107 protein-coding genes and 2 pseudogenes (1 of these 109 cut by a window edge) are annotated in these 114,637 nt (G+C 71.3%); 81 read left to right on the top strand and 28 right to left on the bottom strand.

Features of this window, described 5'->3' with window-relative positions; translation table 11 throughout:
• The 4 genes from metH to CP976_RS09330 all read left to right on the top strand — a co-directional run.
• Positions 1-1,751, top strand: the end of a protein-coding gene (gene metH, locus CP976_RS09345; RefSeq protein ID WP_150479910.1) for a methionine synthase. The gene continues 1,771 nt to the left of window position 1, outside the view; 1,751 of the gene's 3,522 nt are visible here — the last part of the coding sequence; its start codon lies off the left edge, out of view; its stop codon occupies positions 1,749-1,751.
• Positions 1,752-1,921: 170 nt separating this feature from the next.
• The gene (locus CP976_RS09340; protein ID WP_150479909.1) at positions 1,922-2,623 is read left to right on the top strand and encodes an HAD family hydrolase; all 702 of its coding nucleotides are present in this window, start codon (positions 1,922-1,924) and stop codon (positions 2,621-2,623) included.
• A 408-nt stretch (positions 2,624-3,031) separates the two neighbouring features.
• Positions 3,032-4,636, top strand: coding sequence for an ABC transporter substrate-binding protein (locus CP976_RS09335; RefSeq protein WP_150479908.1), 1,605 nt, complete (start codon positions 3,032-3,034; stop codon positions 4,634-4,636).
• A 108-nt stretch (positions 4,637-4,744) separates the two neighbouring features.
• Positions 4,745-6,328: an ABC transporter substrate-binding protein gene (locus tag CP976_RS09330; RefSeq protein WP_150479907.1), complete on the top strand. Its 1,584-nt coding sequence runs from the start codon at positions 4,745-4,747 to the stop codon at positions 6,326-6,328.
• A 72-nt stretch (positions 6,329-6,400) separates the two neighbouring features.
• Here CP976_RS09330 and CP976_RS09325 read toward each other — a convergent pair whose 3' ends face one another.
• Both CP976_RS09325 and CP976_RS09320 read right to left on the bottom strand, forming a co-directional pair.
• A complete protein-coding gene (locus CP976_RS09325) occupies positions 6,401-7,072 on the bottom strand; it encodes a response regulator (protein ID WP_010045368.1) in 672 nt (223 codons plus the stop codon).
• 14 nt (positions 7,073-7,086) lie between these two features.
• A pseudogene (locus CP976_RS09320) lies at positions 7,087-8,086 on the bottom strand (RecB family exonuclease).
• A 187-nt stretch (positions 8,087-8,273) separates the two neighbouring features.
• Here CP976_RS09320 and CP976_RS09315 point away from each other — a divergent pair.
• From CP976_RS09315 to CP976_RS09305, 3 genes are all read left to right on the top strand, one after another.
• On the top strand, positions 8,274-10,193 hold the full coding sequence (locus tag CP976_RS09315) for a site-2 protease family protein (RefSeq protein WP_150479906.1): 1,920 nt from the start codon (positions 8,274-8,276) through the stop codon (positions 10,191-10,193).
• Positions 10,194-10,429: 236 nt separating this feature from the next.
• Positions 10,430-11,332, top strand: coding sequence for a tRNA (adenine-N1)-methyltransferase (locus CP976_RS09310; protein WP_020274881.1), 903 nt, complete (start codon positions 10,430-10,432; stop codon positions 11,330-11,332).
• Positions 11,333-11,676: 344 nt separating this feature from the next.
• Positions 11,677-12,255, top strand: a complete 579-nt coding sequence (locus CP976_RS09305; RefSeq protein WP_150479905.1) for a hypothetical protein — start codon at positions 11,677-11,679, stop codon at positions 12,253-12,255.
• A 58-nt stretch (positions 12,256-12,313) separates the two neighbouring features.
• Here CP976_RS09305 and CP976_RS09300 read toward each other — a convergent pair whose 3' ends face one another.
• Positions 12,314-12,619, bottom strand: a complete 306-nt coding sequence (locus tag CP976_RS09300; protein WP_059419413.1) for a ferredoxin — start codon at positions 12,617-12,619, stop codon at positions 12,314-12,316.
• A 246-nt stretch (positions 12,620-12,865) separates the two neighbouring features.
• Here CP976_RS09300 and arc point away from each other — a divergent pair, with 246 nt between their 5' ends.
• From arc to prcA, 5 genes are all read left to right on the top strand, one after another.
• A complete protein-coding gene (gene arc / locus CP976_RS09290) occupies positions 12,866-14,632 on the top strand; it encodes a proteasome ATPase (protein ID WP_086843989.1) in 1,767 nt (588 codons plus the stop codon).
• Positions 14,633-14,866: 234 nt separating this feature from the next.
• Positions 14,867-16,378, top strand: a complete 1,512-nt coding sequence (gene dop, locus CP976_RS09285) for a depupylase/deamidase Dop (protein WP_341874594.1) — start codon at positions 14,867-14,869, stop codon at positions 16,376-16,378.
• Positions 16,379-16,556: 178 nt separating this feature from the next.
• On the top strand, positions 16,557-16,775 hold the full coding sequence (locus CP976_RS09280) for a ubiquitin-like protein Pup (protein ID WP_030244016.1): 219 nt from the start codon (positions 16,557-16,559) through the stop codon (positions 16,773-16,775).
• Positions 16,776-17,110: 335 nt separating this feature from the next.
• Complete coding sequence (gene prcB / locus CP976_RS09275) at positions 17,111-17,956, top strand: proteasome subunit beta (protein ID WP_150479904.1); 846 nt, start codon at positions 17,111-17,113, stop codon at positions 17,954-17,956.
• Positions 17,957-18,025: 69 nt separating this feature from the next.
• Complete coding sequence (gene prcA, locus CP976_RS09270) at positions 18,026-18,802, top strand: proteasome subunit alpha (RefSeq protein WP_150479903.1); 777 nt, start codon at positions 18,026-18,028, stop codon at positions 18,800-18,802.
• Positions 18,803-19,084: 282 nt separating this feature from the next.
• Here prcA and CP976_RS09265 read toward each other — a convergent pair whose 3' ends face one another.
• The gene (locus CP976_RS09265) at positions 19,085-20,143 is read right to left on the bottom strand and encodes a LacI family DNA-binding transcriptional regulator (RefSeq protein ID WP_150479902.1); all 1,059 of its coding nucleotides are present in this window, start codon (positions 20,141-20,143) and stop codon (positions 19,085-19,087) included.
• Positions 20,144-20,189: 46 nt separating this feature from the next.
• Between CP976_RS09265 and CP976_RS09260 the strand changes: the two genes are divergently transcribed.
• From CP976_RS09260 to CP976_RS09180, 17 genes are all read left to right on the top strand, one after another.
• Positions 20,190-21,449: an MFS transporter gene (locus CP976_RS09260; RefSeq protein ID WP_150479901.1), complete on the top strand. Its 1,260-nt coding sequence runs from the start codon at positions 20,190-20,192 to the stop codon at positions 21,447-21,449.
• 9 nt (positions 21,450-21,458) lie between these two features.
• Positions 21,459-22,820, top strand: coding sequence for a Pup--protein ligase (gene pafA, locus CP976_RS09255; RefSeq protein ID WP_059419425.1), 1,362 nt, complete (start codon positions 21,459-21,461; stop codon positions 22,818-22,820).
• Positions 22,821-22,950: 130 nt separating this feature from the next.
• Positions 22,951-23,952 (top strand): FKBP-type peptidyl-prolyl cis-trans isomerase, encoded by a 1,002-nt coding sequence (locus tag CP976_RS09250; protein ID WP_150479900.1) that lies wholly within the window; start codon positions 22,951-22,953, stop codon positions 23,950-23,952.
• A 61-nt stretch (positions 23,953-24,013) separates the two neighbouring features.
• Positions 24,014-24,385, top strand: coding sequence for an FKBP-type peptidyl-prolyl cis-trans isomerase (locus CP976_RS09245; protein WP_030243994.1), 372 nt, complete (start codon positions 24,014-24,016; stop codon positions 24,383-24,385).
• A gap of 129 nt (positions 24,386-24,514) precedes the next feature.
• Positions 24,515-25,492 carry a helix-turn-helix transcriptional regulator gene (locus CP976_RS09240; protein ID WP_086850470.1) on the top strand — a complete coding sequence of 326 codons (978 nt, stop codon included), beginning with the start codon at positions 24,515-24,517 and terminating at the stop codon, positions 25,490-25,492.
• A gap of 18 nt (positions 25,493-25,510) precedes the next feature.
• A complete protein-coding gene (locus CP976_RS09235) occupies positions 25,511-26,581 on the top strand; it encodes a helix-turn-helix transcriptional regulator (protein WP_190146977.1) in 1,071 nt (356 codons plus the stop codon).
• Positions 26,582-26,976: 395 nt separating this feature from the next.
• Positions 26,977-27,270, top strand: a complete 294-nt coding sequence (locus tag CP976_RS09230; RefSeq protein WP_150479899.1) for a CpXC domain-containing protein — start codon at positions 26,977-26,979, stop codon at positions 27,268-27,270.
• Between the two features lie 45 nt (positions 27,271-27,315).
• Positions 27,316-27,510 (top strand): hypothetical protein, encoded by a 195-nt coding sequence (locus tag CP976_RS09225; protein ID WP_059419435.1) that lies wholly within the window; start codon positions 27,316-27,318, stop codon positions 27,508-27,510.
• Positions 27,511-27,769: 259 nt separating this feature from the next.
• Complete coding sequence (gene tatA / locus CP976_RS09220) at positions 27,770-28,054, top strand: Sec-independent protein translocase subunit TatA (protein WP_059419437.1); 285 nt, start codon at positions 27,770-27,772, stop codon at positions 28,052-28,054.
• Between the two features lie 47 nt (positions 28,055-28,101).
• Positions 28,102-29,064: a twin-arginine translocase subunit TatC gene (gene tatC, locus CP976_RS09215; protein WP_150479898.1), complete on the top strand. Its 963-nt coding sequence runs from the start codon at positions 28,102-28,104 to the stop codon at positions 29,062-29,064.
• Positions 29,065-29,095: 31 nt separating this feature from the next.
• Positions 29,096-29,986 (top strand): diacylglycerol kinase, encoded by an 891-nt coding sequence (locus tag CP976_RS09210; protein ID WP_150479897.1) that lies wholly within the window; start codon positions 29,096-29,098, stop codon positions 29,984-29,986.
• Positions 29,987-30,042: 56 nt separating this feature from the next.
• On the top strand, positions 30,043-32,889 hold the full coding sequence (locus CP976_RS09205; RefSeq protein ID WP_150479896.1) for a DEAD/DEAH box helicase: 2,847 nt from the start codon (positions 30,043-30,045) through the stop codon (positions 32,887-32,889).
• A gap of 397 nt (positions 32,890-33,286) precedes the next feature.
• The gene (locus CP976_RS09200; protein ID WP_150479895.1) at positions 33,287-34,927 is read left to right on the top strand and encodes a sensor histidine kinase; all 1,641 of its coding nucleotides are present in this window, start codon (positions 33,287-33,289) and stop codon (positions 34,925-34,927) included.
• Complete coding sequence (locus tag CP976_RS09195; RefSeq protein ID WP_150479894.1) at positions 34,924-35,331, top strand: roadblock/LC7 domain-containing protein; 408 nt, start codon at positions 34,924-34,926, stop codon at positions 35,329-35,331. The genes CP976_RS09200 and CP976_RS09195 overlap by 4 nt, the downstream gene beginning before the upstream one ends.
• Positions 35,328-35,729, top strand: a complete 402-nt coding sequence (locus tag CP976_RS09190) for a DUF742 domain-containing protein (RefSeq protein WP_150479893.1) — start codon at positions 35,328-35,330, stop codon at positions 35,727-35,729. Before CP976_RS09195 ends, CP976_RS09190 begins: the two co-directional genes overlap by 4 nt.
• A complete protein-coding gene (locus CP976_RS09185) occupies positions 35,710-36,330 on the top strand; it encodes a GTP-binding protein (protein WP_150479892.1) in 621 nt (206 codons plus the stop codon). Before CP976_RS09190 ends, CP976_RS09185 begins: the two co-directional genes overlap by 20 nt.
• A gap of 69 nt (positions 36,331-36,399) precedes the next feature.
• Entirely contained in the window at positions 36,400-37,920 is a 1,521-nt protein-coding gene (locus CP976_RS09180) for a cytochrome P450 (protein ID WP_150479891.1), read from the top strand.
• Here CP976_RS09180 and CP976_RS09175 read toward each other — a convergent pair.
• Positions 37,914-38,900, bottom strand: coding sequence for an RluA family pseudouridine synthase (locus CP976_RS09175; RefSeq protein WP_150479890.1), 987 nt, complete (start codon positions 38,898-38,900; stop codon positions 37,914-37,916). The two genes, CP976_RS09180 and CP976_RS09175, sit on opposite strands and share 7 nt — an antisense overlap.
• 79 nt (positions 38,901-38,979) lie before the next feature.
• Between CP976_RS09175 and CP976_RS09170 the strand changes: the two genes are divergently transcribed.
• Positions 38,980-39,561, top strand: coding sequence for a GNAT family N-acetyltransferase (locus CP976_RS09170; RefSeq protein WP_150479889.1), 582 nt, complete (start codon positions 38,980-38,982; stop codon positions 39,559-39,561).
• Between the two features lie 39 nt (positions 39,562-39,600).
• On the opposite strand, the gene CP976_RS09165 is transcribed toward CP976_RS09170, so the two are convergent.
• Positions 39,601-40,443 carry a siderophore-interacting protein gene (locus tag CP976_RS09165; protein ID WP_150479888.1) on the bottom strand — a complete coding sequence of 281 codons (843 nt, stop codon included), beginning with the start codon at positions 40,441-40,443 and terminating at the stop codon, positions 39,601-39,603.
• 125 nt (positions 40,444-40,568) lie between these two features.
• On the bottom strand, positions 40,569-41,498 hold the full coding sequence (locus CP976_RS09160; RefSeq protein WP_229876131.1) for a 5'-3' exonuclease: 930 nt from the start codon (positions 41,496-41,498) through the stop codon (positions 40,569-40,571).
• 169 nt (positions 41,499-41,667) lie between these two features.
• On the opposite strand from CP976_RS09160, the gene CP976_RS09155 reads away from it, so the two are divergent.
• From CP976_RS09155 to CP976_RS09140, 4 genes are all read left to right on the top strand, one after another.
• Positions 41,668-42,759 carry a quaternary amine ABC transporter ATP-binding protein gene (locus CP976_RS09155; protein WP_150479887.1) on the top strand — a complete coding sequence of 364 codons (1,092 nt, stop codon included), beginning with the start codon at positions 41,668-41,670 and terminating at the stop codon, positions 42,757-42,759.
• Positions 42,752-45,367, top strand: coding sequence for an ABC transporter permease/substrate binding protein (locus tag CP976_RS09150; protein WP_150479886.1), 2,616 nt, complete (start codon positions 42,752-42,754; stop codon positions 45,365-45,367). The genes CP976_RS09155 and CP976_RS09150 overlap by 8 nt, the downstream gene beginning before the upstream one ends.
• 371 nt (positions 45,368-45,738) lie before the next feature.
• Positions 45,739-46,308 (top strand): helix-turn-helix domain-containing protein, encoded by a 570-nt coding sequence (locus tag CP976_RS09145; RefSeq protein ID WP_086841771.1) that lies wholly within the window; start codon positions 45,739-45,741, stop codon positions 46,306-46,308.
• A complete protein-coding gene (locus CP976_RS09140) occupies positions 46,305-47,024 on the top strand; it encodes a helical backbone metal receptor (protein ID WP_150479885.1) in 720 nt (239 codons plus the stop codon). The genes CP976_RS09145 and CP976_RS09140 overlap by 4 nt, the downstream gene beginning before the upstream one ends.
• Here the strand turns inward: CP976_RS09140 and CP976_RS09135 are convergent.
• Positions 46,936-48,087: a TDT family transporter gene (locus tag CP976_RS09135; RefSeq protein WP_150479884.1), complete on the bottom strand. Its 1,152-nt coding sequence runs from the start codon at positions 48,085-48,087 to the stop codon at positions 46,936-46,938. The genes CP976_RS09140 and CP976_RS09135 overlap by 89 nt on opposite strands.
• A gap of 70 nt (positions 48,088-48,157) precedes the next feature.
• Between CP976_RS09135 and CP976_RS09130 the strand changes: the two genes are divergently transcribed.
• Positions 48,158-49,087: a LysR family transcriptional regulator gene (locus CP976_RS09130; RefSeq protein ID WP_150479883.1), complete on the top strand. Its 930-nt coding sequence runs from the start codon at positions 48,158-48,160 to the stop codon at positions 49,085-49,087.
• 211 nt (positions 49,088-49,298) lie between these two features.
• On the opposite strand, the gene CP976_RS09125 is transcribed toward CP976_RS09130, so the two are convergent.
• From CP976_RS09125 to CP976_RS09115, 3 genes are all read right to left on the bottom strand, one after another.
• Positions 49,299-49,991 (bottom strand): gamma-glutamyl-gamma-aminobutyrate hydrolase family protein, encoded by a 693-nt coding sequence (locus CP976_RS09125; protein ID WP_150479882.1) that lies wholly within the window; start codon positions 49,989-49,991, stop codon positions 49,299-49,301.
• A 22-nt stretch (positions 49,992-50,013) separates the two neighbouring features.
• Positions 50,014-51,459, bottom strand: a complete 1,446-nt coding sequence (gene eat / locus CP976_RS09120) for an ethanolamine permease (protein ID WP_150479881.1) — start codon at positions 51,457-51,459, stop codon at positions 50,014-50,016.
• A gap of 123 nt (positions 51,460-51,582) precedes the next feature.
• Positions 51,583-52,317, bottom strand: coding sequence for a FadR/GntR family transcriptional regulator (locus tag CP976_RS09115; protein WP_150479880.1), 735 nt, complete (start codon positions 52,315-52,317; stop codon positions 51,583-51,585).
• Positions 52,318-52,399: 82 nt separating this feature from the next.
• Here CP976_RS09115 and CP976_RS09110 point away from each other — a divergent pair, with 82 nt between their 5' ends.
• From CP976_RS09110 to CP976_RS09095, 4 genes are read left to right on the top strand one after another with little or no spacing between them, the layout of a single operon-like run.
• A complete protein-coding gene (locus CP976_RS09110; RefSeq protein WP_150479879.1) occupies positions 52,400-53,764 on the top strand; it encodes a glutamine synthetase family protein in 1,365 nt (454 codons plus the stop codon).
• 8 nt (positions 53,765-53,772) lie between these two features.
• A complete protein-coding gene (locus CP976_RS09105; protein WP_150479878.1) occupies positions 53,773-55,146 on the top strand; it encodes an aldehyde dehydrogenase family protein in 1,374 nt (457 codons plus the stop codon).
• Positions 55,143-55,928 (top strand): 3-oxoacyl-ACP reductase, encoded by a 786-nt coding sequence (locus CP976_RS09100; RefSeq protein ID WP_150479877.1) that lies wholly within the window; start codon positions 55,143-55,145, stop codon positions 55,926-55,928. The genes CP976_RS09105 and CP976_RS09100 overlap by 4 nt, the downstream gene beginning before the upstream one ends.
• A gap of 49 nt (positions 55,929-55,977) precedes the next feature.
• Positions 55,978-56,883: a DUF2510 domain-containing protein gene (locus tag CP976_RS09095; RefSeq protein WP_150485286.1), complete on the top strand. Its 906-nt coding sequence runs from the start codon at positions 55,978-55,980 to the stop codon at positions 56,881-56,883.
• Between the two features lie 16 nt (positions 56,884-56,899).
• On the opposite strand, the gene CP976_RS09090 is transcribed toward CP976_RS09095, so the two are convergent.
• On the bottom strand, positions 56,900-58,102 hold the full coding sequence (locus CP976_RS09090; RefSeq protein ID WP_150479876.1) for an amino acid deaminase/aldolase: 1,203 nt from the start codon (positions 58,100-58,102) through the stop codon (positions 56,900-56,902).
• Between the two features lie 1,192 nt (positions 58,103-59,294).
• Between CP976_RS09090 and CP976_RS09085 the strand changes: the two genes are divergently transcribed.
• Genes CP976_RS09085 through CP976_RS09075 form a run of 3 tightly spaced genes read left to right on the top strand, consistent with a single transcriptional unit; the run spans position 59,295 to position 62,067 of the window.
• Positions 59,295-60,107, top strand: a complete 813-nt coding sequence (locus CP976_RS09085; RefSeq protein WP_150485285.1) for a hypothetical protein — start codon at positions 59,295-59,297, stop codon at positions 60,105-60,107.
• Between the two features lie 8 nt (positions 60,108-60,115).
• On the top strand, positions 60,116-61,279 hold the full coding sequence (gene mycP / locus CP976_RS09080) for a type VII secretion-associated serine protease mycosin (protein WP_150485284.1): 1,164 nt from the start codon (positions 60,116-60,118) through the stop codon (positions 61,277-61,279).
• A gap of 59 nt (positions 61,280-61,338) precedes the next feature.
• Entirely contained in the window at positions 61,339-62,067 is a 729-nt protein-coding gene (locus tag CP976_RS09075; protein WP_150485283.1) for an SseB family protein, read from the top strand.
• Positions 62,068-62,165: 98 nt separating this feature from the next.
• Here CP976_RS09075 and CP976_RS09070 read toward each other — a convergent pair whose 3' ends face one another.
• Positions 62,166-62,522: a DUF1844 domain-containing protein gene (locus CP976_RS09070; protein ID WP_086855445.1), complete on the bottom strand. Its 357-nt coding sequence runs from the start codon at positions 62,520-62,522 to the stop codon at positions 62,166-62,168.
• A gap of 396 nt (positions 62,523-62,918) precedes the next feature.
• On the opposite strand from CP976_RS09070, the gene infC reads away from it, so the two are divergent.
• From infC to CP976_RS09025, 9 genes are all read left to right on the top strand, one after another.
• Positions 62,919-63,578 (top strand): translation initiation factor IF-3, encoded by a 660-nt coding sequence (infC, locus tag CP976_RS09065; RefSeq protein WP_086855447.1) that lies wholly within the window; start codon positions 62,919-62,921, stop codon positions 63,576-63,578.
• 110 nt (positions 63,579-63,688) lie between these two features.
• Entirely contained in the window at positions 63,689-63,883 is a 195-nt protein-coding gene (rpmI, locus tag CP976_RS09060; RefSeq protein ID WP_059419477.1) for a 50S ribosomal protein L35, read from the top strand.
• 95 nt (positions 63,884-63,978) lie between these two features.
• On the top strand, positions 63,979-64,362 hold the full coding sequence (gene rplT, locus CP976_RS09055; RefSeq protein WP_010045263.1) for a 50S ribosomal protein L20: 384 nt from the start codon (positions 63,979-63,981) through the stop codon (positions 64,360-64,362).
• Positions 64,363-64,453: 91 nt separating this feature from the next.
• Entirely contained in the window at positions 64,454-65,314 is an 861-nt protein-coding gene (locus tag CP976_RS09050) for a TrmH family RNA methyltransferase (RefSeq protein ID WP_150479875.1), read from the top strand.
• A gap of 54 nt (positions 65,315-65,368) precedes the next feature.
• Positions 65,369-66,511: a sensor histidine kinase gene (locus CP976_RS09045; protein WP_150479874.1), complete on the top strand. Its 1,143-nt coding sequence runs from the start codon at positions 65,369-65,371 to the stop codon at positions 66,509-66,511.
• 127 nt (positions 66,512-66,638) lie between these two features.
• Entirely contained in the window at positions 66,639-67,766 is a 1,128-nt protein-coding gene (gene pheS, locus CP976_RS09040; protein WP_150479873.1) for a phenylalanine--tRNA ligase subunit alpha, read from the top strand.
• Positions 67,766-70,279, top strand: coding sequence for a phenylalanine--tRNA ligase subunit beta (gene pheT, locus CP976_RS09035; protein ID WP_150479872.1), 2,514 nt, complete (start codon positions 67,766-67,768; stop codon positions 70,277-70,279). Before pheS ends, pheT begins: the two co-directional genes overlap by 1 nt.
• Positions 70,280-70,607: 328 nt before the next feature.
• Positions 70,608-71,948: an NsdA family TPR-like regulatory protein gene (locus CP976_RS09030; protein WP_150479871.1), complete on the top strand. Its 1,341-nt coding sequence runs from the start codon at positions 70,608-70,610 to the stop codon at positions 71,946-71,948.
• Positions 71,949-72,055: 107 nt separating this feature from the next.
• Complete coding sequence (locus tag CP976_RS09025) at positions 72,056-72,601, top strand: NUDIX hydrolase (protein WP_086848493.1); 546 nt, start codon at positions 72,056-72,058, stop codon at positions 72,599-72,601.
• A 187-nt stretch (positions 72,602-72,788) separates the two neighbouring features.
• Here CP976_RS09025 and CP976_RS09015 read toward each other — a convergent pair whose 3' ends face one another.
• The gene (locus CP976_RS09015; protein WP_010045250.1) at positions 72,789-73,046 is read right to left on the bottom strand and encodes a hypothetical protein; all 258 of its coding nucleotides are present in this window, start codon (positions 73,044-73,046) and stop codon (positions 72,789-72,791) included.
• 218 nt (positions 73,047-73,264) lie between these two features.
• Here CP976_RS09015 and CP976_RS09010 point away from each other — a divergent pair, with 218 nt between their 5' ends.
• Positions 73,265-73,495: a hypothetical protein gene (locus CP976_RS09010; protein ID WP_150479870.1), complete on the top strand. Its 231-nt coding sequence runs from the start codon at positions 73,265-73,267 to the stop codon at positions 73,493-73,495.
• A 22-nt stretch (positions 73,496-73,517) separates the two neighbouring features.
• On the opposite strand, the gene CP976_RS09005 is transcribed toward CP976_RS09010, so the two are convergent.
• The gene (locus CP976_RS09005) at positions 73,518-74,393 is read right to left on the bottom strand and encodes a 3-hydroxybutyryl-CoA dehydrogenase (RefSeq protein WP_150479869.1); all 876 of its coding nucleotides are present in this window, start codon (positions 74,391-74,393) and stop codon (positions 73,518-73,520) included.
• Positions 74,394-74,573: 180 nt separating this feature from the next.
• Between CP976_RS09005 and CP976_RS09000 the strand changes: the two genes are divergently transcribed.
• Positions 74,574-75,824, top strand: a complete 1,251-nt coding sequence (locus tag CP976_RS09000; RefSeq protein WP_167537307.1) for a glycoside hydrolase family 10-like protein — start codon at positions 74,574-74,576, stop codon at positions 75,822-75,824.
• A 1-nt stretch (position 75,825) separates the two neighbouring features.
• On the opposite strand, the gene CP976_RS08995 is transcribed toward CP976_RS09000, so the two are convergent.
• Together CP976_RS08995 and CP976_RS08990 are read right to left on the bottom strand one after the other, a co-directional pair.
• Positions 75,826-76,026 carry a DUF1918 domain-containing protein gene (locus CP976_RS08995; RefSeq protein WP_150479867.1) on the bottom strand — a complete coding sequence of 67 codons (201 nt, stop codon included), beginning with the start codon at positions 76,024-76,026 and terminating at the stop codon, positions 75,826-75,828.
• Positions 76,027-76,118: 92 nt separating this feature from the next.
• Positions 76,119-77,036, bottom strand: coding sequence for a DMT family transporter (locus CP976_RS08990; RefSeq protein ID WP_150479866.1), 918 nt, complete (start codon positions 77,034-77,036; stop codon positions 76,119-76,121).
• On the opposite strand from CP976_RS08990, the gene CP976_RS08985 reads away from it, so the two are divergent.
• From CP976_RS08985 to CP976_RS08975, 3 genes are all read left to right on the top strand, one after another.
• Entirely contained in the window at positions 77,035-78,471 is a 1,437-nt protein-coding gene (locus tag CP976_RS08985; protein WP_150479865.1) for an aminotransferase-like domain-containing protein, read from the top strand. The genes CP976_RS08990 and CP976_RS08985 overlap by 2 nt on opposite strands.
• Before the next feature lie 40 nt (positions 78,472-78,511).
• A complete protein-coding gene (locus CP976_RS08980; protein WP_150479864.1) occupies positions 78,512-78,952 on the top strand; it encodes a GNAT family N-acetyltransferase in 441 nt (146 codons plus the stop codon).
• Positions 78,953-79,025: 73 nt separating this feature from the next.
• Positions 79,026-79,619 carry a histidine phosphatase family protein gene (locus tag CP976_RS08975; RefSeq protein WP_086848505.1) on the top strand — a complete coding sequence of 198 codons (594 nt, stop codon included), beginning with the start codon at positions 79,026-79,028 and terminating at the stop codon, positions 79,617-79,619.
• A gap of 179 nt (positions 79,620-79,798) precedes the next feature.
• Here the strand turns inward: CP976_RS08975 and CP976_RS08970 are convergent, their stop codons facing one another.
• Positions 79,799-80,239 carry a DUF6314 family protein gene (locus CP976_RS08970; protein WP_150485282.1) on the bottom strand — a complete coding sequence of 147 codons (441 nt, stop codon included), beginning with the start codon at positions 80,237-80,239 and terminating at the stop codon, positions 79,799-79,801.
• A gap of 137 nt (positions 80,240-80,376) precedes the next feature.
• Between CP976_RS08970 and CP976_RS08965 the strand changes: the two genes are divergently transcribed.
• On the top strand, positions 80,377-82,860 hold the full coding sequence (locus CP976_RS08965; RefSeq protein ID WP_150479863.1) for an alpha-L-arabinofuranosidase C-terminal domain-containing protein: 2,484 nt from the start codon (positions 80,377-80,379) through the stop codon (positions 82,858-82,860).
• Positions 82,861-82,912: 52 nt separating this feature from the next.
• On the opposite strand, the gene CP976_RS42830 is transcribed toward CP976_RS08965, so the two are convergent.
• Positions 82,913-83,050 carry a hypothetical protein gene (locus CP976_RS42830; RefSeq protein ID WP_167537306.1) on the bottom strand — a complete coding sequence of 46 codons (138 nt, stop codon included), beginning with the start codon at positions 83,048-83,050 and terminating at the stop codon, positions 82,913-82,915.
• 202 nt (positions 83,051-83,252) lie between these two features.
• On the opposite strand from CP976_RS42830, the gene CP976_RS08960 reads away from it, so the two are divergent.
• From CP976_RS08960 to CP976_RS08935, 6 genes are all read left to right on the top strand, one after another.
• The gene (locus tag CP976_RS08960; RefSeq protein ID WP_229876115.1) at positions 83,253-84,059 is read left to right on the top strand and encodes a tetratricopeptide repeat protein; all 807 of its coding nucleotides are present in this window, start codon (positions 83,253-83,255) and stop codon (positions 84,057-84,059) included.
• A 76-nt stretch (positions 84,060-84,135) separates the two neighbouring features.
• On the top strand, positions 84,136-85,164 hold the full coding sequence (gene argC, locus CP976_RS08955) for an N-acetyl-gamma-glutamyl-phosphate reductase (RefSeq protein ID WP_150479862.1): 1,029 nt from the start codon (positions 84,136-84,138) through the stop codon (positions 85,162-85,164).
• Positions 85,161-86,312, top strand: coding sequence for a bifunctional glutamate N-acetyltransferase/amino-acid acetyltransferase ArgJ (gene argJ, locus CP976_RS08950; protein ID WP_150479861.1), 1,152 nt, complete (start codon positions 85,161-85,163; stop codon positions 86,310-86,312). Before argC ends, argJ begins: the two co-directional genes overlap by 4 nt.
• Complete coding sequence (gene argB / locus CP976_RS08945) at positions 86,309-87,238, top strand: acetylglutamate kinase (protein ID WP_150479860.1); 930 nt, start codon at positions 86,309-86,311, stop codon at positions 87,236-87,238. The genes argJ and argB overlap by 4 nt, the downstream gene beginning before the upstream one ends.
• Positions 87,235-88,437 (top strand): acetylornithine transaminase, encoded by a 1,203-nt coding sequence (locus CP976_RS08940; RefSeq protein WP_150479859.1) that lies wholly within the window; start codon positions 87,235-87,237, stop codon positions 88,435-88,437. The genes argB and CP976_RS08940 overlap by 4 nt, the downstream gene beginning before the upstream one ends.
• 7 nt (positions 88,438-88,444) lie before the next feature.
• The gene (locus CP976_RS08935; protein ID WP_059422875.1) at positions 88,445-88,990 is read left to right on the top strand and encodes an arginine repressor; all 546 of its coding nucleotides are present in this window, start codon (positions 88,445-88,447) and stop codon (positions 88,988-88,990) included.
• Between the two features lie 122 nt (positions 88,991-89,112).
• Here the strand turns inward: CP976_RS08935 and CP976_RS08930 are convergent, their stop codons facing one another.
• The 6 genes from CP976_RS08930 to CP976_RS08905 all read right to left on the bottom strand — a co-directional run bounded on the left by CP976_RS08930 (position 89,113) and on the right by CP976_RS08905 (position 94,958).
• Positions 89,113-89,916, bottom strand: a complete 804-nt coding sequence (locus tag CP976_RS08930) for an FAD:protein FMN transferase (protein WP_229876113.1) — start codon at positions 89,914-89,916, stop codon at positions 89,113-89,115.
• A complete protein-coding gene (locus CP976_RS08925; protein WP_150479858.1) occupies positions 89,909-90,997 on the bottom strand; it encodes an FMN-binding protein in 1,089 nt (362 codons plus the stop codon). The genes CP976_RS08930 and CP976_RS08925 overlap by 8 nt, the downstream gene beginning before the upstream one ends.
• Positions 90,998-91,037: 40 nt before the next feature.
• Entirely contained in the window at positions 91,038-92,420 is a 1,383-nt protein-coding gene (locus tag CP976_RS08920) for a ferredoxin reductase family protein (RefSeq protein WP_167537305.1), read from the bottom strand.
• A gap of 161 nt (positions 92,421-92,581) precedes the next feature.
• Entirely contained in the window at positions 92,582-93,280 is a 699-nt protein-coding gene (locus CP976_RS08915) for a L,D-transpeptidase family protein (RefSeq protein ID WP_150479857.1), read from the bottom strand.
• Between the two features lie 3 nt (positions 93,281-93,283).
• Positions 93,284-93,871 carry a pyridoxamine 5'-phosphate oxidase family protein gene (locus tag CP976_RS08910; RefSeq protein WP_150479856.1) on the bottom strand — a complete coding sequence of 196 codons (588 nt, stop codon included), beginning with the start codon at positions 93,869-93,871 and terminating at the stop codon, positions 93,284-93,286.
• A 142-nt stretch (positions 93,872-94,013) separates the two neighbouring features.
• Positions 94,014-94,958: a hypothetical protein gene (locus tag CP976_RS08905; protein WP_150479855.1), complete on the bottom strand. Its 945-nt coding sequence runs from the start codon at positions 94,956-94,958 to the stop codon at positions 94,014-94,016.
• A gap of 218 nt (positions 94,959-95,176) precedes the next feature.
• Here CP976_RS08905 and CP976_RS08900 point away from each other — a divergent pair, with 218 nt between their 5' ends.
• From CP976_RS08900 to CP976_RS08845, 12 genes and pseudogenes are all read left to right on the top strand, one after another.
• The gene (locus tag CP976_RS08900; protein ID WP_150479854.1) at positions 95,177-96,373 is read left to right on the top strand and encodes an argininosuccinate synthase; all 1,197 of its coding nucleotides are present in this window, start codon (positions 95,177-95,179) and stop codon (positions 96,371-96,373) included.
• 69 nt (positions 96,374-96,442) lie between these two features.
• On the top strand, positions 96,443-97,876 hold the full coding sequence (gene argH, locus CP976_RS08895; protein ID WP_150479853.1) for an argininosuccinate lyase: 1,434 nt from the start codon (positions 96,443-96,445) through the stop codon (positions 97,874-97,876).
• A 176-nt stretch (positions 97,877-98,052) separates the two neighbouring features.
• Positions 98,053-99,024, top strand: coding sequence for an aldo/keto reductase (locus CP976_RS08890; RefSeq protein ID WP_150479852.1), 972 nt, complete (start codon positions 98,053-98,055; stop codon positions 99,022-99,024).
• 85 nt (positions 99,025-99,109) lie between these two features.
• Positions 99,110-99,661 carry a TetR/AcrR family transcriptional regulator gene (locus CP976_RS08885; protein ID WP_150479851.1) on the top strand — a complete coding sequence of 184 codons (552 nt, stop codon included), beginning with the start codon at positions 99,110-99,112 and terminating at the stop codon, positions 99,659-99,661.
• Complete coding sequence (locus tag CP976_RS08880; RefSeq protein ID WP_150479850.1) at positions 99,658-101,193, top strand: MFS transporter; 1,536 nt, start codon at positions 99,658-99,660, stop codon at positions 101,191-101,193. Before CP976_RS08885 ends, CP976_RS08880 begins: the two co-directional genes overlap by 4 nt.
• Before the next feature lie 126 nt (positions 101,194-101,319).
• Complete coding sequence (locus CP976_RS08875) at positions 101,320-101,553, top strand: hypothetical protein (RefSeq protein WP_150479849.1); 234 nt, start codon at positions 101,320-101,322, stop codon at positions 101,551-101,553.
• A 2-nt stretch (positions 101,554-101,555) separates the two neighbouring features.
• Entirely contained in the window at positions 101,556-102,554 is a 999-nt protein-coding gene (locus tag CP976_RS08870) for an AAA family ATPase (protein WP_229876102.1), read from the top strand.
• Positions 102,551-103,492, top strand: a complete 942-nt coding sequence (locus CP976_RS08865) for a DUF58 domain-containing protein (RefSeq protein WP_150479848.1) — start codon at positions 102,551-102,553, stop codon at positions 103,490-103,492. The genes CP976_RS08870 and CP976_RS08865 overlap by 4 nt, the downstream gene beginning before the upstream one ends.
• A 10-nt stretch (positions 103,493-103,502) precedes the next feature.
• Positions 103,503-104,453 carry a VWA domain-containing protein gene (locus CP976_RS08860; RefSeq protein WP_150479847.1) on the top strand — a complete coding sequence of 317 codons (951 nt, stop codon included), beginning with the start codon at positions 103,503-103,505 and terminating at the stop codon, positions 104,451-104,453.
• 16 nt (positions 104,454-104,469) lie between these two features.
• A complete protein-coding gene (locus tag CP976_RS08855; protein WP_150479846.1) occupies positions 104,470-105,351 on the top strand; it encodes a S1C family serine protease in 882 nt (293 codons plus the stop codon).
• Positions 105,352-105,365: 14 nt separating this feature from the next.
• Positions 105,366-106,034 (top strand): response regulator transcription factor, encoded by a 669-nt coding sequence (locus tag CP976_RS08850; protein ID WP_150479845.1) that lies wholly within the window; start codon positions 105,366-105,368, stop codon positions 106,032-106,034.
• 5 nt (positions 106,035-106,039) lie between these two features.
• Positions 106,040-107,254 (top strand): annotated as a pseudogene (locus CP976_RS08845) (sensor histidine kinase); the annotation flags it as partial.
• A 278-nt stretch (positions 107,255-107,532) separates the two neighbouring features.
• On the opposite strand, the gene CP976_RS08840 reads toward CP976_RS08845, so the two are convergent.
• On the bottom strand, positions 107,533-108,207 hold the full coding sequence (locus CP976_RS08840; RefSeq protein ID WP_150479844.1) for a lysophospholipid acyltransferase family protein: 675 nt from the start codon (positions 108,205-108,207) through the stop codon (positions 107,533-107,535).
• 402 nt (positions 108,208-108,609) lie between these two features.
• Here CP976_RS08840 and CP976_RS08835 point away from each other — a divergent pair, with 402 nt between their 5' ends.
• The 3 genes from CP976_RS08835 (at position 108,610) to CP976_RS08825 (ending at position 110,926) form a co-directional block, all read left to right on the top strand.
• Entirely contained in the window at positions 108,610-109,788 is a 1,179-nt protein-coding gene (locus CP976_RS08835) for a glycerophosphodiester phosphodiesterase (RefSeq protein WP_150479843.1), read from the top strand.
• Positions 109,789-109,876: 88 nt separating this feature from the next.
• The gene (locus tag CP976_RS08830; RefSeq protein ID WP_150479842.1) at positions 109,877-110,371 is read left to right on the top strand and encodes an RNA polymerase sigma factor; all 495 of its coding nucleotides are present in this window, start codon (positions 109,877-109,879) and stop codon (positions 110,369-110,371) included.
• A 57-nt stretch (positions 110,372-110,428) separates the two neighbouring features.
• Positions 110,429-110,926 (top strand): GNAT family N-acetyltransferase, encoded by a 498-nt coding sequence (locus CP976_RS08825; RefSeq protein WP_150485276.1) that lies wholly within the window; start codon positions 110,429-110,431, stop codon positions 110,924-110,926.
• Positions 110,927-110,987: 61 nt separating this feature from the next.
• Here the strand turns inward: CP976_RS08825 and CP976_RS08820 are convergent, their stop codons facing one another.
• Positions 110,988-111,419, bottom strand: a complete 432-nt coding sequence (locus CP976_RS08820) for a hypothetical protein (RefSeq protein ID WP_150479841.1) — start codon at positions 111,417-111,419, stop codon at positions 110,988-110,990.
• Positions 111,400-111,759 (bottom strand): hypothetical protein, encoded by a 360-nt coding sequence (locus CP976_RS08815; RefSeq protein WP_150479840.1) that lies wholly within the window; start codon positions 111,757-111,759, stop codon positions 111,400-111,402. The genes CP976_RS08820 and CP976_RS08815 overlap by 20 nt, the downstream gene beginning before the upstream one ends.
• 69 nt (positions 111,760-111,828) lie before the next feature.
• Here CP976_RS08815 and CP976_RS08810 point away from each other — a divergent pair, with 69 nt between their 5' ends.
• The 3 genes from CP976_RS08810 (at position 111,829) to CP976_RS08800 (ending at position 114,604) form a co-directional block, all read left to right on the top strand.
• Positions 111,829-112,479: an HAD family hydrolase gene (locus CP976_RS08810; protein ID WP_150479839.1), complete on the top strand. Its 651-nt coding sequence runs from the start codon at positions 111,829-111,831 to the stop codon at positions 112,477-112,479.
• A gap of 386 nt (positions 112,480-112,865) precedes the next feature.
• Complete coding sequence (locus CP976_RS08805; RefSeq protein ID WP_167537304.1) at positions 112,866-113,900, top strand: methionine ABC transporter ATP-binding protein; 1,035 nt, start codon at positions 112,866-112,868, stop codon at positions 113,898-113,900.
• Positions 113,897-114,604: a methionine ABC transporter permease gene (locus tag CP976_RS08800; RefSeq protein ID WP_086853799.1), complete on the top strand. Its 708-nt coding sequence runs from the start codon at positions 113,897-113,899 to the stop codon at positions 114,602-114,604. Before CP976_RS08805 ends, CP976_RS08800 begins: the two co-directional genes overlap by 4 nt.
• The last annotated feature ends 33 nt before the right edge of the window (positions 114,605-114,637 follow it).

Here is a 114,637-nt window from a genome sequence, read left to right as displayed (position 1 = left end):
CGAGCAAGATCCTGCCGATCGCCCGTTTCAGCGAGGAGGAGGTCCAGACGGCTCTGGACCTGATCTACGACCGCCGCGCCGAGGGCTACGACCCGCTGCAGAAGCTCATGCAGCTGTTCGAGGGTGCGACGGCCAAGTCCCTCAAGGCCGGCAAGGCCGAGGAACTGGCCGCGCTGCCGCTGGACGAGCGCCTCAAGCGGCGCATCATCGACGGCGAGCGCAACGGCCTCGAAGCCGACCTGGACGAGGCGCTCGAGTCCCGGCCGGCCCTGGACATCGTCAACGAGACGCTGCTGGAGGGCATGAAGGTCGTCGGTGAGCTGTTCGGCTCCGGTCAGATGCAGCTGCCGTTCGTGCTCCAGTCGGCCGAGGTGATGAAGACGGCCGTGGCCCATCTCGAACCGCACATGGAGAAGGTCGAGGGCGACGAGGCCGGCAAGGGCACGATCGTGCTGGCCACCGTGCGCGGCGATGTGCACGACATTGGCAAGAACCTGGTCGACATCATCCTGACGAACAACGGCTACAACGTCGTCAACCTCGGCATCAAGCAGCCGGTCTCGGCGATCCTTGAGGCCGCCGAGGAGCACAGGGCCGATGTGATCGGCATGTCCGGGCTGCTGGTCAAGTCCACGGTGATCATGAAGGAGAACCTGGAGGAGCTGAACCAGCGCGACCTGGCGGCGAAGTACCCGGTCATCCTGGGCGGTGCCGCCCTCACCCGCGCCTATGTCGAGCAGGACCTGCACGAGATCTACCAGGGCGAGGTCCGCTACGCCCGCGACGCCTTCGAGGGACTGCGCCTGATGGACGCCCTGATCGGCGTCAAGCGGGGTGTGCCCGGCGCGAAGCTGCCCGAGCTGAAGCAGCGCCGGGTCCGGGCCACCGCCCAGGCCGCCGTGGAGGAGCGCCCCGAGGAGGGGCACGTCCGCTCCGACGTCGCCATCGACAACCCCGTGCCCGAGCCGCCCTTCCGCGGGACCCGCGTGATCAAGGGCATCCAGCTCAAGGAGTACGCGAGCTGGCTCGACGAGGGCGCCCTGTTCAAGGGCCAGTGGGGCCTCAAGCAGGCCCGCACCGGCGAGGGCCCGTCGTACGAGGAACTGGTCGAGACCGAGGGCCGGCCCCGGCTGCGCGGGCTGCTGGACAAGCTCCAGACGGAGAACCTGCTGGAGGCGGCCGTGGTCTACGGCTACTTCCCGTGCGTCTCCAAGGACGACGACCTGATCATCCTGGACGAGCAGGGCAACGAGCGCACCCGCTTCACCTTCCCGCGCCAGCGCCGCGGCCGGCGCCTGTGCCTGGCCGACTTCTTCCGCCCGGAGGAGTCCGGCGAGACGGACGTCGTGGGCCTCCAGGTCGTCACCGTCGGCTCGCGCATCGGCGAGGAGACCGCGCGTCTGTTCGAGTCCAACGCCTACCGCGACTACCTCGAACTGCACGGCCTGTCCGTGCAGTTGGCCGAGGCGCTCGCCGAGTACTGGCACGCGCGCGTGCGCTCCGAACTCGGCTTCGCCGGTGAGGACCCGGACGAGATGCAGGGCATGTTCGAGCTGAAGTACCGGGGCGCCCGCTTCTCCCTCGGCTACGGCGCCTGCCCCAACCTGGAGGACCGCGCCAAGATCGCGGACCTGCTCCAGCCGGAGCGCATCGGCGTCCACCTGTCCGAGGAGTTCCAGCTCCACCCCGAGCAGTCCACGGACGCCATCGTGATCCACCACCCGGAGGCGAAGTACTTCAACGCCCGCTGAGCCGCCCCACCGGGCACATTCCACGGCAGCCCCCGGCGTACGCACTGTGTGCCCGGGGGCACAGCGGTTAAACGAGGCACTTCCTCCGCACACGACGTAGACTGGTCGGTCCACTGCAGGCCGGTTCCCACGTGGGAACCGGCCTGATCGTCCCTCAAGGAGGTAGGTGGATGACCAGTACGGTCCCCGCGCTCGGTACACGTACGGCCGAAGGCTCGGCCCTGCAGGCCGTGCTCCTCGACATGGACGGCACCCTGGTGGACACGGAGGGCTTCTGGTGGGACGTCGAGGTCGAGGTCTTCGCCTCCCTCGGCCACGTGCTCGACGAGTCCTGGCGCCACGTCGTCGTCGGCGGCCCCATGACCCGCAGCGCGGGGTTCCTTATCGAGGCCACCGGCGCGGACATCGCGCTCGACGAGCTCACGGTGCTCCTGAACGACGGCTTCGAGGACCGCATCGGCCGCACCCTGCCGCTGATGCCCGGCGCCGGCCGGCTGCTGGCCGAGCTGTACGAGTACGAGATCCCCACGGCCCTGGTCTCCGCCTCGCACCGGCGCATCATCGACCGGGTGCTGACGTCCCTGGGTGCGCACCACTTCGCCCTGACGGTGGCCGGCGACGAGGTCCCGCGGACCAAGCCCCACCCCGACCCGTACCTCGCGGCCGCCGCCGGACTCGGCGCCGAACCCGCCCGGTGCGCCGTCATCGAGGACACGGCGACCGGGGTCGCCGCCGCCGAGGCCGCGGGCTGCCAGGTCGTCGCGGTGCCCTCCGTGGCCCCCATCGCCCCGGCCCTGAGGCGTACGGTCGTCACCTCTCTCGAAGAGGTCGACCTGACATTTCTGCACGGCCTGATGACGGAAATGCGCTAGGTGTTCACCCAGCGTGCAACGGTGTTAGGGCGGTAATTCCGAAGGTGAATTCGAACTCCGCGGAGGATCGAATTTCCGTACCTTCGAACCCGTTTACGGGTGTGACGTTCCCCACGCAGGCCGGGGTCGACGCCAAGTCCGGCGTGTGCTGCGCACCCCCTGTGGGGGGCCGTCGGCGTGCCCTTGTGTCCCGATTGATGGAACGCTGCACCAAAGCTTCCGCTGTCGGGTTTTCGGTGCGTCCACGCCCGGTTCCGCAGCGTGATGGGTGCTCAACTCCGGTGGCGGCGAACCCTCCTGCCGACCGCGACTAATCTCGTTGCGAGAACCTCGCCCCACCCCCGTGATCCGCTGCGCCACCCCTGCATGCCGGGTACACGGAGTCGACAGCTCTGGAGAAACTCGAGCATGAACCGCAAGACTTTGGTGCTGCCGGCCGTGATCGGCCTGCTCGCGCCGGTGCTCGCCGCCTGTGGCGGGTCCGACAGCGGGAGCGACAACGGCGGCGCGATCGTCGTCGGCACCACGGACCGGTTCACCGCCTCGAAGGACGCCCCCGCGCCCCTCGATCCGGCGTACGCCTACGACGTCGGCACCTGGAACATCCTGCGCCAGACCGTGCAGACCCTGATGATCCAGCCGCGCGGCGAGGGCGAGCCGGTACCGGAGGCCGCCGAGCGCTGCGGCTTCACCGACACCGGCAACGAGCGCTACGCCTGCACCCTGCGCGACGGCCTGAAGTTCGCGAACGGCGACCCCGTCACCGCGGCCGACGTCAAGTACTCGATCGACCGGGCCCGTTCCCTCAAGGCCGACAGCGGAGTGTTCGCGCTGCTGTCCACCATCGACACCGTCGAGACGCAGGGCGACCACGAGGTCATCTTCCACCTCAAGACCGCCGACGCGACCTTCCCGTACAAGCTGTCGACACCGGTCGCCGGCATCGTCGACCCCGACGAGTACCCGAAGAACAAGCTGCGTGACGGCTTCGACCTCCAGGGCTCCGGCCCGTACACCTTCAAGGCCGACGTCGAGGACGGCGAGCTGAACAAGGCCGAGTTCACCCGGAACCCCGATTACAAGGGGAGCCTGAAGGTGAACAACGGCAAGATCGACATGGTCTCCTTCAAGGACGCCGGCGCCATGGGCGAGGCGCTGAACAAGGGCGACATCGACCTGATGACCCGCGCCATGTCGCCCGACCAGATCCGCAAGCTCTCGGGCGACGCGGACACCGGCGTCGACCTCGTCGAGATGCCCGGCCTGGAGATCCGCTACCTGGGCTTCAACACCGACGCCCCGACCGTGAAGTCCAAGGCCGTACGCCAGGCGATGGCCCAGATCGTCAACCGCAGCGAGCTGGTCTCCAAGGTCTACGGCTCCCAGGCCGAGCCGCTGTACTCGCTGGTCCCGGCCAGCGTCACGGGTCACTCCAACTCGTTCTTCAACAAGTACGGCGACCCGAACGTCACCAAGGCCCGCTCCCTGCTCAACCAGGCGAACATCACCACCCCGGTGAAGCTGACGCTGCACTACACCACCGACCACTACGGACCGGCCACCAAGAAGGAGTTCGAGGTCCTGCGCGACCAGCTGAACTCCAGCGGCCTGTTCGAGGTCGGCATCAAGGGCACGCCGTGGGACACGTTCCGCCCGGCCGAGAAGAAGGGCGAGTACGACGTCTACGGCATGGGCTGGTTCCCGGACTTCCCGGACGCCGACAACTTCCTCGCGCCGTTCCTGGACAAGGACAACACCCTTGGCTCGCCGTACGACAACAACCAGATCCGCAACACCCTGATCCCGGAGTCCCGCCGTGAGGCGGACCGGCTGTCCGCCGCCTCCAGCCTGACGGACATTCAGGACATCGTCGCCTCCGACGTGCCTGTGCTCCCGCTGTGGCAGGGCAAGCAGTACGTCGCCGCGCGCGACGACATCACGGGTACCGCGTACGCCCTCAACTCCTCGTCGACGCTCCAGTTGTGGGAGCTCGGCCGGGGCGTGAGTGGCTGACGGACCCGCTGGGACCCCGGGGCCGGTGACCGCGGCCCCCGGGGACCCGTGCCCCGGAGCCAGGGACATGCTCCGGGTGTTCTCGAGAACCGACGACAAGGCACACACGTGAACATACGCAACCAGTGGCCGGTCCTGCCCATCGTGGCGGGGCTCGCCTCCGGCCTGCTGACCGGCTGTGGCACGGAGACCGGGGACTCCGCGGGGGACGGCTCCAACGTGGTGGTGGGGATGTCCGACGACGTCCTGGCCACCGATCCGGCCTCCGGCTACGACCCCGGCTCCTGGCTGTTGTTCAACAACGTCTTCCAGTCGCTGCTCAGCTTCCCCAAGGGCGCAACGGAACCACAGCCGGAGGCCGCCGAGAGCTGCTCCTTCACCGACACGCAGACCACGGTCTACAAGTGCACGCTGAAGGACGGCCTCAAGTTCAGCAACGGTGACGCGCTCACCTCCGAGGACGTCAAGTTCTCCTTCGACCGCATGCTGAAGATCAACGACCCGGACGGCCCCGCGGTCATGTTCCCCACGCTGGACGAGGTCGAGACGCCGGACGAGAAGACGGTCGTCTTCCGGCTCAACACGGCCGACGCCACCTTCCCGAGCAAGATCGCCTCGGGTGCCGGCTCCATCGTCGACCACCGTGAGTACGACGCGGACGGGCTGCGCAAGGACGGCAAGGCCGTCGGGTCCGGCCCCTACCAGCTCGACTCGTTCGACGACGAGCAGGCCGTCTTCTCCGTCAACGAGAACTACAAGGGCACCGCCGAGGTGAAGAACACCGGCGTGACGCTCAAGTTCTTCGACGGCGACCAGACCGCCCTCAAGCAGGCCATCCAGAACGAGGAAGTCGACATCGCCTACCGCGGCCTCACCGCCGGCGACGTCGCCGACATGGAGAAGGCCGACGACGGCACCGGCGTCGAGGTCATCGAGGGCAGCAGCGCCGAGGTCCAGCACCTGGTGTTCAACATGGACGACCCGGTCGCCGGAAAGCTCGGCGTCCGCAAGGCCATCGCGCATCTGCTCGACCGCGAAGCCCTCATCAAGGACGTCTACCAGGGCACCGCGACCCCGCTGTACTCGATCATCCCGGCGGGTATCGCCGGCCACAACACGGCCTTCTTCGACACCTACGGCGCCCGCCCCTCCAAGGCCAAGGCCCAGGCCGCGCTGCGCGAGGACGGCATCACCGGCAAGGTGAAGCTGACCCTGTGGTCCACGCCGTCCCGCTACGGCCCCGCCACCGACCAGGAGTTGACCGCCATCGCCGGCCAGCTCAACGCCAGCGGCCTGTTCGACGCCGAGGTCAAGTCCGTCCCCTTCGGCCAGTACGAGAAGGACATCGCCGCCGGCAAGTACGGCGTGTACGTGAAGGGCTGGGTGCCGGACTACCCGGACGCCGACAACTTCACGGCCCCCTTCTTCGGCGAGGGCAACGTGCTGAGCAACAACTACGACAACGGCACCATCACCGGCACGCTCATCCCGCGCACCGCCGCCCTCACCAACCGGGCCGCCACCGACAAGGAGTTCGGGGAGCTCCAGGACATCGTCGCCGACGAACTGCCCGTCCTGCCGGTGTGGCAGGCCAAGCAGTACGCGGTCGTCCGCGACGGCGTCTACGGACTGGAGTACTGCCTCGACGCGTCCACCGTGTTCCGCTTCTGGGAGCTGAGCAAGGACGCCTGACGCACCCGCGCGAAAGAGGGCGCTCCCTGCTCTGCAGGGGGCGCCCTCTTCGTGTTCCGGCGGTGAGGAGGCCTACTGCGCGCCGGGGCGCACCAGACCGCTCTCGTAGGCGTACACCGCGGCCTGCACGCGGTCGCGCAGGCCCAGCTTGGTGAGCACATGCCCGACGTGCGTCTTGACGGTGGTCTCGCTGACGAACAGGTCGGCGGCGATCTCGGCGTTGGACAGCCCGCGCGCCACCAGCTTCAGCACCTCGACCTCGCGGTCGGTGAGCGTGTGCAGCGTGTCCGGCACGGGCTCCTCGCCCGACGGCAGATGCGTGGCGTACTTGTCGAGCAGCCGCCTGGTGATGCTCGGCGCGAGCATCGCCTCCCCCGCGGCCACGACCCGGATCGCCTGCACCAGCTCGTTGGCCGGGGCGTCCTTGAGCAGGAAGCCGCTGGCACCGGCCCGCAGGGCCTCGACCACGTACTCGTCGAGGTCGAAGGTGGTCAGCACCAGGACCTTCGCCGGACCGTCCCGGCCGGGGCCGGTGATCTGCCGGGTCGCCTCCACGCCGTCCATCCGCGGCATGCGGATGTCCATCAGGACCACGTCGGGCTGTAGCGCCCGCACCTGGTCGAGCGCCTGGAGGCCGTCTCCGGCCTCGCCGACGACCGCGAGGTCCTGCTCGGCCTCCAGGATCATCCGGAAGCCCGTACGGAGCAGGGGCTGGTCGTCGACCAGTAGGACGCGGATGGCCACGTAAGTCTCCTTCGCTAGTCCGGCCCCATTCTGCCCTGCGCGAGGCCGCCGGACTCAGCCGCCCTGGCCGGTCTCCCGCAACGGCAGCGGATACGGCGGGGGAGTGCCGCCGAACTCCGGACAGTGGGCCTGGTGATCGCACCAGCCGCACAGCTTCGTGGGGCGCGGCCGCCAGTCGCCCGTCTCGGTCGCCAGCCGGATCGCCTCCCACAGCGCCAGCAGCTTGCGCTCGACCCGCTCCAGGTCGGCGAGGACGGGGTCGTACGTCAGCACCTGACCACTGCCGAGGTAGACCAGCTGGAGCCGCCGCGGGACCACGTTCTTCAGCCGCCAGACGACGAGGGCGTAGAACTTCATCTGGAACAGGGCGCCCTCGGAGTACTCGGGCCTGGGGGCCTTCCCCGTCTTGTAGTCGACGATCCGCACCTCGCCCGTGGGCGCCACGTCGACCCGGTCGATGATCCCGCGCAGCCGCAGCCCGGACTCCAGCTCGGCCTCGACGAACAGCTCCCGCTCGGCCGGCTCCAGCCGGCTGGGGTCCTCCAGGCTGAACCAGCGCTCGACGAGCTGCTCGGCCTCGCCCAGCCAGCGCGCCAGCCGCTCGCCCTGCGGATCGTCGGCGAACAGCTCCACGACCTCCGGCCGCGTCTCCCGCAGCCGGTCCCACTGGCCCGGGATCAGCGACTTCGCCCGCGGTGCCGTGCGCTCGGCCGCCGGGGCGTCGAAGAGCCGCTCCAGGACCGCGTGCACCAGCGTGCCCCTGGTCGCCGCCTCGCTCGGCTTCTCCGGCAGCCGGTCGATGACCCGGAAACGGTAGAGCAGCGGGCACTGCATGAAGTCACTGGCACGCGAGGGGGACAGCGAGGCGGGCGGTATGGCGGTGGGCGCGGTCTCGGTCGCCGTCTCCACCGCCGTCTCGATGACCGCCTCCACGGACCCGGCCGGGACCGGCGGATCCACCGCCGCGGCAGGGCTGCTGTCGGGCTGTGCCGCGCCCTCGGTGCTCGTCTCCATGCCTCAGACCATACGGCCCGCCACTGACAGTGACCCAGCCGCGGTCGCGCCGCGGGCAGGAGCGAGGAGGCGGGGCGGAGGAAACTCAGGGGTGCCGGGGCGGAACGCACCTCGACGGACGCATACCATCGACTCGAGACCCTCCCGTCCGGCAGGCGCGGGAGAAGCAGCGAACGAGGGGACACCGGTGGACGAGAGCGGCGGGCGCGGGCAGCCGCGGTCCGGCAACGAGGAGTCGGCCGATCACGCAGGGCCTCCGGCCCGGGCCACCGACCCCACCTCCGCCGACGAACGGTCCACGGACGTACGGCGGTTCACCTCCACGAGCGACGACGACGCCCCTGCCGCGACGCCGCCGCCCCGGCCGGACGACCGTCCGTCCCCACAGACACCCGGACCGACGGCCGACGCGGCAGCGCCTGAGACCCCCGGCCCCGTCCGCCCGGCCGCCCCGCGTCCGGGAGACCCGGCCCCCGGCCAGAACGCAGCCGCCACGACCGACGGCCCCCCGGACCGGCAATCCCCGGAAGCCTCCCACCAGGAGCACCCGGACAGCCCCGAGACGGATGCCCTGCGCAAGGCCCCGGCTCACGGCGAGAGCCAGGGCAGCCGCCGTTCGGAGGCTGACGCGCACGCGGACGGCTCCGCGGGCGATGCCCTGCGCAAGGCCCCCGCCCACGGCGGGCACGACGGCAGCCGCCCGCCGGAGGCCGACGCGCACCCCGACCGTGCCTTCGCCACCGGCCCGCACACGGACTCTGCCGCGGGCGGGCACGACGGCAGCCGTCCGCCGGAGGCCGACGCGCACCCCGACCGTGCCTTCGCCACCGGCCCGCACATGGACTCTGCCGCGGGCGAGCCTGATGCGAACGGCCAGCACGCCGCCTCCGGCCCCGGTGCCCGTCACCTCGCGCACTCGGCGGACGGCAAGGGCCCCGCGCCCCAGCGCCCCCCGGAGCCGCGAGGCGGACTGTTGATGGGGCGGCCGTTCGGCGTGCCCGTCTACGTCGCGCCCAGCTGGTTCCTCGTCGCCGCGCTGATCACCTGGGTGTTCGGCGGACAGCTCGAGCGCGTGCTGCCCGAGCTCGGCGCCTCCCGCTACCTGGTCTCCCTGTTCTTCGCGGTCGCCTTCTACGCGTCCGTACTGGTGCACGAACTGGCCCACACGGTCGCCGCCCTCCGCTTCAAGCTCCCGGTCCGCCGTATCCAGCTCCAGTTCTTCGGCGGCGTCTCCGAGATCGAGAAGGAGGCCGAGACCCCCGGACGGGAGTTCGTGCTCGCCTTCGTCGGGCCGCTGCTCTCCCTCGTCCTGGCCGGCGTCTTCTACGGCGCCGTACAGACCGTGGAACCCGGGACCGTCCCGGGCGTCCTGCTGGCCGGTCTGATGATCTCCAACCTCATCGTGGCCGCGTTCAACCTCCTGCCCGGCCTGCCCCTGGACGGCGGCCGCATGCTCCGTGCGGTCGTCTGGAAGATCACCGGCAAGCCGATGACCGGCACCGTCGCCGCCGCCTGGGTCGGCCGCGCCCTCGCCGTCTCCGTCCTGATCGGCCTGCCCCTGCTGACGCAGTCCGGCGCCCTCGGCACCGAGGCCGTGGACAACGTCGGCATGGACACCGTCCTGGACGCCCTGCTCGCCGCCATCCTTGCCGCGATCATCTGGACCGGCGCCGGCAACAGCCTGCGCATGGCCCGCCTGCGCGAGCACCTCCCCGAACTGCGCGCCCGTGCGCTCACCCGCCGTGCCGTCCCGGTCGAGACCGACACCCCGCTCTCGGAGGCCCTGCGCCGCGCCAACGCCGCCGGCGCCCGCGCCCTGGTCGTCGTCGACGCCCACGGCAACCCCGTCTCCCTTGTCCGCGAGGCCGCCATCGTCGGCGTACCCGAACACCGCCGCCCCTGGGTCGCGGTCAGCGGCCTCGCCCAGGACCTGACCGACGGCATGCGCGTCTCGGCGGAACTGTCCGGCGAGGAGCTCCTGGACGCCCTGCGCGCCACCCCGGCGACCGAGTACCTGGTGGTCGAGGAGACCGGCGAGATCTACGGCGTCCTGTCCGCGGCCGATGTGGAGCGGGCCTTCGTGAAGGCCATGGCCCGTCCCTCCTAGGGCCTGTCGTTTGGATCAGGTCGCGGGGAATCGGCGGCATCTCTTCAGCGCCGGTGAGCGGGGGCTGGTGCGTGCAGCTGCAAGGCGGAGGAGGGAGTCAACGCGGAGCGTTGGCGACTGACGACAACGCCGCAGATGCGCGTGCCAGGCCCCGCGTCTGCGACCTGATCCAAACGACAGGCCCTAGTGGCCGGACCGTGGTCGGAGGCCCTCTCAGGTGCCGGTAGGCTGGTCACATGTCCGAACCGACCGGTGCCGCCCGCAGGCGCGGGCCCTTCAAGGTCGGGGACCAGGTACAGCTGACCGACCCCAAGGGCCGCCACTACACGTTCACGCTCGAGGCCGGGAAGAACTTCCACACCCACAAGGGTTCCTTCCCCCACGACGAACTGATCGGCGCTCCCGAGGGCAGCGTTGTCCGCACCACAGGAAACGTCGCCTACCTCGCGCTGCGCCCCCTGCTCCCCGACTACGTCCTGTCCATGCCCCGCGGCGCCGCCGTGGTCTACCCCAAGGACGCGGGGCAGATCCTGGCGTTCGCCGACATCTTCCCCGGCGCCCGCGTCGTGGAGGCCGGGGTCGGCTCCGGCTCGCTCAGCAGCTTCCTGCTGCGCGCCATCGGCGACCAGGGCATGCTGCACAGCTACGAGCGCCGCGCGGACTTCGCCGAGATCGCCCAGGCGAACGTGGAGCGCTACTTCGGCGGCCCGCACCCCGCCTGGCAGCTCACCGTCGGCGACCTCCAGGACAACCTGTCCGACGCCGACGTCGACCGCGTCATCCTCGACATGCTCGCCCCCTGGGAGTGCCTGGAGGCCGTGTCCAAGGCGCTGGTCCCCGGCGGCATCCTGTGCTGCTACGTGGCGACCACCACCCAGCTCGCCCGGACCGTCGAGTCCATCCGCGAGATCGGCTGCTTCAACGAGCCGACCTCCTGGGAGACGATGATCCGCAACTGGCACATCGAGGGCCTGGCCGTCCGCCCGGACCACCGGATGATCGGCCACACCGGCTTCCTGCTCACCGCCCGCCGCCTCGCCGACGGTGTCGAGCCGCCCATGCGCCGCCGCCGCCCCGCCAAGGGCGCCTACGGCGAGGACTACGCCGGCCCCAACGCCGACGGCGGCACCGGCCGCTGAGACGGCCCGCCGCCCCGCACAACGCACAGGCGCCGTGGCGGAGTTCCCGGACCCGGTCCGAACTCCGCCACGGCGCCTCACTGTTGTCCGGGGTGGCCGTGGCGAGTGAACCAGCGCGTGTGTGTCTTGACCTGAAACAGGCCCCCCACGGCCCGCCCTTCCGACGTGCCACGGGCCGGCAGCGGCCCCGCGCCGGCAGGCGCTCGCTGACACAGCGGCAGGGACCGTAACCCTTCTGACTTCCCCGGCACGGGACGTGCACACCCCGCCGTTCCCTCGCCGTGTGACGTGTGGCACCATGCTGGCCACCCCACCACCGGCACAGCCCTCAGGAGACACTCCTAGTGCAGCCTTCCGCCGTCCCGGAGCTCGCCCACACCCACACCCGACCCATCCACTGGCTCGCCACCGCGACGGCCGTCGCCGGTGTCGTGGCCCTCTCCTCGGTCCTCCAGCCCGGCGCGGCGACGGCCGCTCAGCCGTCCGCCCCCGAGACCAGAAGCGCGCCGGCGAGCGCGGCCGCGCCCGACCCGGCCGCGGTGGAGTTCCCCCTCGAGTGCGGCCCGGTGAAGGCCGTGGTGAAGAAGAAGGCCTCCGGCGACCTCGACGGCGACGGACAGCCCGAGACGGTGGCCGTGGTCCACTGCGACTCCCCGATGGGCACCCCGCCGGACGGCGTGTACGTCCTCACCCGGGGCGCCGACGGCGGCGCACCGCGCGTGGTGGCGACCCTGCTCGACCCCAAGGACGGCACCACCGTCAGCGACTTCGCCGTACGCGACGGCGCCGTCACGGCCGCGCTGCTCGGCTACTCGTCGCCCGATGTGCCCCGTTGCTGCCCTGATGTGCACAGCGACGCGAAATGGCGTTGGCAGAACGGCGCGTTCGTGCGCTCGGCACCGGCCGGTGCCCGCAGCGTGTGAGGACCGTGCGCATCATGTGTGAGATATCAGACAGTAGTAACCGAACGTAGAGAAGTAGTCACTCCGCGTCTGGTCCGTAGACTTCAGCCCTGTCCGAAACTCGACGTACGTGGATGCAGTCGCCCGGACACTCCTTCGCCGAGTCGATCACGTCCGTGAGAAGCGGCAGGGGAACGGGCGTTGTCGCGCCCTTGTCCTGGAGCAACTCGTCGTCGGCGCTCTTCACATAGGCCAGACCGTCGATGTCCAGCTCGAACACCTCGGGCGCGTACTGGGCGCAGATGCCGTCACCGGTACACAGATCCTGGTCGATCCAGACCTCCAGTGCCTCGCCCTCGACTCCGGCCTCCTGCTGCACGCTCATGTCTCCTGCCGTTTCATACGTCGAGCCGTATCGGGAATCCGGCCAGCTCTGACGGGTGTTGAACGCTTCGACCCTACCTCCGGCTGGGTTCCAATCATGTTCGCTGGGTATTCCCCTGGCGTGAGGGAGAGCGCAAGGGTGAAGATCGGACACACCCCGACCGTCTTTGTGATCTAGGGGTTTCAATCGACACCCGCCCAGGTAGGGTCTGGAAGCGTCCAGCTCCCCTTGGAGGAGGTGAGGACCGTGGCAGCCCACGACGACGACATGAACCGCGGCATCCGCCCGGGACGCGGGTCCGACGACCCGGCCGGGCAGATTGCCTACCTTGAGCAGGAGATCGCCGTCCTGCGACGCAAGCTCGCCGACTCTCCGCGGCACACGAGGATTCTCGAAGAGCGGATCGTCGAGCTGCAGACCAATCTGGCCGGCGTGTCCGCACAGAACGAGCGACTCGCCAACACGCTCCGTGAGGCCCGTGACCAGATCGTGGCCCTCAAGGAGGAAGTCGACCGGCTCGCGCAGCCGCCGGCCGGCTTCGGTGTCTTCCTGACGGCGAACGAGGACGGCACCGCCGACATCTTCACCGGCGGCCGCAAGCTCAGGGTGAACGTCAGCCCCAGCGTCGAGCTCGACGAGCTCCGGCGCGGCCAGGAAGTGATGCTCAACGAAGCGCTCAACGTGGTCGAGGCCATGGAGTACGAGCGCGTCGGTGAAATCGTCACCCTCAAGGAGATCCTCGAGGACGGCGAGCGGGCCCTGGTGCTCGGGCACACCGACGAGGAGCGGGTGGTACGGCTCGCCGAGCCGCTGCTGGACGTCACCATCCGCGCCGGCGACGCCCTCCTGCTCGAACCGCGCTCCGGCTACGTCTACGAGGTCGTGCCGAAGAGTGAGGTCGAGGAGCTCGTCCTCGAAGAGGTCCCCGACATCGGCTACGAGCAGATCGGCGGCCTCGGCGGCCAGATCGAGGCCATCCGCGACGCGGTCGAGCTCCCGTATCTGTACCCGGACCTGTTCAAGGAGCACGAACTGCGGCCGCCGAAGGGTGTCCTGCTGTACGGGCCCCCTGGATGCGGTAAGACCCTGATCGCCAAGGCCGTGGCCAACTCGCTGGCCAAGAAGGTCGCCGAGGTGACCGGCCAGGCCCAGGGCAAGAGCTTCTTCCTCAACATCAAGGGCCCCGAGCTCCTGAACAAGTACGTCGGTGAGACGGAGCGGCAGATCCGCCTCGTCTTCCAGCGGGCCCGTGAGAAGGCCAGCGAGGGCACCCCCGTCATCGTCTTCTTCGACGAGATGGAGTCCCTCTTCCGCACCCGTGGCTCCGGTGTCAGCTCGGACGTGGAGAACACCATCGTCCCGCAGCTGCTCGCCGAGATCGACGGTGTGGAGGGCCTGCAGAACGTGGTCGTGATCGGTGCCTCCAACCGTGAGGACATGATCGACCCCGCCATCCTGCGGCCCGGCCGGCTGGACGTGAAGATCAAGATCGAGCGTCCGGACGCCGAGGCGGCCAAGGACATCTTCGGCAAGTACCTCACCGAGCGCCTCCCGCTGCACGGCGACGACCTCGCCGAGCACGGCGGCTCCAAGGCCTCCACGGTCCAGAGCATGATCCAGACGGCCGTCGAACAGATGTACGCCGAATCCGAGGAGAACCGCTTCCTGGAGGTCACCTACGCCAACGGTGACAAGGAAGTCCTCTACTTCAAGGACTTCAACTCCGGCGCCATGATCGAGAACATCGTGGGCCGCGCCAAGAAGATGGCGATCAAGGACTTCCTCGAGAAGAACCAGAAGGGACTCAGGGTCTCCCACCTCCTCCAGGCCTGCGTGGACGAGTTCAAGGAGAACGAGGACCTGCCGAACACCACCAACCCGGACGACTGGGCCCGAATCTCCGGCAAGAAGGGCGAGCGGATCGTGTACATCCGTACGCTCATCACCGGAAAGCAGGGCGCGGACACCGGACGCTCCATCGACACGGTGGCGAACACCGGTCAGTACCTGTAAAAGGCAGGGCGGCTGCGGGTGCCCTCGGCGGGTACCCGCAGCCGACTGTTTTTCAGGCCACGGCTGGAGCAACGCAATGACGCAAATGATCTCCCCACCAGCGCAAAGGCGTTCTAGGCTCTTGCGTACCGCCAAGTCGCGCAGTGCGGGGACGGGCACCGCACACGCAACCGAGCGCCAGCGGTATCTGAGTGGCGCCCACGACCGAGGGCGCCGCCGGGCAAGGAGGGCCGCATGACCGTACGGCGAGTAATGGGCATCGAGACGGAGTACGGGATCTCCGTCCCCGGCCACCCCAACGCCAATGCCATGCTCACCTCGTCCCAGATCGTGAACGCCTACGCGGCGGCGATGCACCGGGCCCGCCGGGCCCGCTGGGACTTCGAGGAGGAGAACCCGCTGCGGGACGCCCGAGGCTTCGACCTCGCCCGCGAGGCCGCCGACTCCAGCCAGCTCACCGACGAGGACATCGGCCTGGCCAATGTGATCCTCACCAACGGCGCACGGCTCTACGTCGACCACGCGCACCCCGAGTACAGCGCCCCCGAGGTCACCAACCCGCGGGACGCCGTCCTCTGGGACAAGGCCGGCGAGCGGATCATGGCGGAGGCCGCGGAACGGGCCGCCCAGCTGCCCGGTGCCCAGCCGATCCACCTGTACAAGAACAACACCGACAACAAGGGCGCGTCCTACGGCACGCACGAGAACTACCTGATGAAGCGGGAGACCCCCTTCTCGGACATCGTGCGCCACCTCACGCCGTTCTTCGTCTCCCGCCAGGTCTTCACCGGCGCCGGCCGCGTCGGCATCGGGCAGGACGGGCACGAGCACGGCTTCCAGCTCAGCCAGCGAGCCGACTACTTCGAGGTCGAGGTCGGCCTGGAGACGACGCTCAAGCGCCCGATCATCAACACCCGCGACGAGCCGCACGCCGACGCCGAGAAGTACCGCCGTCTGCACGTGATCATCGGCGACGCGAACCTGTCGGAGATCTCGACGTACCTCAAGCTGGGGACGACCTCCCTGGTCCTGTCGATGATCGAGGACGGCTTCATCGCCGTCGACCTGGCCGTCGACCAGCCCGTCCGCACCCTCCACCAGGTCTCGCACGACCCGTCCCTGAAGCGCCTGATCACGCTGCGCAGCGGCCGTACGCTCACGGCGGTCCAGCTTCAGATGGAGTACTACGAGCTCGCACGCAAGTACGTGGAGGAGCGGTTCGGGGCCGACGCCGACGACCAGACCAAGGACGTCCTGTCCCGCTGGGAGGACACCCTCACCCGCCTGGAGCACGACCCGATGAGCCTGGCCGGCGAGCTGGACTGGGTCGCCAAGCGGGAGCTGATGGAGGGCTACCGGCGCCGGGACAACCTGGAGTGGGACGCGGCGCGGCTGCACCTGGTCGACCTCCAGTACGCCGACGTACGGCCCGAGAAGGGCCTGTACAACCGTCTGGTGGCCCGCGGTCGCATGAAGCGACTGCTGGACGAGGCGGACGTCGAGCGGGCCCGTACGGCGCCGCCGGAGGACACCCGCGCGTACTTCCGCGGCCGCTGCCTGGAGCAGTACGCGGACGACGTGGCGGCGGCCTCCTGGGACTCGGTGATCTTCGACCTGCCGGGCCGGGACTCCCTCCAGCGGGTTCCAACCCTGGAACCGCTTCGCGGAACGCGTAATCACGTCAAGGAGCTGCTGGATCGCTGCCGCACGGCGGAAGACCTGGTCAGGGTCCTTTCGGGCGGGTGAGCGCGTTCAGCGGGTACTCGGGTGGGGCCCGCCGGACAGGGTGGAAAATCCCAGGTCCGGGAATCATCGAGGTGGTCCCCGTACGTTGGAGCAACTGCGGGGCCATTGTCAGACCCGGCGAGTAGGGTCTGATCTTGACCGAGCAACTGTGTCGGGCGAACCGAGCGGGGTGAGGGATATGGCGACCAAGGACACCGGCGGCGGACAGCAGAAGGCCACCCGGTCCACCGAGGAGGTCGAGGAGCAGGCGGCAGAGGCGCAGGCTTCCGAGGACCTCAAGGAGCGACAGGAGAAGCTGAGCGACGACGTGGACTCGGTTCTGGACGAGATCGACGACGTCCTCGAGGAGAACGCCGAGGACTTCGTGCGGTCCTTCGTTCAAAAGGGTGGCCAGTAAGGCGCCTGAGCCTTCATCCCGAAGGCGAACGGGGTGCGTGGTGACGGACGAGCCGGGCGCGGAGCGCTGTGCGCGGGGCAGAGCATGACGTGATGCCCTCGCGTGCGGCGCTCCGGGCGTCGGTGGCGTCCGGAGCCCGGTGGCCCGCCCGATGCGCGCGGCGGGCAAGTGCGGCGTCGCTCCGGCGGAGTTGGTTCCGCCGGGCATGTGGATCACCGCCGAAGGACGGGTAGGGTCCGAGGCATACCGTGCCCCCGGTCGCAACCGGGCCGGGGTTGTTCCAAGGATCGGCCCGACGTCACAGGGCGGGCTGTCGCTTACGTGGAAGGAATCGCGTGGAAGCCAACACTCGTAGCACCGGGCGTCTGCCGGCTGCCTTCCTGACGCCGGGGTCTGCCTCCTTCATGGACTTCCTGTCCGATCATCAGCCCGAACTGCTGCCGGGCAACAAGAAGTTGCCCCCGGTGCAGGGCGCGATCGAGGCGCCGCACGGCACGACGATCGTGGCCGTGACGTTCCCCGGCGGCGTCGTCCTCGCCGGTGACCGGCGGGCCACCATGGGCAACGTCATCGCGCAGCGGGACATCGAGAAGGTCTTCCCGGCCGACGAGTACTCGGCCGTGGGCATCGCCGGTACGGCGGGTCTGGCCGTGGAGATGGTGAAGCTGTTCCAGCTGGAGCTGGAGCACTTCGAGAAGGTCGAGGGCGCGCAGCTGTCGCTGGAGGGCAAGGCGAACCGGCTGTCGACGATGATCCGGTCCAACCTCGGCATGGCCATGCAGGGCCTGGCCGTCGTGCCGCTGTTCGCCGGGTACGACGTGGACCGGGAGAAGGGGCGGATCTTCTCCTACGACGTCACGGGCGGGCGCTCCGAGGAACAGGGTTACGCGGCCACGGGTTCCGGTTCGATCTTCGCTCGCGGCGCGATGAAGAAGCTCTTCCGGGAGGACCTGAGCGAGGCCGAGGCCACGACGCTGGTGGTCCAGGCGCTCTACGACGCGGCAGACGACGACTCGGCGACCGGTGGTCCCGATGTCGCCCGCCGGATCTATCCCATCGTCACCGTGATCACCGAGGACGGTTTCCGCCGCCTCTCCGAGAACGAGTCGTCCGAGATCGCGCGCTCGATTCTGGAGCGGCGTCTGGAGCAGCCCGACGGTCCGCGGGCCGCGCTGCTGTGAGCGGCCGGCTGTCTTCATGAGCGTGGTCCAGTGAACCGACGGAATCTTCAAGAGAGGGACGGATAACCGGTGTCGACGCCGTTCTATGTCTCACCCCAGCAGCAGATGGCCGACCGGGCGGAATACGCCCGCAAGGGCATCGCCCGTGGTCGCAGCCTGGTCGTGCTGCAGTACGCCGACGGCATCGTGTTCGTCGGAGAGAACCCGTCCCGCGCGCTGCACAAGTTCAGCGAGATCTACGACCGGATCGGCTTCGCCGCCGCCGGCAAGTACAACGAGTACGAGAACCTGCGGATCGGTGGTGTCCGTTACGCCGACCTGCGGGGTTACACCTACGACCGGGACGATGTGACGGCCCGGGGCCTGGCGAACGTGTACGCGCAGACGCTGGGCACGATCTTCTCGAGTGTCGGGGAGAAGCCGTACGAGGTGGAGCTGGTCGTCGCCGAGGTCGGGGAGACGCCCGAGCAGGACCAGATCTACCGGCTGCCCCATGACGGGTCCATCGTGGACGAGCACGGCGCGGTCGCGGTGGGCGGCAACGCCGAGCAGATCAGCAGCTACCTGGACCAGCGCCACCGGGACGGCATGACGCTGGCCGAGGCGCTGAAGCTGGCGGTGCAGTCCCTGTCCCGTGACACCAACGGCAGCGAGCGGGAGATTCCCGCGGAGCGGCTGGAAGTGGCGGTGCTGGACCGTACGCGGCCGCAGAAGCGCAAGTTCAAGCGGATCAGCGGGCGCCAGCTGAGCCGGCTGCTGGAGGCGGACGGGGCGACCACGGCGTCCGAGGCCGAGGCGGACGCGAACGCCGAAGCCGAGGCGGAGGCGTCCGGGGACAACGAGTAATCGTTCACTGCCGCGCGCCCTGGCCGTTTCGGCGGCCAGGGCGCGCGGCTGCCTCCGGCGGTTGAGCCGGGGTGTCTGCGGCGGCCTGTGCGGCTTCGGTGGGGTGCGGGCGCGTCGTGGCCGCTCTGGCTGCGGGCAGTCGTGCCGCTAGGGGCGGCACGGGTGGGCGCAGCGGCACCCCGCTCCGCCGGGTTGCGGGCACACCCGGCCCCAGCAGCCGCTGCCGGCACCCCGCTCCGCCGGGTTGCGGACCCACCCCGCCCCGGCGGCGACGCCGAGCAGCTACGGCAGGCCCGGTGGTGCCGTGGAGCCCCGTACCACCAGCCGCACCGGGATGTCCCCGCTCTCGGGCTCACGGCCCTCCAGGACGGCCAGCAGCGCCCGCATGCCCCGTTCGCCGAACAGCTCGGCGTCCAGGCGGACCGTCGTCAGTTCAGGGTCGATCGCCGTGGCCAGGGCCAGATCGTCCAGGCCGGTGACCGACAGGTCGTCCGGCACGCGCAGGCCAAGTCGGCGAGCTGCCTTGTACGTGCCGGCGGCCAGCTGGTCGTCGTCGCAGATCACGGCCGTAGGGCGGGGGCCCGGCCCGGAGAGGGCGGCTTCGGCCGCGGCCACCGCGCCCTCGATGGAGATCGGTGAGCGGGCCGTGCGGACGGACGTACCGGGCACCTCACCCAGACGAGCCGCCAGCTCTTGGGCGCGTACCTCGAAGGTCCAGGACGGTACGTCCGCCGCGAGGTGGAGGAACCGCCGGTGGCCGAGGGACAGCAGATGCTCCGCGGCCTGGCGGACACCGTCGGCGATGTCCAGGTTCACCGTCGCCGCCCCCAGGCTCTCCGCCGGGTCGCTGTCCAGCATCACCAGCGGCAGCGCCTCCCCGCGGATCGCCGTCACGGCGTCCGAGGCCATCGAGGACGCGATGACGCCGTCCAGGGCGGCCTGGGCGGAGGCGAAGGGGTCCGGGGCCGGGCCGATGCCCTCGGGGGAGGGGTAGAGGACCACTCCGAAGCCGTGTTCGGCGGCGACGCGGGTGGCGCCCGTGTAGACGCCGGCGAAGAACTCCGTGGTCAGGGCCGGGACCACCAGGAGGACCGTGCGGGTGCGGCCCAGACGCAGGTTGCGGGCGGCCAGGTTCGGGCGGTAGCCCAGGTCGCGCGCGGCCTCGCGGACCCGCTGAGCCGTCGTCTCCGAGACGCGCCCGCGCCACTTGTCCCCGAGGACCAGGGAAACCGCCGCCTGGGACACGCCGGCGGCCTGGGCGACGTCCCGGCTCGTGGGTCGGGTGCTGCCTCGTGCCACCGTCGGGCTGCTCCTTCGTCTGGACTCGTGAACAGCGGCCATGGTACGTATGGAACTCGACGTTATACGTAAAACCTAGGGCGGGGACATGGCCACGGGATACCTGGAGATCCTTCGGGCGCGACACGCCGCCCGGCTGCTCGTCGGCACGCTGGTCGGCCGGCTGCCCAATGCCACGGCCGCCATCGCGATCCTGCTGTTCGTGCGGGCCGAAGGCGGTTCGTACAGCGTCGCGGGGGCGCTGGTGGGTGTGTACGGCGTCGCCAACGCCGTGGGCCAGCCGGTGCTGGGCCGGCTCGTGGATTTGCGCGGGCAGCCGCGTGTGCAGCTGCCCGCGGCCGTCCTGTCCGGGCTCGCCATGGCCGTCTTCGCCTTCGGCGGGATCGGGTCGCTGCCCCTCGCGTATGCCGCCGTCGCCGCCGCCGGGCTCTTCACGCCGCCTCTCGAAGGCGGACTGCGGGCCCTGTGGTCGTCCGTCCTCCGCAAGGAGGAACACGTGCACACCGCGTACGCCATGGACGCCGTGGCCCAGGAGGTGATGTTCACCGTCGGGCCGCTGCTCGTGACGCTGTGCGTGTCCCTGTGGTCCGCCCAGGCCGCGCTGCTGGTGCTGAACGTGGTCGGGGTGCTGGGGGCGCTGTCCGTGGTGGTGTCGCCGCCCTCGCGCGCGTGGCGGTCGGCGCCGCGCGAGGCGCACTGGCTCGGCGCGCTGCGCTCGGCGGGGCTGCTGGCGCTGCTGGCGGCGTTCCTGTTCATAGGGATCGCGCTCGGCTCCATCACCGTCGCCTCGGTGCCCTACGCGGACGACCACGGCGGTGACGTCGTGTACGGCTGGCTGATGGCGGCTCTGGGCTTCGGGGCGCTGGTCGGAGGCACCGTCTACGGGGCCCGGCAGTGGGCCGGTGAGCCCGCGCGGCGACTGCGGGTGCTGGTGGCCCTTCTGGTGGTGTGTTATCTGCCGCTGATGCTCATGCCGGACGCGGTGCCCATGGTGGCGCTGACCGCGCTCGCCGGGGTCTTCCTCGCGCCCGCCATCGCCTGCGCGTTCGTCCTGGTCGACCGGCACGCGCCGCGCGGCACGGTCACCGAGGCGTTCTCCTGGCTGGTGACGACGTTCACCGTGGGCCACTCGGTCGGAGCGGGCGTCGCGGGGCCCGTCGTGGAGACGGGAGGAACCCTGTGGGGCTTCGCCCTGCCGGGTGTCGCGGGTGGTGTCTCCCTGCTGGTTTTGACCGCCACAGGGCGGGTACTCGCAGCTCCCGGTGGGGGAGCGGTGGTTGCCGCTGGTTCGGAAAATGATCCAAACCGTGCCGTCGAACCCCGTTTCAGTTCAGGGGATCGGGCGTAATGTTCCCTCATGGACCGCCGCATTTTCGGGCTGGAGAACGAGTACGGCGTCACGTGCACGTTCAGGGGACAGCGCCGCCTGTCTCCTGACGAGGTGGCGCGGTACCTCTTCCGCCGTGTCGTGTCATGGGGCCGCAGCAGCAATGTCTTTCTGCGAAACGGCGCCCGCCTCTATCTCGACGTGGGTTCACATCCGGAATACGCCACACCCGAATGTGACAACGTGACCGAACTGGTCACCCACGACAAAGCGGGCGAGCGCATTCTCGAAGGACTCCTGGTGGACGCCGAACGACGCCTGCACGAGGAGGGAATCGCGGGCGACGTCTACCTCTTCAAGAACAACACCGATTCGGCGGGCAACTCCTACGGCTGCCACGAGAACTATCTGGTCGCCCGGCACGGGGAGTTCTCCCGGCTCGCGGACATTCTGATTCCGTTCCTGGTCACACGGCAGTTGCTGTGCGGCGCGGGCAAGGTGCTCCAGACGCCGCGCGGTGCCGTGTACTGCGTGAGCCAGCGGGCCGAGCACATCTGGGAGGGCGTCTCCTCGGCGACGACCCGCTCCCGGCCGATCATCAACACGCGTGACGAACCGCACGCGGACGCCGAGCGCTACCGTCGCCTGCACGTCATCGTGGGCGACTCCAACATGTCCGAGACGACCATGCTCCTCAAGGTCGGCGCCACCGACCTGGTGCTGCGCATGATCGAGGCGGGCACGGTGATGCGGGACCTCACCCTGGAGAACCCCATCCGGGCGATCCGCGAGGTCAGCCACGACATCACCGGCCGCCGCAAGGTCCGCCTGGCCAGCGGACGCGAGGCCTCCGCCCTGGAGGTGCAGCGCGAGTACTACGAGAAGGCCCTGGACTTCTGCGACCGCCGGGGCATCCGCACCGGCACCGTGGAGCAGGTCCTGGAGCTGTGGGGCCGCACGCTGGACGCGATCGAGAGCGAGGACCTCGACCGCATCGGCACCGAGATCGACTGGGTCATGAAGTACAAGCTCCTCGAGCGGTACCGGGCCAAGCACAACATGACCATGTCGCATCCGCGCGTCGCGCAGATAGACCTCGCCTACCACGACATCCACCGCCGTCGCGGCCTGTACTACCTTCTCGAGAAGAAGGGTCAGGCAGCGCGCATCTGCAACGACTTGAAGATCTTCGAGGGCAAGTCGGTACCGCCGCAGACCACTCGGGCCAGGCTGCGCGGCGACTTCATCCGGCGCGCGCAGGAACAGCGCCGTGACTTCACGGTCGACTGGGTGCACCTCAAGCTCAACGACCAGGCTCAGCGCACCGTGTTGTGCAAGGACCCGTTCCGTTCCGTGGACGACCGAGTGGAGAAGCTGATCGCCGGAATGTGAGGAAATGCGCCGGCGGGGAAATCGCCGGAACGCCACACGGGCGCCGTACGTTACAAGTACGGCGCCCTGCTCACGCCGTAGAGTTGCGCGCACGCCATCAACGAGATCGACCGATTACGAGGCCCCCACAGTGCGCCGACGCTCACTTCTCATCTCCGTACCCGCTGGACTTGCCACGCTCGCCGCATGCGGCGACGACAAATCCGACTCGAGCAAGGCCAGCGACAGCCCGTCGCCCTCGGCGTCGGCTCCGTCCGCCGCCCCGCCGCCGAAGATCGTCGACGGCCCGCTGCCGGCGGTCACCTCGGGCACGAAGTTCGACGAGAAGCCGACGATCGCCAAGGGCAGCGGAGAGCCGTCGAAGCAGCTCGCGGTGAAGACCCTGGTCGCGGGCAGCGGCAAGGCCATCGCGGAGAACGACTTCGTCGTCGCGAACTACCTGGGCCAGGTCTGGAACACCGCCAAGGTCTTCGACAACTCCTACGACCGCAAGGCCCGCCTGGCCATCCAGCTCACCCAGGGCCAGATCATCGACGGCTGGCGGTACGCGCTGGCCGGCAAGAAGGCCGGCAGCCGTGTCGAGATGGCCGTCCCGCCCACCTGGGGCTACGGCTCGCAGGGCAACCCGCAGGCGGGCATCAAGGGCACCGACACCCTGGTCTTCGTCGTCGACGTGCAGGACACGTTCAACGCCAAGAGTTCCGCCAAGGGCAAGGAGGTCCCGCAGGACGACGCGGACCTGCCCAAGGTCGGCACCGACACCGACGGCAAGGCGCCGTCCATCGAGGTGCCCAAGTCGGCCGCGCCGAAGAAGCTCGTCGCGGAGTACGTCCTGGAGGGTGACGGCGAGGAGGTCGCCGCCGACAACAGCGTCCTCGTGCAGTACAAGGGCGTGCTGTGGGACGGCGGCAAGGAGTTCGACTCGTCGTACGCCAACAAGCAGCTCGTGTCGTTCTCGCTCCAGCAGGTCGTCAAGGGCTGGGCGCAGGGCCTGACCGGCAAGAAGGTCGGCAGCCGCGTCCTCATCGTCATCCCGCCGGAACTGGGCTACGGGGACAACCCGCCGCAGGGCAGTGGCATCAAGAAGGACTCCACGCTGGTCTTTTCGGTGGACATCCTCGCGAAGCTGTGACGCGCCCGGGATGTAAGACTGTGCGTGTTCGCCTTTCCGTAGACAAGCAGGAGCTAGAGACGTGAGCATCGACAAGCCCGAGATCGACTTCCCGGGCGGCGAGCCCCCGGCGGACCTCGAGATCAAGGACATCTGGGAAGGCGACGGCCCGGTCGCGCAGGCGGGCCAGACCGTCACCGTGCACTACGTCGGTGTCTCCTTCAGCACCGGCGAGGAGTTCGACGCCAGCTGGAACCGCGGCACCCCGTTCCGCTTCCCGCTGGGCGGCGGCCGGGTCATCAAGGGCTGGGACCAGGGCGTGCAGGGCATGAAGGTCGGCGGCCGCCGCCAGCTGACCATCCCCGCCCACCTCGCCTACGGCAACCAGAGCCCGACCCCGGCGATCAAGCCCGGCGAGACGCTGATCTTCGTGGTCGACCTGCTCGGAGTCTGAGCAAGATCCGAACAGACTCGATCACGTGGGGCCCATGCCTGTTCGGGCATGGGCCCTCGGCTTTTGCCGGGCCACCGTGTGGCGGTACGGTCATCGCTCGTAAGCACCATAGGGAGGCGAAGCGCTTCGATGGCCATTGCCAAGGCCGAGCGTCTGATGAACCTGGCGCTGTGTCTGCTCGGGACGCGGCGGCCGCTCAGCAAGCGTGAGCTGCGCGACTCCATCGAGGCCTACGTCGAGGCCTTCGGCCCCGGCAACGGCCCGGGCGGCAACGACGACTCCTTCAACCGCATGTTCGAGCGCGACAAGGACGACCTGCGCGAACTCGGACTGGTCATCGAGACCGTCGAGAGCCTCGACGGTGAGATCGGCTATCTGGCCCGCCGCGACAGCAACCGCCTCCCGCCCATCACCCTGGACGCCGAGGAGGCCGCCGCACTCGGGCTCGCCGCCAAGGTGTGGCAGCAGGCCCGGCTCGCCGGCGCCGCCAGCGGCGCCCTCCAGAAGCTGCGCGCGGCGGGACTCCCCGAGGACGTCGACCCGTACGGGTCACACGGAGCCCTGGAACCGCGCATCCCCGTGCACGAGGCGGCGTTCGAGCCGCTGATGCTCGCCTGCCGGGACCGCAGGCCCGTCGTGTTCGACTACCGCAAGGCCACCGCCGCCCACCCCGAGCAGCGGCATGTGGAGCCATGGGCGCTGGAGTGCTGGCGGGGCCACTGGTACCTGGCGGGCTGGGACCGCGACCGAGGCGCCGAGCGGGTCTTCCGGCTGTCCCGGATCACCGGCAAGGTCCGCTCGCGCGGCGGCCGGTACACCGCCGACGTGCCGGACGTCGTCACCGTCCGTGAGACCGTCGCGAGCTGGGCCGGGGAGATCACCGACCGTTCGGCGCGGATCCGGCTGCGCTCGGACGCGGGGTACCCCCTTCGGGCGAAGGCCACCTCCGTACGGGAACTCGGTGACGGCTGGGACGAGTTGGAGATTCCGTACGGCCACGGGCTGGACGCCTGGCTGGTGGAGTTCGGGCCGGACGTGGTCGTCCTGGAGCCAGCGGAGCTGCGGGCCGACGTGGTGGACCGGCTACGGGCCGTGGCCAAGGGCTGAGGGGGAGCGGACGAGACAGTGGCAGGCAAACCGGTCAGGCCCGTGAACGCCATCGACCAGACCAGACGGATGCTCTCCCTGGTGACGTATCTGAGGGAGCGCCCCGGAGCCCGGGTCGAGGACGTCGCGCGCGCCTTCGGCATCACCGAGGACGAGCTGGTCTCCGACCTCGACGTGCTGCCCATGTGCGGCACCAGCTTCCGCGGTGGCGACCTGCTCGACATCGACACCGACGGCGAGCGCATCTGGTGGCACAACCCGGCCGCCCTGGCGGCAGAGGCGGCCGAGCCGCTCAGGCTCGCCGCCGACGAGGCCACCGCCCTGCTCGTCGCCGCCCGGGCCGTGTCCACGCTGCCCGGACTGCGCGAGAGCGACCGGCAGGCGCTGCTGCGGGCGACGGCCAAGGTGGAGGCCGCGGCCGGCGAGGCGGCGGGCGCCAGCTCGCGGCTGTCGGTGACCTTCGAGTCCGAGGGCGGGGTCTTCGCGGACGTCGACCGGGCGATCGCCGAGCGCCGCCGGCTGTGGATCCGGTACTACTCGCCCGCGCGCGACGAGGTCACCGAGCGGGAGATCGACCCGATCCGCCTGGTCAGCGTCGGGCACACGTATGTCGAGGCCTGGTGCCGCCGCTCGGAGGCGCGCCGCACCTTCCGGCTGGACCGGGTCGCCGAGATCAAGATCCTCGACGAGCCGTCGGCACCGCCGGAGATCGAGCTGCGGGATCTGTCCGAGGCGCTGGTGCAGCCCGCGGCCGAGGACCCGGAGGTCGTGGTCGAGGTCGGGCCCGGCGGCCGCTGGGTCGCCGAGTACTACCCGCACGACAGCGCGGATGAGCTCCCGGACGGCGGGCTGCGTATCACTCTGCGGACCCCCGAGCCGGCGTCGCTGCGGCGCCTGGCGTTGCGGCTCGGGCGCGACGGCCGGATCGTGTCGCCGCCCGAGCTGGCGGACAGCGCCCGGCAGGCCGCCCGCGAGGCGCTGGCGGCGTACGACGGGATCGAGGCGCTGGCGGCGGCCGACGTGGTGGAGGAGGCCGAGGCGCGCGGGCTGCACGCGGTGGCGGACGGGCCGGACGGCAGGCGCGCGTGAGCCGCGGGTGCCCAGGGCGCCGGCGGCCGGCTGCCGGGGGGTGTCCGCACAGTCCCGCCGTCCGCCCGCAGGGCGGGCCCCGCGGAGTTCGGTGCGTGTTCTGGGGGTGCCCCCGGCCGAAGGCTGGGGGAGTGCCGGGCGGACGCCCGCGTACTGGTTGCACACCGGCGTTCGCCCGGTGCGGCGAATGGGGGTCCCTCCTCCTCGAAGAGCTTGGGGGAGACTGCCGGGCGTCGCGGGGCAGGCGGGACTTCGCGGACGCCCCCTACGGCCGTCCTCCGGCACCGCCGCGGTGCCGGGGCGCGGAGCTGGTCGATGCCGGGGGCGAGCCGGCCCACCCCTTCGCCACCCGGGTGCCCCGAAGGCGAACGACCCGAGAAAGAGGAGCCAGGGCTGTGAGCGAGTCGGTGACGTCCGGTGCGATGGGCATGACGGTGGAGTCCGCGTTCGCCGGGATGACGAGCGTGACCCCGGTGGTGTTCCGGGCGGGCTGCCCGGACTGCCGGGAGCGCTTCGAACTCACCGCGAGCGCCCTGCGCCTCGCCATCGGCGCCACGAGCCGCACCACCTTCTACTCCTTCACCTGCCCGGAGTGCGGTGCGTCCGTGCGCAAGCCCGCGGGGGAGCGGATCGTGGAGCTCCTCACCGGCGGCGGCGTGCGGACCCTGCGGCTGCATTCGACCCTGTAGAGGGTCTGGACATTCGGCGTTCCGGGAGGGTCTAGGCTCGGCGTCATGTTCTGGCCGATGTTCGCGATTGCCGTGGGATTCGTGGGTCTCGCCGTGCTCGGGGTGCTCGCCGTGCGGGTCTTCGTCGAGGCACAGCGCCTGGGCAGCCAGGTCACGGACTCGGCGCGCCGTATCAACCGTGCCGCCGAGGACCTGGAGCGGGCGGCGGAGAGCGCGGCCCGCTCCGTGGACGCCCTGTGAGCTGTCCGGCGGGTGGCTGTGAGTCGGGCTTTGGGACACTTCGCCCTGTCACCTCGGCGGTTCGGACAGGTACGCTGCTGGTCGCGGCCCGGTTAACGAGGCACTGGCCGCGGACGGGAGTACGCACAGGGGATGCAAAGGGATTGCCTCACGTTTACCCCCGAGCGTTACGATCGCTGTCAACACGATCGTTCGGACACATGTCCGACCGGTCGGACAGCACCCCACCACAGCCGCCTCGGTGAGAAGGTAAAGACTTATGTTCGGAAGGCTCGGAGCCCCCGAGATCATTCTCATCCTCGTCGTCATCATCCTGCTGTTCGGCGCGAAGAAGCTTCCGGACATGGCTCGGTCGCTCGGCAAGTCGGCCCGCATCCTCAAGAGCGAGGCCAAGGCGATGAAGGACGAGAACAAGTCGTCCACGACCCCGGCCGGCCCGCCCAACAACGACGAGCAGCCTTCGCAGCGCACCATCCAGGCAGCGCCCGGTGACGTGACCAGCTCGCGCCCGGTCAACGAGCCGACGGACACGACCAAGCGCTGACCCAGGGCCGGTGACCTCCGGCCCGCCGCACGAGATGGGAACGTGGGTTGCTGAAGTCTGCCCGCAAGCAGGAGAAGGATCCCGAGGGGCGCATGCCCCTTGCGGAGCACCTCCGCGAGCTCCGCAACCGGCTCGCGAAGGCGCTGCTGGCCATCGTGCTCGTGACGATCGTGGCCGCCTTCTTCTACAACGACATCATCAACTTGATCACCAAGCCGATCCTCGACTCGGTCGGCTGTGACAAGACCTTCGCGGAACTGGCCAAGGCGCAGCCGGGTTCGAAGCCGTGTGCGCAGATCACCATCAACGGCCTGCTCACTCCTTTCACGCTCGCGCTGAAGGTGTCCCTGATGGCCGGTGTCGTCCTGGCCTCGCCGATCTGGCTCTACCAGCTGTGGGCCTTCATCGCGCCGGGCCTGCACCGGCACGAGAAGAAGTACGCCTATGCCTTCGTCGGCACGGGCGCCCCGCTGTTCATCATCGGCGCCTACTTCGCCTACACGGTGCTTCCCACCACGGCGAAGGTGCTTCTCGAGTTCACCCCGGGCGGCACGTCCAACCTCCTCCCGCTGGACGACCTGCTCGACCTGGTCATGCGGATGGTGCTCGTCTTCGGCCTCTCCTTCGAGCTGCCGTTGCTGCTGGTCATGCTCAACAGCACCGGGGCGATCAGCGGCAAGCGCATGCTCGGCTGGTGGCGCGGCATGATCATGGGCATCACGGTGTTCGCGGCCATCGCCACGCCGAGCACCGACCCGCTCACGATGCTCGCGCTCGCCGGGCCGATCTGGATCCTGTACTTCGCCGCGGTGCTCTTCTCCCTGCTCAACGACCGCCGCCGCAGCCGCCGCGATGCCCTGGGCCCCGCCGACGACGAGGCCTCCGAGCTGGACCTCACCCCCGACGACATCGGCGAGATCGAGCCCGTGACGACCAGCCGCGCCGCGCTGCCCGAGCAGGCGAGCGCGGAGCGCACGGACCGGGTCAACGGTTATGACGACGTGACCTGAAGATCGGCGGGCAGCTCATAGGGTCGGTCGCGTGACCAGCGAGATCACCCTCTTCGTCAACCCCACCGCGGGTCGCGGCCGGGGCGCCCGTGCGGCGCAGCCGGCCGCTTCCGCGTTGCGGGCGGCCGGTTACTCGGTGCGTACGGTGCTCGGCGAGGACGCCCCGGACGCCCTCGCCCGCGCGCGTGCCGCTGTCGCGGGCGGCACCGGAGCCCTGATAGCCGTCGGCGGTGACGGCATGGCCCAGCTCGCTCTGCGGGCGGTCGCGGGCACGAGCACCCCCCTCGGCCTGGTCGCCGTCGGTACCGGCAACGACTTCGCCCGCGCCCTCGGTCTGCCCGTGCGCCAGCCGGCCGCCGCGGGCCGGATGATCGCCGACGCCCTCAAGCGCGGCCGGCTCCGCGACATCGACCTCGGCCAGGTGGGGGACCGCTGGTTCGGCACGGTCCTCGCCTCCGGCTTCGACTCCCGGGTCAACGACCGGGGCAACCGCATGAGGTGGCCCGCCGGCCGCTTCAAGTACGACCTCGCGATGGTCGCCGAACTCGCCGCGTTCCGGCCCGTCCCGTACCGGATCCGGCTCGACCACGGCGACGTCCGTGAGGTCGAGGCGACCCTCGTGGCCGTCGGCAACGGATCGTCGTACGGCGGCGGCATGCGGATCTGCCCCGGCGCGGACCTGACCGACGGGCTGTTCGACATCACCGTGGTCGGAGACTGCGACCGTACGACGCTGCTGCGCGTGTTTCCGCGGGTGTACCGGGGGACCCATGTCGAGCATCCGAAGGTGACCGTGCTGCGGGCGGCGCGGGTCGAGATCGCCGCCGAGGGCGTCACCGGATACGCGGACGGGGAACCACTCGGCCCGTTGCCGCTGAGCGCGCGCTGCGTGCGCGGGGGCGTGCGGGTGGTCGGCCCCTGAGCCGGGCTGTCCCTGAGCTGCGCCGATCCCCGGTTTCACAGGAACGGATCCGGATAATGATCGTCCTGTTGTCAGTGCGGCCCGGTACGCTCGAAAGCACGATGACAGAGGATCTCTCACCGGCCGAGCGGTACGCGGCAGCCCGTCAGCGCGCTGCCGAGCAGGCCACCGCGCTCGCCTCATTCCGCGAGATGTACGACTTCGGCCTCGACCCCTTCCAGATCGAGGCCTGCCAGGCGCTCGAGGCGGGGAAGGGCGTGCTGGTCGCCGCGCCCACCGGCTCCGGCAAGACGATCGTCGGCGAGTTCGCCGTCCACCTCGCCCTCCTCCAGGGCAAGAAGTGCTTCTACACGACACCCATCAAGGCGCTGTCGAACCAGAAGTACGCCGATCTGTGCCGCCGCTACGGCACGGACAAGGTGGGCCTGCTCACCGGCGACAACAGCGTCAACTCCGATGCCCCGGTGGTCGTGATGACCACCGAGGTGCTGCGGAACATGCTGTACGCCGGTTCGCAGACGCTCCTGGGCCTCGGCTACGTGGTCATGGACGAGGTGCACTACCTCTCCGACCGCTTCCGGGGTGCCGTCTGGGAAGAGGTGATCATCCACCTCCCCGAGTCGGTCACGCTCGTCTCGCTCTCGGCGACCGTGTCGAACGCCGAGGAGTTCGGCGACTGGCTCGACACGGTCCGCGGCGACACCGAGGTGATCGTCTCCGAGCACCGGCCCGTGCCGCTGTTCCAGCACGTGCTGGCCGGGCGGCGGATGTACGACCTGTTCGAGGAGGGCGAGGGCCACAAGAAGGCCGTCAACCCCGACCTCACGCGCATGGCGCGGATGGAGGCGACCCGGCCGTCGTACCAGGACCGCCGGCGCGGCCGGCTGCGCGAGGCCGACCGCGAGCGTGAGCGCAGACAGCGCTCCCGGGTGTGGACGCCGAGCCGTCCCGAGGTCATCGAGCGGCTCGACGCCGAGGGGCTGCTGCCCGCCATCACCTTCATCTTCAGCCGCGCCGCCTGCGAGGCCGCCGTCCAGCAGTGCCTGTACGCGGGCCTCAGGCTCAACGACGAGGAGGCGCGCCACCGGGTACGCGCGCTCGTCGAGGAGCGCACGGCGTCCATCCCGCACGAGGACCTGCACGTCCTCGGCTACTACGAGTGGCTGGAAGGCCTGGAGCGCGGCATCGCCGCCCACCACGCGGGCATGCTGCCGACCTTCAAGGAGGTCGTCGAGGAGCTGTTCGTGCGCGGCCTGGTCAAGGCCGTGTTCGCCACCGAGACCCTCGCCCTCGGCATCAACATGCCCGCCCGTTCAGTGGTGCTGGAGAAGCTCGTCAAGTGGAACGGCGAGCAGCACGCGGACATCACCCCGGGCGAGTTCACGCAGCTGACCGGCCGGGCCGGACGGCGCGGCATCGACGTCGAGGGCCACGCCGTCGTGCTCTGGCAGCGCGGCATGAACCCCGAGCACCTCGCGGGCCTGGCCGGCACGCGCACGTACCCGCTGCGGTCCAGCTTCAAGCCGTCGTACAACATGGCGGTCAACCTCGTCGAGCAGTTCGGCCGGCACCGCTCGCGCGAGCTGCTGGAGACGTCCTTCGCGCAGTTCCAGGCGGACAAGTCGGTCGTCGGGATCTCCCGGCAGGTGCAGCGCAACGAGGAGGGACTGGAGGGCTACAAGGCCTCCATGACGTGCCACCTCGGCGATTTCGAGGAGTACGCGCGGCTGCGCCGCGAACTGAAGGACCGGGAGAACGAACTCGCCCGGCAGGGTGCGGCACAGCGACGCGCGGAGGCCGCCGTCGCGCTGGAGAAGCTCAAGCCCGGCGACGTCATCCACGTGCCCACCGGCAAGTACGCGGGGCTGGCGCTGGTGCTGGACCCCGGCCTGCCCGCGGGCCGTTCCAACGGCCACCGGGGATTCGACCACCACGACGGGCCGCGCCCGCTGGTGCTGACCGCCGAACGGCAGGTGAAGCGGCTGGCGGCCATCGACTTCCCGGTGCCGGTCGAGCCGTTGGAGCGGATGCGGATCCCGAAGTCCTTCAACCCCCGTTCGCCGCAGTCCCGTCGGGACCTCGCGTCCGCGCTGCGCACCAAGGCCGGGCACATCCCGGCCGACCGGCACCGCAAGCGGCGCTCCCAGGCGGCCGACGACCGCGAGATCGCCCGGCTGCGGACGGCTCTGCGCGCGCACCCCTGCCACGGGTGCAACGACCGTGAGGACCACGCCCGTTGGGCCGAGCGCTACCACCGGCTGTTGCGGGACACCTCGCAGCTGGAGCGGCGCATCGAGGGCCGTACGAACACGATCGCGCGGACGTTCGACCGCATCGTGGCGCTGCTGACCGAGATGGACTACCTGCGCGGCGATGACGTCACCGAGCACGGCAAGCGGCTCGCGCGGCTCTACGGCGAGCTGGACCTGCTCGCCAGCGAGTGCCTGCGCGAGGGTGTCTGGGAGGGGCTCGGACCGGCCGAACTGGCCGGGTGCGTCTCGGCGTTGGTGTACGAGTCGCGCGTAGGGGACGACGCGCTGGCGCCGAAGCTGCCTTCGGGGAAGGCCAAGGCCGCGCTGGGCGAGATGGTGCGGATCTGGGGGCGGCTGGACGCCCTTGAGGAGGAGTTCCGGATCACCCAGACCGAGGGTGTCGGGCAGCGGGAGCCGGACCTGGGCTTCGCCTGGGCCGCGTACATGTGGGCCTCCGGGAAGGGGCTCGACGAGGTGCTGCGCGAGGCGGAGATGCCGGCGGGGGACTTCGTGCGGTGGTGCAAGCAGGTCATCGATGTGCTGGGGCAGATCGCTGCGGCGGCTCCGCAAGGGTCGTCGGTGGTGAAGAACGCCCGTAAGGCCGTTGATCTGTTGCTGCGGGGGGTTGTCGCCTACTCGTCGGTGGGCTGATTGTCGCTGTGCGGGTGCCGGTTGTTTGTGGTTGCTCGCGCCCACGCGGCGGAGCCGCAAATCGATACGGCCCCGCGCCCCTTGTAGGGCGTTGTTGCCGAGGCCTCTCACCTGTTGGGGTGAGGGGCTTTCGCATGCCTGTTCGTCGTTACGGGCCGTATTCGAACGATGTCGCAGCGTGTAAAAGACTGAGCGTACTATCCCTTCGCGACCGGTTTCCGGCAGTTGCTGAATATGACACGGCGATGATCCGGTCGGACTAAGCTCGCCCGCAGCGCACCGGCTTGAGATGAATTCGGGCGCTTGTTCCCCAATGTGCGGAAGAGTCCTACAGCTTCATGACATACCCCCTGGCAAGTCCTTCCGAACTCCAGCCGACTCCTTTCAGAAGGCCCACATGGTGAGTGTTCAATCCCCTCCCGGTCGCGCTGAACTTCCTTACGCGCGCGTGCTGCTGCTGCCGGCCATAGCGATGGCCGCGGCGACCGGAGCCGCTGTCGCCCTGGTGACGGCGCCGGCCCGGCTCGCCGTCGGCTGGTGCGGTGGCATCGCCACCGTGCTGCTGATCGCGACGGCGGCCGAGGCGGTGCGCCGCGGCCGTGCCCTGCGCAGGCAGCGGGCCGAGCACGCCCGGCACAGCGCGCATCTGGAACAGCGGATCGCCGCGCACGAGCACGAGCTGGTCCGCTTCTCGAGGGAGATCATCCCCGCGGCGCTCCAACTGCTGAACACCGGAGAATCCCCCAGGGAGGTGATTCGCAAGCTCGGCCTGGCCAACCCCGAGTACCGCGACCTCCCCGCCCCGCAGACCGAGACGCTGCTGACGGTGCTCAAGATCGTCGACCGCGAAGTGACCATGCGCGACGCCGCCGCGCGCTCCTTCGTCAGTGTCTCCCGCCGCGTCCAGGCGATCATCCACCAGCAGGCCGAGGAACTCCGGGAGATGGAGGAGGACCACGGCCGCAACCCCGAGGTCTTCGACGACCTGCTGCGCATCGACCACGGCAACGCCCTGATCGGCCGCCTCGCCGACTCCGTCTCCGTCCTCGGCGGCGGCCGCCCCGGACGGCAGTGGCCCGAGCCGGTGTCCCTGTACAGCACGCTGCGCGGCGCCATGTCCCGCATCCTGGAGTACCGGCGCATCCAGCTCTCCTCCATCGCCAAGGTCAGCGTCAAGGGCATCTACGTCGAGCCGGTCATCCACGCCGCCGCCGAGCTCCTCGACAACGCCACGCGCTACTCGCCGCCGCAGACGAAGGTGCACGTCACCGCCACCGAGGTGCAGACCGGCGTGTGCATCGAGATCGAGGACGGCGGTGTCAACCTCAACGAGGAGGCACGCGCCCGGATCGAGGGCATGCTGGAGGCCGCCAAGGCGGGCGTCGATCTCCAGGACATCGGCGAGCACCCGCGCCTCGGCCTCGCAGTCGTCGGCCGCCTGTGCACGGCGTACAACATGCAGGTCTCGCTGCGCGCCTCCGCGTACGGCGGCGTCCGCGCCATCCTCATCGTGCCGAGCGAGATGATCACTCACGAGCCCGGTGTCGGACTCGCCCACGGCATCGGCGCCACCGGCATCCCCATGACGGTCGGCATCCCCGAGGGGCCGAAGCGCACGCCGAAGAAGCGCCGCCCCACCAGCCCGCGCATCCCCGCGACGGTCTCGCTGGATGACGACGACGTCCCCGAGGTCACCGAGTGGACGCCGAACGGCCTGCCGCAGCGCCGCAGCCGGGTGAAGACCTCCCTCACCGAGCGGATCGCCCAGCAGGCCGCCTATGAGCGGGAAGACCGGGAGGCCGCCGCACGGGGCGAGGCGAACCCGTGGGCGACTTTGGAGCCCGAGCCCAAGCCGCTGCGCGACATGAGCGCCCCCGACGCCCCCGGCAAGGGCCTGGAGGCCTTCTGGGAGGGGCTCAAGCAGGGCATCGAGCCCGGCACCCACCCGACCGACTTCATCCGGAACCCGACCAAGTACCTGCACCTGCTCAACGACCCGGCTCCCACCGAGGCCGATGACGAGGGGGACCTCAAGTGATCCAGCAGCGAGGCAACTTCGACTGGATGCTCAAGCAGCTCGCCGACGGCGTGCCGGGCATCGAGATGATCGTGGTGCTCTCGGCCGACGGTCTGCGCATCGCCCGCTACGGCGGCGAGCCCGACGCGGCCGACCGGGTCGCCGCGGCCTGCGCCGGTCTCCAGTCGCTCGCGGGCAGCGTCTGCCAGGAACTCAGCGTCGGCGACGGCGAGATGAAGCTCGTCATGATCGAGATCGACCGCGGCTACTTCTACCTGATGAGCGCCGGAGCCAACGCCTTCCTCGCGGTGCTCTCCGACGTGCGGTGCGAACCCGGCCGGATGAGCGCGATGATGCGCGATCTGGTCGTCCGGATCGGCGGGCATCTCACCACTCCGCCCCGGCGGAACGGGCAGATCGTATGACGCCTCCGCAACGCCAGAGGCGCGAACCCGCCGTCCCGGAACCGGCCACGCCCCAGGAGGGCGAGGGCAAGGTCAAGAACCCGGAGCGGATGTACGTGGTGGCCGGCCCGGACGGTGAACGGGCCGAGCTCGACCTGGTGACGTTAATCGTGGCGCGTGCCACGGATCCGCCGCCCTCCGCCTCTCCCGAGCAGGCGGCGGTGCTCCGGCTCTGCGCCGCCCCCCTGTCCGTGGCCGAGTTGTCGGCCTACCTCCACCTGCCGTTCAGCGCGATGGGCGTGCTGCTCACCGAGCTGCTGACGGCGGAACTGGTGAAGGCGCGCGCCCCGATCGTCCGTCAGGCACGCACCGACCGTTCCCTCCTCGAAGCGGTGATGAATGGACTTCAAAGGCTCTGACACCATCCCGGGCCCCCGGGCCGAGGACCAGTTGCCCCACACGGCACAGGCCGCGGCCAAGATCGTGATCGTGGGTGGCTTCGGCGTCGGCAAGACGACCATGGTCGGCTCGGTCAGCGAGATCACACCGCTGACCACCGAGGAGACCATGACGCAGGCCGGCATCGGTGTCGACGACAACTTCGGTTCCGCGTCCAAGACGGCCACCACCGTGGCGATGGACTTCGGGCGGATCAGCATCACCGACGAGCTGGTGCTGTACCTCTTCGGCACACCCGGACAGCAGCGTTTCTGGTTCCTGTGGAACGGCCTGTTCGAGGGTGCGCTCGGCGCGGTGGTGCTGGTCGACACCCGTCGGCTGGAGGTCAGCTTCGACGTCATGGGGCGCCTGGAGGAACGCGGCGTGCCGTTCGTGGTCGCCATCAACTCCTTCCCGGACGCGCCCCGTTACCCCATCGAGGAGCTCCGCACGGCGCTCGACCTCTCCCCGGACATCCCGATCATGGAGTGCGACGCGCGGCGGCGGGCCTCCAGCCGTGACGTCCTGATGACCCTCATGCGTTTCCTGCACTCGCTCGCCATGACGGGCTCGCTCACCTGAGCCCGTGTCCGCGCACGCCCCACCTTCCCCCCGTACACCTGGATTCACCTCTGTTTCGGAGCGACCACTGTGACGCCTGAATCCCACGCCCCGACCGGTACGGACGCCCCCCGGACCGGCCCGCCCCCCGGCTGCCCCGCACACGGCCTCGGGCCCGGGGGACTGCACCGGCTGCACGAGTCGGAGGACCTGGCAACGCTGTACGAGCAGCTGCGGCAGGAGCACGGCCCCGTGGCGCCGGTGCTGCTCCACGACGACGTACCGATGTGGATCGTGCTCGGCCACGCCGAGAACCTGCACATGGTGCGCTCGCCCACGCAGTTCTGCCGGGACAGCCGTATCTGGACCCCGCTCAGGGACGGCCTGGTCAAGCCCGATCACCCGCTGATGCCGCACATCGCCTGGCAGCCCATCGCCTCGCACGCCGAGGGCGACGAGCACAAGCGGCTGCGCGGCGCGGTTCAGGGCGCCATCTCGACCATCGACTTCCGCAGCCTGCGCCGCTACATCAACCGCAGCACGCAGGCCATCGTCAACCGGTTCTGCGAGCAGGGCGAGGCCGACCTCGTCGGCCAGTTCGCCGAGCACCTGCCGATGGCGGTGATGTGCGAGATCCTCGGCATGCCCGAGGATTACAACGACCGTCTCGTCGAGGCCGCCCGTGACGCCCTCAAGGGCACCGAGACGGCGATCGCCAGCCACTCCTACGTCATGGACGCCCTGAGCCGGCTCACCACCCGGCGCCGCGCCCAGCCGGAGGAGGACCTGGCCAGCTATCTGATCACCCACCCGGCCCGGCTGACCGACGACGAGGTCAGGGAGCACCTGCGCCTGGTGCTCTTCGCCGCCTACGAGGCCACCACCAACCTGCTGTCCAACGTGCTGCTCACGGTGCTGATCGACCCGCGGTTCCGGGCCCAGCTCAACGGCGGCCAGATGACGGTGCCGGAGGCGGTGGAGCAGTCGCTGTGGAACGAGCCGCCGTTCAGCACGGTCTTCGCCTACTTCGCCAAGCAGGAGACCGAGTTGGGCGGGCAGCGCATCCGCCGGGGCGACGGACTGCTCTTCGCCCCGCTTCCCGCCAACGTCGACCCGCGGGTGCGGCCGGACCTGAAGGCCAGCATGCAGGGCAACCGGTCCCACCTCGCCTTCGGCGGCGGCCCGCACGAGTGCCCCGGTCAGGACATCGGCCGCTCCATCGCCGACGTCGGCGTCGACGCGCTGCTGATGCGGCTGCCGGACGTCGAACTCGACTGCGACGAGGACGAGCTGCGCTGGACGGCGTCCATCGCCTCCCGGCACCTGGTGTCGCTGCCGGTGCAGTTCGCGCCCAAGCCGCCGCAGGACGTGACGCAGACGCCGAGCCACAAGCCGATCCCCGCGCAGCGCCCGGACTGGCAGATCGGCACCACGCAGCCGCAGCCGGCACCGGTCGCCGCACAGCCGCAGCCCCAGCCCGCTCCGGCACAACCTCAGCCGGCTCCGGCGCAACCCCAGCCGGTTCCTCCGGCCCCACAGCCGACGGCGGAGGAACCGGCCCGCCGCAAGGGCGCCTGGCAGCGCTTCCTGAGCTGGTGGCGGGGTTACTGACCGTCGCACGGGCCGTCGTGCGTCCCGGCGGCCCACCGGTCGTACGACGACCAGGCCGCGAGCACCCGGCCGCTGCGGAACCGGTGCTCCACGCCCGTGACCGGGTCGGTGAACTCCAGGGCGCGGGCCAGCAGTTGGAGCGGGCGCCGGAAGTCACCGGCCGGCCCGGGAGCGGTGACCTCGGGATAGAGCGGGTCGCCGAGGATCGGCACGCCCAGCGCGGTCATGTGCACGCGCAGCTGATGGGTCTGCCCGGTGCCGGGCACGAGCCGGTACCGGGCCAGTCCGCCGGCCCCGTCCGTGCGGTGCTCGACGAGTTCGACGCGGCTGACGGCGTTGGGCTCGCCCGCCACCTCCCGGGCGGTGAGCTCGCCGCGTTCCTTCACGATCCGGCTGCGCACGGTCCGGGGCAGGGCGAGGCCGGGATCGTACGGGGCGACGGCCTCGTACTCCTTGTGCACCCGCCGGTCGCGGAACAGCGTCTGGTAGGCGCCGCGTTCGTCGGGGCGCACGGTGAACAGCACCAGTCCGGCGGTGAGCCGGTCCAGGCGGTGCGCGGCGCCGAGCGTCGGGAGGTCCAGCTCGCGGCGCAGCCGGGCCAGCGCGGTCTCGGCGACGTGGCTGCCACGCGGGGTGGTGGCGAGGAAGTGGGGTTTGTCGACGACGACGATGTGCTCGTCCCGGTACACGACCTCCAGCGGGAACGGCACCGGCACCTCGTCGGGCAGCTCCCGGTGGAACCACACGAACATCCCGGGCACGTACGGCGCGTCCGCCGGCACGGCCCGCCCGTCCACCCCGACGATCCGCCCCGCGTCGAACATCCCGTCGACGACCCCGTCACCGGCGCCCGAGAGCCGCTCCACCAAGTGTTCACGCACCGTGGCCCAGCCCCCCGCGGCGGGCAGTCGCACGCGCACCGGGTCCACCCCGTGGCGCTGCGGCAGGGGAGCGGGCGGAATGCGGGTCCGGCGTCTCATCGCGGCCCAGCGTACGAGGCGGGCGGGCACCGGCGGAAAACCCCTGGGGCCGACCACGGCCCCTTGCCAGGATGTGGGCATGCCCTTCCTCATCAGCCCGGTCCTGACGCCCAGGGTCTTCACCGGCCGCCCGCAGCCCACCCTGACCACCGGCGACGGACTTCTCCTGCGCCCCTGGCAGAGCGAGGACGCCCCTGCGGTGTACGAGGTCTTCCAGGACCCTGTGATGCACCGGTGGCACGCCCGGTCCGCCGACTCCGAGGAGGAGGTCGCCGGCTGGATCCGCGACTGGCATCAGGGGTGGGAGGAGGGGCGGGAGGCGCAGTGGGCCGCCGTCGGCGCGGACTCCGGCCGGCTGCTGGGGCGGGTGGCGCTGCGTGAGATACGGCTCGACGACGGCGTGGCGGAAGTGGCCTACTGGACCGTCCCGGTGGCACGTGGCCGGGGCGTCGCCGCCCGGGCCACGACCGCGCTCGCCCGCTGGGCGCTCGACGAGATCGGTTTCCACCGTCTCGAACTGCTGCACGCCGTGCGCAACGAGGCCTCCTGCCGTGTCGCCTCGCGGACCGGTTTCGCCCTCGAAGGCACCAAGCGCAGCGCCATCCTGCATCCGGACGGCTGGCACGACATGCATCTGCACGCACGCGTGCGGGGAGACTGACCGCGGCATGCCCGGGGCGGAGTGACGCGCTCGCGTCGCTCAGGCGGCGGGGGAGCGCTCCTGCTCCGCCTCGACGCGGGCGTTCCACTCGCGCTTCGAGGCCTGCCAGCCGTCCTCGTTGTGGCCGCGGCGCCAGTAGCCGGAGATCGACAGGTCCTCGCGCGGGACGCTCCGCTCGACACGGAGCAGCTTCCGCAGCTCCTTCACGAAGTGCGCCTCGCCGTGGACGAAGGCGTGCACCCGGCCCTCGGGGAACGACAGGCCCCGCACGGCCTCGACGAGCGCCTCGCCGAGCGGCCGGTCACCGCGGTGCAGCCAGACGACCTCCACCTCCGAGTCGATCTTCTGCTCCTCCTCGGGGCCGGAGACCTCCACGAAGGCGTACGCCCTGGCCCCGCGCGGCAGTGCCTCCAGGGAGCGGGCGATCGCCGGCAGCGCGCTCTCGTCGCCGGCGAGCAGATGCCAGTCGGCGTCCGGGTCGGGCGCGTACGCCCCACCGGGGCCCATGAACCGCACGGTCTCGCCCGGCTGGACGCGCGCCGCCCAGGGGCCGGCCAGGCCCTCGTCGCCGTGGATGACGAAGTCCAGGGTCAGCTCGCGGTGTTCGGCGTCCCAGTGGCGCACCGTGTACGTCCGGGTCACCGGCCACTGGTCGCGCGGCAGCTCGTCGCGGATGCGCTGCATGTCGAAGGGTTCCGGATAGGTCACGCCCTCCGGCGGGAACAGCAGCTTCACATAGTGGTCGGTGCACGTTCCCGCCGCGAAGTCGGCGAGGCCCTCGCCACCGAGCACCACCCGCTGCATGTGCGGGGTCAGCCGCTCGGTGCGGACGACCTGAGCGGAGTGCGGCTTGCGCGGCTGGCGTCCCGGTCGCTCTGCCATGAGGACCTCCCTGATTCGCATAGTTAGGCTTACCTAAGTTAGCACCTCGCCCCCACTTAACACCTCTCGGATGAGAAGTTGATGAGGGCCACCGGCCTCAGGAGAGGTATCGGCCCCCGCACGGGTCACGCCGAGAGCGTCGTCAGCAGGCGCTCCAGTGACCCGCCCAGCCCCCAGCGCTCCGCCAGCACCTCCAGCTCCGCAGGGTCGCGCGGCGTCCGCGGCACCGCCGTCGTGACGTCCGGCAGCGGTACGTCGTGCGCGACCCGGACCACCTTCGGCGCGACCGCCAGATACGGGCGCGCCTCGTCCAGCCGCCTGCGCTGCGTCGGCGTCAGCCTGGACCCCCGGTCCTCGACCGCCGCCATGATCCCGGCCAGGTCCCCGAACTCGGCCAGCAGCTTGGCGGCCGTCTTCTCGCCGATGCCCGGCACGCCCGGCAGGCCGTCGCTGGGGTCGCCGCGCAGCAGGGCCAGATCCGCGTACCCGCTGCCGTCGACCCCATACTTCCCACGGAGCCATGCCTCATCGGTGAGCTGCAGCGTGCCCACGCCCTTCAGCGGGTACAGCACGCGCACCCCGCGCGCGTCGTCCACCAGCTGGTAGAGGTCGCGGTCGCCCGTGACGATGTCGACCGGGCCCTTCGCCCGCGCGGTGAACGTGCCGATCACGTCGTCGGCCTCGTACCCCGGGACGCCCACGCGCGCGATGCCCACCGCGTCCAGCACCGCCTCGATGACCGGCACCTGCGGCGACAGCGTGTCGGGCACCTCCTCCTCGTCCGGGCCGGCCGCGTGCTCCTCGGCGACGCGGTGGGCCTTGTAGGAGGGGATCAGCTCCACCCGCCAGTGCGGCCGCCAGTCGGCGTCCATGCAGGCCACGAGGTGGTCGGGCCGGTGGTCCCGGACCAGGCGGTCGATGAAGTCGAGCAGCCCGCGCACGGCGTTCACCGGCGTGCCGTCCGGTGCCTTCACCGAGTCCGGGACGCCGAAATAGGCGCGGAAGTACAGGGAGGCGGTGTCGAGGAGCATCAGTCGTCCGGTCACGCCACGCATCATGCCGTACGCCACCGACAGTCACCCGTCTCATGTGTGACGCGCCCCACTTGTGCGTTTGGGAACCGGAATCGGGGGGAGGCGCCGCCCCGCAGTGAGGCTGGTTGCACATTTCAACTTTTGCGCCCTGTCCTCGCGCTGTTCTGTCGCCGTGGAAATTGAGGTGCACGTGTCAGCAAGGCTGCAGGCAGAGAGCCTGTACAAAGTGTTCGGCCGGAGACCGGACCAGGCGGTCCAGCGGCTCCGCGACGGTGCCGACCGGGACGAGCTGCGCGCCGAGGGCGTGACGGCCGCCGTGATCGACGCGTCCTTCACCGTGGAGCCCGGCGAGATCTTCGTCGTCATGGGCCTGTCCGGCTCCGGCAAGTCCACCCTGCTGCGCATGCTGAACGGCCTGCTCGAACCGACCGCCGGACACGTGCGCTTCGACGGTCAGGACCTGACCACGCTCGGCGACCGTGAGCTGCGCGAGGTCCGCTCCAAGAAGATCAGCATGGTGTTCCAGCACTTCGCGCTCTTCCCGCACCGCAGCGTGCGCGAGAACGCCGCCTACGGTCTGGAAGTGCAGGGCGTGCCCCGCGCCGAGCGCGTACGCCGCGCCGACGAGGCGCTCGCCCTGTGCGGCCTGGCCGGCTGGGAGAAGTCCTGGCCCGACGAGCTCTCCGGCGGCATGCAGCAGCGCGTCGGCCTCGCCCGCGCGCTCGCCACCGACGCCGACCTGCTGCTGATGGACGAGTCCTTCAGCGCCCTGGACCCGCTGATCCGCCGCGACATGCAGGACCAGCTGCTGGAGCTCCAGCAGAAGCTGAAGAAGACGATCGTCTTCATCACCCACGACCTGAACGAGGCCATGCGCCTCGGCGACCGCATCGCCGTCATGCGCGACGGCCGCATCGTGCAGAACGGCACCGCGCAGGACATCCTGCTGCGCCCGGCCAACGACTACGTCGCCTCCTTCACCCAGGACGTCGACCGCTCCCGCGTGCTCACCGCGGGCGAGCTCATGGACACCTCGGTCACCGGCGACGACCCCGGCTGCCACTGCGAGACCGCCACGACCGGCACCCCGTTCACGGAGCTCTGCGCGATCAGTGCCCGGCTCTCCCACCCCGTCTCGGTCGTGGACGAGGACAACAAGCTGATCGGCGTCGTCCCCCGGCAGCGCCTGGTCGGCTTCCTCGGCGACGAGCGGGACGCCACCCCGGAGCCGTGCGACTCCCCGCGGAACAAGGGCGGAGAGAAGGTGACCGCCCGTGCCTAGGATTCAGCTCGGCACCTGGGTCAACGACGCCGTCGACTGGCTCACCACCCACATGGGGTGGCTGTTCGACTTCTGCAAGACCGTCTTCCTCGGCCTCTACGACGGCATCAACGCCGTCCTCCAGGCCCCCCAACCGCTGCTCCTCGCGGGCATCTTCGCCGTGATCGCCTTCTGGCTGCGCGGCACCCTCGCCGGTGTCCTCGCCTTCGTGGGATTCGCGTTCATCGACTCCCTCGACCTGTGGGAGAACGCGATGATCACCCTGGCGCTCGTCCTCGTGGCGACCGTCATCGCACTGGTGATCTCCATACCGGTGGGCATCTGGGCGGCCCGCTCCGACCGCGTCAGCGGTCTGGTCCGGCCCGTCCTGGACTTCATGCAGACGCTGCCCGCGATGGTGTACCTCATCCCGGCGATCCTCTTCTTCGGCACCGGCGCCTCCGCGGGCATCGTCGCCACCCTGATCTTCGCGCTCGCCCCGGGCGTACGCATGACCGAACTCGGCATCCGCCAGGTCGACAAGGACCTGGTCGAGGCCGCCGACGCGTTCGGCACCACACCCCGCAACACCCTGCTGCGCGTCCAGCTCCCCCTCGCCCTGCCCACGGTCATGGCCGGCGTCAACCAGGTGATCATGCTCGGCCTGTCCATGGCCGCCATCGCCGGCATGGTCGGCACCGGCGGTCTCGGCGGCGACGTCAACCAGGCCATCGGCCAGCTCAACGTCGGCCTGGGTGCCGAGGCCGGGGTCGGCATCGTGATCCTCGCGATCTACCTCGACCGCATGACCAGCGCGCTGGGCACCCAGGTCTCCCCGCTCGGCCGCCGCGCCGCCGCCAGACTGCGCGCCGCCCAGGGGCTGAAGATCTGGTCGTACCGGCCCCGCCCGGCCGTGGCCGTGATCGGGGTCGTCGTCCTCGCCCTCGTCTCGGGCGGCATGGGGGTCTTCGGCGGCGGCACCGGCTCGACCGCCGCGGCAGGCAGCAAGGACGTCGGCCAGGGCAAGAAGATCAGCATCGGCTACATCCCCTGGGACGAGGGCGTCGCCTCCACCTTCCTCTGGAAGGAGGTCCTGGAGCAGCGCGGCTACCAGGTCGAGGCCAAGCAGCTCGACGCCGGACCGCTCTACACCTCCCTCGCCCAGGGCGACATCGACTTCCAGACCGACGCCTGGCTGCCCACGACCCACGCCCAGTACTGGAAGAAGTACGGCAAGCAGCTCGACGACCTGGGCGCCTGGTACGACAAGACGTCCCTGGAGCTCTCCGTGCCCTCCTACATGAAGGGCATCGACTCCCTGGCGGACCTCAAGGGCAAGGCGTCCGAGTTCGGCGGCAAGATCACCGGCATCGAGTCCAGCGCCGGCGAGATGGCCCTGCTCAAGAGCAAGGTCCTCAAGGAGTACGGCCTGGACAAGGAGTTCAAGGTCGTCGACAGCTCCACGCCCGCCATGCTGGCCGAGCTGAAGCGCGCGTACGCCAAGAAGGAGCCGATCGTCGTCACGCTCTGGTCGCCGCACTGGGCGTACAACGACTACAAGCTGACGAAGCTCAAGGACCCCAAGGGTGCTTGGGGTGCGGGCGACGGCGTGCACACGCTGGCCCGCAAGGGCTTCGCGGACGACGACCCGACGGTCGCCGGCTGGCTGAAGAATTTCAAGATGAGCGAGAAGGAGCTCACCAGCCTCGAAGCCGAGATCAACAAGGCCGGCAAGGGCAACCAGCAGCAGGCCGTCCGCGCCTGGCTGAAGCAGCACCCCGGCTACGCCGACAAGCTCGCCCCGGTCAAGGGCACCGGCGGCGCCACGCCCGCCGAGGCGAAGCGGCCGCTGGACGTGGCGTGGTTCCCCTGGGACGAGGACATCGCCGTCACATACCTGTGGAAGAACGTGCTCGAACGGCGCGGTTACAAGATGAACCTGAAGCAGATGGACGTCGGCCCCGTCTACACCGGTCTGGCCTCGGGCGATCTCGACCTCAACTTCGACGCCTGGCTGCCCTACGCCCAGAAGAACTACTGGGACAAGAACAAGGACCGGCTCAAGGACCTCGGCACCTGGTACGAACCGACCTCCCTGGAGATCGCCGTGCCGTCCTACGTCAAGGGAGTCGACTCCCTTGAGGACCTCAAGGGCAAGGCCGGCACCTTCGACGGGAAGATCATCGGCATCGAGCCGGGCACCGGCGAGATGGACCTGGCGAAGAACAAGGTCCTGCCCGGCTACGGCCTCGACAAGGAGTACGAGGTCGTCGACGGCTCCACCCCGGCCATGCTGGCCGAGCTGAAGCGGGCCTACGCCAAGAAGGAGCCGATCGCCGTCACCCTCTGGTCGCCGCACTGGGCGTACAGCGACTACAAGCTGACGAAGCTGAAGGACCCCAAGAAGGCCTTCGGCGAGGGCAACACGATCCGCACCATCTCCAACGAGAAGTTCCCCGAGCAGTACCCGCAGCTCACGAAGTGGATCAAGAACTTCAAGATGAGCGAGGACGAGCTCGGCAGCCTGGAGAGCGAGATCAAGGACCGCGGCCAGGGCCATGAGGAAGAGGCCGTCGCCGCGTGGCTGAAGCAGCACCCCGACATGGTGGAGCGCATGACGCCGCAGTGAGGTTCCGTGACGGGGCGGGACGCGACACGCCGCGTCCCGCCCCGTACGCGTACCCTCACCCGTATCCGGACCCCGCCAGGGGCCCGGACCCACGAGCAGGATCCGGACAACCACAGAGCGCTACGCCACCCCCCGAACCCCTTCTCCCTCCCTGCTGTTCCCGTAGGAGGAATCCGCGCGCCGCCCCCGGTGACGGCGGATCCCCTGGCGCGAACTGTGAGGTCGCGCACCGCCTTGTGTGACATCGATGTGACGGGCGCATGCAACGGTTTGCCGAACATGCGTAGGGTGCAGACAACTCAACAGAAGCAGTGCGCCGGGACACCGGCGCACCGGGACCGGATCGACGGGCGAAGGAGGGAGCCGGAGCGATGGGCGACCACAAAGAACAGCCCCTTCGGGTGGGCGCGGCCGTGCGCCGGCGGCGCCGCGCGCTGGAGCTCACCCTCGCCGTCGTGGCCGAGCGCAGCGGTCTGTCGGTCCCGTTCCTCAGCCAGGTCGAGAACGACCGGGCGCGGCCCAGCACGAGCTCCCTGGAGAAGGTCGCCGACGCCCTGCGCACCACCGCGGTCGAACTCCTCGCCGCGGCCGACCCGGCGTGCAGCGTGGACGTCGTCCGCGCCGACGGCACCGAACCGCTGCCCCAGCCCCGGACCCGGTCCCTGGTGCGCGGTCACCACCAGATGCACGCCTCCGAGTTCACCGGCGACCACGACGCCGGCCGTGAGTTCCAGTACCGCAACGACCAGTTGATGTACGTCGCCGACGGCGCGGTGGAGATCGAGGCGGAGGGCCGCGCCTACCGGCTCGGCCGCGGCGACACGCTGTACCTCACCGGCGGTGTGCGGCACCGCTGGCGGGCGGCGGAGTCCGACACCCGGGTGATCGTCGTCGCCGTGGCGGAGCACATCGAGGCCGTCCGGGACCGGCCGCGCCGGTGAGGGTCGTCTCGCTGGTCCCGTCGCTGACCGAGGCCGTGGCCCGGTCCGCGCCCGGCGCCCTGGTCGGCGCCACCGACTGGTGCACCCATCCGCCCGGCCTCGACGTCGTACGCGTCGGCGGCACGAAGAACCCCAAGACCGACCGGATCGTCTCCCTCGCTCCCGACCTGGTGATCGCCAACGAGGAGGAGAACCGCGCACCCGACCTCGCGGCCCTGCGCGCGGCGGGCGTCGAGGTCCTGGTGACGGAGATCCGCGACGTGCCGCAGGCCTTCCGGGAACTGGCACGCGTCCTGGACGCCTGCGAAGTGGCGGCCCGCCCGCGCTGGCTCGACGAGGCGGAGGAGACCTGGTCCTCCCTGCCGCCGCCTCCGGCCCGTCTCACGGCGGTCGTACCGATCTGGCGCCGCCCGTGGATGGTCCTGGGCCGCGACACCTTCGCGGGCGACGTCCTCGCCCGCCTCGGCGTCGACCACCTCCACGCGGGGCACCCCGACCGCTACCCCCGCATCCCCCTGGAGGAACTCCGCGCCTGCGCACCGGACGTGGTGGTCCTCCCGGACGAGCCGTACCGCTTCACCGCCGACGACGGCCCCGAGGCCTTCCCCGGCCTGCCCTGCGCGCTCGTCAGCGGACGGCACCTGACGTGGTACGGGCCGTCGCTGGCCGAGGCGCCGCGGGTACTGGGCCGGGCCCTGCGAGCAGCTCGCCCCTGAGCAGCCCGCGCACGGTGCCCACGGCGGCGGTGCCCCACGCGGCGACCAGCACCGCGTACAGCACGACCGCCGGCCCCGCGTAGGCCACGAGACCGGTGTGCCGGCCCAGCGCCTCGGCGCCCGTGACACAGGTGCCGACCGGGAAGGTGAACGACCACCAGGTCATCGAGAACCGCATCCCGTGCCGCCGGGCACGCAGCACCAGGGCGGTGGCGAGGCAGAACCACAGCAGCGCGAACCCCATCACGGGCACGCCGTAGAGCACGGCGAGCACACCGAAGCCCTGGCTGTACGGCGCCGGTACGACACCGGGGGCGACGTCCGCGAACGCGCCGGCGGCGGTCGTGGACTGCCCGAGCGGCCCGAGCACCAGGAACAGCGTCGGGGTGAGGGCGAGCGGCAGCGGCCCGCCGGTGACCAGCCGCCCGACGACCAGGGGCAGCATGAGCAGGGTCGCGAGCAGACTGAGCCCGAACAGCGCGACGCAGACGAGCAGCAGCGTCTCACGGGCCTGACCGGGCGGCAGATGCGGCACCAGCGACGGCCCGACGGCGGCGGACACCATGGGCGCGACCAGCGGCAGCAGCCAGACGGGCGTGGCCTGCCCCGGCTCGACCCGGTGCCGTACGGCCATCAGATACGGCACCGCGACCGCGGCGGCCAGCCCGAGGACCGTACCGGCGGTGAACAGCACGGCGTCGAGCGCGACGGCCGCCCGCAGGCCGATCCAGTCCCGGCCGACGGTGAGGGCACCGCCGCCCACGGCCAGCAGGGCCATGGCGAGGCAGCCGTAGAACGGGGCCGTCGCCGGGTCGAGGAGGTGGGCGCGGGCCTGGTCCCGGTGACGGGCCCAGTGCACGGCCCGGGCGCAGAGCAGGGTGACGAGCAGGACCAGCGAGAGGGCCCAGACACCGGCCGACGCGCCGCGCAGCCCGGGGACGTGTGGTGACAGGGCGGCCCCGGCGGTGGCGACGACGGCGGTGCCCATGACGGTGGCGTACCAGTTGGGCCCGAGGTGCCGGACGGAGACTGCGCACGGAAGGGGCTGGGCTGCGGTGACCATGACTCCACGGTCGGGCCGTGGGCACCCCACCACCAGGGAGTGTGCTCCTATGGCGACATAAGCTGGGTTTATGAGCAGGACGGAAGAGCAGGGCGGGGTCCCGGCCACCGGGTCCCTGGCGCACCGGGTGCCGGATCTGGGCGGTCTGGAGTTGCTGCTGGCGGTGGCCCGGCTCGGCAGCCTCGGCGGGGCGGCGCGGGAACTCGGCATCACCCAGCCCGCGGCCAGCAGCCGGATCCGGTCGATGGAGCGGCAGCTCGGCGTGGCGCTGGTCGACCGCTCACCGCGCGGGTCCCGGCTCACGGACGCCGGTGCGCTGGTGACGGACTGGGCGCGGCGGATCGTCGAGGCGGCGGAGGCGTTCGACGTGGGGGCGCAGGCGCTGCGCGATCGCCGCGACTCGCGGCTGCGGGTGGCGGCGAGCATGACGATCGCCGAGTACCTGCTGCCCGGCTGGCTGCTCGCGCTGCGCGCACAGCGGCCCGACACGGCGGTGTCCCTGCACGCCGGGAACTCGACGGTGGTCGCGGAGCGGCTGCTGTCGGACGAGGCCGATGTGGGGTTCGTCGAGGGGCTGACGGTCCCGACGGGGCTGGACTCGGTGGTCATCGCGCACGACCGGCTGATAGTGGTCACGGCTCCTGCCCATCCCTGGGCCCGTCGGCGGCGTTCCCTGGCCGCGGAGGAGCTGGCGTCGACGCCGCTGATCCTGCGTGAGAAGGGCTCCGGGACGCGTCAGGTCCTGGACGCGGCGCTGGGTGGGCTGGCCCGGCCGTTGATCGAGTTGTCGTCCACGACGGCGGTCAAGGCGGCGGCGGTGAGCGGGGCGGGGCCGGCGGTGCTGAGTGAGCTGGCGGTGGGGGAGGAGCTCGCGATGCGGCGTCTGGTGCGGGTGCCGGTGGACGGGGTCGCGCTGGCGCGGGATTTGAGGGCCGTGTGGCCGACCGGGCATCGCCCTACCGGGCCGGCCCGGGATCTGCTGTCGCTGACGCGGGGGTAGTTTTCTCGCCCCCGCCGCCCCTACCCGTCCCATCCCCAGGGGCTCCGCCCCTTCGACCCCGCTGGGGGCTGCGCCCCCAGACCCCGCTTCGGCCTGAACGGCCTCGTCCTCAAACGCCGGACGGGCTGGAGTGGCCGACCGATTCGGGTGGTGGGTGGCATAGGCCGGGGGTCCAGGGGGCGGAGCCCCCTGGGAGCGTGCGCGCACCGGCTCAGGCCGCCGCTGCCGCCTCCACCAGCGCCCGCATCACCCGCACGTCCTCGCCCATCTCCGGATGCCACTGCACCCCAAGCACCCAGCCCTCCCCGGACGGCAGTTCCAGCGCCTCCACCGTGCCGTCGTCCGCGTACGCCGACGGGACCAGGCCGGTGCCCAGGCGGTCCACGGCCTGGTGGTGGTACGCCGGCACCGAGGTCTCCTCCGGCACGACACCGGCGTACAGACTCCCCGGCACCGGCTTGACGGCATGGTTGCCGAAGACGCCCACGACCTCCGCGTGCCCGTCGAGGTGCTGCACCAGCGTCCCCCCGAGCGCGACGTTCAGCAGCTGCATACCCCGGCAGATGCCCAGCAGCGGCACACCCGCCGTCAGTGCCGCGTCGATCAGGGCCAGCTCCCACGCGTCCCGCTCCCGCGCCGGCGGCCCGGTGCGGGGATGCGGCTCGGCGCCGTACCGTACGGGCTCCACATCCGGCCCGCCCGCGATGACCAGCCCGTCCAGCCGGGCCACGGCCGCGGCCGCGTGCGCGGGGTCGTCCGGCGGGAGCATCGCGGCCAGGCCGCCCGCTCGCTGCACGAGCCGGGGATAGCCGGCCGGCAGCAGCGCGGCCTCCAGTTCCCACACTCCCCAGCGCGCACCGGACTCCAGATAGGTGCTGACACCGATCAACGGCCTGGTCACCAGAACTCCCTCAACAGTCGACGCCTCAGTCCCGTGTCAACTCTGCCTCGGCCGCGGCCAGCGCCGCGAACTCCTCCTCCGGTGCCCGCGCCACCAGCCGCTTACGGCTGTACAGACCGAAGTACGCGATGGCCACGACGTACACCGCGAGCGCGATGAACGCCGCCGTCACATCCACCAGGAACGTCGCCACCAGCGCCGCACAGGCCAGCACCAGGGCGACGGAGGAGGTCAGCACCCCGCCGGGCGTCCGGTACGGCCGCGGCAGCTCGGGCTCGCGGCGGCGCAGCACGATGTGCGACAGGGACATCAGCGCGTAGGAGATGGTCGCGCCGAAGACCGCGATGTTCAGCATCCGGGCGCCGTTCCCGGACACCGCCGCCAGCAGGAAGCCGATCGTGCCGGGCACGAGCAGGCCCAGGTAGGGCGCCTTGCGGCGGCTGGTGAGGGACAGGAAGCGGGGCAGGTAGCCCGCGCGGGACAGGGCGAACAGCTGGCGCGAGCCCGCGTAGATCAGGGAGAAGAACGACGCCACCAGCCCGGCCAGGCCGGCGTAGTTCACGATCCGGCTCAGGGTCGTCGCCTCGCCGTCCGGCTGGAGCGCCTCGACGAGCGGGTTGCCCGCCTCCTGGATCGCCGCGGAGCCGCGTGCCCCCGCCGCCGCGACGAAGGTCACCACCGCCAGCACGACCAGGATGCCCATCGACCAGCGGATCGCCTTGGGCAGCGTACGGGCCGGTTCCCTCGTCTCCTCGGCGGCCAGCGGTACGCCCTCGACGCCCAGGAAGAACCACATGCCGAACGGGAACGCCGCCCAGATGCCGAGCAGGCCGAACGGGAGCCAGGAGTTCGACCCCGCGGCGGAGGAGTCGACCGGGATGTCGTCCAGCGCGGCGACCGAGAAGTCGGGCAGGGCCGCCAGCGCGAACACGACCAGCGCGACCACCGCGATGCCCGTGACCACGAAGCTGAAGCGCAGCGCCTCGCCCACGCCCCAGAGGTGGATGCCGAGGAAGATCGCGAAACAGACCAGGTACACCGGCCAGCCGGACTCCAGGCCGAACAGGCCCAGCGACTCGACGTAGTCGCCGATGAAGATGACGATGGCGGCGGGAGCGAGGACGTACTCGATGAGGATCGCCGTACCGGTCAGGAAGCCGCCCCACGGGCCGAGCGCCCGCCGGGCGAAGCCGTAGCCGCCGCCCGCCGTCGGCAGGATCGAGGACAGCTCGGCGAGGGCGAAGACCATGCACGCGTACATCGCGCCCATGAGCACCATGGCGATCGCCAGGCCCCCGAAGCCGCCCTCGGCCAGGCCGAAGTTCCAGCCCGAGTAGTCGCCGGAGACGACGTAGGCGACGCCGAGGCCGGTCAGCAGCACCCAGCCGGCGCTGCCGCGGCGGAGCGCTCTGCGTTCGAGATAGTCGTCCGCCGGCGCGGCGGCGGGTGTGCTGGTGGATTCCTGGGACATGGGCAGACTCCCGAGCTCCGGCTCAATGGAATGGATCCATACCTTTTCGGTGCCGGGCCGGGAATGGCAATACCCCTGCGTTAATCGCCAGTAAATCCTCGCAACGCCGGGACCCGTCCCGGCTCAGCCCAGGAAGCCGCGCAGCAGGGCCGCCGTCCCCGCGCAGTGCTCCCGCATCATCTCCCGTGCCCCGTCCGCGTCCCGGTCCAGCACCGCCTCCACCAGGGCGGTGTGCTGCCGCTGCGAGTGCTCCAGGTTGCGCACGAGCAGCGGGATGCAGTCGAGCAGGTCGTTGACCGTGGCCCGTACCGCCGCGTACTGCGCGGTCAGCGTCGGCGAGCCGCACAGCTCGGCCAGCGTGAGATGGAGCAGGGTGTCCTGCCGCCGGTAGTCGCCCAGCGGCGCGTCGTGCGTGCGGGACAGCGCCTGGCGCAGCCGCGCCTCCTGCTCGTCCGACAGGCCGTGCGTGGCGCACAGCCCCGCCGCGCCCACCTCCAGCACCTCCCGGAACCGGAGCATGTCCTCGATGTCGACCTCGGCGACCCGGCGCCGCAGCTCGTCCTCGCCGCCGGCGTCGTTGCGCGGGAGCACGAACGTGCCGCCGTACCGGCCCCGCCGCGACTCCACCAGCCCCTGGTCCTGGAGTACCTTCAGCACCTCGCGCAACGTCACCCGGCTGATCCCCAGCCGCTCCGCCAGCTCCCGCTCGGCGGGCAGCCGCTCGCCTCCGGGGACCAGGCCCAGCCGTACGACCTGGAGGATCTGCTCCAGTGCCTCCTCGAAACCGTTGCCCGCGCGCACCGGCCGCAGCACCGGCGTCAGCCCGTCCCGCGTCCCGCCGCCAGCTTCCTCCGGCATGTAGCCGTACCCCCTTCCCAAGCAATGGTTCTCAGGAATACCTTATGGCTTCCGGCGGAACCAGAGCCAAGGAGGCCCTCCCGTGGCAGACCGCACACCCCCGCTGAGCGTCGAGGAGCTGCATGCCCTCGTCGCGGGCGGTGAGATCGACACTGTCGTCCTGGCCTTCCCCGACATGCAAGGGCGGCTCCAGGGCAAGCGGTTCGCCGCACGCTTCTTCCTCGACGAGGTCCTCAAGCACGGCACCGAGGGCTGCAACTACCTGCTCGCCGTCGACACCGAGATGAACACCGTCGACGGCTACGCCATGTCCTCCTGGGACCGCGGCTACGGCGACTTCGCCATGCACCCCGACCTGTCCACCCTGCGCCGCGTCCCCTGGAACGAGGGCACGGCCATGCTCCACGCCGACCTCGCCTGGAACGACGGCTCGCCCGTGGTCGCCGCCCCCCGCCAGATCCTGCGCCGCCAGCTGGAGCGCCTCGCCGAACTCGGCTACACCGCCCAGGTCGGCACCGAGCTGGAGTTCATCGTCTTCAAGGACACCTACGAACAGGCCTGGGACGCGAACTACAGAGGCCTCACCCCGGCCAACCAGTACAACATCGACTACTCGGTCCTCGGCACCGGCCGCATCGAACCCCTGCTGCGCCGCATCCGCAACGAGATGGCGGCCGCCGGCCTCACCGTCGAGTCCGCCAAGGGCGAGTGCAACCCCGGCCAGCACGAGATCGCCTTCCGCTACGACGAGGCCCTGGTCACCTGCGACCAGCACGCCGTGTACAAGACCGGCGCCAAGGAGATCGCCTCCCAGGAGGGCATGTCGATCACCTTCATGGCCAAGTACAACGAGCGCGAGGGCAACTCCTGCCACATCCACCTCTCGCTCGCCGACGCGGACGGCCACAACGTCATGGCAGGGGACGGCGAAGACAGCATGTCGGACGTCATGCGCCACTTCCTCGCCGGCCAGCTCGCCGCGCTGCGCGACTTCTCCCTCCTCTACGCCCCCAACATCAACTCCTACAAGCGGTTCCAGCCCGGCTCCTTCGCCCCGACGGCCGTCGCCTGGGGCCACGACAACCGCACCTGCGCGCTGCGCGTGGTCGGGCACGGCCGCTCGATGCGCTTCGAGAACCGGCTGCCCGGCGGCGACGTCAACCCCTACCTCGCCGTGGCCGGGCTGGTCGCGGCCGGGCTGTACGGCGTCGAGCACAAACTGGAGCTGCCGGAGCCCTGCCCCGGCAACGCGTACGCCGGCGACTTCGCCCACGTCCCCACCACTCTGCGCGAGGCCGCCGAGCTCTGGGAGAACAGCCCGATCGCCAAGGCCGCCTTCGGGGACGAGGTCGTCGCGCACTACCGCAACATGGCGCGCGTCGAACTGGACGCCTTCGACGCCGCGGTGACCGACTGGGAGCTGCGCCGCTCCTTCGAACGCATGTGAGGTCCTTCTTGTCTTCCGAGCACCTTCTGGAAGTACTGAACCCCGCGACCGAGGAGGTCGTCGCCGCCGTCGCCGGGGCGAGTCCGGCCGACGTCGACGCGGCCGTCACCCACGCCGCCAGGGCACAGCGCATCTGGGCCGCCCTCGCGCCCGGGGACCGCGCCCGGCTGCTGCGCCGCTTCGCGGCCACCGTCGACGAGCACCTGGAGGAACTGGCCCGCCTGGAGGTCCGCGAGGCCGGACACACCATCGGCAACGCCCGCTGGGAAGCGGGCAACGTCCGGGACCTGCTGGACTACGCGGCCGGGGGAGTGGAACGGCTCACCGGCCGGCAGATCCCGGTGCCCGGCGGCCTCGACGTCACGATCCTCGAACCGCTCGGCGTCGTCGGCGTGATCGCGCCCTGGAACTTCCCCATGCCGATCGCCGCCTGGGGCACCGCCCCCGCCCTCGCGGCCGGGAACGCGGTCCTCCTCAAGCCGGCCGAGACCACTCCGCTCACCGCGCTGCGCCTCGCCGAACTCGCCCTGGAGGCCGGGCTCCCCGAGCACCTCTTCCAGGTCCTGCCGGGACGCGGGGACATCACCGGTGACGCCCTGGTCCGCCATCCCGGAGTCGCCAAGATCGTCTTCACCGGCTCCACCAGGACCGGCCGGCGGATCGCGGCCCTCGGCGCCGAGCAGATCAAGCCCGTCACCCTCGAACTGGGCGGCAAGAGCCCGAACATCGTCTTCGCCGACTCCGACCTGAAGGCCGCCGTCGACCCCTTCTCCTTCCTGGACAACTCCGGCCAGGACTGCTGCGCCCGCACCCGCATCCTGGTCCAGGAGACGGTGTACGACGAGGTCCGAGAGCTGCTCGCCGAGACGCTGGCCGCCGTGGTGGTGGGCGACCCGGCCGACGAGAAGACCCAGATGGGCCCGCTCATCTCCCGCCAGCAGCTCGACCGCGTCCGGGGCTTCGTGCCCGACGCCGCCGCGGCCCTGCGCGGCAGCGCACCCGAGGGGCCCGGCTTCTGGTTCCCGCCGACCGTGCTCACCGGGGAGCGGCCCGACTCGGCGGCGGCCTGCGAGGAGATCTTCGGCCCGGTCGCCGTCCTGCTGCCCTTCACCGACGAGGCCGACGCGATCCGGCTCGCCAACGACACCCCGTACGGCCTCTCCGGCTCCATCTGGACCCGGGACGTCGGCCGTGCCCTGCGCGTCTCCCAGGCCGTCCGCGCCGGCAACCTGTCCGTCAACTCCCACGCCAGTGTCCGCTACTGGACCCCGTTCGGCGGCTACAAGCAGTCGGGCGTCGGCCGCGAGCTCGGCCCCGAGGCCCTGGCCGCCTTCACCGAAACCAAGAACGTCTTCATCAGTACGGAGGGCCCCGCACAGTGACCGCTCAGGAAAGCATCTGCCGCCGGCTGGTCGGCCGTACCGCCGTCGTCACCGGAGCCGGCAGCGGCATCGGTCTCGCCGCCGCCCGCCGCCTCGCCTCCGAGGGCGCGCACGTCGTCTGCGGCGACGTCGACGAGATCCGCGGCAAGGCGGCCGCCGAGGAGACCGGCGGCACCTTCGTGAAGGTGGACGTCACCGACCCCGAGCAGGTCGAGGCCCTCTTCAGGACGGCCCACGACACCTACGGCAGCGTCGACATCGCCTTCAACAACGCCGGCATCTCCCCGCCCGACGACGACTCCATCCTGGACACCGGCCTGGAGGCCTGGAAGCGCGTCCAGGAGGTCAACCTCACCTCCGTCTACCTCTGCTGCAAGGCCGCCATCCCGTACATGCGGCGCCAGGGCAAGGGCTCGATCATCAACACGGCCTCCTTCGTGGCCAGGATGGGCGCGGCCACCAGCCAGATCTCGTACACGGCCTCCAAGGGCGGCGTCCTCGCCATGTCCCGTGAGCTGGGCGTGCAGTTCGCCCGGGAGGGCATCCGGGTCAACGCCCTGTGCCCCGGCCCGGTCAACACCCCGCTCCTCCAGGAGCTGTTCGCCAAGGACCCGGAGCGCGCCGCGCGCCGCCTGGTGCACATCCCGCTGGGCCGGTTCGCCGAGGCCGAGGAGATCGCCGCCGCCGTGGCCTTCCTCGCCAGCGACGACTCCTCCTTCGTGAACGCCACCGACTTCCTGGTCGACGGCGGGATCGCGGGGGCGTACGTCACACCCCTGTAAGAGGCGCGTCCGGACCGCCGGGTTCTCCCTCTACAGTGCCGGGATGAGCATGACGCCACCGCCCGGCTGGTATCCCGACCCGCACGGCCCGCATCTGGAACGCTGGTGGGACGGCACGGCCTGGACCGAGCACCGCCGTGCGCCCGAGGCCCCCACGGGCCCGGTGCCCCCGCCCCCGGGCGGCGGCACCGGGCGCGCGAAGGCCGTCGCCCTCATCGCCGCCGGGGCCGTCCTCGTCGCGGCGATCGTCACCGGAGCCGTCGTGCTCGGCGGCGACGGCGACGGCACGGAGACGAGGACGGCCCCGACGTCCGCGCCCCCGGCCACGACCGGCCCGCCGGAGCCGACTCCCGAGGAGTCCACGTCCGAACCGTCCGTCGACGACCCGGCCGTCGTCGAGGACCAGCTCAACGGCGTCACCTTCCCCCTGCTCGACGGCTGGGTCCGGCCGCAGCACGTGGCCCAGGACGACGTCGTCATGACCACCGACGGCACCTACGACTGCCCCGGCGGCGTCGGCCTCTGCCGCCACGGCCTCGTCTTCTCCCGCACGGTGACCGAGAACGACGAGAAGTCCCCCGAGGCCCTCGCCAAGGCGGACATCAAGGACGCCGCCGACGAGAACTACGACCGCGACAAGCTCGGCCGCGAGCTCTACGGGGGCATCGAGTCGCACCAGGTCGTCAAGTCCGGGCCGGTCGCGGTGGCCGGCCGCGCCGGGTACCTCGTGCGCTGGCGCGTGCTGACCGCCAAGGGGCCCGGCGGATACGTCCAGTCGCTCGTCTTCCCGTCCAGCGTCGGCACCGAGTCGCCCGTCCTCGTGCGCTACGTCTTCGACGCGGGCGAGGACGGACCGCCGCTCGCCGACATGGACCGCATCACCAAGGGCATCCGGCCGTTCGGCGACGCGGACACGGGCGGCGGCGTGGGCAGCAGCATCGGCCCGGCGGACTGAGCCCGATGGACGACGCCTAGAGGAACGTGTGGCCCTCGCCGCGGTACGTCGGCACGGTCGCCGTCACCGCGTCCCCCTCGACCAGATGCAGCACGTCGAACCGCTCGCACAGCTCACCGGCCTTCGCGTGCCGGAACCACACCTTGTCACCGATCAGCAGGTCGTCGGCGGGCGAGCCCAGCAGCGGCGTCTGCACCTCGCCGGCCCCCTCCTGAGGGTCGTAACGCAGCCCCTCCGGCAGATACGGCACGGGCAGCCGGTCGGGCCCGGCCGCGCCGGAGGCGGGATACCCGCCACCGAGGACCGTCACCACTCCCACCCCCGGCCGCCGGACGACAGGCTGGGCGAAGAGGGCCGCCGGACGGCCGCTGAACGACGTGTAGTTGTCGAACAGCCGCGGCACGTACAGTCCCGACCCGGCGCCGATCTCGGTCACCGCGTCCTCGGCCGCCGTGTGCTGCACCGAGCCGGTGCCGCCGCCGTTGACGAACTCCAGCCCGGGCACGACGGCCCGCACCGCGCGCACCACCTCCGCACGCCGCTCGGCGAGTTCACGCTTGGCGGCGGCCTGCATCAGCCGGACGGCACGGGACCGCAGCGGCCGTCCCGCCACCGCGTCCCCGACACCGGCGACGTGCCCCTCGTACGCCATGATCCCCACGACCTCGAAGCCCGGCCGGCGGGCCACGGCCCGGGCCACGTCGGCGACCTGGGCGGGGGAGTGCAGCGGCGAACGCCGGGCCCCGACCCGCACCCGTCCGCCGAGCAGCTTCAAAGAGGTGTCCAACTCCAGGCAGACACGCACCACTTCACGCCCACCGCCCCGCGACGCGTCGATCAGGTCGAGCTGGGCGACGTCGTCGACCATCACGGTCACGGCGGCGGCGAGCTTGGGATCACCGGCGAGTTCGGCGTACGCGGCCCGGTCGGCGGACGGGTAGGCGAGCAGCACGTCCTCGAACCCCGAGCGGGCCAGCCACAGCGACTCGGCGAGGGTGAACGACATGATCCCCGCGAAACCGTCCCGGGCCAGGACGCGTTCCAGCAGCGCCCGGCACCGCACGGACTTGCTGGCGACCCGGACGGGCTTGCCCCCGGCGCGACGGACCAGGTCGGCGGCGTTGGCGTCGAAGGCGTCCAGGTCCACGATCGCGAGTGGGGCGTCGAGATGGGCGGTGGCCCGGTCGTAACGGGCCCGGTCGGAGGCGCGCGCAGTCATGAACGCAGCCTGCCAGACAGGATTACCGCAGGGTAGGGGGACGTTCCGGGCAGATGCCCCGGGCTCGTGGACTGGTTCCCGTTCGCCCAGGAACAAGCCGTAGAGTGACGCGCACGTACGGCGGAGCGGCGCCGGCCGGACTTCGCGCTGGGATGACGCTCCATCCGTACGGGTATGTGTGCCCGGGACGACTCAGTGCCGGGCCTCGGGCAGGACTTCACGGCCCGCGCGGTACGCAGCGGCCCGGGTACGAGGAAACGGGGGGTGCATGAGCACGGAAGCGCAGCGTGCCTCTTTCCCTCCGCGTCCCAGCACTCCGCCACGCCCTTCGCACCCCCCGGCCCCGCCCGGGGACGCCCGGACGGCATCGTCCGACGCGGCCACGGGTGACAACCCGTCGGGTGAGGACGAGCGGGGGCGTTCCGGCGTGCGTGGGCCGAGTGCGGGGACGCGGCGCCCGTCGCCGGAGAAGGACACGGTCTCGTCAGGGTCTGCCGCCGCCGGGCAGGAAACGGCTGCTCGCGCTGGTGCCGCGGCCTCCGGTGGGGCCGACGGCTCGAACGGCCGACCCCGTTTCCCGAGCTTCGGCGAGACGCCGGCCCGGCGTACGGAGCCCGCCGCACCCCGTCGTACCGAGCCCGCCGCCCCGCCCCCGCCTCGCGCCTCCGACCGCTTCCCGGACACGCAGCCCGGCGTCGGCCGTGTGACCCGGCCCGAGTCGAACAGGTCGTCCGCCCAGCCCGACGCCCCTCCGCGACCGCGTCACCTCCCTACGCCGGGCTCGTCCGGCCGTCCGGGGTACGCCCCCACGCCGCGCCGTACCGGCGCCCCCGCCGAGAACTCCTCGGAGACGACCGCCCGCCTGCGGCCGGTCCCCGCCGGCCCGTCACCCGCCGAGCGAGCCGAACGCCCGTCCTCCGAGCCTGCTGAATCCTTCGGCCACTCCAGTCCCGCGCGGCCCGGTGTTCCGCCGCGCCCCTCACGGGAGCCGCGGGCCGGTGCCGACGCCGACACCGGTGCCGCTACCGGGCGTGGCATGCGCATGCCCCCGGCACCCGCCCACCGGCCCACCCCCGGGCGGCAGTCCACCCAGAACGCCACCCAGAACCCCACCGACGTCTCTCCCGACCCGTCCCTCTCCTGGAGCGCCCCCCTGACCCCCGGCTCCGCTCCCGCCGGCAGACGACCCGTCGTGTCCTTCGGGGAGCCCGAGGGATACGACGCCGACGCGCGGCCCCGGCCGCTCGGGCGGCGCGGGGCGTCCCAGGCCGCCGCTGCCGCCGTCTGTCTCGTGCTCGGGCTGGGGCTCATCTCGGGCGCGGCCACCGGGAGCTGGCTCGTGGGGGACTCCGGGGAGGAGGGCTCGCGCACCACCTTCACCGCGGCCGGCGGCCTCTGGCACAGCGTTCCCGTCGACCAGCTCTTCCCGCCCACCGTGCAGGGCCAGGGCGCCGGCCCCGGCGGTGCCGACCGCATCTGGACCCGCATCGCTGTCGCCCCGGACAGCGGCTGCAAGGACGCCTTCGACCCCCTGCTGCGCAAGGCCCTCGCCCCCGTCGGCTGCGAGCGGCTCCTGCGGGCCACCTACACCGACGCGACCGAGAGCTACGTGACCACCGTCGGCCTGCTCTTCACCAAGGCCGACGCCGCGGGCATGACCTCCCTCGCGAACCGTTTCCGCAAGGAGCGCCTGGACCGCCGCAGCGACCTGATGCCCCTGCCGTACGCCGCGAAGGACACGCCCGCCGCCGACTTCGGCCGGGAGCAGCGCGCCGCCTGGACCGTCTCCGTGCTGACCGAGGCCCCGGTCGTCGTCTACGCCGTGTCCGGCTGGGCCGACGGCCGTACCGTCGACGACCCGCAGCCCGCCGAGGACGCCATGGAGTCCGGCGCCACCACCGCCCCCGCCCAGGCCGGCCTCGGCAACGAGGCACAGGGTCTCGCCGACCGCGTCGAACGCGGCCTGCGCAAGAACGTCCGATCGGCCACGGAGCAGCCGTCGTGAAAGCCGTCATGTCCCGCGCGGGCGGGTTCCTGAGCGTTCTCCTCGCCGCCGGTCTCGTCCTGGTCCCCTCCACCGCCGCCCACGCCGACGGCATCCGCGCCCAGCAGTGGGCCCTGGAGGCCATGCACACCCAGGAGGCCTGGCAGGCCACCAAGGGCGAGGGCGTCACCGTCGCCGTCCTGGACACCGGCGTCGAGGCCGACCACCCCGACCTGATCGGCAACGTCCTCACCGGCGAGGACCTGGTCGGCTTCGGAGCCGAACCCGGCGACCGCGCCTGGGCCCGGCACGGCACCGCCATGGCCGGCATCATCGCCGGGCACGGACACGGCCCGGACAACGCCGACGGCGTGATCGGCATCGCCCCCGAGGCGAAGATCCTCCCCGTCCGCGTGATCCTGGAGGACGGCGACCCCTCCCGCGCCAAGGCCCGCAGCACCCGCGGCAACGCCCTCGCCGAGGGCATCCGCTGGGCCGCCGACCACGGCGCCGACGTCATCAACCTCTCCCTCGGCGACGACTCCGCCTCCGCGCACCCGGAACCCGGCGAGGACCAGGCCATCCAGTACGCCCTGAAGAAGGGCGTGGTCGTCGTCGCCTCCGCCGGCAACGGCGGCGAGAAGGGCGACCGCATCTCCTACCCGGCCGCCTACCCGGGCGTCATAGCCGTGACCGCCGTCGACCGCTCGGGGACCCGCGCCCCCTTTTCCACCCGCCGCTGGTACGCCACCGTCAGCGCCCCCGGCGTCGACGTCGTCATCGCCGACCCCGACCGCAAGTACTACGAGGGCTGGGGCACCAGCGCGGCCGCCGCCTTCGTCTCGGGCGCCGCCGCCCTGGTCAGGGCCGCCCACCCGGATCTGACCCCGGCCCAGATCAAGTCGCTCCTGGAGGACACCGCCCGCAACGCCCCCGCCGGGGGCCGCGACGACTCCCGCGGCTTCGGCTTCGTCGACCCGGCCGCCGCCATCCGGGCCGCCGACCGGCTGAAGCCCCAGGGCCTGCGCTCGGCGTCGTACGGCGCGAAGTACTTCGGCAGCGGCCCGGACGTCTCCGGCTCCGGCGACGACCCCGCCGACTGGGCCGCTCCCCTCGCGGGCGGCGCCGGCGGCGTCCTGCTGGTCGCGGCCGTGGTCCTGTGGCGCGGCCGCCGCGCGAGCCACGAGTTCTAGCGGCGGCCCCCAGGACCGCCCGCCGAGGCGGCGGCATCCGGCCGATAGGGTCGATGACCGTGGCGAACAAGAACATCCCCGACTCCGGCTTCTCCGACGACGACGGCTCCGCCGACCCCCGGCTGAGCGCGGCACTCGCCGCCTGGTCCGAGGACCGGGGGGCGGTGGGCCCGGTCCTCGACGCGCTCAAGGGCGCCCGGCTGCTCGTCCCCGTCGTGGCCGTGCTCGGCGAGGTCGAGGAGGACGAGCGGGGACTGCGCCGCGAGAAGACCAGCGACATGGCCGTACCGACGCTGAAGGCCGGGAACCGCACCGCCCTCCCCGCCTTCACCTCCACCGACTCCCTCGCCCGCTGGGACCCGGCGGCCCGGCCCGTCGCCGTACCCCTGCACCAGGCCCTCCAGGCCGCCGCGCACGAGAAGGCGGACACGGTCGTGCTCGACCTGGCCGGGCCCGTGCCCTTCGAGCTGACCGGCCCCGCCCTGCTCGCCCTCGCGGAGGGCCGTACGACCACCGACCCGCTCGCCGACCCGGCCGTCGTCGAGGCCGTACGCGCTGCCGTGGCCGCCGAGCCCGCCGTTCTGCGCGCCCACCTCGGGCCGGGCCAGGCCGACGGCACCCTCGCCCTGGTCCTGGACCCGTCCGCCGTCCCCGCCGAAGCCGCCCGGGCGGTCGCCCGGCGCCTCGCGGACGACGAGACACTGAGGGCCCGCCTGGTGCGCGGCCTCGACCTGGCACTGCTGCCGGCCGGGGCGACGCCGCCGGGCGAGCCCTTGTACGAACGCTGAGGAGCCTGTGCGGGCTAGGGCGTGTCGTTTGGATCACGCCGCAGACGCGGGGTGATCAGCGCTGTTGGTTCCCTGCGGCGTGATCCAAACGACAGGCCCTAGCCGTAGACCGGGCCCGTGTACTTCTCGCCCGGGCCCTTGCCCGGCTCGTCCGGGACGAGTGACGCCTCGCGGAACGCGAGCTGGAGCGACTTCAGGCCGTCGCGCAGGGGTGCCGCGTGGAACGAGCTGATCTCGGTGGTGGACGCGTCCAGCAGACCGGCCAGCGCGTGCACCAGCTTCCGGGCCTCGTCCAGGTCCTTGTGCGTGTCGCCCTCCTCGGTCAGACCGAGCTTCACCGCGGCGGCGCTCATCAGGTTGACGGCGACCGTCACGATCACCTCGACCGCCGGGACCTCGGCGATGTCGCGGGCCATGGCGTCGAAGTCGGGGGACTCAGGAGGGGTCTCACTCATGCCCCACACGATAGGCGCAGGCGGGGCGTGCGCCGTACCGGGCCCCGAGGCGCCGCAATTAGCCGTTCCTGGCCAATGCTGGTAATCTCGTGTAACGACCGGTCGGACCCGTATGCCTAGCGGCCCACGAGCCCGACCCACAAGTGGAGGCTTTCGAACTCCCACCTGACCGCCCCCAGGGCGTCGGGTCACCGGTCAGACGGTCCCGTCCCAGCGGCGGCGATCCGTCCGAAAGCGCGCCCCGCGGTTCCCCGCGACGGTGCTCCGGTAGTTCGAGGAGCCCCGCCTGGGAATCGTCCGGGGCATTTTTTGTGCTTCGGCGCGGTTAGGTCTATCGAATAGAGACGTTACGCGGCCGTCCGCCAGACCGTCGCGTGGTGCTACCGAGGAGGATCCATCAGCGCCGAGCCCCGCATCAACGACCGGATTCGCGTTCCCGAGGTGCGACTTGTCGGTCCCAGTGGCGAGCAGGTGGGCATCGTCCCCCTGGCCAAGGCACTGGAGCTTGCGCAGGAGTACGACCTGGACCTGGTCGAGGTCGCGGCGAACGCCCGTCCGCCCGTGTGCAAGCTCATGGACTACGGGAAGTTCAAGTACGAGTCGGCCATGAAGGCCCGTGAGGCGCGCAAGAACCAGGCGCACACGGTCATCAAGGAGATGAAGCTCCGGCCGAAGATCGACCCGCACGACTATGACACCAAGAAGGGTCACGTCGTCCGGTTCCTCAAGCAGGGCGACAAGGTCAAGATCACGATCATGTTCCGTGGTCGCGAGCAGTCCCGGCCCGAGCTGGGCTACCGACTGCTCCAGCGGCTCGCGGAGGACGTCGCAGACCTCGGTTTCGTCGAGTCGAACCCGAAGCAGGACGGCCGAAACATGATCATGGTTCTCGGTCCGCACAAGAAGAAGACCGAGGCGATGGCCGAGGCTCGCCAGGCGCAGGAGGCCCGCAAGGCTGAGGCGAAGGCCAACCCCGGCAAGTCGCAGAACGCCGCTGAGGCCGACCTCGCCGAGGACTCGTCCGAGGCTCCGGCCGAGGCGTCCGCCGACGCGTGATCCCGGGGGACGCGAGTCCCCGAGGACGTAACCGATACAAGAGCGACGCTCCACCGTGCCCGGTTTCACGACCGGGCATCGGAGCGCCACCACGAGGAGAGAACGGCGCTATGCCGAAGAACAAGTCGCACAGCGGGTCCAGCAAGCGCTTCAAGATCACCGGCTCCGGCAAGGTGCTCCGCGAGCGTGCCGGCAAGCGCCACCTGCTCGAGCACAAGTCGTCCCGTGTGACGCGTCGCCTCACCGGCAACGCCGAGATGGCCCCGGGCGACGCCAAGAAGATCAAGAAGCTTCTCGGCAAGTGACGTCCCGGCGCGTCAGCGCCGCACGTCAGGACCGGGACCCAATCGATTTCGGGCCGTGTGAAGACCACCGCGGCCCCGCTACAAGGAGTTAAAAAGTGGCACGCGTCAAGCGGGCAGTGAACGCCCACAAGAAGCGCCGGGCGATCCTCGAGCAGGCCTCCGGCTACCGCGGTCAGCGTTCGCGCCTGTACCGCAAGGCCAAGGAGCAGGTCACCCACTCGCTGGTCTACAACTACAACGACCGCAAGAAGCGCAAGGGTGACTTCCGCCAGCTGTGGATCCAGCGCATCAACGCCGCTGCCCGCGCGAACGGCATGACCTACAACCGCTTCATCCAGGGTCTGAAGGCCGCGAACATCGAGGTCGACCGCAAGATCCTGGCCGAGCTGGCCGTCAACGACGCCGGTGCGTTCGCCGCGCTCGTCGAGGTCGCCCAGAAGGCGCTGCCGAGCGACGTCAACGCCCCCAAGGCGGCCTGACGCCGGCTCCGAGCCGATGTGACGGAAGGACCCGCAGGCCGAGCGGCCTGCGGGTTCTGCTGTGCAGCCAGCTACTGAGAAAGCGAACGGAATGCCCCCCGCCACCCCCGAGCTCATCTCCCCCCGCTCCCCCCGCGTCGCCGCCGCGCGGCGGCTGGCGAAGCGGAACTTCCGGGGGAAGGAGCGGCTGTTCCTCGCGGAGGGGCCGCAGGCGGTCCGGGAGGCGGCCGGGCACCGGGCCGGGGACGCGGCCACGCTCGTGGAGCTGTTCGCCACGCTGGAGGCCGCCGAGCGGTACGCCGACATCGTGGGGGAGGCCCGGGACGCCGGCGCCCGGGTGCACCTCGCCTCCGAGCAGGTCATCGCCGACATCTCCACCACCGTCACCCCGCAGGGCCTCGTCGGCGTCTGCCGGTTCCTGGACACGCCCTTCGAGGAGGTCCTCGCGGCGCGCCCCCGGCTCGTCGCCCTCCTCGCCAACGTCCGTGACCCCGGCAACGCCGGGACCGTGCTGCGCTGCGCCGACGCCGCCGGTGCCGAGGCCGTCGTCCTGACCGACGCCTCCGTCGACGTGTACAACCCCAAGGCCGTCCGCGCCTCCGTCGGCTCCCTGTTCCACCTGCCCGTCGCCGTCGGCGTCCCCGTGGAGCAGGCGGTGGAAGGGCTGCGGGCCGCCGGTGTCCGGGTTCTGGCCGCCGACGGGGCCGGCGACCGCGACCTCGACGACGAGCTCGACAAGGGCACCATGGGCGGGCCGACCGCCTGGGTCTTCGGCAACGAGGCCTGGGGTCTTCCGCAGGAGACCCGCGCCCTCACCGACGCCGTCGTCCGCGTCCCGATCCACGGGAAGGCCGAGAGTCTGAACCTCGCCACCGCCGCCGCCGTATGTCTCTATGCGTCGGCGCGTGCACAGCGCGCCGCCGGAGGGTGCCGTTCCGTCACCGGGAACTAGTAGGGTGACCAGCTCAGGGACCCCTCTGTGGAGCCTTGGAGGTGGGGTACGGGGATGAGCGTCGGCACGAGCAGCGCACCAGGGGCCCAGGACGCCGGGAGCCCGCCCGCCGCGTCCCGGCCACCTGGTGATCTCGCCGGCCTCGGCATCGACCCCGACATGCTGCCCGACGGACTCGTCATCGCCGACGAGCAGGGCCGGGTCGTCTGCTTCAACGCTGCCGCCGAGCGCATCACCGCCGTCCGCGCCCGGGACGCCCTCGGACAGAGCCTGGAGAAGGCCCTGCCATTAGAGGATCTGGAGGGGCGACGCTGGTGGCAGCTGACCGACCCGTACGGCGGTCTCGCGATCCGGGTCGGACAGCCCGAGCGCAACCTCCTCCTCCCCGGCGGCCGTGAGGTGCTGGTCTCCGCGCGCTACGTCCGCACGCGGCCCACCGGGCCCCTGAAGCGCCTGGTCGTCACCCTGCGCGACACCGAGGCCCGCCGCCGCACCGAACGCAGCCACGCGGAGCTGATCGCCACCGTCGCCCACGAGCTGCGCTCCCCGCTCACCTCCGTCAAGGGCTTCACCGCCACCCTGCTCGCCAAGTGGGAACGCTTCACCGACGACCAGAAGCGGCTGATGCTGGAGACCGTCGACGCCGACGCCGACCGGGTCACCCGGCTCATCGCGGAGCTGCTCGACATCTCGCGGATCGACTCCGGCCGACTGGAGGTGCGGCGCCAGCCCGTCGACATCGGCGCCGCCGTCGGACGGCACATCCAGGCCTACGTCGCCGCCGGGCAGCCCGCCGACCGGTTCCTGCTGCGCGTCCAGCAGCCGCTGCCCGATCTGTGGGCCGACCCCGACAAGATCGACCAGGTGCTCAGCAACCTCCTGGAAAACGCCGTGCGGCACGGCGAGGGAACTGTCACCATCGACGTCACGGCCACGGCGTCCCCCCGCGAGGGCGAGGACATCGGCACGTCGGTCACGGTGAGCGACGAGGGGCCCGGCATCCCGGAGGAGTCCATGAACCGCGTCTTCACCCGCTTCTGGCGGGGCAGCAAGCGCGGCGGCACGGGCCTCGGGCTCTACATCGTCAAGGGCATCGTCGAGGCCCACGGCGGCACCATCACGGTCGGCCGCGCGCCGGGCGCCGGCGCCGAGTTCCGATTTACGTTGCCCGTGGCGGCTCCGGCGTATCTCGCCTGAGGACCACGGGCGCATTCGTATACCTCCACCCCGTTAGACTCGGCCATTGGCACCTTTGTGTCCCGCAGACGGCCATCGGAGTCGGTGACGGGGACCTTCAGCCAGCCAATCGGAAGCACGGGAAGAGATGTCGGCACCGAATAAGTCGTACGACCCTGTAGAGGTCGAGGCGTTGAAACCGGAAGAGATCGAGCGCATGCGGGACGAGGCGCTCGCCGCCTTCGCCGCCGCGGACTCCCTCGACGCGCTCCACGAGGCCAAGGTCGCCCACACCGGCCCCGCCTCCCCGCTGGCCCTCGCCAACCGCGAGATCGGCGCCCTGCCCCCGCACGCCAAGGCCGACGCCGGCAAGCGCGTCGGGCAGGCCCGCGGCGCCGTGAACAAGGGCCTCGCCGCGCGTCAGGCGGAACTGGAGGCCGAGCGGGACGCCCGTGTGCTGGTCGAGGAGGCGGTGGACGTCACGCTGCCCTACGACCGCGTACCGGCCGGGGCCCGGCACCCGCTCACCACCATGATGGAGCGGGTCGCGGACGTCTTCGTGGCCATGGGCTACGAGGTCGCCGAAGGGCCGGAGGCCGAGGCGGAGTGGTTCAACTTCGACGCCCTCAACTTCCTGCCCGACCACCCGGCCCGGCAGATGCAGGACACGTTCTTCGTGCAGGGCCCCAAGGGCACCGAGGAGTCCGGGTCCGGCGTCGTCCTGCGCACGCACACCTCCCCGGTGCAGGCCCGCGCCCTGCTCGACCGTGAGCTGCCGGTCTACATCGTCTGCCCCGGCCGGGTGTTCCGCACCGACGAGCTGGACGCCACGCACACGCCCGTCTTCCACCAGATCGAGCTGCTCGCCATCGACGAGGGCCTGACCATGGCGGACCTCAAGGGCACCCTGGACCACATGGTCCAGTCCCTGTTCGGCGAGGACATGAAGACGCGGCTGCGGCCGAACTACTTCCCCTTCACCGAGCCGAGCGCCGAGATGGACATGCTCTGCTACGTCTGCAAGGGCGAGTCCATCGGCAACCCCGACCGGCCCTGCCGCACGTGCTCGTCCGAGGGCTGGATCGAGCTCGGCGGCTGCGGCATGGTCAACCCGCGGGTGCTCACCGCCTGCGGCGTCGACCCCGAGAAGTACAGCGGATTCGCCTTCGGGTTCGGCATCGAGCGGATGCTGATGTTCCGCCACAACGTCGAGGACATGCGAGACATGGTCGAGGGTGACGTCCGGTTCACCCGGCCGTTCGGGATGGAGATCTGATGCGGGTCCCGCTTTCTTGGCTGCGGGAGTACGTCGACCTGCCGGCGACGGAGACCGGCCGAGACGTCCAGGCCAAGCTCATTTCGGCCGGTCTGGAGGTCGAGACCGTCGAGCAGCTCGGCGCCGACCTCAAGGGCCCCCTGGTGGTCGGCCAGGTGGCGACCATCGAGGAGCTGACGGAGTTCAAGAAGCCGATCCGCTTCTGCACCGTCGACGTCGGACAGACCAACGGCACCGGTGAGCCCCAGGAGATCGTCTGCGGCGCCCGCAACTTCGCCGTCGGCGACAAGGTCGTCGTGGCGCTGCCGGGCGCCGTCCTGCCCGGTGACTTCCAGATCGCCGAGCGCAAGACCTACGGCAGGATGTCCCGCGGCATGATCTGCTCCAGCGACGAGCTGAACATGGGCGACGACGGCACCAAGGGCATCATCGTGCTGCCGCCGGAGACCGAGGTCGGCAAGGACGCGGTCGAGCTGCTGGAGCTCGTCGACGAGGTCCTCGACATCGCCGTCACGCCCGACCGCGGCTACTGCCTGTCCATCCGCGGTGTCGCCCGCGAGACCGCCATCGCCTACGGCCTGCCGCTGCGCGACCCGGCGCTGCTCGACGTGCCCGCCCCGAACGCGTACGGCTACCCGGTGCGGATCTCCGACCCCACCGGCTGCGACCGCTTCACGGCCCGCACGGTGACCGGCCTGAGCGCCGAGGCCCGCTCGCCGATCTGGCTCCAGCGGCGGCTCCAGAAGGTCGGCATGCGGCCGATCTCGCTCGCCGTCGACGTCACCAACTACGTGATGATGGAGCTCGGCCAGCCGCTGCACGCCTACGACCGCGGCCTGGTCCAGGGCACCATCGGCGTGCGCCGGGCCGAGCCGGGCGAGAAGCTCACCACCCTCGACGGCGTCGAGCGCACGCTGGACGCCGAGGACCTGGTGATCACCGACGACCGCGGCCCGATCGGGCTCGCCGGTGTCATGGGCGGCGCCAACACGGAGATCGCCGACCACGACAACGTGGAGAACTCCACGGCGGACGTCGTCATCGAGGCCGCGCACTTCGACGCGGTGTCGATCGCGCGCACGGCCCGCCGGCACAAGCTGTCCTCCGAGGCGTCCCGGCGCTTCGAGCGCGGCGTCGACCCGCAGGCCGCCGCTGCCGCCGCGCAGCGCACGGTCGACCTGCTGGTCCTGCTCGCGGGCGGCACCGCCGAGGCCGGTGTCACCGAGGTCCTGGCGCCCACCGCTCCGCGCACCATCACCATCCCGGCGGACCACCCGGACAAGGTCGCTGGTGTCGCGTACGGCCGGGAGACCGTCGTACGGCGGCTCCAGGAGATCGGCTGTGACGTGTACGGGCAGGACGAGCTGGTCGTCACCGTGCCGTCCTGGCGCCCCGACCTCACCGACCCGAACGACCTGGCCGAAGAGGTCATCCGCCTGGAGGGCTACGAGAACCTGCCCTCCACGCTGCCCAAGCCGCCGGCCGGCCGTGGCCTGACGCACCGGCAGCGGCTGCATCGCCGCGTCGGCCGGGCCCTGGCCGGTGCCGGGTACGTCGAGGCGCTGAACTACCCGTTCATCGGCGAGCAGGTCTTCGACCAGCTGGGCCTCGAAGAGGGCGACCCGGCCCGCCGCGTCGTCAAGCTCAGCAACCCGCTGAGCGACGAGGAGCCCGCGCTGCGCACGACGCTGCTGCCGGGCCTGCTGGCCGCCCTGCGGCGCAACGACGGCCGGGGCTCGCACGACCTCGCGCTGTTCGAGACCGGTCTGGTCTTCAAGCCGCGCGAGGAGCAGCGGATCGCCGCGGTGCTGCCCGTCGACCGCCGCCCGACCGACGAGGAGCTCGCCGAGCTGAACGCCGCGCTGCCCGAGCAGCCGCGGCACGCGGCCGTCGTCCTCGCCGGTGCCCGCGAGCAGGCCGGCTGGTGGGGCAAGGGCCGTCCGGCGGACTGGGCCGACGCGGTCGAGGCGGCGCGTTCCGTCGCCCAGGAGGCGGGCGCCGAGCTGATCATCCGCAAGGGGCAGTACGGGCCGTGGCACCCCGGGCGGTGCGCCGAGCTGGCGATCACCGTGGACGGTGCCGAGCGGGTCGTGGGCCACGCGGGTGAGCTGCACCCGCGCGTGGTGAAGGCACTGGGGCTGCCGGCGCGTACCTGTGCGATGGAGATCGACCTGGACGCGGTGGAGTCGGCCGGTGAGGCCACGGTGAAGGCGCCGCGGATCTCCACGTTCCCGGTCGCCACGCAGGATGTCGCCCTGGTCGTCGACGCGGTCGTTCCGACGGCGGAGGTCGAGGAGGCCCTGCGCGCTGGTGCCGGGGAGCTGCTGGAGTCGATCCGGTTGTTCGATGTGTACGAGAACGCCGAGCAGTTGGGTGAGGGGCGGAAGTCGCTCGCGTACGCGTTGCGGTTCCGGGCCGCTGACCGGACGCTGACGGTGGATGAGGCGTCGGCGGCCCGGGATGCGGCGGTGGCCCTCGCGGGTGAACGCGTAGGGGCTGAGCTGCGGAGTTAGCGTCGTGGGGAGCTGTGCTGCTTTGCCGGCCGCGGGTTTGACGGTGGCTGGTCGCGCAGTTCCCCGCGCCGCTGCGGGGCGGGGCCGGCGATGCCGTCCGCCCCGCCACGGAGTGTCGGGCAGGCGGCTGGGCGGACGGCGGAAGCGGGCCGCCGCACTGTACGAGGGGGAGCCGGCGGCCCGGCCGGCCTCTTTCGAGGCATCTCAGTCAACCGGCCGGCGACTGTGAGCGACAGTGCGCACACAGTGCGGATTCGAGCACTCCGTTCACACCCCGTGTGAAGGCGGAGCCACTAATCTGGCGGCACCGAGCCACCGGGGGGCCCACATGCAGCCCAACACTCTGCTCGACGCGATCCTGGACGAGGCCGGGATCTCGCACGCGGGGCTGGCCGCACATGTCAACCAGGCGGGACGGGCGCGCGGCCTGTCCCTGAGGTACGAACACACCGCCGTCGCCCGGTGGTTGAAGGGGCAGCGTCCCCGGGGCCAGGTGCCCGACCTGATCTGCGAGGTGCTCGCCGCCCGGTTGCGGCGGCAGGTCACCCTGGACGACATCGGCCTGGGCGTGCCCGGTGAGCCGTCCGCTCCGCACACCGGCTCGCTGTCCGGCTTCGTCGAGCGGGCCACCGCCCTGTGGCGCTCCGACCAGCAGCAGCGCCCGCACATCCTGGGCGCGCCCGCGCTCACCGGCACGCCCGCCGTCATGCCGGTGTGGGAGTGGGAGAACCCGCCGGAGGACGTGGACGTCTCCCGCGGCGGCAGACACCGGGTCACCCCGGGCGACCTGGAGATGCTGCGGGCCGCCCGTACGCACTACGAGCAGATGTACCGCAAGGCCGGGGGCATCGCGACACGGGCGCGCATCGTCGGCTTCCTCAACGCCGAGGCCGCGCCGCTGCTGCGGGGCAGCTACACCGACGAGACCGGGCGTCAACTGCACCGGGCCACGGGCGGGTTGGTGGCCGTCGCCGGGATCTGCGCCTACGACTCCGACGCGCACGGCCTCGCGCAGCGCTACTTCCACCAGGCCCTGCGGCTCGCCAAGGCCAGCGGCGACCGGGGGCTCGGCGCCTACATCATCGCGCTGCTGGTCAACCAGTCGCTGTTCATGCGGGAGCACCGGCAGGCCGTCGCCTTCGCGGAGGCCGCGCTGCGGGCCGCCGGCAGGCACATCACCCCGGCGCTCGCCTCCGACCTGTACGCGATGCAGGCCAAGGCGTACGCGCATCTCGGTGACGGCACGAGCGCCCTGTCCTGCATCCGGCGGGCCGAGCAGGCCGCCGCCCGCATCCGGCGTGGCTACGAGCCCGACGAGACCGGCTATGTCCAGCCGGGGCTGGTCAACGTCCAGGTGGCGGAGGCGCTGCTGAGTCTCGGCGAGATCGCGGCCGCCGGGGAGCATGCCGCGGCCGCGGTCGACAACCCGGCGCACGACCGCGGCCGGGTGCACCGGCTGGCCATGCTCAGCACGATCGAGCTGCGGCAGGGCAACGCGGACAAGGCCGTGGCCATCGCCGTGCAGATGGCCGAGCAGGCCCGCGGCATGGAGTCCCAGCGGCTGCGCGACCGTTTGCGCGCGGTGCGGGAGCACCTGGTGCGCAGCGGCTGCTCGGGCACGGCCGAGGCCGCGGAACTCATCGACGGGGCACTGCGCGTACCGTTGTAGACCCGGGCGACGGGCGCCCACGTCATCCCGAGCGACTTCCCGTGCGCCTGCTGTCATTCCATCCCTGCTGCGATATTGCCACTTACTCGACGGAAGGTGGCAGAACCGTGCAGTGGACGAAACACAACGAACAAACTGTGTACTCAAACCGCTGGTTCAGCGTCAATCTCGCGGATGTCGAACTGCCGGACGGCCGGCACCTCGACCACTTCCTCATACGGCTGCGGCCCGTTGCCGTGGCCACGGTCGTGAACGAGGCCAACGAGGTGCTGCTGCTCTGGCGGCACCGCTTCATCACCGACAGCTGGGGGTGGGAACTCGCGGCGGGCGTCGTCGAGGACGGCGAGGACATCGCCCGCGCGGCCGCCAGGGAACTGGAGGAGGAGACCGGCTGGCGGCCGGGACCCCTGCACCACCTCATGAGCGTGGAGCCGTCCAACGGGCTCACCGACGCCCGGCACCACGTGTACTGGGCCGACGAGGGCGAGTACGTCGGGCACCCCGTGGACGACTTCGAGTCGGACCGCCGGGAATGGGTCCCCCTCAAGCTCGTCCCCGACATGGTCGCCCGCGGGGAGGTCCCGGCCGCCAACATGGCGGCCGCGTTACTGCTGCTGCACCATCTCAGGCTCGGACAGGACACGTTGCCCTGAGCTAGGGTCTGTCGTTTGGATCAGGCCGCAGGAAAACGACGGTGCTGTTCAGCGCCGGTGAGCGGGGTCTGGTGCGTGCAGCTGCAAGGCGGAGGAGGGCGTCGACGCGGAGCGTCGGCAACCGACGACAACGCGGCAGATGCGCGTGCCAGACCCCGCGTCTGCGGTGTGATCCAAACGACAGGCCCTAGCGTCCCAGTGCCTGCCAGATCGCCACGACGAGGGCACCCACGGCGGTGAGGGCGGCGACCGCGGGCAGCGGCCAGCGCGCGTGTTCCAGTGAGTTGATCCGGGTGTTGAGCTCGTCGAGTTCCTTGGCGGTCTCCTCGGTGCGGTGGCTGAGCAGAGCCAGCCCGCCCTCGACACGGGCGTACGCCACGTCGAGGCGGCGTCGTAACTCTGCGAGTTCTCCATGAACGACCGGATGCTCGGGATCGACGGTCACGAGTCCGCTCCTTTCCGTAGTTGTTGCGCATCCCTTGCATGCGCACTGGGAGTCAACTCGCCTGGTGGACGCCTGGGGAGAGTGTGCGACGGGCATATGCGAGCCCGGCGCGCACACGGTGTGTGAATGCCGCGGGCCCGGCACCCATTCCGGTGCCGGGCCCGTAGGTTGGCCGGATTCTGACCGTCAGTAATCAGCCTCGGGGGTACCCGGGGCGCATGACGAAGTGGCAGAAGAACGCGGCGTACGCGCTGGCGCTCTACGCGCTGTCGGTCGTGGTGCTCCGGTTCTCCTCCGGCGGGCAGGAGTGGGGCACGGCACTGCTGCTCGCTCTCGTGACCACTCCGCTCGCCCTCTGGATGGGCTGGCTGCACAGCCGCCTCAACGAGCAGGCGGCCGAATGGGGACGCCGCCGGTTCCGGCCGTGGCCGGAGGAGCGGCGGCGCTGAGATGCCGGCGTCAGCCGGGCGGTCAGTCGTAGGTGTAGAAGCCCGACCCGGTCTTGCGGCCCAGCCGGCCCGCGTCGACCATGCGCTGGAGGAGCGGGGGAGCGGCGTACAGGGGCTCCTTGTACTCCTCGTACATGGACTGGGCCACCGAGGCGACCGTGTCCAGGCCGATGAGGTCGGACAGCTTCAGCGGGCCCATCGGGTGGGCGCAGCCCATCTCCATGCCGTTGTCGATGTCCTCGCGGCTGGCGATGCCCGTCTCGAACATCCGGATCGCGGAGAGCAGGTACGGGATCAGCAGGGCGTTCACCACGAACCCGGAGCGGTCCTGGGCGCGGATCGCGTGCTTGCCCAGCATCTTCTCGGTGAACAACTGGGCCCGGCTCAGCGTGCCCTCGGACGTGGTGAGGGCCGGGATCAGCTCGACGAGCTTCTGCACCGGGGCCGGGTTGAAGAAGTGGATGCCGATGACCTGGTCGGGCCGCGAGGTCGCCACCGCCAGCTTGACCAGCGGGATGGAGGAGGTGTTGGAGGCCAGGATGGCGTCGGGCCGGGTCACGACCTGGTCGAGGACCTGGAAGATCTCGGTCTTGACCTGCTCGTTCTCGACGACGGCCTCGATCACCAGGTCGCGGTCGGCGAACTCGCCGAGGTCCGTGGTGAAGCTCAGGCGGGCCTGCGTGGCCTCCAGCTCCTCCTCGGTGATCTTGCCGCGCTCGGCCGCCTTGGCCAGGGAGTTGAACAGCCGGGTCCGGCCGATCTCCAGGGCCTCGCCGGTCGTCTCGGCGACCATGACGTCCAGACCGGACCGGGCGCACACCTCGGCGATCCCCGCGCCCATCTGACCGCAGCCCACGACTCCGACGCGTGCAATGTCTCCCGCTGGGGTGTCCGTCACATCGTCCCTTTCGCTGCTGATCCACTTCCGGGCAGGTGCTCCGGATTCCGGTGCCTGCTCCGTTCGTGCACGTTACTCCCAAGTATCGATGATCGATCGCGGGGGTCGGGTCCGCTTCGGGCATGCTGGGCGCGGAGCGATCCGCGACCGGGCGGATCCGCGGCTTTTTGGGGCATGCGGATGGGACGAGTGTCACGCAGGGCGTTCGCGGTGGCGGCGCTGTCGGCTTTCACGATGATGCCTCCGGCGTCGGCCGCGCCCAAGCGGGACGGCGGTGGTGACGGCAAGGGCGACGGCAGGGCGGCCTCCGAGATGCGGGGCGTGTGGCTGGCCACCGTGGCCAACCGCGACTGGCCGTCGAAGCCGGGGCTGACCGCCACGCGGCAGCGGGCCGAGCTGATCACCCACCTCGACAGGGCGGTCCGCAACCGGCTCAACACCGTGGTCTTCCAGGTCCGGCCCACGGCGGACGCCCTGTGGCCCTCGCCGTTCGAGCCGTGGTCGCAGTACCTCACCGGCACCCAGGGCAAGGATCCCGGCTGGGACCCGCTGGGCACGGCCGTGGAGGAGGCCCACGCCCGCGGCCTGAAGCTGCACGCCTGGTTCAACCCGTACCGGGTCGCCGCCCACGCCGACCCGACCCGGCTCGCCGCCGACCACCCCGCCCGCACGAACCCGGACTGGGTGGTGACCTACGGCGGGAAGCTCTACTACAACCCCGGGCTGCCCGAGGTCCGGGGCTTCGTGCAGGAGGCGATGCTCGACGCGGTGGCGAAGTACCCCGTGGACGGCGTCCACTTCGACGACTACTTCTACCCGTACCCGGTCGCGGGCCAGACCTTCGACGACGACACGGCCTACGACGAGTACGGTGCCGGCTTCCCCGACCGGGCCGCCTGGCGGCGGGACAACATCGACAAGCTGGTCCGGGAGACGGCGGACCGCATCAAGCGGGTCCGGCCCGGCACCCCCTTCGGCATCAGCCCCTTCGGCGTGTGGCGCAACGCCGCCACCGACTCGCGCGGCTCGGACACCCGGGCGGGCGTGCAGACCTACGACGACCTGCACGCGGACACGCGCAAGTGGGTGCGCAAGAGCTGGATCGACTACATCGTCCCGCAGCTGTACTGGAACATCGGCTTCTCCGCCGCCGACTACGCGAAGCTGCTGCCCTGGTGGGCGGAGGTCGCGCGCGGCACCTCGACGCGGCTCTACGTGGGGGAGGCGCTGTACAAGGCCGGTGACCCGGCGCAGCCCGCGGCCTGGCAGGACCCGGCCGAGCTGTCCCGGCACCTGACGCTGGCCAGGGAGCACGCGCAGGTGCGCGGGCACGTCTTCTTCGCCGCCAAGGACGTGGCGGCCGATCGGATCGGGGCGATGGCGAGGGTGGTCGCCGACCACTACGGGCAGCCGGCGGCGCCGCCGCGCTGAATCATGGCCCGGTCGTGGTCTCCCGGTGCCGGATCTCGGTGTCGGGTCCCGGCGAGCACACGCCCTCGTGCCCGTCCTCGAACCGGACGCGGTACGGCGGGTTGCCCTCCCGGCCCAGCACTTCGACGATCTCGCCGACCTTGTCGTGCTGACCGACCACCCTGCCGTGCTGGACAAGCTGGTCGCCCACGGTTGCGCGCATCTGGGGCCTCCTCGCGAGGTGTGGAGCAGCGGTCCGTGGCCTTTGAGTCTACGGCCGGGGGCGCCACTCGGCAGGGGCCGTGCGTGCCCCGCTCAGCCGCGCGCCCGTTGTGTGACGGCGATGCAGACCAGCACCGCCGCGGCTGTCAGCGGGGCGGCCACCGGGAGGTGCTCGCCCAGCAGCAGCACCGACCACACCAGTGTGAGCAGGGGCTGAGCGAGCTGCAACTGGCTGGCCTTCGGGATGCCGACGGCCGCCATGCCCCGGTACCAGACGACCAGTCCGAGGAACTGCGAACCCGCCGCGACCCAGAGCAGCCCGGTGACGCTGTGCGCGGTGAGCCGCACGGGCTCCTGCGCCAGCGCGAACGCGGCGACGGGCACGGTCAGCGGCAGGCACAGCACCAGCGCCCAGCCGATGACGTGCCAGCCCGGCATGACCCGGGCCAGCCGGCCGCCCTCGGTGTAGCCGGCCGCGCACACCAGCAGCGCGGCGAAGAGGTACACGTCGGCCGTGCTCAGCGCGCCGCCGCTCTGCTGCACGGTGAAGGCCAGCACCGCCGCCGCGCCGGCGAGGGCCGCCGCCCAGAAGGTGCGCGAGGGGCGGGTGCCGATGCGCAGGGCGGAGAAGAGAGCCGTGGTCAGGGGAAGCAGTCCGACCACGACGGCGGCGTGCGCGGTGGTCGAGGTCTCCAGCGCGAGCGTGGTGAGCAGCGGGAAACCGAGCACGACACCGGCCGCGACGACGGCGAGGCCGAACCAGTGGCGGCGGGCGGGCAGCGGCACCCGCAGCGCCAGCAGAGCACCGCCCGCGATCACCGCGGCGAGGACACTGCGGACGGCGACGAGCGACCAGGGCCCGAAGCCCTCCAGACCCCAGGCGGTGGCGGGGAAGGTGAGGGAGAAGGCGATGACGCCCAGGGCGGCCTGGAGGGTGCCGAGGCCGGGCCGGTCCCGCTCCGTGGCGACTGCTATCCGGGATGCGGTAGTAGCGCTACTCTGTACTCTCATGCAAGAGCGTAGCAGCGTGGGTGAACTGGCGGAACAGCTTCGGCGAGAGCTCGACCGCTACTCGCCGGGTGGAAAGCTGCCGTCGAGCCGGGCCCTGGTCGAGCGGTTCCGGGTGAGCCCCGTGACCGTGTCGCGGGCGCTGGCGCAGCTCGCCGCCGAGGGGCTGGTGGTCACCCGGCCCGGCGCGGGCGCGTTCCGCGCGCAGGCCCGTACGGCACCGGCTCCGGCCGGGGACACCTCCTGGCAGGAGGTCGCGCTCAGCGCCGACGGTGCCGCCGATCTCGTACCGCGCTCGGTGGACGCCTCCGGGGTGCTGGTCTCGCTGGCCGCCCCGCCGCCCGGCGTGATCGAGTTCAACGGCGGCTATCTGCACCCGTCGTTGCAGCCGGAGCGCGCGATGGCCGCCGCCCTGTCACGCGCCGGACGCCGTCCCGGCGCCTGGGGACGCCCGCCCGTGGAGGGGCTGCCGGAGCTGCGGGAGTGGTTCGCGCGGGGCATCGGCGGGTCCTTCACGGCCGCCGAGGTGCTGGTCACCGCGGGCGGGCAGTCCGCGCTCACCACCGCCCTGCGCGCCCTCGCCCCGCCCGGCGCCCCCGTCCTCGTCGAGTCGCCGACCTACCCCGGCATGCTCGCCATCGCCCGAGCCGCGGGCCTGCGCCCGGTGCCCGTCCCGGTGGACCCGGACGGCGTGAAACCGGCGCTGCTCGCCGACGCGTTCCGGGCCACCGGCGCCCCGGCCTTCGTCTGCCAGCCGCTCTTCCAGAACCCCACCGGTGCCGTGCTCGCGCCCGAGCGGCGCCGCGAGGTGCTGCGCATCGCCCGCGCGGCGGGCGCGTTCGTCGTCGAGGACGACTTCGTGCGGCGGCTCGTGCACGAGGACGCGGGCCCGCTGCCGCGCCCGCTGGCCGCCGACGACCTCGACGGTGTCGTCGTCCACGTCTGCTCGCTGACCAAGGCGACCTCGCCGAGCTTCCGCGTGAGCGCCCTGGCCGCGCGGGGACCGGTCCTGGAGCGGCTGCGCGCCATCCAGGTCGTCGACACCTTCTTCGTGCCCCGGCCCCTTCAGGAGGCGGCACTGGAACTCGTCGGCTCGCCCGCCTGGCCGCGCCATCTGCGAGCGGTGTCCGCCGAGTTGAGAACGCGCCGGGACGCGATGACCGCCGCCCTCGCGCTGCACCTGCCGGAACTCGCCCTGCCGCACGTGCCGTCCGGCGGCTACCACCTGTGGCCGCGCCTGCCGGACGGGACGGACGAGCCGGCCCTCGTGGCGGCTGCCCTACGCGCGGGCGTCGCGATCACCCCCGGCCGCCCCTACTTCAGCGCCGAACCGCCGGCCGCGCACATCCGGCTGAGCTTCGCGGCGGTCGCGGGGACCGGGGAGATCACGGAGGGGGTACGGCGGCTGCGCACTGCCTGCGACGAGGTGCTGGGATAAGCGTTCGACGCCTGGCCGCCCGACCTGCCAGCATCCCGTCATGACCGACACGCCGAGCCTGCCCGAGGGCTACGAGATATCCACCGACCCCGCCCGCGTCGACGCCGAGCGGGTCCACGACTGGCTGTCCACCGACGCGTACTGGGCGCTGGGCCGCCCGCGCGAGAAGCAGGACCGGGCGATCGAGGGCTCGCTCAACTTCGGCGTGTACGAGACGGCGTCGGGTGAGCAGGTGGCGTACGCCCGGGTCATCACGGACCGGGCGACCTTCGCGTGGCTGTGTGACGTGTACGTGGACCCGTCGGTGCGCGGCAAGGGTGTCGGCAGCGCGCTCGTCGCGGCCGTACGGGACGAGCTGCGGGAGTACGGGGTGCGGCGGGTCCTGCTCGCCACGCACGACGCGCACGGGGTCTACGAGAAGGTCGGGTTCGCGGCGCTGGAGCGGCCCGAGCACTGGATGGCTCTCATCTTCGGCCCGTGAGGGTCGGTGCACCCTGGGTAACTCCTGGGTAACACCTCTTGACCTGCGCACTTGCGGCACTCACCATCGCCGCATGCCACTTCGGGTCACGTTCGTCGCCGCCGCGCGCAGCTCCCCGCTGCTCGCCGAGCGCTTCGAGGACGACCGGCCGCTGGACCAGGCCGGCTGGGGTGAGGTGGAGCGCGTCGCCCACGAACTGCTGCCGCTCGCCGCGGCCGAATTGCGCTACTGCTCGCCGACCCCGCGCAGCCGTGCGACGGGGGAGGGGCTCGGGTACGCGCCGCTCGTGCAACTCGGCCTGCGGGACTGCGGCATGGGCCGGTGGCGGGGGCTGACCCTGGGCGAGGCGATGGCCCGGGAGCCGGAGGCGGTGGACGCCTGGCTCGCCGACCCGCGCGCCACACCGCACGGCGGTGAGTCGCTGGTGGACTTCATCACCCGCGTCGGCGGCTGGCTGGACACCCGGCCCGTCGAGGACGGCTGCCGGGTCGTGGCGGTCGCCGAGCCGTCCGTCATCCGTGCCGCCCTGGTGTACGCCCTGAAGGCGCCGCCCTCGACGTACTGGAACATCGACGTCCGCCCGCTGTCGACGACCTCCGTGACGGGCCGTGCGGGGCGCTGGAACCTGCGCTTCGACGGGGTGTCGGCTCAGGCGTCCCGGGCGTAGACGGCTCGGCTTCGCGTGCGCAGCCGGATCAGGCGTCGCGTGCCTGGCCGGCTCGGACCGGCTCGGGCGTGGCGTGCCTGGCCGGCTCGGACCGGCTCGGGCGTGGCGTGCCTGGCCGGCTCGGACCGGCTCGGGCGTGGCGTGCGTAGCCGGTCCGCACTTCGCGTGCGTAGCCGGTGTCAGACCTCGCGGGCGTAGTCGGTCCGCAGGACGAGGTCCTTGGCAGGGCCGCGTACGTGCCACACCGTCCGCCAGTGGTCCGCGTCGCGGACGGTGAACTCGCCCCGGTAGAGGTCCGCCGCGCAGGGGTGGTCGGCGACGTGCCGTCCGGACGTCAGGTCCAGGTCGTGGAACGGCCGCCCGTCCGCGAACCGCACGTCCGCCGTGCCGCCCGGGCCCGGCAGGAACCGCAGCGTCCGCTCGGCGGGCCGGGCGACGCCCTGCCAGACGAAGGTGCCGGACTCGTGGTGCAGCAGCCCGCCGTCCTCCTCCGGAGCGAACACGGTGGTTCCGGAGAACTCCCCCTGCTCGCCGCCCGCGAGATCCCGCACCGACCGGGCCACGCGCCAGCGCCCGGCCAGGTACGCGAGTACGTCCGGCAGTGGCCAGAACTCGCCCATCCCGTACCGCTCTCCGTCCCAGCCGTTGCTGCGCGACCCATTGACGCGCATCCGCCCCCTCCCTATCTTGCCGTTCGAAGTGCTGATCAATGTCTGATATTTCGAACACTCCTCTACCAGAGAGCCGCGGAGTATCCATGCCACGCACCGCCCGCACCCGATGGAGAGTCGGTCTCACGGCCACGGCCCTCCTGACGGCAGCAGCCCTCGTACCGGCCCCCGCGCACGCCGAGGACGTCACCGACTACGCGATCACCGTCGACCCGTCCGCCAAGGGCGCGGCGATCGACGACACGATGTACGGCGTCTTCTTCGAGGACATCAACCGGGCCGCCGACGGCGGTCTGTACGCCGAGCTCGTGCAGAACCGCTCCTTCGAGTACTCCACCGCCGACAACGGCTCCTACACGCCCCTGACCTCGTGGGCGGTCGGCGGCACGGCCGAGGTCGTGAACGACTCGGGCCGCCTCAACGAGCGCAACCGCAACTACCTCTCCCTGGGCGCCGGTTCCTCCGTGACGAACGCCGGCTACAACACCGGCATCCGGGTCGAGCAGGGCAAGAAGTACGACTTCTCCGTGTGGGCCCGAGCGGAGAGCGGCAGCACGCTCACCGTCTCCCTCAAGGACACGGCGGGCACGCTGGCGAACGCCCGGCAGGTGGCCGTCAAGGGCGGCTGGGCCAAGTACAAGGCCACCTTCACCGCGACCCGCACCAGCAACCGCGGCCGCCTCGCCGTCGCCTCTGCGAACGCCGCCGCGCTCGACGAGATATCGCTCTTCCCGCGCGACACCTACAAGAACCAGCCGAACGGCCTGCGCAAGGACCTCGCCGAGAAGATCGCCGCCCTGAAGCCCGGCTTCGTGCGCTTCCCCGGCGGCTGCCTGGTCAACACCGGCTCCATGGAGGACTACAGCGATGCCTCGAACTGGGAGCGCAAGCGCAGCTACCAGTGGAAGGACACCATCGGTCCGGTCGAGCAGCGCGCCACCAACGCCAACTTCTGGGGCTACAACCAGAGCTACGGCCTCGGCTACTACGAGTACTTCCGCTTCTCCGAGGACATCGGCGCCATGCCGCTGCCCGTCGTCCCCGCCCTGGTGACCGGCTGCGGCCAGAACAAGGCCACCGACGACGACGCCCTGCTCAAGCGCCACATCCAGGACACCCTCGACCTCATCGAGTTCGCCAACGGCCCGGCGACCTCCAAGTGGGGCAAGGTCCGCGCGCAGATGGGCCACCCCAAGCCGTTCCACCTGACCCACCTCGGGGTCGGCAACGAGGAGAACCTCCCCAAGGAGTTCTTCGCCCGCTTCCAGCAGTTCCGGGCCGCCATCGAGGCCGAGTACCCGGACATCACCGTCATCTCGAACTCGGGCCCGGACGACGCCGGCACGACCTTCGACACCGCCTGGCAGCTCAACCGCGAGGGCAACGTCGACATGGTCGACGAGCACTACTACAACAGCCCGAACTGGTTCCTCCAGAACAACGACCGCTACGACTCCTACGACCGCAAGGGCCCCAAGGTCTTCCTCGGCGAGTACGCCTCGCAGGGCAACGCCTGGAAGAACGGCCTGTCCGAGGCCGCCTTCATGACCGGCCTGGAGCGCAACGCGGACATCGTCAAGCTGGCCTCCTACGCCCCGCTGCTCGCCAACGAGGACTACGTCCAGTGGCGGCCGGACATGATCTGGTTCAACAACCGGGCCTCCTGGAACTCGGCCAACTACGAGGTCCAGAAGCTGTTCATGACCAACGTCGGCGACCGCGTCGTCCCGTCGAAGGCCACCACCACGCCGGACGTCAGCGGACCGATCACCGGTGCCGTCGGCCTGTCCACGTGGGCGACCAGCGCCGCGTACGACGACGTGAAGGTCACCTCGGCGGACGGCTCGACCCTGCTGAGCGACGACTTCTCCGGTGACGCCTCGAAGTGGACCACCAGCGGCCGGGGAAGCTGGAGCGTCCAGGACGGGCAGTACGTCCAGACCGACACCGCCGCCGAGAACACCATGGTCACGGCGGGCGACCCGGCCTGGAAGGACTACGACCTGCATGTGAAGGCCACCAAGAAGTCCGGCAAGGAGGGCTTCCTCGTCGCCTTCGGCGTCAAGGACACCGGCAACTACTACTGGTGGAACCTGGGCGGCTGGAACAACACCCAGTCCGCGATCGAGCAGGCCGTGGACGGCGGCAAGGGCACGCTGATGACGAAGGCCGGGTCGATCGAGACGGGCCGCGCCTACGACATCGACATCAAGGTCCGCGGCCGCCAGGTCACCCTGTTCCTGGACGGCAAGGAGTGGGGCAGCTTCAAGGACGACAAGCCGGCCGAGCCGTTCCGCCAGGTCGTGACCAAGGACGCCAAGACCGGTGACCTGATCGTCAAGGTCGTCAACGCCCAGTCCGCCGAGGCCCGCACGGCCGTCGACCTGGGTGGCGCGAAGGTCGCCTCCACGGCCCGCGTGACCACGCTGGCCGCCGAGGAGGACGCCGTCAACACGGAGACGGACACGCCGGTGACGCCGGTGACGTCCACCTTCCGTGGAGTGGCGAAGAAGTTCACCTACACCTTCCCGGCGAACTCCGTCACCTTCCTGCGGATCAAGCAGAGGTAGCGGGACCCGCGTGGGCCGCCGTCCCCGGCGCGGCGGCCCACGACGTGGCGCGTCATCCGTAACAGAGCCCGTCGCGGGACCCGGCCCCCTTGGCCTGGGCGGGCGTCAGGCCGGGACGGGCGGACCGCCACCGGCCGATGTGCTCGACCCGCAGCGCGCCGCGCGCCTCGGCGGGCAACGCGGCGAACACCGCCCGGCCATGTCGCGGCAGCGGGTCGGCGGCCGTCGTCGTGTGCGCGTACCCACTCCTGGGCCGCCGCCGCGTCCTTGTCCTTGCGAGCCGACGCGCCCTCGGCACACGCCTGCCCGAGGGCACGCGGCAGCGGCACCTTCACCGCGGAAGCCTCCCCACTTCCTCGAACGGGCGTGCGCCGCATCCGTATGCTCCGGGCATGAGACTCTTTCGGCCGCGCGGCCGGATCAGCGGTGGGCCGTCGATGCGATCCCCCGTGGCCCAGGCCATCGCCCTCTACGAGGCCGGGCGCTATTCCGAGGCGGAGGCCGAGGCCCGCGCCGTGGCCGCGGCCCGGCCCCGGCGGCGCGACGACGTGCACGCACCACTGGCGCTGGGCATCGCGGCGCTGGCAACGGGCGCCCAGGGCCGCCACGCCGAGGCCGTCACGGCGTACGACGCACTGATGCCGGTCTTCGGCAGGGTATTCGGCGCCGAACACCCGCAGACCCTGAAACTGCGCTCGGACCGCGCCCAGGCGCTGACCGCGCTCGCCCGGTACGCCGAATGTGAGGCGGAGTGCGCGGCCGTCGCCGAGGCAGCGACCCGCGGCACAGGGCCGGAGATGCCGCGGATAGTGACGGCCGCCCGCAACGGGCTGATCTATGCCCTCAACGCACAGGGCCGCCATCAGGAGGCCGAGACGCTCGCCCGTGAGGCCCTCGCCGCCCATCGCGCACCGGACCGGTTCGGTCTGGTCCTGCGGCTCGGCCTGGCCCGCGGTCTCCAGGGCCAGGCCCGCCACGAGGAGGCTCTCGCCGAGGCGGAGCGCGCCGGCGAACTGCGCCGCGGCCTGCCCGAGGAGCAGCGCCGCCCGGAGGCCGGCGCCGTCGAGCTCGCCCTGGCCACCGCCCTTCAGGGGCTGAGCCGCGGCACCGAGGCCCGCCCCCGCGCCGTGGCCGCCCTCGACGCCTGCCTGTCCGCCTCCGAGGCCCGGGCACTGCTCGACCGCATCGACAGCGGCTGACCATGGACAGGACGACTCCGGGATTGCATAAACGTGCAGCGAAACGTATAGTCATGCCCTCTAAGGAGGAGGTTCCATGGCGGTACGTGCGGCAGTGGCCGGAGCGAGTGGATACGCGGGCGGGGAACTGCTGCGTCTGCTCCTGGCGCACCCCGAGGTCGAGATCGGTGCCCTGACCGGCAACTCCAACGCGGGGCAGACGCTCGGTGCGCTCCAGCCGCACCTGCTGCCCCTGGCGGGACGAGTGCTCCAGGGGACCACCCCCGAGGTTCTCGCCGGGCACGACGTCGTGTTCCTCGCGCTGCCCCACGGGCAGTCCGCCGCCGTCGCCGAGCAGCTCGGGCCGGACGTGCTGGTGATCGACATGGGCGCCGACTTCCGGCTGACGGACGCCGCCGCCTGGGAGCGGTTCTACGGCTCGCCGCACGCCGGAACCTGGCCCTACGGCCTTCCCGAACTGCCGGGCGCCCGCGCCGCGCTGGAGGGGTCCAAGCGCGTCGCGGTGCCCGGTTGCTACCCCACGGCCGTGTCGCTGGCGCTCTTCCCGGCATACGCCGCCGGGCTCGCCGAGCCGGAGGCCGTGATCGTCGCCGCGTCCGGCACCTCCGGCGCGGGCAAGGCGCCCAAGCCGCACCTGCTGGGCAGCGAGGTCATGGGCTCCATGTCCCCGTACGGCGTCGGCGGCGGGCACCGGCACACCCCCGAGATCACCCAGAACCTCAGCGCGGCCGCCGGCGGGCCGGTCTCCGTCTCCTTCACGCCGACCCTCGCGCCGATGCCCCGCGGCATCCTCGCCACGTGCAGCGCGAAGGCGACGGACGGGGTCACCGCCGAGTCACTGCGCGCCGCCTACGAGAAGGCCTTCGCCGACGAGCCCTTCGTGCACCTGCTGCCCGAGGGCCAGTGGCCCGCCACGGCGTCCGTCTACGGTTCGAACGCCGTTCAGGTGCAGGTCGCGCACGACACGGCCGCCGGACGGATCATCGTGATCAGCGCCATCGACAACCTCACCAAGGGCACCGCCGGCGGTGCCGTCCAGAGCATGAACATCGCCCTGGGGCTCGACGAGACCACCGGACTGACGACGATCGGAGTTGCGCCGTGAGTGTGACGGCAGCGAAGGGATTCACGGCGGCGGGCATCGCCGCCGGGATCAAGGAGAACGGCAACCCCGACCTGGCCCTCGTGGTCAACACCGGGCCCCGCCGCGCCGCCGCCGGCGTCTTCACCTCCAACCGCGTGAAGGCCGCACCGGTGCTGTGGTCCGAGCAGGTCGTCAAGAGCGGCCAGATCTCCGCCGTCGTCCTCAACTCCGGCGGCGCCAACGCCTGCACGGGCCCGAAGGGCTTCCAGGACGCGCACGCGACGGCCGAGAAGGTCGCCGAGGTCCTCGGGCGGGGGGCCATCGAGGTCGCCGTCTGCTCGACCGGCCTGATCGGCATCCTCCTGCCGATGGACAAGCTGCTCCCGGGCGTGGAGAAGGCAGCCGCGTCGCTGAGTGAGCACGGCGGTGAGAAGGCCGCCATCGCCATCAAGACCACCGACACCGTCCACAAGACGTCCGTCGTCACCAAGGACGGCTGGACCGTCGGCGGCATGGCCAAGGGCGCGGGCATGCTCGCCCCCGGCCTCGCCACCATGCTCGTCGTCCTCACCACCGACGCGGCCCTGGACAACGACGTACTCGACCAGGCCCTGCGGGCGGCCACCCGTACGACCTTCGACCGGGTCGACTCCGACGGCTGCATGTCCACCAACGACACCGTGCTGCTGCTCGCCTCCGGCTCGGCCGGAGTCACTCCGGAGTACGACGAGTTCGCCGAGGCCGTCCGGCAGGTCTGCGACGACCTCGGGCAGCAGCTCATCCGGGACGCCGAGGGCGCCAGCAAGGACATCAAGGTCGAGGTGATCAACGCCGCGACCGAGGACGACGCCGTCGAGGTGGGCCGCTCCATCGCCCGCAACAACCTCCTCAAGTGCGCCATCCACGGCGAGGACCCCAACTGGGGCCGGGTGCTGTCGGCGATCGGCACGACGAGCGCCGCCTTCGAGCCGGACCGGCTCAACGTCGCCATCAACGGCGTCTGGGTGTGCAAGAACGGCGGCGTCGGTGAGGACCGCGACAAGGTCGACATGCGCTACCGCGAGGTGCACATCGTGGCCGACCTCGCCGCCGGGTCCGAGACCGCCACCATCTGGACCAACGACCTCACCGCGGACTACGTCCACGAGAACAGCGCGTACTCGTCATGAGCAGTGGATCGACGCGTAAGCACACCGCCCTGCCCAAGGCCCAGATCCTCATCGAGGCCCTGCCCTGGCTGGTCCGGCACAACGGCAAGACGGTCGTCATCAAGTTCGGTGGCAACGCCATGGTCGACGAGGACCTCAAGGCCGCCTTCGCCCAGGACGTGGTGTTCCTGCACCACGCCGGCCTCAAGCCCGTCGTCGTGCACGGAGGCGGCCCGCAGATCAGCGCCGCCCTCGACCAGCACGGCATCGTCAGCGAGTTCAAGGCGGGCCTCAGGGTGACCACCGAGGACGCCATGGACGTCGTACGGATGGTGCTGGCCGGCCAGGTGCAGCGCGAGCTGGTCGGGCTGCTCAACCAGCACGGCCCGCTCGCCGTCGGCCTGACGGGCGAGGACGCGCACACCATCACCGCCACCAAGCACCAGCCCGAGATCGACGGCGAGCTCGTCGACATCGGGCGGGTGGGCGAGATCACCGCGATCGACACGGGCGCGATCGAGGCCCTGCTCGCCGACGGCCGCATCCCGGTCGTCTCGTCGATCGCCCGCTCCCAGGACGACGGACATGTCTACAACGTCAATGCTGATACGGCGGCTGCGGCACTCGCTGCTGCACTGGGCGCCGAAACCCTCATGGTCCTCACGGACGTCGAGGGACTCTACGAGGACTGGCCGAACAGCGACGAGGTGATCAGCCGCCTCACCGCCTCCGAGCTGGAGCGGCTGCTGCCGGACCTGTCGTCCGGCATGGTGCCGAAGATGGAGGGCTGCCTGCACGCCGTACGGGGCGGCGTCACCACCGCCCGGGTCATCGACGGCCGGGTCCAGCACTCGATCCTGCTGGAGATCTTCACCGACGAGGGGATCGGCACGATGGTCGTGGCCGACGAGAAGCCCGAGGGACCGGGCGGACAGGGGGAGTCGTGAGCAACCAGGAACTGACCGCGCGGTGGCAGGGCGCGCTCATGAACAACTACGGCACCCCGAGGCTCCCGCTCGTCCGCGGCGAGGGCACCAGGCTGTGGGACGCCGACGGCACGCAGTACCTCGACTTCGTCGGCGGCATCGCGGTCAACGCGCTCGGTCACGCCCACCCGGCCGTCGTCGAGGCCGTGAGCCGGCAGATCGCCTCCCTCGGCCATGTCTCCAACCTGTTCGTCGCCGAGCCGCCGGTCGCGCTCGCCGAACGGCTGCTCCAGCTCTTCGGCCGCGACGGCAAGGTCTACTTCTGCAACTCCGGCGCCGAGGCGAACGAGGCCGCCTTCAAGATCGGCCGGCTCACCGGGCGCACCCATATGGTCGCGACCCAGGGCGGCTTCCACGGCCGCACCATGGGCGCCCTCGCGCTCACCGGCCAGCCCGGCAAGCAGGAACCCTTCCTGCCGCTGCCCGGCGACGTCACGCACGTCCCGTACGGCGACGCGCAGGCGCTGGCCGCCGCGGTGACGGAGGAGACGGCCCTCGTCGTCATCGAGCCGGTCCAGGGGGAGAACGGGGCCGTGGTCCCGCCCGCCGGCTACCTCAAGGCCGCCCGGGCCATCACCGCCGCCACCGGCGCGCTGCTCGTCCTCGACGAGGTGCAAACCGGCGTCGGCCGGACCGGTAACTGGTTCGAGTACCAGGCCCATGAGGGCGTGCTGCCCGACGTCGTCACCCTCGCCAAGGGCCTCGGCGGCGGACTGCCGCTCGGCGCGACCGTCGCCTTCGGGCGCGCTGCCGAGCTGCTCCAGCCCGGCCACCACGGCACGACCTTCGGTGGCAACCCCGTCGCCTGCGCCGCCGGGCTCGCCGTCCTCGACACCATCGAGAACGAGGGGTTGCTGGAGAACGTCAAGCGGCAGAGCGAGAAGTTGCGGGACGGGATCGAGGGCCTCGGTCACGAGTTGATCGATTTCGTCCGGGGCGCGGGTCTCCTCCTGGGTATCGTGCTCACCGAGCCGCTCGCGCCCCAGGTGCAGCAGGCGGCTCAGGACGCCGGCCTCCTGGTGAACGCGCCCGCTCCCGACGTCGTACGGCTCATGCCGCCGCTGAACATCGGTGACGACGAGGTGGACGCCTTCCTCCGGGCGCTGCCCGGCGTCCTCGACGCAAGCGCAGCCGACGGGGACGGACGATCCGGGGAATGAGACGACGATGAGCCAGGCGCAGGACCACGAGCAGCCGGGGGCGAACGGGCCCGCCGTGCCGCAGACCCGCACCGCACGCCACCGCCGGATCGTGGACATCCTCAACCGGCAGCCCGTGCGGTCACAGAGCCAGCTGGCGAAGCTGCTCGCCGACGACGGGCTGAGCGTCACGCAGGCGACGCTCTCCCGGGACCTGGACGAGCTGAACGCGGTGAAGATCCGCAACTCCGACGGCGACCTGATCTACGCGGTGCCGAGCGAGGGCGGTTTCCGCACGCCGCGCGCTCCGCTGGGCGGGTCGGCGAAGGAGGAGCGGATGCGGCGGCTCTCGCAGGAGCTGCTGATCTCCGCGGAGGCCTCGGCGAACCTCGTGGTCCTGCGGACTCCGCCGGGGGCCGCGCAGTTCCTGGCCTCGGCGATCGACCAGGCCGAGCTGCACGACATTCTGGGGACGATCGCCGGTGACGACACGTTGCTGTTGATCAGCCGGAACCCTGACGGGGGGCAGGCGCTGGCCGACCATTTGCTGAGGCTGGCGCAGAACGGGCACTGAGCGCGCCGTGGGGGTTGCCGGTGGTGATTGGGTGCGGGTGCGCTGTGGCTGGTCGCGCCCACGCGGCGGAGCCGCACATGGATACAGCCCCGCGCCCCTGGGGCATCCGCCCCAGCCCCCACTCACCCCAGCCGCGCAGCCAACCCGCCAGTACAGCGCACCTCATCGCCGGCCGTGATCAACAGCGCCTCGACCCCGGGCAGCGACTCCAGCCAAGCCAGCCCCTCCCGCGACCCCATCGCGAACGCCGCCGTGGCCCAGCAGTCCGCCCACGTCAGCCGGGGCCCCACCACCGTCACGGCGACCAGGTCGGTCACGGCCGAGCGCCCGGTCCGCGGGTCGACGATGTGCGCCCCCCGCTCCGCGGTCCCGGACGTGGCCACGGCCAGCTCGTCCACCCCGGCGGCGGAGATCACCGCGGCGAGACCCCCCGGCCGCAGAGGATCCGAGATCCCGACCCGCCACGGCCGCTGCGCGCCCGGAACCCCGAGCAACTGCACATCGCCGCCTCCGTTGACGCTCACCCCGCTCACCCCGGGCACCGCCGCCAGCTGCCGCGCGGCCCGCTCGACCGACCAGCCCTTCACGATGCCGGTGGGATCGAGGCGGCCCCCGTACGAGGTGCTGAACCAGCCGTCGCTCAGCCGCTCCGCCTCGGCGGCCAGCTCCAGGACCTCGGCGACCTCGGGATCGCACTCCCCGACCGTCAGCCGACCGCGTTGCAGCCGGGAGATCTGGCTGTCATCGCGGTAGGTGCTGAACACCTCGTCGACCCGGTGCAGCCCGGCGACGGCCTCGTCCACCGCCGCGCGCACCGCGCCGGGTTCCCCGCCGCGGACGTCGAAGGAGAAGACGGTCCCCATCGTCTCCTCCGCGTGACGTACCGCGGCGGGAGCCTGTGCGGAGTCGGCCACCGTGTCAGCCACCGGCCTGGTCCAGTGCCGACTGGAGGGACTGCTTGTAGCCGGCGCTGGTGTAGGTGGCTCCGGAGACCGCGTCGATCTGCGCGTTCCCGGCCGCGACGGCCGCCTGGTTGAGGCGGGGGACGGAGGAGGAGGTGATCTGGTCGCTGCGGCCGCCCTTGGGGGCCTGGACGGCTTCGGCCTTGGTGATTTTGCCGCCGGCGACGGTGATGCGGACCTGGACCGGGCCGTACTGGGTCTGCGCCACGCTGCCGGTGAGGGTCTGCGTCTGGGCCTGACCGGCCCCGGAGCCGGCGCCCTGGGACGAACCGCCTCCGGAGCCGGCGGCCTGAGAGGAGCCGCCCCCTGCCGGAGCCTTGTCCAGTGCCGACTGGAGGGACTTCTTGTAGCCCGCGCTGGTGTAGGTGGCGCCCGAGACCGCGTCGATCTCCGCGCTCCCCGCCGCGACGGCCGCCTGGTTGAGGCGGGGGACGGAGGAGGAGGTGATCTGGTCGCTGCGGCCGCCCTTGGGGGCCTGGACGGCTTCGGCCTTGGTGATCTTTCCGCCGGCGACGGTGATGCGGACCTGGACCGGGCCGTACTCCGTCTGCGCGACATCGCCGGTCAGGGTCTGGGCGTTGCCCGAGCCCTGCGCGCCGCCGGACGAGGCCTTGGCCTTGTCCAGGGCGGACTGGAGGGACTTCTTGTAGCCGGCGCTGGTGTACGTCGCCCCGGACACGGCGTCGATGTCCGCGCTCTGGGCGGCGACCGCCGCCTGGTTGAGGCGGGGCACGGAGCTGGCGGTGATCTGGTCGCTGCGGCCGCCCTTGGGGGCCTGGACCGCCTCGGCCTGAGTGATCTTGCCGCCGCTCATGGTCAGGCGGACCTGCACCGCGCCGTACTGCGTCTGCGCCGCGTCACCGGTGACCGCGCCGTTCACGCCGCCCTGCGGGGCCTGCCCGGCCGCCGCGGGCGGGAGCTGACCGCCCGCGGCCTGGGCGGAGCCCGGGTCGGAGGCCGGCTTCAGTGACAGCAGCAGCACGATCCCGGAGACGGTGGCTGCGCCGGCGAGCACGGCACGCCGGACGGGGTGAGACTTCCTCATCGTTTCTCAAGCTCCTGAAGGGCCGTTGATGTCCCGTCGCTCACATCTCGAACGACTCGTGATGGATACGGCGGGCGGGGACTCCCGCGCCGCGCAGTGCCTCGTACACCGACTGCGCGAAGCCGGGCGGCCCGCACATGAAGACGTCGTGGTCGCCGATGTCCGGGATCTTCCGCTGGAGTGACTCCGCGGAGATGTCGGGGCGTTCCCCGTCGGGGCTGTTGACCGCGTACATCAGCCGGGCCCCGCGCTCGTCGGCGATCTTGGCGAGTTCGCTCCACAGGGCCAGGTCCTGGGTGCTGTTGGCCCGGTAGAGCAGTGTGATGTCGCCGGAGGCGCCCGGCAGGGTCTCGAACAGGGCCCGCATCGGGGTGATGCCGACACCGCCCGCGACCAGCAGTACCTTGCCGCGGCTGCGGCGCTGCGCGGTCATCGCGCCGTACGGGCCCTCCGCCCACACCTTGGTGCCGGGCGTGAGCTCACGCAGCCGGGAGGTGTGGTCACCGATCGCCTTGACGGTGATCCGCAGCATGTCCGGGCGGGGCGCCGCCGACAGGGAGTACGGGTGCGAACTGAAGCGCATGCCGGGCGCCTTGAACCGCCAGCGGAAGAACTGGCCCGCCTCCGCGCCCATCCGGTGCAGCTTGCGCCCGCCGATCAGCACGGACACGATGCCCGGGGTCTCCTCGATGACCGCCTCGACCCGCATCCGGTGCCGCAGGTTCAGGCGGATCGGGGTGAGGATCCGGTACCAGAGGACGAGCGCGGTCACCACGCCGTACAGCCCGTACCAGAAGGTCTTGGCGGCGGGCTCGACGGCGAACTCGTTGCCGGTCGTGATCTGGTGCCAGAACGTCAGGTACACCGCCGCGTAGGTGAGCAGGTGCACGTGGTACCAGGTGTCGTACCCGATCAGACGGCGGACACCGCCGATCGAGAGGATCCCGATGACGAACAGCAGGCCCGTGCCGATGGCGGCCTTGCCCATGTCGGGCAACTGGTTGACGGAGTCGATCGTCTGCTGGACGACGGCGCCGAGCCCCTTGCCCGCCTGGAGGGCATAGCCCCACATGGTGAGGAAGACGTGGGCGAGGACCAGGCAGAGCGTGTACCGGCCGGTCATGGCGTGCCAGCGGGCGACCCGGTCGGTGCCCACCCGCCGCTCCAGCGCGGGCACCCGTGCCATCTGGAGCACCACGAGCGCCATGAGGTAGCCGGCGAGCAGGCCGGTGATCCGGCCCGCGGCCAGGATCTTGGCCGAGGTGTCCGCGAGGGACGCTGTGTTGTCCCACCACAGCCACAGCACGGCCGCCGCACCCGCCCACAGGGCGATCAGCAGCGGTACGGCCGGGGAGCGGCGCGGGCGGATGCGGCGCATCGTCTGGCGGCGGGCGGCACGGCCGCCTGCGAGCGTGGTGGTCACGGTTCCTCCGTGGGGACTTGACCCTTGGCCCACAGATACGTGCCGGGACACGGGAGTGTTCAGCCGTGCACCGAGTCGTGTGCTTACGGGAGTGACCGGCGGTAACCCGAACGGGTTCCCCAGCGGCCTCCCGGGCCAAGGGCCTGTCTGACAGACAGGCCCTAGTAGCGGGTGACGGCGGTGGTCCCGCTGGCCGTCCCGACGGCGATGTGCGGGCGCTGTGCCGGGTCGGCCCAGCGGAGGATCGTCCGCATGGCGCGCTTCGGCACCGATACGCAACCGGCCGTCGCCCCGCGCCCGTTGACATGGAGAAAGATGCCCGCGCCGCGTCCCCGTACGGGACGCTCGTAGTTGAAGCCGATGACGAGCGCGTGTGCGTACCGCTCGCCGTAGGTGATCAGGTGCTCGGACTCGGCGGCCCGGCAGTCGGCCGCGCGGGGCTCGGTCCAGCGGTTGTAGGAGCGGGAGTCGTTGTCCTGGCACCACCAGGAGTCCCGGTGCACCCGGCGGTACTCGTACGCCGTCCCGCGCGGCGCCGCCTTGATGCCGAAGGCGTACGGCAGGCCGTACAGACCCGTGGGTGTCGTGTTCGTGCCCTGCTTGCGCGACGCGCCCTCGACCAGCCCGTTCACCCCGAAGCGCGCGGGCGCGGAACCCGCCTTCACCCACCGCCCGTTCCTGCGGTCCCACCAGGTGACCGTGCCCGTCGTCGAGGCCGTCCCCGGGGCCACCGCGGTGATCAGCTGGGTGCCGCCGCCGGTGTCTGTCATCCGGGACGGCAGCGCGGAAGAGGGGGCGGGCGGCCCGGCGCCGAGCACGACGAGACAGGAGGCGGCGAGGGCGACGGCACCGGGGCGCATGCCTCAGACCGTAGAGGGCGGCAGCGGCAACGGCAGCCCGGGTAGTCCGTCCAGGCTCGTCGCGATGTGCTCCTTCTTGGTGAAGTAGGCACTGAGCGACGCGTCGTCCTCGCGGGCGAAACGCTTGCCGTGCAGGTCGCGGTCCGCCTCGTACGCCATGAAGGGCACGGCGTAGCCGCAGGTGTCGCGGACGAGTTCGGCCGTGACGACGATGATCGCGCGCAGCCCGTGCTGTGCCGGGTCGATGTCCGGGAAGTGGCCGAGCAGCTCCCCGAAACGGGGGTCGTCACGGAAGACCGGCTCCCCGCGGCCGTGCACCCGGACGATGTTCGGCGGGCCCTGGAAGGCGCACCACATCAGGGTGATCCGCCCGTTCTCCCGCAGATGGGCGATGGTCTCGGCGTTGGAGCCGGCGAAGTCGAGGTAGGCGACGGTGTGGTCGTCGAGGACCACGAAGGAGCCCTTGAGGCCCTTGGGGGAGAGGTTGACCGTGCCGTCGGCGGACAGGGGAGCGGTGGCGGTGAAGAAGACCGGCTGCGCCTCGATGAACGAGCGGAGCCGGCCTTCTATGCCTTCATAAGTCTTTCCCATGTCTAAAGATTATGGGCGATGACCTTTCGGGTGCCTAAGAAAATTGCGGGATCCGGTCACCTCTGCCGGACCCCGCCCCCGGGCGCCTGCCCGTGGCCGCCCCGGCCGGCGCTCACGCGGGGCGGCCACAGCGCCTGTCACCTCACTTGGTGAGCGTGCAGGCGGCCAGGGAGTCGAGACCCGCCGGACGTTCGGCCGTGCGGCCGATGGCGGTGGCGATGCGGTTGATCGCGGCGACGCGCTTGTCCTCCAGCGGGCCGAGGATGGCGTTCTGGACGAAGTTCGGTCCGCCCTGGCCGACGGTGTCGACGAGGCGCTTGTTGGCCTCGTCGATCTGCTTGTCCAGATCGCCGAGATTGCGGTCGACCTCGGCCTGGGCGGAGGCCGGGATCGCCGGCAGCTGGGAGGCGACGTCCGGGCAGGTGATCGAGCCGGCGCCCGCGTTCCCCGCCGCGCCCGCGCCCGCGCCCGCGCCCGCGTCCTCTCCGGCACCCGCACCGGCTTCCTCGCCCGCGCCGGCTTCGGCACCCGCACCCGCTTCGGCACCCGCGCCGGCCTCGGCGCCTGCTCCTGCTTCGGCACCGGCCTCTTCACCGGCGCCCGCCTCGCCGCCCGCGGCCTCGCCCGCTCCGGCGCCGCCGTCGGCGTTGAGCTGGCAGGCGGCGAAGGCCTCCAGGCCCTCCGGCTTCTCGGCGGCACGCCCGATGGCGGTCTCGATGCGGTTCAGGGCGGCGACCCGCTTGTCCTCCAGCGGGCCGAGGATGGCGTTCTGGACGAAGTTGGGCCCGCCCTGGCCGACGGTGTCGACGAGGCGCTTGTTGGCCTCCTCGATCTGGGTGGCCAGATCGCCGAGATTGCGGTCGACCTCCGCCTGCGCCGAGGCGGGGATGTCCGGCAGCTCGCCGGTGACGTCCGGGCACGTGATCGTGCCGGGACCCGCCAGCGTCCGGGCGTTCGTCGCGCCGCTGTCCGGCGTCTCCCCGGCGAGGGCGAAGCCGGCGATCACCGTGCCGGACAGTGCCACCGCGGCGGCGCCGCCGATGAAGCCGACGCGACGCTTGTTGTACTTCGGAAGAGCCCTGGACATGCGGATGCCTCACTAGGGGTCGGGGGTGTCGTCGGTGTCAAAACGCGGCGCCTGCGTTCGGCGAGAGGTACGAGTAAGCGGTTTCGCGCGTTCAAAGGATCTTCAAAGTCATCTCGGCATGGCCGGAATCAACCCCTCGATCCGGGGTGCATTGACGAATCATGCGGAGGTCTGCATAATCATGCAGGTCAGTGATCGCAGTATGAGGGGAAGAACCCGTGACCGAGCGCGTCGTACTCGCCTACTCCGGCGGTCTTGACACCTCCGTCGCCATCGGCTGGATCGCCGAGGAGACGGGCGCCGAGGTCATCGCGGTCGCGGTGGACGTCGGCCAGGGCGGCGAGGATCTGGACGTCATCCGCAAGCGCGCCCTCGCGTGCGGCGCGGTGGAGGCCGAAGTGGCCGACGCCAGGGACGAGTTCGCCGAGGAGTACTGCCTCCCGGCGATCAAGGCCAACGCCCTCTACATGGACCGCTATCCGCTGGTCTCCGCCCTGTCCCGGCCGGCGATCGTCAAGCACCTCGTCGCCGCCGCCCGCAAGCACGGCGCCACGACCGTCGCCCACGGCTGCACCGGCAAGGGCAACGACCAGGTCCGCTTCGAGGCCGGCATCGCCGCCCTCGCCCCCGGCCTCACGTGCATCGCCCCGGTCCGCGACTACGCCATGACTCGCGACAAGGCCATCGCCTTCTGCGAGGCCAAGGGCCTGCCGATCGCGACCACCAAGAAGTCGCCGTACTCCATCGACCAGAACGTCTTCGGCCGCGCCATCGAGACCGGCTTCCTCGAGGACATCTGGAACGCGCCGATCGAGGACATCTACGAGTACACGCAGAACCCGGCCGTCGCCCGCGAGCCCGACGAGGTGGTCATCTCCTTCAAGGAGGGCGCCCCGGTCGCCGTCGACGGCAGGCCCGTCACCGTGCTCCAGGCCGTCCAGCAGCTCAACGAGCGCGCCGGAGCCCAGGGCATCGGCCGGATCGACATGGTCGAGGACCGGCTCGTCGGCATCAAGTCGCGTGAGGTGTACGAGGCTCCGGGCGCGATCGCCCTGATCACCGCCCACCAGGAGCTGGAGAACGTCACCGTCGAGCGAGAGCTCGCCCGCTACAAGCGGGGCGTCGAGCAGCGCTGGAGCGAGCTCGTCTACGACGGCCTGTGGTTCTCCCCGCTCAAGCGCGCCCTCGACGGCTTCGTCAACGAGGCGAACCAGCACGTCACCGGCGACATCCGGATGACCCTCCACGGCGGCCGCGCGGTCGTCACCGGCCGGCGCTCCGAGCAGTCGCTGTACGACTTCAACCTCGCGACCTACGACACGGGCGACACCTTCGACCAGTCCGCCGCCAAGGGCTTCATCGACATCTACAGCCTGTCGTCGAAGATCGCGGCACAGCGGCACCTGCGGGCGTAGCCCGACGGGAACCCGGCGCGGGCATATAAAGGTCTGCGTCACATCCATACCTCTCTAGGAGCAACGCAAGTGAGCAGCAACAGCGGTGACGTACGGCTCTGGGGCGGCCGTTTCGCCGACGGTCCCGCCGAGGCCCTGGCCAAGCTGTCCGCGTCCGTCCACTTCGACTGGCGGCTCGCGCCGTACGACATCGCCGGTTCGCGTGCGCACGCGCGCGTGCTCCACAAGGCGGGCCTGCTCACCGAGGACGAGCTGACCCGGATGATCGCCGGGCTCGACCAGCTCGAGGCGGACGTCGCCGACGGCTCCTTCGTGGGCACCATCGCCGACGAGGACGTGCACACCGCCCTGGAGCGCGGCCTGCTGGAGCGCCTCGGCCCCGACCTCGGCGGCAAGCTGCGCGCCGGCCGCTCCCGCAACGACCAGGTCGCGACCCTGTTCCGCATGTACCTGCGCGACCACGCCCGCGTCATCGGCGGCCTGATCGCCGAGCTCCAGGACGCGCTGATCGGCCTCGCGGAGGCCCACCCGGACGTGGCGATGCCCGGCCGTACGCACCTCCAGCACGCCCAGCCGGTCCTGTTCGCGCACCACGTCCTCGCCCACGTGCAGTCCCTGTCCCGGGACGCGGAGCGGCTGCGCCAGTGGGACGCCCGCACGGCGGTCTCGCCCTACGGCTCGGGCGCGCTGGCGGGCTCGTCCCTGGGTCTGGACCCGGAGGCGGTGGCCAAGGACCTCGGGTTTGAACACGGCAGCTCGGGCAATTCCATCGACGGCACGGCTTCCCGCGACTTCGTCGCCGAGTTCGCCTTCATCACGGCGATGATCGGCGTCAACCTCTCCCGGATCGCCGAAGAGGTCATCCTCTGGAACACGAAGGAGTTCTCCTTCGTGACCCTGCACGACGCGTTCTCCACGGGCTCGTCGATCATGCCGCAGAAGAAGAACCCGGACATCGCCGAGCTGGCGCGCGGCAAGTCCGGCCGCCTGATCGGCAACCTGACGGGCCTGCTGGCCACGCTCAAGGCCCTCCCGCTCGCGTACAACCGCGACCTCCAGGAGGACAAGGAGCCGGTCTTTGACTCCATCGACCAGCTGGAGATCCTGCTCCCCGCCTTCACCGGCATGATGGCCACGCTCACGGTCCACCGCGAGCGCATGGAGGAGCTGGCCCCCGCCGGCTTCTCCCTCGCCACGGACATCGCCGAATGGCTGGTCAAGCAGGGCGTACCGTTCCGCGTGGCCCACGAGGTGGCAGGCGAGTGCGTGAAGGTCGCCGAGGGCGAGGGCAAGGAACTGGACGAGCTGACGGACGAGCAGTTCGCGAAGATCTCGTCCCACCTGACCCCCGAGGTCCGCACGGTCCTGAACGTCCCGGGCGCCCTGGCCTCCCGCAACGGCAGGGGCGGCACGGCCCCGAGCGCGGTCGCGATCCAGCTGGCAGAGGTGAAGGCGGACGTGGCGGCCCAGCACGAGTGGGCCCTGGCCAAGAAGAAGGGCTGAGGGAAACGCACCTCAGGGGCGCGGGGCTGTATCGATGTGCGGCTACGCCGCGTGGGCGCGAGCAACCAAGCACTACCCGCACCCGCGAACACACAGCAAGCCCCGAGCTCAGAGGCGAAGGTCATCCCGGGGGTTACGTTGGTCGAAAGCCGCAGCCGACCGAACGGAGCCCCCGGATGCCCTTCGCCCGCCTGGCCACAGCAACAACCCCCACCTGCCACATCGGCCTCGGCCTCGCCGCCGTCGGACGCCCCGGCTACATCAACCTGGGCCGAGACGAAGACCTCGGAGAAGACCGCAGCGTCGAGACGCTGCGCAACCGCACACACGAACTCCTAGACGCCGCCTACGCCCAAGGCGTCCGCTACTTCGACGCCGCCCGCTCCTACGGCCGCTCGGAGGAGTTCCTCGCCGACTGGCTGAACACAAGGCCCGGCCTCGATGACATCGTCGTCGGCAGCAAGTGGGGCTACACCTACACCGCCGACTGGTCCACCGACGCCGAGACCCACGAGGTCAAGGACCACACCCTCGCCACCTACGAACGGCAGCGCGCCGAGACCGACGCCCTGCTCGGCGACCGGCTCGACCTCTACCAGATCCACTCGGTGACCCCGGACAGCCCGGCCCTCACCGACAAGGAACTGCACGCCAAGCTCGCGGAAGCCGCCGCCCAGGGACTCACCGTCGGCTTCTCCACCAGCGGTCCCGCCCAGGCGGACGCGATCCGCGCCGCCCTCGCCGTGACGGTCGACGGCGAACCCCTCTTCCGTACCGTCCAGTCGACGTACAACGCGCTGGAGACCTCCGCCGCACCCGCCCTCGCCGAGGCCCACGACGCCGGGCTCACCGTGATCGTCAAGGAGGGCATGGCCAACGGCCGGCTCGCGGGGCCGCACGCGCCGGACGTCCTGAAGGGGATCGCCGAGGAGTCCGGGCTCGGCTGCGACGCCGTCGCCCTGGCGGTGATCCTCCGGCAGCCCTGGGCCGGCGTCGTCCTCTCCGGCGCGGCCACCACCGGTCAGCTCGCCTCCAACCTGCACGCGGCGGTCGTCGACCTCGACGACGACCAGCTGACCCGCCTCGCCGCGCTGGCCGAGGAACCGCGGGCGTACTGGGAGCGGCGCCGGCAGCTGCCCTGGCACTGATCGCCATCGCTCCGTGAACCGACAGCCGTGAGTCACGCATGCCCAGGATGAGACATTCATGTCTCATATGGAGTATGGTCGTCTCATGGCTGTCGATCCTGACCACGTGCTGCGCAGCGCCGCGGCCCTGCTGACCCACAAAGCCACCGCGACCATGGACGAGGTCGCCAAGGCCGCCGGGATCAGCCGCGCCACGCTGCACCGCCACTTCGCCGGGCGTGACGCGCTCGTCCGCGCGCTGGAGTCACTGGGCATCGCGGAGTGCGAGGCCGCGCTGGACGCCGCCCGGCTCGACGAGGGCACGGCGAGCGAGGCCGTACGCCGGCTGGTCGGGGCCATCGAGCCCGCCGTCGGACTGCTCGGGTTCCTCTACACCGAGAACCAGCTGTTCGAGGGCGAGGAGCAGAACGCGGGCTGGACGCTGATCGACGACCGGATCTCCGCCCTGTTCCGGCGCGGCCAGCTCAGCGGCGAGTTCCGCATCGACCTCACGCCGGCCTGGCTCACCGAGGCGCTCTACGGCCTGCTCGCCTCCGCCGCCTGGATGGTGCAGAGCGGCAAGGGCGCTCCCAAGGACTTCCACTACATGATCGTCGAGCTGCTGCTCGGCGGCGCACTACGGAGAGAGGAATCATGACCAGCACCTTGCAGCCGGCTGAGACGGCCGAGGCGGTGAAGCGCCCGGGCCGCTGGCTCGCGCTCGGCGTCCTCGTCCTCGCCGTGCTGCTGGTGGCCGTCGACGCGACCGTCCTCGGTCTCGCGACCCCCTACATCAGCGAGGACCTGAAGCCCTCCGGCACGCAGCTGCTGTGGATCGGCGACGTCTACTCGTTCGTCATCGCCGGCCTGCTCGTCTCCATGGGCAGCCTGGGCGACCGTATCGGCCGCAAGCGGATCCTGCTGGTCGGTGCCACGGCGTTCGGCGCGATATCCGTGTTCAACGCCTACGCCACGACACCGGAGATGCTGATCGTGGCCCGGGCGCTGCTCGGCGTCGCCGGCGCGACCCTGATGCCGGCCACGCTCGCCCTGATCCGCAACCTCTTCCACGACCCGCGCGAACGCAGTTTCGCCGTCGGCATCTGGGGCGCCACCGCCTCCGCGGGCACGGCCGTCGGCCCGATCGTCGGCGGGTTCCTGCTGGAGCACTTCTGGTGGGGCTCGGTCTTTCTGATCAATCTGCCCGTGATGGCCGTCCTGGTGCTCGTCGGCGTCAAGCTGCTGCCCGAGTCGCGCACCGCGAACCCCGGTCCGTGGGACCTGGCCGGCGTCGTGCTGTCGCTGGTCGGCATGGTCGGTGTCGTGTACGCGATCAAGGAGGCCGCCACGCACGGCTTCGCGTGGAGCACCCTGGCCGCGGGCTTGCTGGGCGCGGCCGCCCTCTACGGGTTCGTACGCCGCCAGCTCACGCTTCCGGCCCCCCTGCTGGACATGCGGCTGTTCCGCAACCGCGGCTTCAGCGGCGCGGTGCTGGCCGACCTGCTGACCATCCTCGGTCTGTCCGGGCTGGTGTTCTTCCTCTCCCAGTACCTGCAACTCGTCCAGGGCAGGCGCCCGTTCGAGGCGGGCCTGGCAGAACTGCCCGCCGCGATCGGCGCGGTGGTGGCCGGTCTGGTCGCGGGGCGCGCGGCCCGGCGCTTCTCGGTGCGGGCCGTCGTCTCCGCAGGGCTCGCGGCGATCGGCCTCGCCCTGGCCGCGCTCACGGTGATCGACCAGTCCACCGGCTACCCGCTGCTCGGGGCCGCGCTGCTGGTGGTCGGCGTCGGAGCCGGTTTCTCGTTCACCGTGACCGCCGACGTGATCCTCTCCGGCGTGCCCAAGGAGCAGGCGGGTTCGGCGTCCGCCGTGTCCGAGACGGCTTACGAACTCGGCGCGGCCCTCGGCATCGCCGTGCTCGGCTCCATCGTGACCGGCGTCTACCGCGACTTCACCGGCCCGGCGGGCACACCGGCCGCGGCGCACGAGTCGCTGGGCGGCGCGGTCGAGGCGGCCGCGGGCATGCCCGCGCACACGTCCGCGGTGATGCTGGACGCGGCCCGCACGTCCTTCGTCGACGGCTTGGCCCTCGCGGCCGGTGTCGGCGCGGCGGTCCTGCTGGCCGCGGCGGTGGCGGCGTGGTTCCTGCTGCGGGGGCAGCGGCTGGAGGGCGGGGCGGCGGAACACGCGTAGTCCCGCAGCGGTGCGGTGAGAGGCCGGACCCCTCACCGCACCGCCTTTAAGCCCGTTTTCGCCCTCGCCTGATGGTCTTGGCTCCGTACCCGACGTCGTTCCCCACGGCCGAAGGAGCCACCGATCATGACACGTCGTACGAAGAAGGCGATCGTCACCGTCTCCGTCCTGGCCGCCGCCGGGCTCGCGGGCGGCGGTGTCGCGCTCGCCGCCGACGGTGACGAGACGCCGCGCGAGCAGGTCAGGTTCGTCGTCGAGGAGGGCACCTCCTCCGGCGGGGGCGCGGCGGGCGACCAGGACTGCCCGTGGAAGGACGGCGGCACCGCCCCGAGCGGCGGCGACCCCGCCTCGGAGCTGTGACCGTGTCCACCGCCCCGGCCGCCATGACCCCCGACGGCAAGCTCCTGGAAGAGGCCCTCTTCGAGGTCAAGCGGGTGATCGTCGGCCAGGACCGCATGGTGGAGCGGATGTTCACCGCCGTGCTGGCCCGCGGCCACTGCCTGCTGGAGGGCGTGCCGGGCGTCGCCAAGACGCTCGCCGCGAAGACCCTGGCGCACGTCGTGGGCGGACGGTTCGCCCGGCTCCAGTTCACGCCCGACCTCGTCCCCTCCGACATCACCGGCACCCGCCTCTACCGGCCCTCGCAGGAAGCCTTCGACATCGAACCCGGCCCGGTCATCGCCAACATCGTCCTGGCCGACGAGATCAACCGCGCCCCCGCCAAGGTCCAGTCCGCCCTGCTGGAGGTCATGGGCGAGCACCAGGTCTCCATCGGCGGCACCACGCTCCCCGTCCCCGAACCCTTCCTCGTCCTCGCCACCCAGAACCCGATCGAGTCCGAGGGCGTCTACCACCTCCCCGAGGCCCAGCGCGACCGTTTCCTGCTCAAGGTGGAGGTCGCCGCGCCCAGCGAGTCCGAGGAACTCGCCATCCTCTACCGGATGAGCGTCGACCCGCCCCACGCGCGCCGGGTCCTCACCCCCGAGCGACTGGTCGCGCTCCAGCGGACCACCGACGAGGTGTTCGTGCACCACGCCGTCGCCGAGTACGCCGTACGGCTCGTCTGCGCGACGCGTGAACTGGCCGGTCCGGAGCGGCGGCTGGCCCACGGAGCCGGTCCCCGGGCCACCCTCGGCCTGGTCGCCGCCGCCCGTGCGCTGGCCCTGCTGCGGGGCCGCGGCTACGTCCTGCCCGAGGACGTGAGCGACCTGGCGCACGAGGTCGTCGGGCACCGCCTGGTCCTCTCCTTCGACGCGCTCGCCGACGGAGTGACCGGGCCGCAGATCGTCGACGAGGTGCTCGCCTCCGTGGAACAGCCGCGGATCAGCCCCCGTCAGGCGGCCGAGGAGGCGGCGGCATGACCCCGGCCCTGGGCGAACTGACCCCCGAGCAGGCGCTGCGGCACCTGGAGCTGCTCTTCACCCGGCACCCCGACGGCCTGCTCCAGGGCGACCACCCGTCCCTCGTGCCCGGGCCCGGCGACGAGGTCGCGGAGACCCGGCCGTACGTCATCGGTGACGACGTCCGCCGGATGGACTGGAACGCCACCGCCCGCACCACCGTCCCGCACGTCCGCCTCACCCTCGCCGACCGCGAACTCACCACCTGGCTCGTCCTCGACACCTCCGCCAGCATGGACTTCGGCACCGCCCGGATGGAGAAACGGGACCTCGCGGTGGGCGCGGCGGCCGCCGTCGCCTTCCTCACCGAACGGGCCGGCAACCGCCTCGGAGCCGTCTTCGCCGGACAGGGCCCCGGGGACCATCCCCCGGGAGGCGGACCGTACGGCGGACGGCGCATCCCGCCCCGCACCGGCCGCCGCCACCTGCTCGCGATCCTGCGGACCGCTCTCGAACGCCCGCGCGTCACCCCCGGGCCCCCGGCACACCACCTCGCCGACGCCCTGCACAGCCTGCGCGTGCTGCCCGCCCGCGGCCTGGTCGCCGTGGTCTCCGACTTCCTGGAGACCGGCTGGGAACAGCCCCTGAAGACCCTCGCGCGCCGGCACCAGGTCCTCGCCGTGGAGATCGTCGACCCGCGCGAACTGGACCTGCCGCCCGTCGGGCTGCTCACGGTCGTCGACCCGGAGACCGGACGCAGCCGCGAGGTCTCCACGCACACCCGGGGACTGCGGGAGCGCTACGCACGGGCCGCGCTGGAGCAACGGGCACTGATCCGGCAGTCCATCCGCCGCTCGGGCGCCGCCCATCTGCGGCTGCGCACCGACCGGGACTGGGTCCGCGACGTCGTCCGGTACGTCGAGACGCAGCGGCGCCGGGCCGGCGGCGGGGCGGCATGAGGGAGGCACGATGAGTCTGCGCTCACCCGGGTGGCTCCTGCTGCTCGTGCCGCTCACCGGCCTGATCGCCGCGTACGTACTGGTCCAGCGCCGGCGCAGCCGCTACGCCGTCCGCTTCACCAACCTCGACCTGCTCGACAAGGTCGCGCCCAGCCGGCCCGGCTGGCGCCGGCACCTCCCCGCCGCCGTCTTCTGCGCCACGCTCGCGCTGCTGGTGCTGGGCTTCGCCCGGCCGACGGCCGACGTGCAGGTCCCCCGGGAGCGGGCCACGATCATGATCGCCTTCGACACGTCCGGCTCCATGGAGGCCACCGACGTCGACCCCACTCGCTTCGTGGCCGCCCAACGCGCCGCCCTCGCGTTCGTCGACCGGCTGCCCGAGCGGTTCAACACCGGACTGGTCTCCTTCAGCGGCTCCGCCACGGTCGCGGTGCCGCCGACCACCGACCGTGTGGTGCTGCGCTCGGCCATCGAGCAGCTCACCCTCGGCCAGGCCACGGCGATCGGCGACGCCGTCATCGCCGCCCGCGACGCCATCCGCGCGCTGGACCGGCGGGCCGAGTCCGAGCCACCGCCCGCGCACATCGTCCTGCTGTCCGACGGCGCCAACACCGCCGGCCGCCCGGTCGAGTCGGCGGCCGAGGAGGCGGCCGGCGACCGCATCCCGGTCTCGACGATCGCCTACGGCACCGAGGACGGCGTCGTCGATCTCGGCGGCGGCCGCATCCTCCAGGTCCCCGTCGACGGCCCCGCCCTGGAGAACCTCGCCTCCCGCACCGGCGGCGACTACCACGAGGCCGCCACCGGAGAGGAACTCCAGGCGGTCTACGAGGACATCGGCAGCTCCGTCGGCTACCGCACCGAGGAGCGCGAGATCTGGCAGTGGTTCGTGGCCGCCGGCCTGGTCACGGCACTCGTGACGGCAGCGCTGTCCCTGCTGTGGTTCTCGCGGCTCCCGTGACGAAGGAGGTACGACCGTGCCCGACCCGCATCCCCGCTCCGGCCTGGGCGAGCCCCGCGGCCCGTCCTTCCTCCCGGGCCGCCCGCGCGAGCACACCGAACCCCTCACACCACCGGCCCCACCGCCCTCCCACACCACACACCGACCTCCGCCCACTCGCCCGCCCCGCACCCACCGCCCCCTGGCCGCCGCCGTTCTGGCCGCCGTCCTCGCGGGCGGTCTGGCCGGGTACGCCGCCGGGGCACTCGGCGACGACGACCCCGTACCCGCCTCCGCACCGGCCGCCCGCGCCCCGGGCGACCTCCAGGCCGTGGCCGCCCGGGTGCTGCCCAGCGTGGTCTCCGTCCGGGCGGACCGCGGCCAGGGCTCCGGCTTCGTCTTCGACGAGCGGGGCCGCATCCTCACCAACGCGCATGTGGTGGAGGGCAGTTCACGCGTGTCCGTCGAGCTTCAGGACGGCCGCCGGCTCACTGCCGAGGTGATCGGCGACGACCCCGCCCACGACGTCGCCGTACTGGAGCCGGAGACGTCCCGCGGCCTGCGCGCCGCCGACCTCGCCACCGGCACCCGCCCGGCCGTCGGCGACACCGTCCTGGCCATCGGCTCCCCGCTCGGCCTGAGCGGCACCGTCACCTCCGGCATCGTCAGCGCCCTGGACCGCTCCGTCCGGCTCGGCGAGGACGGCGGGGGAGGACCGCGGCGGGCGCTCCAGACCGACGCGTCGATCAACCCGGGCAACTCCGGCGGACCGCTCGTCGACGACGAAGGGCGCGTCATCGGCATCAACACGGCCATCGCGACGTTGGACCAGAACAGAGGCGGCTCCATCGGCATCGGTTTCGCGATCCCCGTGGGCGACGCGGTGGAGGCCGCCCGGACCATCATCGACGGTGGCTGAAGGGGGCCGCGCCCATGCGACTGCTGGTCGTCGAGGACGAGGAAGACCTCGTCGTCGCCCTCAAGGTGGGCCTGATCAGGGCCGGCTACGCGGTCGACGCCGCCCCGGACGTCGACACCGCGACCGAGAAGCTCACCGTGAACGACTACGACCTGGTCCTGCTGGACCTCAACCTGCCCGACGGCGACGGCTTCTCCGTCTGCCGCGCCATCCGCGCCACCCCCGGCGGCCCCCGCATCCTGATGCTCACCGCCCGCGACCGCCTCGCCGACCGGGTACGCGGCCTCGACGAGGGTGCCGACGACTACCTCGTGAAACCCTTCGCGCTGCCCGAACTCCTCGCCCGCATCCGCGCCCTGCTGCGCCGCGAGGACGGCGGCACCTCCGTCGTCGAGGTCGGCGAGCTCCGCCTGGACACCGCCCGCTTCGAGGCGTACCGAGGGGACCGCAGGCTCCCGCTCACCCCCAAGGAGTTCGGCGTCCTGCACTACCTGATGACCCGCCCCGGGCGGGTCGTCCCGGCCGAGGAACTGCTAGAACACGTCTGGGACGAACACGCCGACCCGTTCACCAACACCGTCCGCGTCACCGTCGGCTCGCTGCGCCGCAAGGTCACCGGGGAGGACGAGCCGCTCATCGAGACGGTGATACGGCAGGGCTACCGCCTGAAGGAGACGCCGTGACGACCATGCTCCGGCCGCTCAGGACCCGGATCCGGCTGCCCGCCTTCACGCACACCATCCGCTTCCGCCTCACGGTTCTCTACTCCGGCCTCCTCTTCCTCCTCACCGCCCTCGTCCTCGGCGCCACCTACTTCGCGGTCGAGCGCAGCGGCGAGGCCCACCCGGTCAGCAAGCAGTTCCGCGCCGAGAAGTACGTCAACGGCGTCTACATGGGTCAGTTCGACGCCGTGAAGCTCCAGGAGGTCGAGGCGGCCGTCAACTACGAGACCCTCGGCAACCTGCGCAACTTCTCCTTCATCGTGCTCGGCGCGCTCGCCGTGGCCAGCCCCGTCATCGGCTGGATCCTCGCCGGCCGCGCCCTGCGCCCGGTCCGCGCGATCTCCCGCACGGCGGCCGAGATCCAGGCCACCGACCTCTCCCAGCGCATCCGCCTCACCGGCCCCAAGGACGAGCTGCGCGACCTCGCCGACACCGTCGACTCCATGCTCGACCGCCTCGACGAGGCCTTCCGCGCCCAGCGCCAGCTCATCGACGACGCCTCCCACGAACTGCGCAGCCCGCTGGCCATCATCCGAGCCAACGTCGACGCCGTACTCACGGCGGAGGACTCGGACGAGGAGGACCGTCGTATCGCCGCTCGCAGCGTCGACCGGGCCACCACCCGCATGACCCGCCTGGTCGAGGACCTGCTCGCCACCGCCCGCCGCAGCGCCCCCGCCCTCGCCGACGCCGACGTCGACCTCGCGGCAGCGGCCGGCGAGGCATGCGAGGAGTTCGCCCCGCTCGCCGCCGAACGCGGCCAGCTCCTGCACCGCCGTCTCGCCCCCGGCCTCACGGTCATCGGCGACCACGACGCCCTGCGCCGGGCGGTGGGCAACCTGCTGTCGAACGCGGTACGGCTGGCCCCGCCGGGTTCCCGCATCACCGTCGCGGCCGGCCGGGACGGCTCCTGGCTGTGGACGGCGGTACGGGACGAGGGCCCGGGCATAGGCGACGACGACCGGGCGAGGGTCTTCGACCGCTTCTGGCGGGCCAAGGGCAACGGCGGCGGCCGGGACCGCCACGCCGGCCTGGGCCTGGCGATCGTCAGACAGATCGTGGAGTCGCACGGCGGCCAGGTCCGCCTGTTCTCACGGGTGGGGGAGGGCTCTACGTTCGTGCTGTGGTTCCCGGCTCCGGGGGACGGCCAGACGAATGGCGGCCCGCCGGAGAACGCGCCCCTCTAGGGCGTCTCCGCAAAGTCCCGTCGTCCGCCCGGAGGGCGGGCCCTGCGGCGTTCGGTGCGTGCTCTGGGGGTCCCCCCGGCCGAAGGCTGGGTGAGTGCCGGGCGGACGCCCGCGTACTGGTTGTACGTGGGTGTTCGCCCGGTGCGGCGAGTGGGGGCACCTCCCACGCCCTTAAGGCAGTGGGGGAGCGTGCCGGGCGTCGCGGGGCAGGCGGGACTTTGCGGACACGCCCTAGGGGCGGGACTGCCCGACCAGCCCCCACGGCCAGAGAACTACGCCGCTTCCTTCGCCTTGCTCGCGTACATGTCCACATACTCCTGTCCGGACAACCGCATGACCTCACTCATCACCGAGTCGGTCACCGCCCGCAGCACGTACCGGTCCCGGTCCATGCCCTCGTACCGGGAGAACTCCATGGCCTCACCGAACCGGACGGTGACCTTCCCCGGCCGGGGGAGACCCGCCCCGCCCGGCTGAAGCCTGTCCGTACCGATCATCGCGAACGGCACCACCGGCGCCCCCGTCATCAGCGTGAGCCGTGCAATGCCGGTCCGGCCCCGGTAGAGACGCCCGTCGGGCGACCGCGTCCCCTCCGGGTAGATCCCGAACACGCGCCCCTCTTCCAGGACCCGGCGCCCGGTCATCAGCGCGGCGACCCCGCCCCGGCCACCGTCACGGTCGACGGGGATCATGCCGACACCGGTGAAGAACCAGGCCATCAGCCGGCCCTTGACGCCCTTCCCGGTCACGTACTCGTCCTTGCCGATGAAGAAGACCTGACGGTCGCAGACCAGCGGCAGGATCATCGAGTCGATGAACGTCAGGTGGTTGCCGGCCAGGATGACCGGACCGTCGCCGGGAATGTGCTCCGCACCTTCCACCTGAGGGCGGAACATCAGGCGCATGATCGGGCCGAGCACTGCCTTGATGAGCGCGAAGCGGGACAACGGGCCCTCCGTGTCAAGGGATGCGGTATGAGTCTGTGCAGGTGAGGACGATACTCGGGGTTCCGGGGGTCGCGCACATCGGGCACGGGACTTAACCGAGGTCTTACGCGTCGTTGACGCGTGTTTACCTGCGGTGACCCGCTGTGGGCGTTCCGTAACCCGGCCGCCACATGTGACGGACGTCGCTCCCCGGACGTATCGGACGCGTTCCCAGAACCACCGCACCGAATCGCCGGGACGCGACGAACCCGGCGAGTCGCCGACGAGCCGTCAGTTCCTCGCCCCCACCAGCCACTACGACATCCGTCGTCACCCACGTGTTCCGCCCGGCGTCTCCCACCCGTCATGTACGCGCCCGTACGATCGGCCCGCACTGACGAGCCGACGGCAGGGAGGGCGCTCATGGGAACGCAGAGGCCGAACGAGGAGACGAGCGGAACGGGACGGCGGGCCCTGCTCGGCGCGGCGGTCCTCGGCGCCGGGGGAGCGGTCCTCGGCATGACCGGCACGGCGAGAGCCGACAGCGCCCGGCGCGGCGGACAGGGCGGACACGGCGGGCTGAAGAGCCTGCCCAAGCCGACGATCGTCGGCCACCGCGGGGCCAGCGGCTACCGCCCGGAGCACACCTTCGGCTCGTACCAGCTGGCCCTCGACATGGGGGCCGACATCGTCGAGGCGGGCGACCTGGTGCCGACGAAGGACGGTCACCTCGTCTGCCGCCACGAGCCGGAGATCGGCGGCACCACGGACGTCGCCGACCACCCCGAGTTCGCCGACCGCAAGAAGACCAAGCTCCTCGACGGCGTCTCCACCACCGGCTGGTTCGCCGAGGACTTCACGCTCGCCGAGCTGAAGACCCTGCGGGCGAGCGAGCGCATCCCGGCCAACCGCCCGCACAACACCCTCTACAACGGCCGCTGGGAGATCCCCACCTTCGAAGAGGTCCTGAAGTGGCAGGACGAGCAGACCCGCAAGCGCGGCAAGCAGGTGTGGATCTACCCCGAGCTCAAGCACCCCACCTACTTCCGCAAGCAGGGCCTCCCCCTGGAGGAGCGGGTCGCCAAGCTGCTGCGCAAGTACCGCAAGGACCGGCGCACCTCCCCGGTCGTCCTCCAGTCCTTCGAGCCGACCAGCATCGAGCGCCTCAACAAGCTCGTCGACAACCCCTTGGTCGTCCTGCTGTCCTCGGCGGACACCCGGCCCTGGGACTTCGTCGAGACGGGTGACCCCCGCACGGTCGCCGACCTGGTCAAGCCGGCCGGCCTGCGGGAGATCGCCTCCTACGCGCAGGGCATCGGCCCGACCCTCGACCTGATCATCCCGCGCGACGCCAAGGGCAACCTCACGCAGCCCACGACACTCGTCGCGGACGCGCACAAGGTGGGCCTCGTCCTGCACCCGTGGACGCTGCGCAACGAGAACCCCTTCCTGCCCGCGAACTTCCGCAAGGGCACGGACGCGGACGCCTACGGTGACGTGTTCGGCGCGTACAAGGCCTACTTCGCGACCGGTATCGACGGCGTCTTCACGGACCAGCCCGACACGGGCGTGCTGGCCCGCGAGGACTTCGTCAGCGGCTGAGCGTCAACATGTGAGCCCACACCCCCCGGTCGAGTGAGCTTCGGCCGCCGGGGCAACCCGTGGCCCGGGCGGCCGCGTCGCTCCGCATATGACCCACGACCTGGTCACCGCGCTCCGCCCGCTGCTCACCGCCGAGGCCTCCGCGGAGGCATATGCCACCGGAGCCGAGCCGGGTGATCTGGAGCAGGCGGTCTGGCTGCGCCTGCTGGAGCGCCTCGACGCCGAGGGTCCGCCGCTCGACCCGCAGCGATGGCTCCGCCGGGCCGTCCGCTCGGAAGCGCGCCGCACCCGCCGTACGAGCCGCCTCGAACGGCCGTACGGCGTCGAACCCGCCGAGGACGGCGACCGCGGCCCCGAACAGCTCGCCCTCGCCGCCGCCCGCGGCCGTGCCCTGCGCGCGGCCGTACGCCGCCTCCCCGGCCGCTGTCCCCGGCTGATGGAGGCCCTGCTCTCTCCCGAGGACCTGACATACCGGGAAATCGCAGGGGAGTTGGGTATCTCACAGGGGAGTCTTGGCCCGGAACGTTCGAGATGCCTGGGATGTCTGCGCAGATTGCTCACACCGGAGGTTGCGGCCCGCTGAGGAGGGGGATAGGAGTGAGGAACGACAGGTGATCAGATGAGCGGGAGGCGTGCGCACATGGGCATGAGCGTGACCATCTCTGCGGCGACCGCGCAGGACGCGGAGCAGATTTTCAGGCTGCAGTACCTGTGCTTCCAGCCGGAGGCGGCGCTGTACGGCAACTACCGCATCGACCCGCTCGTCCAAACCCTCGACTCGGTCCGCGAGGAGGTCGCCCGCGACTGTGTCTTCGTGGCCCGGCTCGGCGAGGAGGTCGTCGGCTCGGTCCGCGGCTCGGTGACCGAGGACGGCGCCGCCGCCATCGGCAAGCTGTGCGTCCACCCCCGCCTCCAGGGCCACGGCATCGGCGCCCGCCTCCTCCGCGCGGCCGAATCGGCCCTCGCGGACCAGCACGGCGCCAAGCGCTTCCGTCTCCACACCGGCCACCGCAGCGAGGGTCACCTCCGCCTCTACCGCAAGGTGGGCTACGAAACGGTGGGCACGTCCCAGGGCGCGGACGGCATCCCGATGATCGTCCTGGAGAAGCCGGCCAGTACGTACGCAGCGACGGCTTGATTCCTAGGGGCGCGGGGAACTGCGCGAACAGCCACGACGCACCTGCAGTCGCCGGCGCCCCTCAGCCCGTATCCCCCTGCCGCGCACGCGACGTCCGCAGCCAGTAGATCGCCGACAACGGCAACAAGACCGGAATGAACAGGTAGCCCATCCCGAAGTCCGACCACACGGTCGCGTCAGGAAATGCCGACGGCTCGACCAAGGTCCACGTCCCCACCGTCAGCACACCCACCAACTCCGCGACACAACACACCAGCGCAACCCGCCGCGCCGTCTCCCCGCCCCGCACCAGCGAGTACGTGATGAACCCGTACACGACACCCGCCACGGCGGACAGTGAGTACGCCAGCGGCGCCCGGTCGAACTCCGTCGCGATCTGATACGCGGACCGCGACACCGCCCCGACGACCATCACGCCGTACAGCCACACCAGCAGCGTGCCCGGCCCGCTGATCAGCCGCCGCCGGCTCACCTCAGCCTCCCCAGATGTCATAGAGCCGCACCTCCAGCACAGCCAGCACCACACCGCCGGCGGCGACCGTCACCGAACCCCACCGGGTGCGCTCCGCCAGTGACATGAACCCCGCCGCCGGGACGCACGCGAACGCCCCCAGCAGATACGCCACGAAGATCGTCGTGCCCTGCTCCGGCTTCTCGCCCCGCGCCAGCAGCACGATCCCGGCCGCCAGCTGGATCAGCGTCAGCAGCGTGACCACGGCCATCCCGATGAAGTGCCAGTCCTTCGTCGGCTGGTCACGGTAGGCGGCCCAGCCGCACCAGGCGGCGAGCAGCAGCGCGGCGACGCCGGTCACCAGCGTCAGGGCATCAAGCATGCTGCGACCTTATTACGGCCGAAAAGGCCCGATGCCTGCGGCCCTGGCCCGCACCGTAGGGTCGAGGTCATGAAGATCCACGCGCACGCCCTGCTGTTCGACAACGACGGAACCCTGGTCTCCTCCCTCGCCTCGGTGGACCGCTGCTGGACGCGGTGGGCCACGGAGTACGGGATCACGGCCGAGGAGTTCGCCCGGGTCGAGCTGCACGGCCGGCCGGCCGCCGAGATAGCCGCCGACCTGCTGCCCGCCGACGTCGTGCCGGAGGCCGTCGCGCGGATCGAGGACCTCGAGGTGGAGGACGTGCCCAACGGCGGTGTGCACCTGCTGCCGGGGACCCGCGCCTTCCTCGACGCCCTGCCCGCCGAGCGCTGGGCCGTCGTCACCTCCGCCACCCGACGGCTGGCCGAGGCCCGGCTCGACGCCGTCGGCATCCTGCCCAAGACGCTCGTCGCCGCCGACGACATCACCCGCGGCAAGCCGGACCCCGAGCCCTACCTGCTCGCCGCCCGCACCCTCGGCGTCGACCCCGCCCGGTGCGTCGTCTTCGAGGACGCTCCCGCGGGTCTGACGGCCGGCCGGGCCGCCGGCATGACCACCGTGGCGTTGGCCACAACCCACCGGGCCGACGAGCTCCAGGCCGATCTGGTGGTCGAGAACCTGTCGGCCTTGTCCGCACTGGTCACCGAGCGGGGTGTGGAGATCTCCCTGCGAGGCTGACGGGAGCCGGTCGTGTCCGGACCCTGTCCACCGCTGTCCAGCATCCGGACAGCAGCGGCCGGTCAGGACCGTACGCGTGTTTTACTGACGGCATGACCACGACGAGCGACCGCATTCCCGCGACCGAGGCGACCATGACGCCCGGTGCTCGTTGTATGTGTCGAATGTGCGCCTTCTAGAGGGCCCCCGCACCACCCCCTGAGCTCGCGCCCCGAAGCGAGACCGCGGCATGTCCGCACGCCCTGAGCCGTGCGTGACACCAAGCCGACCGCGCACATGTTCTCTCCGGTTCCCCGCCCCAGCGAGAACCGTGTCGCGTCCCTGAACGAATGCACCTGTGCCCGGGCACACCCACGCCCGCGCACTCGACAGTGACGGAAACCCACGTGATCACCACAACGGACCTGACCAAGGTCTACCGTTCGCGCGGCCGCGAGGTCACCGCCCTGGACGGCGTCGACCTGCACGTCCGCGAAGGCGAGGTGTACGGCGTCATCGGCCAGTCCGGTGCCGGCAAGTCCTCGCTGATCCGCTGCGTCAACCTCCTGGAGCGCCCCACCTCCGGCACCGTGACGGTCGCCGGACAGGACCTCACCGCCCTGGCCGGCCGCGGCTCACGCGCCGGAAGGGAACTGCGGCAGGCGCGCAGCCGGATCGGCATGGTCTTCCAGCACTTCAACCTGCTGTCCTCCCGGACGGTCCAGGACAACGTCGAACTGCCGCTGGAGATCCTCGGCAAGTCCGGCGGGGAACGCTCCCGCAAGGCACTGGAGTTGCTCGACCTGGTCGGCCTCGCCGACAAGGCGGGCGCCTACCCGGCGCAGCTCTCCGGTGGCCAGAAGCAGCGCGTCGGCATCGCCCGCGCCCTGGCCGGCGACCCGAAGGTGCTGCTGTCCGACGAGGCCACCAGCGCCCTCGACCCGGAGACCACCCGATCGATCCTGGCGCTGCTGCGCGACCTGAACCGGCAGCTCGGCCTGACCGTCCTGCTCATCACGCACGAGATGGACGTCGTGAAGTCGGTCTGCGACTCGGCCGCGCTCATGGAGAACGGGCGCATCGTCGAGTCGGGCACCGTCAGCGAACTGCTCGCCACCCCCGGCTCCGAGCTGGCCGCCGCGCTGTTCCCGCTCGACGGCGAGGCCTCCGGCGAGGACCGCACCGTCGTCGACGTCACCTTCCAGGGCGAGAGCGCGACCCAGCCCGTCATCTCGCAGCTCGCCCGCACCTACAACATCGACATATCGATCCTCGGTGCGGCCATCGACACCGTCGGCGGCCTCCAGGTCGGCCGGATGCGCATCGAACTGCCCGGCCGCTACGAGGACAACGTCGTGCCGATCGGCTTCCTGCGCGAGAAGGGCCTCCAGATCGACGTCCCGGGCCACGAGTCCGTACTGGTGAAGGAAGGTGCCCAGTGACCTGGTCCGAAATGCAGCCCCTGCTGGAGCAGGCGTGTTGGGACACGCTCTACATGGTCGGCTGGTCCACGCTCATCGCCGTCGTCGGCGGACTGCCGCTCGGGATCCTGCTGGTCCTGACCGACCGCGGCGGGCTGCTCCAGAACGTCGTCGCCAACAAGGTCATCGGGCAGATCGTGAACATCGCCCGCTCGCTGCCGTTCATCATCCTGATGGTCGCGCTGATGACCTTCACCCGCTGGATCACCGGCACGACCATCGGCCGCGAGGCCGCCATCGTGCCGCTCGCCGTCGGCGCCATCCCCTTCTTCGCGCGTCTGGTCGAGACGGCAGTCCGCGAAGTGGACCACGGACTCGTCGAGGCCGTGCAGGCCATGGGCGGCAACACCTGGACCGTCGTCCGCAAGGTCCTCGTCCCCGAGTCCCTGCCGTCGCTGATCTCCAGCACCACGACCACGGTCGTCGCCCTCATCGGCTACTCCGCGATGGCGGGCACCGTCGGCGCCGGCGGCCTCGGCGACATCGCCATCCGCTACGGCTACCAGCGCTTCGAGACCCAGATGATGTGGATCACCGTCGCGATCCTCGCCGTCGTCATCTCGGTCATCCAGTTCGCCGGCGACTACGCGGCCCGCTCCCTGCACCGCCGCGGCGCCCACTCGGGCCCCGCCCCGAAACTGCGGCTGCTCAAAGCCGCCTCCTGAACTCCCCGTTCACCCACAACGGGGCCGCACCAC

It is taken from the genome of Streptomyces coeruleorubidus (genome assembly GCF_008705135.1).
Classification (GTDB): domain Bacteria; phylum Actinomycetota; class Actinomycetes; order Streptomycetales; family Streptomycetaceae; genus Streptomyces; species Streptomyces coeruleofuscus.
The sequence above is the reverse complement of the archived record's forward strand: the minus strand, read 5'-3'. Positions and strand labels throughout refer to the sequence as shown.

Excerpts from the sequence above, each read along its gene's own strand:
- CP976_RS09050 (WP_150479875.1), top strand. The coding sequence starts at position 64,454 with ATGCCCCCCGCCACCCCCGAGCTCATCTCCCCCCGCTCCCCCCGCGTC.
- CP976_RS08980 (WP_150479864.1), top strand. The coding sequence starts at position 78,512 with ATGACCGACACGCCGAGCCTGCCCGAGGGCTACGAGATATCCACCGAC.
- CP976_RS09030 (WP_150479871.1), top strand. The coding sequence starts at position 70,608 with ATGCAGCCCAACACTCTGCTCGACGCGATCCTGGACGAGGCCGGGATC.
- CP976_RS09335 (WP_150479908.1), top strand. The coding sequence starts at position 3,032 with ATGAACCGCAAGACTTTGGTGCTGCCGGCCGTGATCGGCCTGCTCGCG.
- CP976_RS08815 (WP_150479840.1), bottom strand. The coding sequence starts at position 111,759 with ATGCTTGATGCCCTGACGCTGGTGACCGGCGTCGCCGCGCTGCTGCTC.
- dop (WP_341874594.1), top strand. The coding sequence starts at position 14,867 with ATGACCGTACGGCGAGTAATGGGCATCGAGACGGAGTACGGGATCTCC.
- CP976_RS09265 (WP_150479902.1), bottom strand. The coding sequence starts at position 20,143 with ATGGCCGCTGTTCACGAGTCCAGACGAAGGAGCAGCCCGACGGTGGCA.
- CP976_RS08960 (WP_229876115.1), top strand. The coding sequence starts at position 83,253 with ATGAGACTCTTTCGGCCGCGCGGCCGGATCAGCGGTGGGCCGTCGATG.
- CP976_RS09095 (WP_150485286.1), top strand. The coding sequence starts at position 55,978 with ATGACGCCACCGCCCGGCTGGTATCCCGACCCGCACGGCCCGCATCTG.
- CP976_RS08985 (WP_150479865.1), top strand. The coding sequence starts at position 77,035 with ATGCAAGAGCGTAGCAGCGTGGGTGAACTGGCGGAACAGCTTCGGCGA.
- CP976_RS08825 (WP_150485276.1), top strand. The coding sequence starts at position 110,429 with ATGGGCATGAGCGTGACCATCTCTGCGGCGACCGCGCAGGACGCGGAG.
- CP976_RS08975 (WP_086848505.1), top strand. The coding sequence starts at position 79,026 with ATGCCACTTCGGGTCACGTTCGTCGCCGCCGCGCGCAGCTCCCCGCTG.
- argB (WP_150479860.1), top strand. The coding sequence starts at position 86,309 with ATGAGCAGTGGATCGACGCGTAAGCACACCGCCCTGCCCAAGGCCCAG.
- CP976_RS09170 (WP_150479889.1), top strand. The coding sequence starts at position 38,980 with ATGCCCTTCCTCATCAGCCCGGTCCTGACGCCCAGGGTCTTCACCGGC.
- CP976_RS08810 (WP_150479839.1), top strand. The coding sequence starts at position 111,829 with ATGAAGATCCACGCGCACGCCCTGCTGTTCGACAACGACGGAACCCTG.
- CP976_RS08925 (WP_150479858.1), bottom strand. The coding sequence starts at position 90,997 with ATGAGGAAGTCTCACCCCGTCCGGCGTGCCGTGCTCGCCGGCGCAGCC.
- CP976_RS08850 (WP_150479845.1), top strand. The coding sequence starts at position 105,366 with ATGCGACTGCTGGTCGTCGAGGACGAGGAAGACCTCGTCGTCGCCCTC.
- CP976_RS09130 (WP_150479883.1), top strand. The coding sequence starts at position 48,158 with ATGAGCAGGACGGAAGAGCAGGGCGGGGTCCCGGCCACCGGGTCCCTG.
- argC (WP_150479862.1), top strand. The coding sequence starts at position 84,136 with ATGGCGGTACGTGCGGCAGTGGCCGGAGCGAGTGGATACGCGGGCGGG.
- CP976_RS09115 (WP_150479880.1), bottom strand. The coding sequence starts at position 52,317 with ATGCCGGAGGAAGCTGGCGGCGGGACGCGGGACGGGCTGACGCCGGTG.
- CP976_RS09145 (WP_086841771.1), top strand. The coding sequence starts at position 45,739 with ATGGGCGACCACAAAGAACAGCCCCTTCGGGTGGGCGCGGCCGTGCGC.
- CP976_RS09160 (WP_229876131.1), bottom strand. The coding sequence starts at position 41,498 with ATGCGTGGCGTGACCGGACGACTGATGCTCCTCGACACCGCCTCCCTG.
- CP976_RS08830 (WP_150479842.1), top strand. The coding sequence starts at position 109,877 with ATGACCCACGACCTGGTCACCGCGCTCCGCCCGCTGCTCACCGCCGAG.
- mycP (WP_150485284.1), top strand. The coding sequence starts at position 60,116 with ATGTCCCGCGCGGGCGGGTTCCTGAGCGTTCTCCTCGCCGCCGGTCTC.
- CP976_RS08860 (WP_150479847.1), top strand. The coding sequence starts at position 103,503 with ATGAGTCTGCGCTCACCCGGGTGGCTCCTGCTGCTCGTGCCGCTCACC.
- pheT (WP_150479872.1), top strand. The coding sequence starts at position 67,766 with ATGCGGGTCCCGCTTTCTTGGCTGCGGGAGTACGTCGACCTGCCGGCG.
- CP976_RS09185 (WP_150479892.1), top strand. The coding sequence starts at position 35,710 with ATGGACTTCAAAGGCTCTGACACCATCCCGGGCCCCCGGGCCGAGGAC.
- CP976_RS08915 (WP_150479857.1), bottom strand. The coding sequence starts at position 93,280 with ATGCGCCCCGGTGCCGTCGCCCTCGCCGCCTCCTGTCTCGTCGTGCTC.
- CP976_RS08995 (WP_150479867.1), bottom strand. The coding sequence starts at position 76,026 with ATGCGCGCAACCGTGGGCGACCAGCTTGTCCAGCACGGCAGGGTGGTC.
- CP976_RS09135 (WP_150479884.1), bottom strand. The coding sequence starts at position 48,087 with ATGGTCACCGCAGCCCAGCCCCTTCCGTGCGCAGTCTCCGTCCGGCAC.
- CP976_RS08935 (WP_059422875.1), top strand. The coding sequence starts at position 88,445 with ATGAGCCAGGCGCAGGACCACGAGCAGCCGGGGGCGAACGGGCCCGCC.
- CP976_RS09310 (WP_020274881.1), top strand. The coding sequence starts at position 10,430 with ATGTCCGAACCGACCGGTGCCGCCCGCAGGCGCGGGCCCTTCAAGGTC.
- CP976_RS08835 (WP_150479843.1), top strand. The coding sequence starts at position 108,610 with ATGGGAACGCAGAGGCCGAACGAGGAGACGAGCGGAACGGGACGGCGG.
- CP976_RS09225 (WP_059419435.1), top strand. The coding sequence starts at position 27,316 with ATGTTCTGGCCGATGTTCGCGATTGCCGTGGGATTCGTGGGTCTCGCC.
- CP976_RS08970 (WP_150485282.1), bottom strand. The coding sequence starts at position 80,239 with ATGGGCGAGTTCTGGCCACTGCCGGACGTACTCGCGTACCTGGCCGGG.
- CP976_RS08965 (WP_150479863.1), top strand. The coding sequence starts at position 80,377 with ATGCCACGCACCGCCCGCACCCGATGGAGAGTCGGTCTCACGGCCACG.
- pafA (WP_059419425.1), top strand. The coding sequence starts at position 21,459 with ATGGACCGCCGCATTTTCGGGCTGGAGAACGAGTACGGCGTCACGTGC.
- pheS (WP_150479873.1), top strand. The coding sequence starts at position 66,639 with ATGTCGGCACCGAATAAGTCGTACGACCCTGTAGAGGTCGAGGCGTTG.
- CP976_RS08885 (WP_150479851.1), top strand. The coding sequence starts at position 99,110 with ATGGCTGTCGATCCTGACCACGTGCTGCGCAGCGCCGCGGCCCTGCTG.
- CP976_RS09000 (WP_167537307.1), top strand. The coding sequence starts at position 74,574 with ATGGGACGAGTGTCACGCAGGGCGTTCGCGGTGGCGGCGCTGTCGGCT.
- CP976_RS09165 (WP_150479888.1), bottom strand. The coding sequence starts at position 40,443 with ATGGCAGAGCGACCGGGACGCCAGCCGCGCAAGCCGCACTCCGCTCAG.
- CP976_RS09280 (WP_030244016.1), top strand. The coding sequence starts at position 16,557 with ATGGCGACCAAGGACACCGGCGGCGGACAGCAGAAGGCCACCCGGTCC.
- eat (WP_150479881.1), bottom strand. The coding sequence starts at position 51,459 with ATGTCCCAGGAATCCACCAGCACACCCGCCGCCGCGCCGGCGGACGAC.
- CP976_RS09175 (WP_150479890.1), bottom strand. The coding sequence starts at position 38,900 with ATGAGACGCCGGACCCGCATTCCGCCCGCTCCCCTGCCGCAGCGCCAC.
- CP976_RS09010 (WP_150479870.1), top strand. The coding sequence starts at position 73,265 with ATGACGAAGTGGCAGAAGAACGCGGCGTACGCGCTGGCGCTCTACGCG.
- CP976_RS09340 (WP_150479909.1), top strand. The coding sequence starts at position 1,922 with ATGACCAGTACGGTCCCCGCGCTCGGTACACGTACGGCCGAAGGCTCG.
- CP976_RS08890 (WP_150479852.1), top strand. The coding sequence starts at position 98,053 with ATGCCCTTCGCCCGCCTGGCCACAGCAACAACCCCCACCTGCCACATC.
- tatA (WP_059419437.1), top strand. The coding sequence starts at position 27,770 with ATGTTCGGAAGGCTCGGAGCCCCCGAGATCATTCTCATCCTCGTCGTC.
- CP976_RS08820 (WP_150479841.1), bottom strand. The coding sequence starts at position 111,419 with ATGACATCTGGGGAGGCTGAGGTGAGCCGGCGGCGGCTGATCAGCGGG.
- CP976_RS09300 (WP_059419413.1), bottom strand. The coding sequence starts at position 12,619 with ATGAGCGTGCAGCAGGAGGCCGGAGTCGAGGGCGAGGCACTGGAGGTC.
- CP976_RS08875 (WP_150479849.1), top strand. The coding sequence starts at position 101,320 with ATGACACGTCGTACGAAGAAGGCGATCGTCACCGTCTCCGTCCTGGCC.
- CP976_RS09240 (WP_086850470.1), top strand. The coding sequence starts at position 24,515 with ATGGCCATTGCCAAGGCCGAGCGTCTGATGAACCTGGCGCTGTGTCTG.
- CP976_RS08910 (WP_150479856.1), bottom strand. The coding sequence starts at position 93,871 with ATGGGAAAGACTTATGAAGGCATAGAAGGCCGGCTCCGCTCGTTCATC.
- CP976_RS08990 (WP_150479866.1), bottom strand. The coding sequence starts at position 77,036 with ATGAGAGTACAGAGTAGCGCTACTACCGCATCCCGGATAGCAGTCGCC.
- CP976_RS09200 (WP_150479895.1), top strand. The coding sequence starts at position 33,287 with ATGGTGAGTGTTCAATCCCCTCCCGGTCGCGCTGAACTTCCTTACGCG.
- CP976_RS09205 (WP_150479896.1), top strand. The coding sequence starts at position 30,043 with ATGATCGTCCTGTTGTCAGTGCGGCCCGGTACGCTCGAAAGCACGATG.
- CP976_RS09190 (WP_150479893.1), top strand. The coding sequence starts at position 35,328 with ATGACGCCTCCGCAACGCCAGAGGCGCGAACCCGCCGTCCCGGAACCG.
- CP976_RS09045 (WP_150479874.1), top strand. The coding sequence starts at position 65,369 with ATGAGCGTCGGCACGAGCAGCGCACCAGGGGCCCAGGACGCCGGGAGC.
- CP976_RS08905 (WP_150479855.1), bottom strand. The coding sequence starts at position 94,958 with ATGTCCAGGGCTCTTCCGAAGTACAACAAGCGTCGCGTCGGCTTCATC.
- rpmI (WP_059419477.1), top strand. The coding sequence starts at position 63,689 with ATGCCGAAGAACAAGTCGCACAGCGGGTCCAGCAAGCGCTTCAAGATC.
- CP976_RS08865 (WP_150479848.1), top strand. The coding sequence starts at position 102,551 with ATGACCCCGGCCCTGGGCGAACTGACCCCCGAGCAGGCGCTGCGGCAC.
- CP976_RS09090 (WP_150479876.1), bottom strand. The coding sequence starts at position 58,102 with ATGACTGCGCGCGCCTCCGACCGGGCCCGTTACGACCGGGCCACCGCC.
- CP976_RS09260 (WP_150479901.1), top strand. The coding sequence starts at position 20,190 with ATGGCCACGGGATACCTGGAGATCCTTCGGGCGCGACACGCCGCCCGG.
- CP976_RS08880 (WP_150479850.1), top strand. The coding sequence starts at position 99,658 with ATGACCAGCACCTTGCAGCCGGCTGAGACGGCCGAGGCGGTGAAGCGC.
- CP976_RS09070 (WP_086855445.1), bottom strand. The coding sequence starts at position 62,522 with ATGAGTGAGACCCCTCCTGAGTCCCCCGACTTCGACGCCATGGCCCGC.